The organism is Herminiimonas sp. NPDC097707, assembly GCF_044761395.1.
Lineage (GTDB): Bacteria > Pseudomonadota > Gammaproteobacteria > Burkholderiales > Burkholderiaceae_D > Oxalicibacterium.
Genome location: NZ_JBIWCI010000001.1, coordinates 1,667,985 through 1,780,439, shown reverse-complemented (window position 1 = coordinate 1,780,439; position 112,455 = coordinate 1,667,985). Strand labels below are relative to the sequence as shown.

Sequence of the window (112,455 nt, the reverse complement as noted above, 5' to 3'; positions counted from 1 at the left end):
TACGGCCATCGTTCCTACGCTGGAAGAGCAGCTCGCGGCATCCCAGCTGCAGGTGCAGGAATTACAGGACAGCTTTCTGCGTGCCAAGGCTGAAAACGAAAATTTCCGCCGTCGAGCGCAGGAAGATGTGACCCGCGCGCATAAGTTTGCGATTGAAGGCTTTGCTGAAGCGCTGGTGCCGGTAAAGGACAGCCTGGAAATGGCTTTGCAGGTGGACACACCATCGATCGCATCGCTGAAAGAAGGCGTGGAAATGACGCTCAAACAATTGAGCGCCGCGTTTGAAAAGAATCGTCTGCTGGAAATCAAGCCGCAGCAGGGCGACAAGCTGGACCCTATGAAACATCAGGCGATTTCAGTGGTTCCTGCCGATCAGGAAGCCAATACCATCGTCAGCACGCTGCAAAAGGGTTATCTGATTGCAGACCGCCTGCTGCGTCCGGCATTGGTGACGGTTGCACAAGAAAAATAACTTGAAAGCATCGTTTCACGCCACATATTGATTTCATCCAATCTTAGTTAACAGACATTTAAGGGAAATACCATCATGGGCAAAATAATCGGTATCGATTTAGGCACGACCAACTCCTGTGTAGCCATCATGGAAGGTGGCAAACCGAAGGTCATCGAAAATTCAGAGGGTGCGCGTACCACGCCATCCGTTATCGCCTATCAGGAAGACGGCGAGATTCTGGTTGGCGCACCGGCCAAACGCCAGGCAGTGACCAATCCGAAGAACACGCTGTACGCAGTCAAGCGTCTGATCGGTCGTAAATTCGACGAAAAAGAAGTGCAGAAGGATATCGGCATGATGCCGTATCAAATCGTCAAGGCCGATAATGGCGACGCATGGATTTCAGTGCGCGACAAGAAACTTGCGCCGCCGCAAATTTCTGCAGAAACCCTGCGCAAGATGAAAAAAACCGCTGAAGACTACCTCGGCGAAGAAGTGACGGAAGCGGTCATTACCGTTCCAGCTTACTTCAACGACGCGCAACGTCAGGCGACTAAAGATGCCGGCCGCATTGCCGGTCTGGACGTCAAGCGCATCATCAACGAGCCGACTGCGGCAGCACTCGCCTTCGGCCTGGATAAAACCGGCAAGGGCGACCGCAAGATCGCCGTGTATGACCTGGGCGGCGGTACCTTCGATATCTCGATTATCGAAATCGCAGACGTTGACGGTGAAATGCAATTTGAAGTGTTGTCGACCAACGGCGACACCTTCCTTGGCGGTGAAGATTTCGATCAACGCGTGATCGATTACATCATCGACGAATTCAAGAAAATCAATGGCCTCGATCTGTCGAAAGACGCGATTGCGCTGCAACGCATCAAGGCATCGGCCGAACGCGCGAAAATTGAATTGTCATCGTCGCAGCAAACTGAAATCAATGAGCCGTACATCGCGATGGCGAACGGCGCACCTGTCCATCTGACGATGAAAATCACGCGTGCCAAACTGGAATCGCTGGTTGAAGAGTTGATCAGCAAAACCCTTGTGCCGCTCGGCATCGCAATCAAGGATGCCGGCGTCAAGGTATCCGACATCGACGACATCATTCTGGTCGGCGGTATGACCCGTATGCCTAAGGTGCAAGAGAAGGTAAAGGAATTCTTCGGCAAGGAGCCACGCAAAGACGTCAACCCGGATGAAGCGGTTGCAGTCGGTGCAGCGATTCAAGGTTCGGTCCTGTCCGGCGATCGTAAAGATCTGTTGTTGCTCGACGTGACGCCACTGTCGCTGGGTATTGAAACCCTGGGCGGCGTGATGACGAAGATGATTCAGAAAAACACCACGATCCCGACCAAGTTCAGCCAGGTGTTCTCGACCGCTGACGACAATCAGCCTGCGGTAACCATCAAGGTGTTCCAGGGTGAACGTGAAATGGCCGTCGGTAATAAAGGTTTGGGCGAATTCAATCTGGAAGGCATTCCACCATCAGCACGTGGCACGCCGCAGATTGAAGTGACCTTCGACATCGACGCCAACGGCATCTTGCATGTCGGCGCGAAAGACAAGGCAACCGGCAAGGAAAACAAGATCACCATCAAGGCAAACTCCGGTTTGACCGAAGAAGAAATTCAAAAGATGGTGCAGGACGCCGAAGCCAATGCGGAAGAAGACAAGCGTTTGAAGGAAGTCGCAGAAGCGCACAACCATGGCGACGCACTGGTGCATTCGACCCGCAAATCGCTGGCTGAATACGGCGACAAGCTGGAAGCCGGCGAGAAGGAAAAAATCGAAGCAGCCATTGCCGAGCTGGAAGAAGCATTGAAGGGCAGCGACAAGGCCGCCATCGATGAAAAATCCGCAGCCTTGTCGGCTGCTGCGCAAAAACTCGGCGAAAAGATGTATGCCGATATGCAGGCGCAGCAAGCTGCCGGTGCAGCAGCGGGTGACGCACATGCGGCAGGCGCCGATGGTCAAGCTGAAGCCAAGGCGCAGCATGACGACGTGGTGGACGCCGACTTCAAGGAAGTGAAAGACAAGTAATTTGTTGGTCAAGCGACTTGGATTATTCGTACACAAGTTGCCTGACGCTTCGCGAAAGTTAAACGAAGCGCATTGATTTGTAATTGTCTGAAGTCGCAAGACTCGCCGGGTCTAAGGTTGAAAAACCTCGACTCGGCGTTTTTGCATAGATAAGTAGAGAAAGAAACAGGGTGCCTACAGATGGCAAAACGTGATTTTTACGAAATTCTTGGTTTGGGAAAGAATGCGTCCGATGAGGAAATCAAGAAGGCGTATCGCAAGCTTGCAATGAAACACCATCCGGACCGTAATCCGGATAGCAAAGGTGCGGAAGATAAATTCAAGGAGGCGAAAGAAGCCTACGAGATGCTGTCCGATCCGCAAAAGCGCGACGCCTATGATCGTTACGGTCATGCCGGCGTAGACCCGAACATGGGTGGCGGCGGTGGAGGCGGCGGGTTTGCCGATGCCTTCGGCGACATCTTCGGCGATATTTTCGGCCAGGCCGGCGGCGGCCGCGGTGGTCGTGGCGGCCCGCAGGTTTATCGCGGCGCCGATCTGCGCTACAACCTGGAAATCACGCTGGAACAGGCGGCGCACGGTTACGACACCACGATACGCGTGCCTTCGTGGGATAGTTGTGAAACCTGCGATGGCAGCGGTGCCAAACCGGGTACTTCGCCGATCAACTGCACCACTTGCGGCGGGCATGGTCAGGTACGCATGCAGCAGGGTTTCTTCAGCGTGCTGCAAACCTGCCCGAAATGTCATGGCAGCGGCAAGATCAATCCGTCGCCGTGTTCTGCCTGTAGCGGTGCCGGCAGGATCAAGCGCAATAAAACGCTGGAAGTCAAAATTCCATCCGGTATCGACGATGGCATGCGCATACGTTCATCCGGCAACGGAGAACCGGGCATGAACGGTGGCCCACCGGGCGATCTGTATGTCGAGATTCGCATCAAGCAACATGCGATGTTCCAGCGCGAAGGCGACGACCTGCATTGCGAGATTCCAATCTCGTTTGCGAAGGCAGCGTTGGGCGGTGAAATCGAAGTGCCGACCCTGAACGGCAAGGCATCGTTCACGATTCCTGAAGGCACGCAGTCGGGCAAGACTTTCCGTCTGCGCAGCAAGGGTATCAAAGGCGTACGTTCTGGCTATGCCGGCGATCTTTTTTGCCATGTGGTAGTGGAAACGCCGGTCACGCTGACTGAAAAGCAAAAGGAATTGTTGCGTGAATTCGAATTGCTGACTATCGAAGGCGGCTCCAAACACAGCCCGCAAACCAAATCGTGGAAAGACAAGGTGAAGGAATTCTTCGAGTAAGAAGAATATACGTTTGTCGCAGCAATACCCATGCCGGTCGATTTTTCGACCGGCATTTTTTTTGTTGATTGCCGGGGCGCAAGCTTCTATGCTGGCTTCACCATCATCCAGGGAGATGTCATGAAAGCCTTGAAAGCCATCGCCAGCATATTGGCCATATGCAGTGCCGTGTTCTTTGCTCATGCTGCCGCCGCAGTCGAACTGGCTGGCGTAAAGCTCGATGACAGCGCCAGGGTTGGCAATCAGGACCTCAAGCTGAATGGTGCGGGCATACGCACTAAATTAGTGTTCAAAGTCTATGTCATCGGTCTCTATCTGTCCGAGAAAAAAACTGCCGTCGCTGATGTGCTGGCGGCGCCCGGCGCGCGGCGCGTCACTATAACGATGTTGCGTGACGTCGGCAGCGAAGAGTTCGGCAAGGCTTTTGCCGCCGGTATCGAGCACAATACCGACGCTGCAGAACGTGCTGCACTGGCTGCTTCGATGGCGAAATTCAATGCAATGTTCGCTACGGCTCCCGAGCTCAAGCAGGGTGATGTATTGCATCTGGACTGGATGTCCGGCAGCGGCATGGTGGTGTTGCTGAACGGCAGGAAAATTCTCGAACCGATAGCCGACGCGGCGTTCTACAACGCAATATTGCGCATCTGGCTGGGAGCCAGACCGGTAGATGACAAACTCAAACGGCAACTGCTTGGAGAGCAATAAGCGGCAATACCGCTCGTCGGCCATGGGAAAATCCGGATAAAATGTGCGCTTATCGCCGGTATATCGTTTACCTACCGGGTTTGCAGTGTGATGGATAGAAATGACAGACAAAAAGAAGGAAGTCCTCCCCTTGGAGCAGCTGTTCCAGAAAAATCGTGCATGGGCAGCAGAAAAAGTGACGAAAGATCCAGATTTTTTCGTCAAACTTGCAGCACAACAATCTCCGGAATATTTGTGGATAGGCTGTTCCGACAGCCGTGTTCCGGCGAATGAAATTGTCGATCTGGCCCCGGGCGAATTATTTGTGCACAGAAATATTGCCAATGTCGTCGCGCATTCGGATCTCAATTGCCTGTCGGTACTGCAATTTGCGGTCGACGTACTCGGCGTCAAACATGTGATCGTATGCGGTCATTACGGTTGTTCGGGCGTGCATGCGGCGATGCTGCGCAGGCGCGTCGGCTTGGCGGATAACTGGTTGCGGCATGTGCAGGATGTGCATCAGAAATACGGCCGCTATCTTGGCGATGCGCTGCCGACGCAGGCGCAGCACGATCGCTTGTGCGAGCTGAATGTGATTGAGCAGGTTGCCAATGTCTGCCGCACGACCATTGTGCAGGATGCATGGGAACGCGGGCAGGAGCTGACAATACACGGCTGGGTCTACGGCTTGAAAGACGGTTTGCTTGGCGATCTGGGCGTGACGATCAATTGTGCAGATGCGGCGGATGAAAAATTGAAAAACAGTTTTGCGCGTTACGAAACCGAAGATGTGATGGCTTATTCATAAGCGACTGTTTTTCTTAATATTATCTGGCGCTCAAGCCAGTCTGGAGACGCCATGAAATGGGAAGGCAATCGCGAAAGCGACAATGTTGAGGATAGACGCGGCAGCGGTGGCGGTTTCGGCGGTCGTTCGATCGGCATAGGTACCATCGTCATTGCCTTGCTGGGTTCGTATTTTCTCGGTATCAATCCGGCCACCATCATCAGCCTGTTGAGTGGCGGCGGTCCGGTGCAGATGCAATCGCAGGAGCCGGCGCAAGGTCCGCCGGCAAACGACCAGATGGCGCGTTTCGTCGCCACGGTGCTGGCCGATACAGAAGATACCTGGGGCCCGATTTTTCGCGCCAGCGGTGCGAACTATATCAAGCCGAAACTGGTGCTGTTCACCGGCCAAACACCGACCGCCTGCGGCACCGGCGACACGGCTTCCGGTCCCTTCTATTGTCCGGGCGATCAAAAAATCTATATCGATCTGGCCTTCTATCAAACCATGCGCGACCGCTTCCGCGTCTCCAGCGATTTCGCCCAGGCTTACGTGATTGCGCATGAAGTCGGACATCACGTGCAGCACATCAGCGGCATCACGGAAAAAGTTGAGCAGGCGCAGCGCAGCGGTACGCAAAAACAGGCGAATGCGATTTCGGTCAAGCTGGAATTGCAGGCGGATTGTTTTGCCGGTGTGTGGGCATATCACGCCAATCAGGCGCGCAGCATACTGGAAGACGGCGATGTGGAAAGTGCATTGAAGGCCGCCAGTGCAATCGGCGACGATACCTTGCAGAAGCAGGCGCAAGGTCATGTGGTGCCGGATTCATTTACGCATGGCACCTCGGCACAACGCGTGCGCTGGTTTCAGCGCGGGATTGAAGGCGGAGATTTGAATAGCTGCAATACCTTTGCCGCCAGACAGCTTTAATTAAAATCATGCGACTGTGGAAATGCTGAAGCAGGTCGCGTGAATTGAGCAGGAGAGAATAAATGGAAGATCCAGAACTGGCAGTATTGCGCATCGAGATCGACAAGATTGATGCGCATATCGTTGAACTGTTGGCGCAACGCTTCAAGATTACCAATCAGGTTGGCTTGCTGAAGGCGCAGAAAAAATTGAGTGTGATTGATCCGGAACGCGAAGCACGTCAGGCGCAACGCTATGCCGAGCTGGCAAATGAATGTGGCATGAAGCCTCAGGTGGTGCAGAATCTGTTTCGCGGCATTATCGACGAAGTCGTTAGCAATCATCGTGCGATTGCCATGCAAGCGGCATTTCAGTAAAACGCCGAATACAGCAAGGATGCAGCTTCCTTGCGGCATCAAGTCACGTTGATCATTTCAGAGAGTGTTGCCGCTCGTGGAAAAGGCTGCAACACTCTCATCAGATCTTATCTGCTTCAGAAACAGTGTTCGGGTGCCGGGAAAGTGCCTTCCTTGACCTCGCGAATATAGGCGCGCACTGCACCTTCAATACTGGTCTGACCTTCCATGAAGTTTTTCACGAAGCGCGCCTTCTTGCCGGGGAAGACGCCGATGAAATCGTGCATGACCAACACCTGACCGGAACAATCCGGGCCGGCGCCTATGCCTATGGTTGGCATAATCAGCAGATCGGTGACTTCTTTCCCCAGACTGGCCGGGATCGCTTCCAGTATCAGTAACGACGCGCCAGCGGCTTGCAATGCCAGCGCATCGTCCTTCAATTGCTGGGCGGCTTCGGTGGTTTTCCCCTGTACCTTGTAACCGCCGAAACGATGTACCGATTGCGGCGTCAGACCCAGATGCGCGCAGACGGGAATTTCGCGTTCGACCAGGAAACGCACGGTGTCGACGACCCAGGCACCGCCTTCGAGCTTGACCATTTGTGCGCCGGCCTGAATCAATTTCACTGCATTTTGAAATGCACTCTCCGGCGTTGCATAGCTGCCGAATGGCATGTCAGCCAGCAGCAGCGCAGTCTTGTTTCCGCGCGCCACGCTGGCAGTGTGATAGGCAATATCGTCTATCGTAACCGGCAAGGTCGAGTTGTGTCCCTGGCAGACCATGCCGAGCGAATCGCCAACCAGCAGAGTTTCGACGCCGCACATATCCATCAGTGAAGCGAAGCTGGCGTCGTATGCTGTCAGCATGGTGATTTTTTCACCTTTGGCACGCAGCGCAAATAGCGCTGGCACGGTGACCGGCTTGCTACGTCCGGCGGTTTCATTTTCCTGCAGATAGCTGGCCATACTTATTCTCCACGGCTAAAAAATTCACGCTTGCCGCGCATGTTTGCAATGCGTGTCAGCAAGAGTGCGAAATCTTCGTCATTATCGATCGGATTCAGATGTTCGGTATTCACGATCAGCAAAGGTGCGGCTTCGTAATCGTAAAAAATACGGCTGTAACTTTCGCACAGCCTATGCATATACGTTTCGGAAATGCCGGCTTCCATCGGTATGCCGCGTTTCTTGATGCGATCGATCAGTGTTTGTGGTTCGGCCTGCAGATAAATCACGAGGTCGGGCAAGGGCGCTTGCGGACGCAGGTGATCGTACAGTTGCTGATACAACGCCAACTCGTCATCGCCCAGTGTCAGGCGGGCAAAAATCGGATCCTTGTCGAGCAGGAAATCTGACACGATGCGGGCATCGAATAAATCGGGCTGTGCCAGATCGCGCAATTGATTCAGGCGCTGGAACAGGAAAAACATTTGCGTCGGCAGTGCATAGCGCCCGGCATCGCGATAGAACTTTTCCAGGAAGGGATTTTCTTCCGGCCGTTCGAGCAATGTTTGCGCGCCGAGTTGCGCGGCCAGTTTGCCTGCCAGCGTGGTTTTGCCGGCACCGATGGCACCTTCAACGACGACGTATTTGTACTTTTCAAAATCCATAATGATTTTATCTGCTGTTTTGGTTAGCCATGCTGCGACGGCATAGTGAAATTTTACGCAAGTTCAGGCGCGGAAAATGAAGTACACCGCGCCGACCAGACACAGTGCAGCCCATACATAATCCAGCTTGAACGGCTGGTCCATGAAGATGATCGCGAACGGGACGAATACCGTGAGTGTAATCGCTTCCTGCATGATTTTCAGTTGCGCCAGACTGAACTGTGTATACCCGATGCGGTTGGCCGGTACCTGCAGCAGGTATTCACACAGCGCAATGCCCCAGCTGATCAGCGCGGCGATCCACCACGGCTTGGACGACAAGCCCTTCAGATGAGCGTACCAGGCGATCGTCATGAAGACATTGGATAGTGTGAGCAGGCCGACAGTCTGAACGATTACGGGAATTTGCATGGCGTTCTTAACGTGTAGGCAGTCTGGTTTGCAATGAAGGTTTTACGTGCACAGGCAGCAGCGATTTCGTTTGATCTCTCACGCGATTGTTTCAGGCAATTTTTTGTATCACCTGCATTGCCACGCCGGGCACGAACTGATGTGCCGCGCCCTGGCCGGGAATGTGGATAAAGGGATCGATTTGCAGTAGCGGAATCAGGACAAACGCGCGGCTGGTCATGCGCGGATGCGGCACTGTCAAAGTGGGGGTGGCGATGCGTTGATCGCCGTACAGCAAAAGATCCAGATCCAGCGTGCGCGGCGCATTCTGATACGAACGTTCGCGTCCGGATTTTTGCTCCAGCGTCAGCAGGGCTTGCAGTAATTCTTCGGCCGATAAATCGGTGGCGATGCGCGCGACGGCATTGATGTAGTCGTCGCCGTCAGCATCTATGGGCGCAGTGCGGAACAATGAGGACTGGGCAGTGACGCGCGTTGCAGGCAGGGTATCGAGCGCCAGCAGGGCTTGCCTGACATGGTCCGATGCTTCGCCCAGATTCGAGCCTATGCCGATGTGGGCGACGATCTGCCTGCCTGTCATTCGCTTGTTCCTGCTGTACCTGCAGCAGGTTTGCGCGCACGGCTGCGGCGGCGCGGGCGTTTTTTTGCCGGCGCTTCATTGGCCGTCGCAGGTTTTTTGGCGAGCAGCTCTTCGCGACCAGGGCCGTCGGCGGCGATGAACGCGGTCCACCATTCGCCAATTTCACTATCGATTTCACCCGAGGCGCAGCGCAGCAGCAGGAAATCGTAACCGGCACGCAGGCGCAGGTGTTCCAGCAATTTGTATGGCGTTTTGCCGACGCGGCGATCGAAGCGCGGTTGCATGGCCCAGATATCGCGCATGTCGGAAGCGATTTTGCGTTGCAATGCGAGCTTGTCGGTTTGCGTATTCAACACGTCGTCGGCGGCCAGGTGCAAGGCGGGAATCGGATATTCGCCCGCAGCCTGGTAGGCGTTCCACTTTTCCAGCACCTGATGCCACAGCAGCGAAGCGAACAGGAAGCCGGGCGAAACCGGCTTGCCCTGCTTGACGCGTTCGTCAGTACTGGCAAGAGCCAGCCGCACGAATTTTTCACCCAATGGTTGTTCCAGCACGACGTCGAGCAGCGGCAACAAGCCGTGATGCAGGCCTTCCTTGCGCAATTGCTGCAGGCAGGCGAGGGCGTAGCCGCTCATCAAGAGCTTGAGCATTTCATCGAACACGCGTGCGGTCGGCACATTGTTGATCAAAGGCGCCATGATGGCGATCGGTGCACGTGTTTCGGGGGCGATGGCAAAGTTGAGCTTGGCGGCGAAGCGCACGACGCGCAACAGACGCACAGGATCTTCGCGGAAGCGCGCTTCCGGCACGCCGATGATGCGCAGCGTCTTGTTGCGGATGTCGGCGATGCCGCCGTGATAATCGAGCACCGTCTGTGTCGCCGGATCGTAATACATCGCATTGATCGTGAAGTCGCGCCGCAATGCATCTTCATGCTGTTCGCCGAAGGTATTGTCGCGCAGTACACGGCCGTGCTCATCCTTGGGCGCGCCCTCGGAGGAGGAGCCGCGGAAGGTGGTGACTTCCAGCAAGTCCTGGCCGAACATCACGTGCACGATCTGGAAGCGCTTGCCGATGATGAAGGCGCGGCGGAACAGTTTCTTGACCTGTTCCGGCGTGGCATTGGTCGCGATGTCGAAATCCTTGGGTTTGACGCCGAGCAGCAGATCGCGCACTGCGCCGCCGACCAGGAAAGCCTTGAAGCCGGCTTCCTGCAAGGTGCTGGTAACGCGAATGGCATTGGCCGAAACCAGCTTCGGATCGATGCGGTGTTCTTTCGCAGTCAGCGTGACAGGCTGCGTGTGATCGCCTGTTTTCTGTTTGGTGCCGAGGATGCGACGGATGAACTTTTTAATCATTGAATAGGTTGATGATCGGCCAGCCGTGCGCTTGAGCGTGCGCAGTCAGCAAGGCGTTGGGGTTGGTGGCAATCGGGTCGGTGACGATGGAGAGCAAGGGAATATCGTTTTGCGAATCGCTGTAAAAATAGCTGCGCTGGAAATCATCCAGTGCAAGGCCGCGCGCTGCCAGCCAAGCCTTGGTATGTGTGATTTTACCTGTACCGGAGGTCGGAATGCCGAGCAGTTTTCCGGTTAATTCGCCATTTTCCGTGAATTCAGGTTCGGCAGCGATCAAATGCTCGACGCCGAAGGCCTGGGCAATGGGCGCCGTGACAAAGCGATTGGTGGCGGTGACGATGGCGACCAGATCGCCGGCGTCCTGATGTTTCTTCAGCAAGGCGTGCGCTGGCGGTAGCATGGCCGGTTGCACGACCTGCTGCATGAAGTCCTGGTGCCATGCGTCGAGCTGGGCGCGCGGGAATTGCGCCAGCGTGCCGAGGGCAAATTCCAGGTACTCCGCCGGGTCCAGCGTGCCGGCCTGATACTGGGCGAAAAATTCGGCATTGCGTTTGGCAAAAGCATCCGGGTCTACCACGCCGGTGCGGGCCAGAAACTGACCCCATTCGTAATCGGAATCGATGGGGATCAGCGTATGGTCGAGATCAAATAAGGCCAGGTTTTTCATGGATTGATTTCATTTTCCCGTTGCAGCAGTTCGCGCAGCAGGGGCAAGGTGATGGGTCGTTTTGTTTCGAGAGAATATTCATCGAGCGCGTCCAGCATCGCCGACAAGGAGCGCATATCGCGCGCAAAATGGTTGAGCAGGTAGGGTAACACGCCAGGCGACAACGTCAGGCCGCGCGCCTCGGCAGCATGTGTCAGGGCGGCGATTTTTTCTGCATCGCTCAAACCGTGCACCTGATAGATCAGGCCCCAGCCGAAGCGGGTACGCAAATCTTCCCGCACTGTCAGCGTCGCGGGGGCGGCGTTACCGGCCGCCAGCAGGCAGCCGCCCTGTTCTCGCACTTGATTGAAGAGCGCGAAGGCGGCGATTTGTGCTTCCGGCGACAATTTGTGACTATCGTCGAGCAGATACAGCGTCGTCGCAGGCTGGTACGCAAAGGCATCGGCGCTTGCATCGCCGGGAATATACAGCGCGGTATCGGTGCTCGCCAATGCGCGCAGCAAATGGGTTTTGCCGGAACCGGCATCGCCCCACAGATAAACGAAACGTTCATCCAGCCCGCCGGGCTGGCCTTGTGCGAGGCGCTGCAGCAGCTGGATCAGCTCTGCATTGGCGCCGATGACAAACGATGTCAGGGTTTGCGGTTTTTCGGCAGGTAAATCAAGTAGCAACTGCCTCATGCTGGCTTCATCATATTGTTATTGTTAAAAATACAGTTTATTTTTGCTCTATGTGCGCAGGAACAGGCTTGTACCATCGGTTTGCCGCAAGTTCCCGTGCATATCCTCGTCTATTTTTCCGTTTTGATAAAGAAAGTGTCATCAAATGAGGGAGGAGGGGGAGCGATTTGATAAAATACCGCTTAGCCCGAATTATAGAGCCTGAATCATCCAGTTTAAAAAGTGCAGATTACACCGCGATGACTTTTGTTCATCGCAATGCTGATCCGGCACTTTGTTGATAACTGATCGTCAGGCTAGCCATCCGGCCACAACTGTCTATTTTACTGCCTCTGCTGCCTATCACATCATGAGTTCCACTTCCAATATTTCACTTTCCTACCGCGACGCCGGTGTTGACATCGATGCGGGGGATGCGCTGGTCGAAGCGATCAAGCCTTTTGCCAAACGTACGATGCGCGAAGGCGTGATGGGCGGCCTCGGCGGTTTCGGCGCCATGTTTGAAATCAGCAAGAAGTACAAGGAGCCGGTACTGGTATCCGGTACCGATGGCGTCGGCACCAAACTCAAACTCGCGTTCATGCTGAACAAGCACGATACGGTCGGTATCGATCTGGTCGCGATGAGCGTCAACGATATTCTGGTGCAGGGCGCGGAACCGCTGTTCTTCCTCGATTATTTTGCCTGCGGCAAGCTGGATGTGTCGATCGCGACCGATGTCATCAAAGGCGTGGCCAAGGGTTGTGAACTGGCCGGTTGCGCACTGATAGGCGGTGAAACCGCTGAAATGCCGAGCATGTATCCGGACGGCGAATACGATCTGGCCGGTTTCGCAGTCGGCGCAGTGGAAAAATCGAAAATCATCGACGGCACCAAGATCGTGCCGGGCGACGTGGTGCTGGGTCTGGCTTCGTCGGGTGCACATTCCAACGGTTATTCGCTGGTGCGCAAGATCATCGCCGTGGCGCAACCTGACTTGAACGCCGATTTCCACGGTCGCAAGCTGGCCGACGTATTGCTGGAGCCGACGCGGATTTACGTCAAGCCTTTGCTGGCGCTGATGGCGTCCATGGAAGTCAAGGGTATGGTGCATATCACTGGCGGCGGTCTGGTGGAAAACATTCCGCGTGTGTTGCAGCCGCATCTGACAGCCGTACTGGAAAGCAGCGCATGGGACATGCCGCCACTGTTCAAGTGGTTGCAACAGCATGGCGGTGTCGCCGATGCAGAAATGCATCGCGTCTTCAACTGCGGCATCGGCATGACCGTGATCGTGGCGAAGGAAAATGCAGCAGCGGCGATGGCGCAATTGCAAGCGGCCGGTGAAACCGTGATGCAGATAGGTGAAATTCGCGCACGCGAAGAAGGTCAGGCGCAAACCATCGTGGTGTAAGCAACAGAACTGCAAGAATGAAAAAACGGCTGCAACGCGATCGCGTTGCAGCCGTTTTTATTTGTCCCGACATTTTTGACGTCAGTGTCGGCAATGATGCGGGTGTGCTGCGGCGATCCAGCAATATCGGTCACGGCGAGCGCAGATCTTTGAGCAGGGTTTCGGTTCTGTAATCGGGCGGCGGCGTCAGCAGACTCACTATGACGATAGTCAATATGCCGGCTGGTACGCCGAATACGCCGGCCGAAATCGGCGCGATATGGAACCATTGTGCGGCGACCGAGCCACCCAGTGTCGGATGGGTATGGAACATGTAATACGCGCATACAAAGAAACCGATCAACATGCCGGCGATCGCACCCTGCTGGTTGGCGCGCTTCCAGATCACGCCCAGCGCCAGTGCCGGGAACAGTGCCGATCCCGCCAGCGAAAATGCGGCACCGACCAGCGACAGAATATCGCCTGGCTTCAGCGATGCAACGTAGGCCGCCACCAGCGCCACCATCAGCAGCAGGAGTTTGGAAACCGTCACGCGTTTTTGCGTGGTGGCAGTCGGGTCTACGGTTTTGTAATAGATGTCATGCGATAGCGCATTTGAAATCGTCAGCAGCAAGCCATCGGCAGTCGACAGTGCTGCCGCCAGACCGCCGGCGGCGATCAGACCGGAAATGACATACGGCAGGCCGGCGATTTCCGGTGTCGCCAGCACCACGATATCGACGTCCATCACAATTTCCGCGAGTTGTACGATGCCGTCCCGATTGACGTCGTTGATGCTGACCAGCGGATGTATCTTGTCGATATTGGCCCAGTAGGAAACCCATTCCGGCAATCTGGAAAAATCGCTGCCGACCAGCGAGGTGTAAATATCGTATTTGACCAGCACGGCCAGCGCCGGAATCGTGATGTACAGCGCCATGATGAAAAAGAGCGTCCAGAACACCGAGTCGCGGGTTTCCTTTACCGACGATGTCGTGTAGTAGCGCACTAGTACGTGCGGCAAGGCCGCCGTGCCCAGCATCAGGCAGAACACCAATGCCATGAAATTATTGCGTTTGATATCTGAAGCTTCTTCTGTATCGCCGGGGAAGGGCTCGGTATGCCGGGTCGGCGGTTTCGCCAGTTCCCGATTCGCTGCGCGGTCTTCTATCCAGCGCCGTTCGGCTTCCTCCGGATCTTTCGGATAGGTTGCCAGCTCACGCGCGGTCTGCTTGATTTCAAGCAGCGGTGCATTGCCGAGCTTGAGCGCCTCCAGATTGTGCTGAATTTCGGCGCGGCCGCTTTCCCACGACTCCGGCAGCATCTGCAGTTTCTCATCCAGATCCTGCGCACGCTGGTGGAAAATGGCGCGCACGCCTTTTTCTTTCGGGTCGTTGATCAGGACCGTCTCGCGTTCGCTCAACTTGGCAATGGCCGAACCGTAGGCGATAGGCGGGACTGGGATATTTGTGTGTTTTACCGACAACCATACTACCGGGATCATGTAGGCAATGATGATGATGATGTATTGCGCAACCTGGGTCCATGTCACGGCGCGCATACCGCCGAGGAAGGAGCAGACCAGTATGCTGGCGAGACCCAGAAAAATACCGACGGAAAAATCGACGCCGGTAAAACGCGAGGTGATCAGGCCTACACCGTAAATCTGCGCCACGACATAGGTGAAGGACACGATGATGGTCGCGATCACCGCGATAATGCGCACCACATTGTCGCTGTAACGTCCGGTATAGCGGGCCGCGAGATAATCGGGGATGGTGTACTGACCGAACTTGCGCAGGTACGGCGCGATGAGCAGTGCAACGAGTACGAAACCGCCGGTCCAGCCCATCAGATAAGCCAGTCCGTCAAAGCCCCATAGATACAAGCCACCTGCCAGGCTGATGAAACTGGCGGCTGAAATCCAGTCGGCAGCCGTTGCCATGCCGTTGAAAAAAGCCGGTACGCGACGGCCCGCGACATAGTATTCCAGCATGTTCGAGGTGCGGCTGATGACGCCGATGGTGGCGTACATCACGATGGTGCAAAACATGAAGACATAGCCTATCCATGCACGCGGAAAGCCTTCGCGTTCCAGAATCGCCACGGCAAACAGGAATAGCACAAAGCATATCGTGAACAGCGCGTAATAACGCATCAGACGACGGAAGAAGGCTTTAGTCTGCATGTTCACTATCGCTTTTTTCGCGCAGGTAGGTTTTGTCGAGAGCACGCATGCGCAGCGCGTAGATGGCAATGATCGCTACATAAATCAGGATGCTGCCTTGCGCTGCCATGAAGAATGAAATCGGCCAGCCCAGCAAGGTGTAGGCGGACAGCGGACGGGCAAAGAAGATCGCGATAAAGGTGACGGCGAACCACGTCAGCAGCAGCCACAGCGTCATGCGTCGTGTGCGCTGCCAATAACGGCGCGCGGGATCGGATTGCTGTTTTTTTGATTTTTCAGCCATATCAAATGCTGTCATCCCACGGAGTTTCGGTCGGTTCCAGACGCAGGATGACGCGCATCAGGCAGCCGGGGCGTTTCTGATCCTGACAGCGCGGATTGTTGAGAATCTCGATTTCAGCATTGTGCTGTAGTGCGATTTCGCGAACGATAGCCAGCCCCAGCCCGCTCCCTTCGACGTTGCTGCCGAGGATGCGGTAAAAGCGCTCGAAGATATGGCCGCGTTCATGCGGTGCGATGCCGGGGCCGTTATCTTCGACTTCCAGAAATGCCAGTCCAGCTTGTTGATCGATACGCACGCGCACTGTTGCATTACCGCCTGCCGGTGTGTAGCTGAGCGCATTGTCGATCAGATTGTTCAACAGTTCATGCAGCATGGTGGTGTCGCCTCTTACCATCACCGCTTCATCCGGCTGCTCGAAACCGAGATCGATTTTGCGGGCGAATGAAGTCTGCACCCAGTTCTGTACCGTATCGCGCGCCAGTTCGGACAGCTCCAGTGTCTGCATCGGTTTGGTCTGCGGCGTCTGATTTTCTGCGCGTGCCAATGCAAGTAATTGATTCACCATGCGGGTGGCGGAGGTGGAACTTTTTGCCAGTTGTTCCAGCGATTTGTGAATTTCGGCCTGATCGGTTTGACGCAAGGCCAGTTCGGATTGCATGCGCATGCCGGCCAGCGGCGTTTTCATCTGATGCGCAGCATCGGCGATGAAGCGTTTTTGTACCTTGATGCTTTGCGACAGGCGTTCCAGCATGTCATTGAGCGAGCCGACCAACGGAATGATTTCTTCCGGTACGTGACCCGAATCGATAGGACTCAGATCATCGGGTCGGCGCGCACGTATGCGTTGTTGCAGTTCTGCCAGTGGGCGCAAGCCGCGCGTGAGGGCAAACCAGACCAGCACCAGCGCAATCGGCAGGATGATGAATTCCGGCACGATCACGCCCTTGATGATCTGATTGACCAGTTGCGAACGCTTGTCCAGCGTTTCCCCAACCTGCACCAGTGCCATGCGCGGTTCTATGCTCAGTTGCGGCTCGACCTGCGTCTTGTGCAGATCGACATAGATGTAGGCGATGCGCACTTCGGTATTGTGGATGAAGTCGTAACGAAATTTGGTTGACCAGGGAGCCGGTACTTCTGCATCTTTCGGCAAGGGCATTTCCGGATCGCCTTCCACGAAGATGTCATGCGCATCGCGTATCTGGTAATAGATATTGTCGACGTCATCGGCATGCAGAATGTCGATAGCCGGGCCGGTCAGACGCGTCACGACCTGGCCATTGACTTCCTTGACTTGCTGGGCGACGACCGTGACCTTGTCTTCCAGCGCGCGATCGAAGGGTTCGTTGGCGATGGATTTGGCAACCAGGTAGGTAATGGCGATGCTGAGCGGCCACAGTAGCAGCAGCGGTACCAGCATCCAGTCCAGGATTTCGCCGAACAGCGAGCGCTGCGTGCGCTCTTCGTGCGGGGCTGTCGTGCCCGGATTCGATGCAGTTGCATCGACGTCGGGTGCGTTCAGTCGGTGAGTGTCAGGCATCGCCGGGTCAGCGTGGCGGCGTGATCGTATTGGGTGTCGCTTCGGCGAATTTTTCGAGGCAGTAGCCGAGGCCGCGCACGGTGGCGATGCGCAAGCCGCCGATTTCTATTTTCTTGCGCAAGCGATGGACATACACTTCGATCGCATTGTTGCTGACTTCCTCGCTCCATTCGCAAAGATGGTCGACCAGTTGCTCCTTCGATACCAGACGACCGCTGCGTTGCAGCAGCACTTCCAGCAAGCCGAGTTCGCGTGCCGACAATTCCAGCATCTGATCGTTGATGTAGGCTATGCGGCCAACCTGATCGTAGGACAAGGGACCGTGCTTGATCACGGTCGGCCCGCCGCCTGCGCCGCGTCGGGTGAGTGCACGTACGCGCGCTTCCAGTTCGGATAGTGCAAACGGTTTGGCCATGAAATCGTCGGCGCCCAGATCCAGTCCCTTGACGCGCTGTTCGATTGAATCGCCTGCCGTCAGTATCAATACCGGCAAACGCGAATTGCGTGCGCGCAAACGCTGCAACACTTCGAGGCCGGACATTTTTGGCAGGCCTAAATCGAGAATCAGCAAATCGAAATCTTGTGTAGACAAGGCCGAATCGGCTTCCACACCATTTTTCACGCAATCGGTGACATAGCCCGATTGACGCAAGGATCGCGTCAAGCCGTCGGCCAGCACACTGTCGTCTTCGGCAAGCAATATACGCATAGGGGAGGGAGAGGAGAAGTTGCTCTGTAGTCTATTGGGTTTCGTCAACAGCGGCAAGACAAGTGTTGATGGGTGATTTTACGACAGGGCCCGATTTTCTGTTTTACGATTTTCCGCCGATGGCGAGGAGTTTGACGGCCTGCTGCGACAAGGCGTCTGCGGCGGCATTTTTCCGGCGCGGGATCCAGATCAAGGCAGGGTTCGCCAGTTGCGCAAGCAGTTGCCTGGCCCGCATGCGGTGATGACTCAATACGGCCGCACCGTTTTCCGCCTGCACATCGTCCAGCACGACGCGACTATCACCGTAGATCACGAGCTTTGCCGGCCGAACTTCAAGCGCTGCTTGCAGTACCGCGATCAGCGCGAGGTATTCCGCTTCGCTGCTGTCGCCCTGACCGGCTGCGAAACTGATGCGGGTCAGTTCGCCATTCGGATTCTTGAGCATGCCGCCTACGCCCATTTTTCCAGGGTTAGGATGGCTTGTTCCATCGAACCAGGCCAGCCACGCCGCCGGATCGGGCAGGGCGGCGTTTCTTTTATAGGCGCGCGCATCTGCCGTCATTTGTTTACGATGGGCGATTTTTGTCGCGACGTTGGCTTTTTGCTGTTTGCGACTGGAGATCAGTTCGACAAGAGACTGGTTTCCTGCTGCCATTTGCAGGATTTTCCGCAGGGCGTCCTCGGTCGACAGGGCCATATTTTTTGCCAGCCGACGGCTGCTTGCGCGCTCTTTCTCGTAAGCGACTTCTAACAGCTCTTCCAGCTTGGGCATGATTGTCGGATGGGAATTGATTGGATTCACTCCTATCTTACGTGGAAAGGCCGGGATGATTAAAGCCCTTGAACAGGTCGGGAAAATATTTAAAAGTTGCTTTTTAGATCATTTAAAATAAAACATCAAGAAGGCGCTTGCATAAAGCACTGTTTTTTTATACAGTACGGTTTCTGGTTGCAGATGCTGCTTCCAAGCCATTTTGTTTCAACACCCAACCGTCGAAAGAATCCTCATGGACGATAAAAAAACCGCACCGAGCTCGGACAAGAGTAAAGCACTCGCCGCCGCACTGGCGCAAATCGAAAAGCAGTTCGGCAAAGGCTCGGTCATGCGCATGGAAGACGGCGCAGTCGTTGAAGAAGTACAAGTCGTGTCCACCGGTTCGCTGGGTCTGGATATCGCGCTTGGCGTCGGCGGTTTGCCGCGCGGCCGCGTGGTTGAAATCTACGGTCCGGAATCGTCGGGTAAAACCACGCTGACGCTGCAAACTATCGCAGAAATGCAAAAATTGGGTGGCACCTGCGCGTTTATCGATGCGGAGCATGCGCTCGACGTGACCTATGCACAAAAGCTTGGCATCAACCTGTCGGATTTGCTGATTTCGCAACCGGATACCGGTGAGCAGGCTTTGGAAATCTGTGACGCGTTGGTACGTTCCGGTGCGGTTGACCTGATCGTCATAGACTCGGTTGCCGCCTTGACGCCACGCGCTGAAATTGAAGGCGATATGGGCGATTCGCTGCCAGGTTTGCAGGCACGCTTGATGTCGCAAGCGCTGCGCAAGCTGACAGGCAGTATCAACCGCACTAATACGCTGGTCATTTTCATCAACCAGATCCGCATGAAAATCGGTGTCATGTTCGGCAATCCGGAAACCACGACCGGCGGCAATGCATTGAAATTTTATGCTTCGGTTCGTCTGGATATTCGTCGTACCGGTTCGATCAAGTCGGGCGATGAAGTCATCGGTAATGAAACCAAGGTCAAGGTCGTCAAGAACAAGATCGCACCGCCATTCAAGGAAGCGCATTTCGACATTCTGTATGGCGAAGGCACATCGCGCGAAGGCGAGATTCTGGATCTGGGTTCGGATGCAAAAATCGTCGAAAAATCCGGTGCCTGGTATAGCTATAACGGCGAACGTATCGGCCAGGGCAAGGACAATGCGCGCAATTATTTGAAAGAACGTCCGGAACTGGCGCGTGAAATCGAAAACAAGGTGCGTGCTTCATTGGGCGTGCCTGAGCTCGGCGCGATCAAGTCGGATGAACCTGTTGCGAAGAAGGCTTCCGCCAAGGAAAGCAAGGAAGCCAAAGAACTGAAAGAAGTCGAGTAAATAGTTCGGCTGAGCCGGTATTGCTGGATGTCGATTTGATGATGGTTTTTAACGGGCGCCCGCGCTGAAGGACTCATATGGCAAAACTGCAAGTGAGTCTGAAAGCGCGGGCGCTTCGCTATTTATCGGCGCGCGAACATAGTCGTCAGGAACTGGCGCGCAAACTGGCGCGCTATGCGCAGGAAGGCGACGATATCGAAGCCTTGCTCGATGCGCTGGAAGCAGCCAACTTCATGTCCGAAGCACGTTTTTCCGAGTCGCTCGTCAATCGGCGGGCGGCGCGTTTCGGCAATAGCCGGATTTTATCCGAGCTGAAAAGTCACAACATCGATCCCGACTCATTGACAGAAATAAAGGCCGCACTGGCACAGGATGAGGTCGCGCGCACGCGGGAAGTCTGGTCAAGAAAATTCGGCGTTGTGGCAAGCGATGCAAACGGTCGTGCAAAGCAGATGCGCTTTTTGCTGCAGCGCGGATTTTCCCATCGGGCGATACAGGCAGCGATGCGCGCTAAAGAAGAAGACGAGGATTGATAAACTGGCGTCATTTGCGCACAGCTTGTCGTGCAGGATTGAATGTCATTCACAGCATGCAGGGTTTGCATGTTCGCTGCAGCGGCAATTTTTTCAGACGATCGCTCATATCCAACGCACACTGATCAATGTGCATCTGTTTTATCCCCCTTATTATTTCCTTGACTCTGCTGCTCTGATTTCTAATCAGGCCGAAGGCGGATGTGTATTTCTTTGAAAAATATGATCATTGATCTACGAGCCGACTTGCTGCATACCGCTCAACTGGCGTCTATCCACTTCACACTTAAATGGCATTCTTATTGGTTTTCAATGACTGCGTGTGATTTAAGTGGGGAAGCGCACAGACGGCCCAGGCGTATTCAATTATTTTTAGTAACAGTGACAGTATTTTTTATTGCTGCTACATGAGAAAGGATATCCGAATGAAAACGATACAAAAATGTGCATTTGCCGCGATCTCTTCGGCGGTATTGTTAAGCACGCTTGGCTGTGAAGGCATGTCCAGGCGCGACCAGAGTATGGCTATCGGAGCAGGAGCAGGTGCGGTAGGTGGCGCAGTTCTCACCAACGGCAGCGCGCTTGGCACAATCGGCGGCGCGGCTGTCGGGGGGGTGATAGGCAACGAAGTTGGCAAAGATAAAAGATAAGTAAAAAGTAAGTAATCAACAATAAATTTTGAGGGAAAGAAAATGATCAAATGCAAAAAAGCTGTAGTTGCCGTATTGGCGATGGGGATGATGGCCGTGGCTCTGGGTGGATGTCAGAAACAGGAGGGCCCGGCAGAAAGAGCTGGTAAGGAAGTTGATCAGACGGTCAATAAGGCTGGCGAGCAAATTGAAAAGGCTGGTGAAAAAATCCAGAACGCTGCAGAAGATGCCAAGAAATAAATATCAGTCTGGTGGGTGCCATGACGATTGCATGGCGTCATCAGTGTGGGGGCCGGATAAAGAAGCTGTTCTTTTAAAGGTCATACATAAAAAAATGGATGCTGGTGCTTGCGAGAGTGCACCGGCATCCATCTGTTCGAATTGTGGCGATGAGCCATCTTGTCAATTAGCCGCCGTGGAAGCCCTTCAATAAATCTTTTTTAGGTTTATTAGGGTCTATGGTGGAATCGTTTGTTCTTTCCGGAGAGTCCAGCTTGTCGCTTTCTTCTGCAGCCTTGCGAAGACGGACTTGCACGTCTTTTGGCGGTGTAGGCGACATATTGTTTAAGCCGGATTCGTGAGTGGAAACATCAGGTGACGGCGCTGGAATGTCTGCATCGTTAGAGTCGGTGCGTGCCTTTGGTGGGCTTGCGGTGACGCTCTTCCCGTTTTCTTTATCTGTGCTGATAATCTCGTTCTTGCTGGGCATGATGTCCTCCTATCAGGATAGAAGACCGATTTTATGCACAGAATTTTATTAGGTAAATCAGACAAGCATCCAATCCTGCGTAGGATTAGAAGAGTGTATTGCTGCGGGCATTATTTGAGGTGAGGCAATTCGCGGCAACGCTGATGAGCGTGGCTAGCAGGCGTGGAAATAAAACATGCATTGATAAATTTTCTGCGAGCATGGTCGTCCTTTATGGGCGAACATGCTCGCAGCAGGATCAGTGATCCATCAATGCCTTGACGTGAACGGCGGTGCTGGAAGCCAGACCTTCCAGACTGTAACCTCCTTCAAGGATGGAAACCACGCGACCGTCGCAGCAGTCGTCGGCAATTTTCATCAACTCGCGCGTTACCCATTCGAAGTCGTCATCCTGCAGATTCAAACCGGCCAGTGGGTCCAGATGATGGGCGTCGAAGCCGGCAGAAATGATCAATATCTCAGGATTGAAGGCGCGAATGGCCGGCAACATTTTTGCCGCAATCTGTTCGCGGAACATCGCAGAATCGCAACCGCGTGGCAGAGGTACGTTAACGATGTTGTGCGAGATGCCGGTTTCTGCTTCCAGGCCGGTGCCGGGATAAAAATGCGACTGGTGGCTGGATGCGTAGAACAGTTCAGGGCGATCGTAAAATGCAGCTTGCGTGCCGTTACCGTGATGGACGTCAAAATCGACGACGGCAACACGTTCCAGTTTATGCACGTCATACGCATAGGCTGCCGCGATGGCCGCCTGGTTGTAAATGCAAAAGCCCATGGCCTTGTTCGGTTCGGCATGGTGGCCGCATGGACGGGTAGCGCAAAATACATTGCGTACTTCCTTGCCCATCACTGCATCGACACCCGCGCAGGCGGCGCCTACGCAACGCATGACGGCTTCCAGCGAACCTGGCGACATGACAGTATCGCCGCCATCCAGCGGCATGTAGCCCTGGTTGGGAGAAGCGTCTTCCACATCCTCGACGAATGCTTCGGTATGGATCATCAGCACTTGCTCACGCGTGCCCATAGGCGCATCACGCCACTCTGCAGCATCGAACTCGGGTGTGTGCAAGGCGCGCAATACGGCTTTCAGACGTTCAGGCGATTCCGGGTGGCTGGGGCCGGGTTTATGGTTCAGGCAGGCTTCGTGGGTGTAAATCAATGTCGTCATAATCATTATCGATGGCGGAGGCGATCCGTCATCAGCTCCATTTTTAAAAGCGGGTGGAGGGGCGCAACGTGGGCGGCCCGGTATGTACATCATTGTCATTATAGAGGTCGATTGCTTCAAAGGGCGATAGCATGGCCAGGTAGTACGCAAACGCATGCAGAGCCGACATGTAAGGCTGATTATCTCAAGGCAGCGGTGGCGGTTTGACTGTGGCTTACCTCTCATTTTTGTTAAATGAGGTGAAGATGCATTTCATGAAAAAGCAGATTACATGTGGCAATTGCTCTCATCTGTTTCAAAACTGTAGAAAAATTGCGTCTGGACGAGTGCGAATGCGCATTAATCGGCAGGAGTGAATAGTTTTCGTGGGGAAAGAAGATATCATTTGATCTGATATCAAAAAGAAAGTATTTCTGACCCGATCAAGAGATAATCTGCAGCACGATTGTTCACATGCATTAGCAAGGAATATTTGTATTTTCAACGTAGCCTGCATAGTCCGTTAACCTTCCACGTTTATGACGCATCACGTCGCGCTGCAATTCGCCGTCAAGACCGATACGGGATTGGTGCGTGCGCACAATGAAGATGCTGTCGAAATCAACGTCGAGCATAAAATCGCGGTGCTGGCGGATGGCATGGGTGGCTACAATGCCGGCGAAGTAGCGAGCGGTATTGCCACCTCGGTATTCGTGGCGACGCTGGAGCAGCGTCTGCAGCAACAAAGGCGAGGGCGGCTGAGTAGCAAGTTTTTACAGGGTTTGATGGTGGAGGCCGCTACGCTGGCCAATGCGCACATCTTGGAAGCGGCACGCATTCAGCCGCAATTCAGCGGAATGGGCACCACGCTGGTGGCCGCACTATTTCATCATGACCGCATTGTCCTGGCGCACATCGGCGATTCTCGCGCCTATCGATTCAGGCAGGGTAGCTTGCAGCAGCTGACGCGCGACCATTCTCAATTGCAGGAACAGATAGACGCGGGTTTGGTCAGCCCCGAATGGGCGCGTTTCGCACCGAACAAAAACCTGATTACGCGCGCGCTCGGCGTTGCGCAGCAAATCGATGTGGAAGTAAACGACTACCCGACAGAAAACGATGATATTTATCTACTGTGTTCTGACGGCCTCTCCGACATGCTGTCGCATGAACAGATGATCGACATTCTCAAAAGCAATTATTTCGATCTTGATTTATTATGCGACACCTTGGTTGAGGCTGCGAATAACAACGGGGGGCGCGATAATATCTCGGTTGTATTGGCAAAAGTGCAATCAAGCTGGGTAGTGCCAACCAGTTTGCGTGTACGCTTTCTTGCTTGGCTGCGATCAGCCTTGTCTTCGCCTTGAGGTAGATGGCACGCATCTTGATATATCCCTGCAGGAGTTCATATTATTTGCGTTGATATATTGCAGCGCGAGCCGGAAACGCGCGTACATGTGCGCTTGTCCTTACCATTTGATACAGAAAAAGAAGTCGGAAAATAGAAATGGCCACGATTATTTTGGCAAGGGACGGCGTCACATTGCAGGAGCTTCCGCTCCTGAAAACACGCATCACCATAGGACGCAGAACCTACAACGATATCGTGATCGACGCGCCTGGCATCAGCGCCGAACACGCAGTGATTATTACCACCCCCACAGAATCGTACTTTGAAGATCTCGGCAGTACCAATGGCAGCCGTCTTAACGGCCAGCCGGTAAAGAAGCATCTGCTGCAAGGCCGGGATGTGATCGAACTCGCCACACATACCATCCAGTACCGGATAGAAGACAGCGCTTATAGCGACTCGTCCATTTTGGTGCCGCCTGAAGAAAGCAGTCCCGGTGCATCCCGATACAGCGTCCCGCCATCGCAAAATGAATCTGTAGCAGGCCGATCCATAGGCACTATCAAGGTACTGAGTGGTGTCGCCAAAGACAAGGTCATTGCGCTGACCAAGGTGCTGACCACCATAGGCCGTCCCGGCGTACAAGTTGCGGTGCTGACCAAGGGCGCAGAGGGTTACGGCTTGACCCACGTCGAAGGCGACATTTATCCGCTCGTCAACGGTGTATCGATAGGCATGCAAACGTATCCGTTGAAGCATGGCGATGTCATCGCCTTGTCTGGCAGCGAAATGATGTTTTTGTATTGATTCGTCTCTTTTCTGCAGGTGGCTTGCGCGTCTGAAGCCTGTGCCAATTTACGTTCGGCAGACCAATTTTTCCTTCTAAAGTGACAAAAATTGGCTGACTCCAACCAAAATTGTTACTTTTTGTGTCTTCCGTTTGTGAAAAATGCATGATATCCATCGATATTGAGCTGGCACACCGATTGCTCCATGGTGATCGTGGCAGAAACCTGCCCTCTACCCAAACAGGAGAAACAAATGAAATCGATGAAAATGATTAAGAAAGCACAAGCCGGTTTTACGCTGATTGAATTGATGATCGTTGTGGCGATTATTGGTATTTTGGCTGCAGTGGCTTTGCCTGCATATCAGGATTACACCGTGAAAGCCAAGGTACAAGAAGCTGTTAGTCTGGCTTCGCCGTCGATGACTGCTGCTGGCTTGGCATGTAGCGAGCAAAGCATCCCTACCGCGGCTACAACTGATTTGAACACATCATTGGGTCTTCCTGATGCGATTAAAATCACTGGTACTTATACAAAAACGGTGGTGGTTGGAAATACTGCTCCAGATGTATTAACTGTAACAATCACGATGAGAGATATCGGTACTGCGGTGAAAGATGGCGAAAAAATTGTTTATACCGGAACGTGTGGTGAAGCCGGGTTGAAATGGGCTGTTGCAGCTGGCAGCCCTGCCATCAATGTAAAATATTTGCCTAAAATCTAGGCAAGTATAAATATCTGATCCTGACCTGCTATGCCCTACAGGTCAGTACAGATGCTAAAAAAGGCACCCTTTCAGGGTGCCTTTTTTCATAAGGTGTGCGATGGGAGATGCCGTGAGCCATGTTAGACCTGTAGTGATGCCTTTTTGGCGAAGCCTCTGGGCTTGCGCGCTAGCTGTTGGCTGGTTGTTGCCGAATCATTACCGTCCATGGCTTTCATTTCATACGGATACGTGGATTGCATTGATTTGTTCCATCGCATCAGTTGCCGTTATCTTGCGCGTGCGTGTCCCTGTGATGTGGCACCGAATAACGGTATTGGTCGCGTTGTTGCCATGCATAGTATGGATTCAGTATGCATTTGGCATTGTGCCTATGATAGGCAATGCCTGGATTTCCACTGCCTATTTACTGGGTTTTTTATTGGCTCTTCTGACCGGCGCACGCTGGGAAGCGAGCAATCCCGGTCAGTTCCTTGATTCGCTCTTTTTGGCAATCGGTGTGGCTGCCTTGCTGTCTGTCGGTTTGCAATTGCACACGTGGCTAGGACTGGACGGATTGGGCTTATTGTCTATGGGCGGGGCTCCTGTGCGGCCTCATGCCAATTTCGGACAGCCGAATCAATTGGGCACTTTTTTATTATGGGGATTGCTGGCCGTAGCATGGGGCTGGCTGCATAAACGTATTAGTGTTTGGCCGGTGATGTTGATGTCGGCTTATCTATTGTTTGGCATTGCATTGACTGCATCGCGTACTGCCTGGATAGGCGTCTTTTTGTTGGTATGTATTAGCTGGTTTTGGCGTAGCCTCTGGCGAAACTCCAGGCTGCCATGGATAGTTAGCGGTTTAGGTTTTTATTTTGTAGCCTGCGTTGTGCTTTTGGGGTGGTTGCAATATAGCTCTCATATGCAGGGCGGAGGTGCGGTAGATATTGCGGATGTAGCTCGCATGAGTGGTGGAACTCGTCAGTTGGCATGGGTCGTTTTTGCAGATGCTTTATCGCAGCAGCCATGGTTTGGCTTTGGATGGAATCAGAGCGGATTGGCGCAGATGATGGTGGCGGCTGAGCATCCACCAACAGGCAGTTTTTTTTCATACTCGCACAATCTGTTTTTTGATTTGTTTTTGTGGTGCGGCATTCCCTTGGGACTATTGATCTCGGGGGCACTACTCTGGTGGTTCTGGAAGAGATTTCGCGCTGTCCGGACGGCGGAAAATGCAGTGCTATTTCTTTTTCTGCTCATCGTCGCCAATCACGCCATGCTTGAACTACCGCTGTACTTTGCCTATTTCCTGCTTCCTGTGGGAATGATGATGGGTGTGCTGAATGTACGCTTGGGTGCGCAGCCGGTGGTTTATACAAGCCGATGGATTTTCTTCGCTATCTGGCTGGCTGCCACGATCCTTTTAGGATTGATTATTCGGGATTATTTACGGGTTGAAACCAGCTATCGCATACTGCGCATGGAGTGGGATAACTTCAGTATGTCGAGACCGCATGGGCCGCCGGATGTATTGCTTCTGACGCAATGGCAAGACTATATGCGTTATGCTCGGTTTGAGCCCAAGGCAGGCCTGACAAATGAAGAGCTGGACTGGATGCGTAATGTGACCGGCTTGTATCCCAATATGATTTTCTTCAACAAGATTGCAACGGCAATGGCCCTGAATCAGCGTCCTGATGAAGCTGCATTGTGGTTGAAAAGACTATGCAAACTGGCGCCTGAAGGTCAATGTCTTTTGGTGAAGAAGGATTGGGCCAGGCAATCGCTGAAAAACCCGGCAATGGCGGCTGTTCCCTGGCCGATTGAGGCTGGGAAATAAGCCGATAATTTGCAAGTGGCTTCGTACAATGTATTGGTGAATAGAAAACACCCCATTAATGGGGTGTTTTCTATTGCATTCAGTACGTGGGCACGATTCCACAGCATTTTGTAGAGGCTATGTGGCGGCGGTCCAATCTCCCGACTTCCCACCATGCTTCTCCAGCACTTTAATATCCATCATCATCATTCCCCTATCCACCGCCTTGCACATATCGTAAATCGTCAACAAGCCGATTTGCACGGCGGTCAATGCTTCCATCTCCACTCCGGTTTTTCCAAATGTTTCTACCTGCGCGGTGCAGTGGATACTGGAGTGCGTCGTATCGATGGAAAAATCAACCGTGACGCGCGTCAGTGCAAGAGGATGGCATAGCGGAATCAGGTCGCTGGTGCGTTTTGCAGCCATGATCGCGGCAATGCGGGCGATGCCTAATACGTCACCTTTTTTCGCCGTGCCGGATTCAATGATGGCGAGTGTTTCCGGTTTCATGCGGATAGTCCCGCTGGCGACGGCGATGCGGTGGGTTTCATTCTTGCTGCCGACATCGACCATGTGTGCCTGGCCGGTGGCATCGAAATGAGTCAGGCCGTCGTTGGTAGTAGAAGTTTTGTCGTGTGCAGTCATGATGATGAAAATATGTCTGTGGCTGGAAGAGTGGAACGTTTGCGATGAGCGGGTATCATAGCATCGTGAAACTGAAATCCTTTCTTCCTGCTGATATTTCTCTACCGCGATTCCCTGTGCGATCTGCGATGCTGGCGGCCTTGCTGGCTGTGTGCGCCTTGCCGCCTGCAATCGCGCCTTCGGCTGCGTTCGCGCAGTCCTTGCCCAGCCTCGGCGATACTGAACGCGAAGAATTGTCGCCGTTAATGGAGCGCAAGCTGGGCGAGCAGATCATGCGCGATATTCGGCGTAATCGGGATTATCTGAATGACGAACCCTTGCAGGAATATCTGAACGGGCTGGGCAACAGCCTGCTTGCAGTACGGCCGGAAGCGCGCGGTGAAACGCAGTACGATTTTTTCTTCTTCGCGGTGCGCGATCCGATGCTGAATGCGTTTGCCTTGCCGGGCGGTTTTATCGGCGTGCATTCGGCGCTGGTGCTGGCGGCGCAGAATGAATCCGAGCTTGCCTCCGTGATGGCGCATGAAATCGGCCACGTTGCACAACGCCATATCGCCCGTATGCTGGGCAAGCAAAAGCAGGATATGCTGATTCCATTGGCTGCGATGGTGCTTGGTGCATTGACGGCAACGGCGAGCCCGGATGCCGGCATAGCGATGATGATGGGCGGGCAGGGGCTGGCGATACAGCGACGGCTCAACTTCAGCCGCGATGCAGAACGCGAGGCGGATCGCGTCGGGCTGGACATCATGCGCGAAGCCGGTTTTGAAACATCCGGCATGATCAATTTTTTCGGACGCCTGCAGCAGGCAAGTCGCAACTATACCGATTCGGCGCCGCCTTATCTGCGTTCGCATCCGATGACGACCGAGCGCATCGCTGATATTGAGGCGCGCACGCGCGATCAGCGTTACCGGCAGCATGCGGACAGTCTGGATTTCCCCTTGATCCAAGCCAGAGTCAAGGTTCTGCAAGATCCATCGCAGCAGGGCATGCTGGATGCAAGAGCCGCATTCGAGCGGCAGTTGCAGCAGAAAACACGCACGACAATGATTGCAGGGAAATATGGATTGGCCTACGTTGCGCTCAGGCAGGGCGATGCGAAGAAAGCGCAGAGCATGCTCAACGATGCGCAGGCAACATTGAAGGCTGGTTCACCGGCAGCCAGGAATGTCGTGCTGAGCAGTCTGGCGATCGATATCAAGCTGGCCGCGCATCAGCCCAAGGAAGCAGTGGAAGAAGCGGAACGCGCACGCCATCAGTTTCCTCTGTCGCGCGGGATTGCGCATCAATATGCGGATGCGCTTTTTGCAGCAGCACGCTATGACGATGCGGTGACATTCCTGCGCGATCAGACGCAGCTATATCGGCATGAGCCGCAACTGTACGATAGGCTGGCCAAAACCTATGCCGCATTGAGCAAGCAGGCGCAGCAGCATCTGGCATTGGCCGAATCGTATGCCTTGAACGGGAGCTTGCCGGCGGCGATCGATCAACTGTCGATTGCACGCCGCGCGCCGGACGCGTCGTTTTATGATTTGTCGATTATCGATGCGCGTGAGCGTGAGATGAAGGCGCAGCGACTGGAAGAAATTCGGCAGGAAAAAGAAGGCTGAGCGTAAAGCGAAAACGCATTTGCATCTCACCTCAAATCAGATGGAGGCCTGGGGCGTGCGCGTGAAGTTGAATTGTTTATCGATAGCGGCTTCCAGGATGTAATCGAGTACTACCCTTTGGCTGCCGGATCGCAGCGACAATTCACCGCTGCTTCCGCGCTGTTCCAGCCACAGCATCAATTGTTCGTCAGTGACAGGCTGCTCATTCAAACTCAAATCGTTCAGACATTGTGCCATGTCGCGATCATCCAGCAAGGCAAATTTTCCATCGCCTTGCAGAAATAATCTTCCCTGTTCGCTGAGCCAGCCTGCCGTGATATTGGGCATGTGTTCACCGGTTTGCAGTACGAAGCCGGCTGCCGGTTCGGTATGCACAACGTAGGGCGTGACTTCCAGTTCGACGTACACACGTTGCGGTCCATTCTGGAAATACCAGCGGTCTTGCGCATCATGAGTGTAGTTGCGATTGATGAAGCCGATCAGGGCCGGATGCGTGATTCTGTCGCCGGGCAGCTTGTGCGTTTGCGCATGTTCATTACGCATGCGCCAGTTGCCGCGCGCATCGAGTGCCAGCCAGCCGTAGCAGTGCGGCACGTTCGGCCATTTTGTCAGCGCTTGCGTAACGATGTCATCCATCTCGCATCCTCAATCAGGCGGCTTGCAGAAAGCTGGTCATGCGTTGCGGCAGCCAGTTCAATTGACCGAAGGGTGCGCCGACGGTAAAGCCCACATGGCCGCCGTGCGCAGGCTGTTCCAGCGTGATGGCCGTTGCGGCGCTCGCAGGTAAATACTGTGCCGGTAAAAAAGGATCGTTGCGCGCGTTCAATACCAGTGTTGGCACGGTGATGTCATCGAGTACGTATTTGGCACTGGCACGATGCCAGTAATCATCGGTGTTCAGATAGCCATGCAAAGGGGCGGTGACGACATTGTCGAATGCGTACAGATCGCGGGCATTCATCATTGCATCGCGATCAAACAAGCCGGGAAACTGTTTGAGTTTATCCAGGCATTTCGGTTTCAAGGTTTGCAGGAAAATACGGGTGTACAGCATGTTGAAGCCGCGCGACAAGGCTGCGCCGCCGCCGGCCAGATCAAGCGGAGCGGAGATCGCGCAGGCGGCATCGACAATCTCCGCCTGATGTTGCGATTCGCCCAGCCAGCGCAATAGCGCGTTGCCGCCCAGCGACACGCCAGCCGCATAAAATTTGCCGGCGCCATGCGTGCGGGCATGCGGTGCGAGGCGCCGCAATATCCAGTCGATTTCCCTGGCGTCGCCGGAATGATAAAAGCGCGGGGCGTGGTTCGGTTCGCCCGAGCAGCCACGAAAATGCACCACCGCTCCCGACCATCCCAGGCTTGCAATGTGCGCCATCAATGCACGTGCGTAATGACTGTCGGATGAACCTTCCAGACCATGAAACATCACGATGAATGGCTGCCCCGTCTTGCCGTCGACAAAATCCAGATCAATGAAATCGCCATCCGCTGTATCCCATCGTTCGCGCCGGTAGGCGACCGCTGGTTTTGCGATGCATTTTGCAGGGTAGATGGTTTGCAGATGGCCGCCGGGCAGCCAGCGTGGAGCAGGGTAGATCATCGAGGCAATCGTGGCGTGATGTGGATGGAGGCAGGGATGTCAGGACGCGGGTGTCATGCAGCGGTGCATGGCAAACGAAAGTTGGACAAGAGGATGCCCGGATCAACCATCAATGCAGCACATTATTGGTCGCCAGCTCCGATTTTGCCTTGCCGGGCGCCGTCGATGCATGATGCAGGACGAGACGCCAGCCGAGTGGAGTTTTCGTATAGACATTGGTTGCCAGGATATGCACGTCGCGTTGCGCACCCTCTATCGTAAATACGGCTTCGATCAGATTGTGTACCGCGCTCATCATGTTTTGCGAGGCATGCAATTGCAGCGGGCGTATGTGCACGCCGCCACGGGTGAAAATTTCTTCCCATGAGGTACGGATCGCGGCATAACCGATCAGGCGCGTGCCATCGGGATGAATGCAGACGATTTCTTCATCGTCTGCCCATAATTCCATCAACGCTTCCAGATCGGCGCGACCGATTGCGTCGTACAAGGCATTTTCGATGTCGTCTGCCGTGCCGAACTGCTTGCGTATTTTTGGCATGATGGTCTATCAGTGACCGTGTACGACCGCGCCGGGTTTCAGGCGATAGACGGTACCGCAATACGGGCATTTTGCTTCGCCGTGGGAAAACTCAAGGAATACGCGTGGATGCGAGCTCCAGGCTGGCATTGCCGGGTTGGGGCAGTAGGCCGGCAAATCCTTGCCGTCGAGTTCGATTGCGGACGCGTTGGGCGTTGCTTGTGTCATTTCATTCTCCGAATTGCTGTGTTGAACTGGTTAAACAGGTGAGATTGTTGCAGATAGTAAGGGGAAGCGGGGTGCTCGTATAAAAAATAATAGCTCCCCGCTGTCGGCGATCAGACGATCGTCAGCCAATGGCTGTATTGTGGCGCGCGCCCGGCGACGACATCGAAAAACAGGGTTTGCAGTTTTTCGGTAATCGGGCCGCGCTTGCCGTCGCCGATGGCGCGATTGTCGAGTTCGCGTATGGGCGTGATTTCGGCTGCGGTGCCGGTAAAGAATGCTTCGTCGGCGCAATACACTTCGTCGCGGGTAATGCGTTTTTCCACGACTTCAATGCCGAGGTCGCGCGCCATCGTCAACACCGAGTCGCGCGTGATGCCGTCGAGGCAGGATGCCAGGTCGGGTGTGTAAATCTTGCCCTTCTTGACGATGAAAACGTTTTCACCCGAACCTTCCGACACGTAGCCGTCGGTATCCAGCAGCAGCGCTTCGTCGTAACCGTCGGTCAGCGCTTCCTGATTGGCCAGGATGGAGTTGATGTAATAACCAGATGCCTTGGCGCGCACCAGCGAAACGTTGACGTGATGGCGGCTGAAGGATGAGGTTTTGACGCGTATGCCTTTATTGATGCCGTCTTCGCCCAGATAGGCGCCCCACGGCCAGGCGGCGATGGCGACATGAATGGTATTGCCTTTGGCGGAGATGCCGAGTTTTTCGTCGCCGATCCAGACCAGAGGACGCAGATAGCAGCTTTCCAGCCTGTTTTCGCGTACCACTTGCAGTTGTGCCTGCATCACGGTTTCCTGATCGAAGGGGATGTTCATCTGGAATATTTTTGCCGAATTGAACAGCCGTTCGGTATGTTCGCGCAGGCGGAAGATCGCCGTGCCTTGTGCAGTTTTATAGGCGCGCACGCCTTCAAATACCGCCATGCCGTAGTGCAGCGAATGGGTCAGCACGTGCACAGTTGCATCGCGCCAGTCGATTAATCGACCATCTTTCCATATTTTCCCATCGCGATCAGCCATCGACATGTTGATATCTCCAGTAATTTTACGAGACTTCGATTTTAACGGATTCAGCCAGAGCGGAAAAATCCTCCGCAGTCCGCAGCGCCGGATAATGTGACTTTATCCGGTCAGCCGCCATTTTTTTCGTATCAAAATTGAATCTATTCGACATATGGCCTTCTAAGCCATGACTTTGCCATGATCAAATTTGATGGTCAAACCGGCAATTTCCTCTCTTCCCGCTTTTTTCGCACCGAACATTGGCATGCAGCCAAGGGTTTTGCGCCATCCGGTGCGGTAAAATAGCGGTCTTTCGTCCAACCTGATAACGATTACTCATGCAATTCAAAAGATTGAGCGATTTGATCGCGTGTAATGAACTGAAGGGCAAGCGCGTATTTATCCGTGCCGATCTCAATGTGCCGCAAGACAGCAAAGGCAATATCACCGAAGACACGCGCATACGCGCTTCAGTGCCGGCGATTCAGCAGGCGCTGCAGGCGGGTGCTGCCGTGATGGTGACTTCCCATCTGGGGCGTCCGGTTGAAGGCGAGTTCAAGCCGGCTGATACGCTGGCGCCGATTGCGCAGCGCCTGAGCGAATTGCTCGGCCAGCCGGTTGAATTGAAACAAAACTGGGTGGATGGCGTGGATGTTGTGCCGGGCCAGGTCGTCCTGCTGGAAAATTGCCGCGTCAACAAAGGCGAGAAAAAGAACGACGATGTGCTGGCCAAAAAAATTGCCGCACTGTGCGATGTCTATGTGAACGATGCATTCGGCACGGCGCATCGTGCCGAAGCGACGACGCACGGCATTGCGAAATATGCGCCGGTCGCCTGCGCTGGCCCTTTGCTGGCCGCCGAGCTGGATGCCTTGGGCAAGGCCTTGCACCAGCCTGCCAGTCCGCTGGTGGCAATTGTCGCCGGCTCGAAGGTATCGACCAAGCTGACCATTCTGAAAACGCTGGCTGACAAGGTGGATAATCTGATTGTCGGTGGCGGCATTGCCAATACTTTCATGCTGGCTGCCGGTTTGAAAATCGGCAAATCGCTGGCGGAAGCGGATCTGGTGGGCGACGCGAAAGCAATCATGGAGATGATGGCAAAACGTGGCGCATCGGTGCCGATTCCTGTCGACGTGGTGTGCGGGAAGGAGTTTTCGCCGACCGCTGTCGCGACCATCAAGGATGTGGCGGATGTCACCGATGACGACATGATTCTGGATATCGGCCCGAAGACGGCCGACATTCTGGCGAAGCAGATTGCGCAAGCCGGCACCATCGTCTGGAATGGCCCGGTCGGCGTATTCGAATTTGACCAGTTTGCCAACGGCACCAAAACACTGGCGCATGCGATTGCAGAATCAAGGGGCTTTTCAGTGGCGGGCGGTGGCGATACGCTGGCAGCGATTGCCAAGTACGATATCGCAGACAAGATAGGCTACATCTCGACCGGTGGCGGCGCTTTCCTCGAGTTCCTAGAGGGGAAAACCTTGCCGGCTGTCGAGATTCTGGAACAGCGCGCCACCAGTTAAGACATAGTCTTATCGCTTGAAAACGTAGTACGGATTATTGAACACCCATTTGTCGTGTATGCGATGAATGCAGAAGCCGCTGCTGAGCAAGCGCGCGGCGTTTGCAGGAATCGTCAGCTCGACCAACCCACATTTACTGTTTTTGGAGAATTACCATGCCTCTCGTATCCATGCGTCAATTGCTCGACCACGCGGCTGAAAATGGCTACGGCCTGCCAGCGTTCAACGTCAACAATCTGGAACAGGTGACAGCCATCATGGAAGCGGCGGATGAAGTCGGCGCGCCGGTGATCATGCAGGCTTCGGCCGGTGCACGCAAATATGCGGGCGAGCCCTTCCTGCGTCATTTGATCGCAGCAGCGGTGGAAGCCTATCCGCATATTCCGGTTGTCATGCATCAGGATCACGGCCAGACGCCGGCAGTCTGCATGGCGGCGATTCGTTCCGGCTTTACCTCGGTGATGATGGACGGCTCGCTCAATGCGGATGGAAAATCCGTCGCCAGCTATGAGTACAACGTTGAAGTATCGCGCAAGGTGGTCGAGTTTTCGCACGCCATCGGCGTCACGGTAGAGGCGGAACTGGGCGTGCTCGGTTCGCTGGAAACCATGATGGGCGACAAGGAAGACGGTCACGGCGCCGACGGCAAGATGACACGCGAACAGTTGCTGACTGACGTTGAGCAGGCGGCAGATTTCGTCAAGCAGACGCAATGCGATGCGCTGGCCATCGCCATCGGCACTTCGCACGGCGCATATAAGTTTTCGCGCAAGCCGACCGGCGATATTCTGGCGATTGAACGCATCCGCGAAATCCACTTGCGCATTCCCAACACCCATCTGGTGATGCATGGTTCGTCATCGGTGCCGCAGGAATTGTTGGCGGAAATCCGCGAATTCGGCGGCGACATGAAGGAAACCTACGGCGTGCCGGTGGAAGAAATCCAGATCGGCATCAAGAATGGCGTGCGCAAGATCAATATCGATACCGATATCCGTCTGGCGATGACCGGCGCAATCCGTCGTTATCTGATGGAAAATCCATCCAAGTTCGATCCGCGCGATTATCTGAAGCCTGCCAAGGAAGCTGCGAAACAAGTGTGCAAGGCACGTTTCCTCGCTTTCGGCTGCGAAGGTCAGGCGGCAAAAATCAAACCGCTGCCTTTGGAAAAAATGGCCGAAAAATACAAGAGCGGCGCATTGGCGCAAATCGTTCAGTAAGCGCATTGGGTAAATATATTTAGCAGTGCAACCTTTAGCAGTGTAACTACACTTCGGCGATTCCAGTAATCGCCGTTTCAGATTTATGGAAACGCTATGACCAGTCTGTATCAGTCCACCATTACTTCATTGCCCTTGCTCGGCCGCGGCAAGGTTCGCGAAAATTATGCCGTAGGCGACGACAAGATTTTGATCGTCACCAGCGATCGCCTGTCGGCCTTCGACGTCGTGATGAACGAAGCGATTCCTGACAAAGGCCGCGTGCTGAACCAGATGTCCGATTTCTGGTTTGAAAAGTTGAAGGACATCGTGCCGAATCACCTGACCGGCATCGCGCCTGAATCGGTGGTGGCGCCAGATGAAGTGGCGCAGGTAAAGAATCGCGCCGTCGTTGCCAAGCGTTTGCAACCGATACTGGTGGAAGCAGTGGTGCGTGGTTACCTGATCGGTTCCGGCTGGAGCGATTATCAAAAAACCGGCGCTGTCTGCGGCGTGCAATTGCCGGCAGGTTTGAAGCAGGCGGAGAAACTCGCCGAGCCGATTTTCACTCCCGCTGCCAAGGCCGAAATGGGCGAGCACGATGAAAACATCACCTTCGCCGAAATGGAGCAACGCATAGGCAAGGAACTGGCCGGCAAGATTCGCGACGTCAGTATCAAGCTGTACAAAACCGCTGCCGATTATGCGGCGACGCGCGGCATCATCATCGCCGACACCAAGTTCGAGTTCGGCCTGGACAAGGACGGCACCCTGCATTTGATGGATGAAGTATTGACTGCCGATTCATCGCGTTTCTGGCCTGCCGATTCGTATGCAACCGGCATCTCGCCACCATCGTTCGACAAGCAGTTCGTGCGCGACTATCTGGAAACTCTGACTGAGTGGAAAAAGACTGCGCCTGCACCAACCCTGCCGGCCGATGTCATCGAAAAAACCGGTGCCAAGTATCGCGAGGCACTGACCCGTTTGACTGGCGAAAACCTGAAAGGCTGATATGGCGAATGCACCTTTGATAGGCGTAGTGATGGGATCTTCATCCGACTGGGATGTGATGCAGCATGCAGTCGCGATCCTGAAAGAATTCGGCGTTGCACATGAAGCGCAGGTGATTTCTGCGCATCGGATGCCGGATCAGATGTTTGCCTACGCCGAGTCCGCCCGTGCGCGCGGTGTGCGCGCCATCATCGCCGGAGCCGGCGGTGCGGCGCATCTGCCAGGCATGCTGGCTGCCAAAACCATCGTGCCGATTCTGGGAGTGCCTGTGCCTTCCAAATATCTGCGCGGCGAAGATTCGCTGTTGTCCATCGTGCAAATGCCGAAAGGCATTCCGGTTGCCACTTTCGCCATCGGCGAAGCGGGCGCTGCAAATGCGGCGCTGGCAGCGATTGCGATTCTCGCCACCACCGACGACAAACTGGCTGCCAGTCTCGAACAATTCCGCGTCAAGCAAACGCAAATCGCTGTAGAAATGAAATTACCCGTATGAGCAAGAATGAACTTTCCCCTTTGAATCCTTCCGCAACCGGAACCTGGCTGGGCGTGATGGGCGGCGGCCAGCTGGGCCGCATGTTCGCGCACGCTGCGCAGCAAATGGGTTTCAAGGTGGCGGTGCTGGAACCGGCATTTGACTGCCCGGCCGGCCATGCTGCCGATCAATTGCATAGCGCCGACTATACCGATGTCGAAGCGTTGACCAAGCTGGCATCGCAATGCGCGGCAGTGACGACCGAATTTGAAAACGTGTCGGCGAAGAGTCTCGCATTCCTGGCCGAGAGCACCTTCGTTGCGCCATCTGCTTCGTGCGTTTCCATCGCGCAGGATCGTATGGAGGAAAAGCGTTTCTTCATCGAATGCGCGATTACTTCCGGCGTCTTCCCGGCCTCGCACAAGGAAATCAATTCCGCTGCCGATATCGATGCAGTGCCTGACGATTTATTGCCGGGTATTTTGAAAACCGTACGCATGGGTTACGACGGAAAGGGCCAGGTGCGCGTCAAGACGCGTGCCGAATTGCATGCAGCGTATGGCGGCATGGATGGCGTCGCCTGCGTGCTGGAAAAAATGCTGCCGCTGGCCTACGAGATTTCCGTATTGGCGGCCCGCGGTGCCGATGGCAAGGCGGTGGTGTATCCGATTGCGGAGAACGTGCATCGAGACGGCATCCTGTTTACCACCACGGTACCGGGCCCGAACATCGGCAAGGAATCTGCCGAAAAGGCACAGGCAGCGACGCTGGCCGTGATTGAGAAGATGGGCTATGTCGGCGTATTGTGCATAGAGTTTTTTGTGCTCACGGACGGTTCGCTGGTCGTCAATGAAATGGCGCCGCGGCCGCATAACAGCGGTCACTACACGATAGATGCCTGCGTCACCAGCCAGTTTGCGCAACAGGCGCGTGCAATGGCGCGCCTGCCATTGGGCGACGTGCGCCAGCATTCAGCGGCAGCGATGCTGAATATCCTGGGCGACATCTGGTTTGCAGGCGATTCGGATGAGGCACGCGAACCGGCGTGGGATCAGGTGCTGGCTTTGCCAGGCGCCAATCTGCATTTGTACGGGAAAGATACTGCGCGTCGTGCACGAAAGATGGGCCATATTACTTTCGTCGCAGCGACGGTGGCAGAAGCGCAAGCCAATTTGCGTCAGGCCTGCGCCATTCTCGGCATCGCGGCTTGAGCATTGAAAAAACCGGCGATGTCTGAATCATTGGATCTGTCAGCGATTGCAGATGCTGCGCGCCGTCTGGAGCGCGGCGAGCTGGTCGCCTTTCCCACCGAGACTGTGTACGGACTTGGTGCGGATGCGGAAAATCCGCTGGCAGTTGCCAAAATCTATCAAGCCAAAGGCCGTCCCTCGAATCATCCTGTGATCGTGCATCTGGCGCCGGAAGCCGATATTGCCTATTGGGCGAAGGATGTTTCGCCGGAGGCACATCAATTGATCGCCGCCTTCTGGCCCGGTCCGCTGACGCTCATACTCAAGCGGGCGACACATATTCCCGATACGGTTGCCGGCGGTCAGGATTCGATCGGTTTACGTTGCCCATCGCATCCGGTTGCACAAGCCTTGCTGCGCAATTTCAAACAGGGCAAGGGCGGTATAGCGGCGCCTTCAGCGAATAAATTCGGTCATGTCAGCCCGACGACTGCACAGCATGTGCGCGATGAATTTGGCGACGATACGAATGGCTTACTGACATGTGTGCTCGATGGCGGGCAAAGTGATGTCGGTATCGAATCGACGATAGTCGACATGTCGCGCGGCCGTGCAGTATTGCTGCGTCCCGGCCACATCAGCGCGGCCCAGATCGCTGCTGTGCTGGGTGTTGCGCCCTTGCTGCCGGATGCTGCTGCACCCCGCGCTTCCGGTACGCTGGAATCGCATTACGCACCGCATACGCCGGTGGTATTGCTTGAGCGTGAACAGATGCATGCAGCGCTGCAGAAATTGCATGCACATGGCAAACGTGTCGCGCTGATGCGTTACTCTTTTTCGGATACCGTGGCGCTGGCGGCAAGCATATTACTGCCTGCCCAACCCGCTCTGTATGCGCATGATTTGTACGCTGCCTTGCGTGCAATGGACGATGCACATGCCGACGTCATCATGGTGGAAGCACCGCCGGATGATGATGCATGGAACGGTGTTAATGACAGATTGCGTCGCGCGGCGCACGACTCGTCGGGGATACTGTTGAAATTGCTGCAGGATTGATGCGCAGCCGGCCCGGCTGAAACAGATTTACAGCAATTTACTCGCCATGAAACGCCCGCCGTGGAACACCAGCGGTTCTTGCGGCGATACATCGCAGGATTCCACTTCGCCGACAAAAATAACGTGGTCGCCTTCCGGATAGCGGCTGCGGTTATGGCACTCAAACCATGCTGCAACACCCGATAGAATCGGCAGGCCGGTTGGCGACAGCGTGAAATCCACACCTGCAAAACGATTCTTGCTGGGGCGTGCAAAGCGATTGGCCAACTCGGCCTGATCGGCAGCCAGAATATTGATCACATAGTGGGAATTGCCGGTAAAGACAGGCAGACTGTTGGCGGTTTGTGCCAGACTCCACAATACCAGTGGCGGATTGAGTGAGACGGAATTAAAGGAACTGGCCGTCAAGCCGAGAAAACTATCGTCTTCCAGCCGTGTCGTGATGATGGTGACGCCGGTGGCGAATTGCGACAATGCATCGCGAAAATGGCGTGCGTCAAATACAGGTGTTTTGTTTGAAGAAGAAATAGACATCGGTGATCCAAGGAATTTCGATCATTATGCCCAAAAAACAGGCATTGATGGCGAAACGCCGCATTGTCGATGCGCTTATTACGTAGAATCAGGTTTGAGGAGAATCCCTGCATATGAATCTTTTTAATATCTTGCGCCAGCATGTCGCCGCACAACCGGAAGCCATTGCTTCGCGCTCCAGCCGCCGTATCGTCACATATAGAAAATTCTGGTCACGCATCGAGCGCGCAACGGCGCGCCTGAAGGATGAATGGCACGTCAAGCCCGGCGATACGGTCGTGTATTGGGGACAGGGGCATCAGGATGCATTGATGCTCTATATTGCGGTCGCGCGTTGCGGCGCAAAACTGCTGCCGCTGGAACATGCGCCGCTACATCAGGATAGCAGCGCCATCCTGCAGAAAATTCCAGCCGTGCTATTGCTGCATGACGATGAAACGATATTCGACGTGCCGCCTGCGGCATCTGTTGTGGCGAACTTGTCGTCGCTGATCGCGACGCGCTGTCACCATACGCCGCCAGTGGCAGAAGATGTGCAGCAGCCCAGCCTGCTTTCACTTGTGATCGGAAAAGACCATGTGCCACAAGTGGAAGAGCAAAGCCTGCACCAGCTGACAGGTGCTGCATCGGCCGATGCCACGCGCACATTCAGGATTGCAGAAGCCTTGTTCGACGCGGATATTTTTGCTCCACAGGTTTTGCCCGTGCTGGTCGCCGGCGGCACCATCCTTTTTCGCTGATGCTTGTTGTTAACAGGCTCTAGTTTTCTATGCACGCTTGCCGGTTTGCGCTAAAGTCATGGCATACAGACACGGCATTTACTAATGGAGCAATGGTATGGCAACAGAAATCGCAACTCTGGGCGGCGGATGTTTTTGGTGCACGGAAGCCGTCTTTCAGCAGATGAAAGGCATCACTGCAATCGAATCCGGTTACACCGGCGGTCAGGTTGTTAATCCCAGTTACGAACAAATTTGCGAAGGCACTACCGGCCATGCGGAAGTGGTGCGTTTGACTTTCGATCCTGCCGTCGTCAGTTTCCGCGAAATCCTCGAAGTATTTTTTACCATCCACGATCCGACTACCTTGAACCGTCAGGGTAACGACGTCGGTACGCAATATCGCTCGGTGATTTATTACCATACGCCTGAGCAGCAGGACATGGCCAGGCATGTCATGTCGGAAATGGCGAATGTGTGGGATGCGCCTATCGTGACGGAACTGAGCCCGGCTGAAACGTATTACAAGGCCGAGGATTATCATCAAAACTATTTCCGGCAAAATCCATTGCAGGGTTATTGCGCGTTTATTGTGGCGCCCAAGGTTGCTAAATTCCGGCAAACCTTTCGCGACAAAATCAGAGCGGATATGTCCTGATATTTTGAAGTAGGCATGCCTCTCATGGGGGCCTTATGCATATCGAAGAATCGGTCAAGCTGGATTTCAAGGATGTACTGATACGTCCCAAGCGCTCGACATTAACGTCGCGGCTGGAAGTCGATATCCGGCGTGAATTCATTTTTCATCATTCGCGCCAAACATATCGCGGCATTCCCATCATTGCATCGAATATGGATAGCACCGGCACTATCGAGATGGCGCATGCCCTGGCGCCACATCAGTTGTCGGCGGCTTTGCACAAGCACTATTCCATCGACGATCTGGTCGCCTTTTTTCAGTCGCTGCAACATTCTGCGCATGCTGCCTCGACGGCGTTCTATTCGATGGGCATCAGCCCATCCGACTACGATAAATTCACCGCGGTGATGGCGCGTCTCGACAATGCCATTGAATATGTCTGCATCGATGTGGCGAATGGCTATACCGAAGGTTTCATCAATTTCGTCAAGAAGGTGCGCAAGGAGTTTCCGCATCTGACCATCATGGCCGGCAATGTCGTGACTGGCGACATTACCGAAGAACTGATTCTGGCCGGTGCCGATATCGTCAAGGTCGGCATAGGCCCGGGATCTGTCTGCACAACGCGCAAGATGACCGGCGTCGGTTATCCGCAATTGTCCGCCGTGATTGAATGTGCCGATGCTGCGCATGGGCTGGGTGGGCAGATTTGCGCCGATGGCGGCTGCGCAGTGCCCGGCGATCTGGCCAAGGCCTTCGGCGGCGGCGCCGATTTCATCATGCTGGGCGGTATGCTGGCTGGCCATGACGAATGCGCCGGCGAGGTGGTGGAGCGCGAAGGAAAAAAATACAAGTGCTTCTATGGCATGAGCAGTCGTGCTGCGATGGAAAAATATGCGGGTGGCGTGGCCGAATACCGCGCAGCCGAAGGCAAGGAAGTGCTGGTCGACTATCGTGGTCCGGTCGTCAATACCTTGCAGGAAATTCTCGGCGGTGTGCGCTCTGCGTGTACTTATGTGGGCGCGCACAAGTTGAAGGAATTGACGAAGCGTACGACCTTCATTCGTGTGACGCAGCAGTTGAATGAAGTGTTCGGCAAGTCCTGATGCATGCAGGCGCGCACAATAAAAAAGCGGCCCTGGCCGCTTTTTTATTGTAAATGCAAGGTTCAAAAAACCTGGACTGCTTCCATCCTGTTTTCGCGCAGTGGCTGCTTGCCTTCCGGATGGCGGCTTTTAGACAAGGTGCCGCTCAAGTCCGAAATGAGAGGTGTGCCCTCACACGGACGGTTGGGGAAGTACGGTGGCTGTATTTTCCGGCGCAGCACGTTCGGTTTCCTCTGCCAGCTTGCGCAATACATGCGCCGCAGCGACCAGCCCGAAGGATGCGGTGACGACCATCGCGGAACCGAAGCCGGCGCAATTGAGGCCGGTGATGCCGGCTGGTGTGTCGCTATCGATGTCACATGCTTCTTCGCTTTCCGGGAAGCGCAGCGGTTCGGTCGAAAATACGGCATCGATGCCGAACTTGTTTTTTGTTCCGCGCGGGAAGCCGTGTTCGGCGCGCAAACGCTTACGCACTTTGGCCAGCAACGGTTCCTGTTCGGTGCGGCACAGATCGAGCACGGCGATTTTTGTCGGATCGATTTGTCCGCCTGCGCTGCCTATGGTGACGAGCTTCAAGCCATGTTTGCGGCAATACGCAATCAGTGCCGTTTTGGCACGTACATTGTCGATCGCATCGATGATGTAATCGTAGTGGTACGCGCCTATCATTTCATCCAGATTATCGGCACTCAGAAAATCCTCGATTTCCGTCACTACGCAATACGGATTGATTTGTTCTATGCGTTCTGCCAGTGCGGTTACCTTGGCTTTGCCCAGCGTGTCGGTCAAGGCATGGATTTGCCGGTTGACGTTGGATTCCGCCAGATTGTCCAGGTCGATCATCGTGATCTTCCCGATGGCGCTGCGCACCAGCGCTTCGACTACCCAGGAGCCGACGCCGCCTACACCGACCACGCAAACATGCGCGGCGCGAAAACGCGTCAATGCGGCGGGACCATAGAGGCGTGCAATGCCGCCGAAACGGCGCTCGAAATCGATTTCTGGAACGACGGGAGTGAGGGGGGCAGGCTGAGAATTCATGCCGTCATTTTAACGGACGCCGGCCTCAAGCTGTTTTCTATAAATTATTTTGCAGAAAAAACATCTTCTATTTGCTGCTGCGGCAGGATGTACAGCGACGAATTATTTACGGTATTCTCGGGAATGGTTGAGATGGATCAAATGAAGCAGGCACCGCATCCCGTAGGCTTGCTTCAGGCCACAAGCTAAAACAATAGGGTAAATCAAATGAATATGCTGTTCGATACTGCACCGGATTTCGATCAGCCGGTCGATGTGCTCAAGCACTGCCATGGCCGCATACGCAAGCAGTTGAGCACTATGCAAAAGCTGCTGGTGCATTTGCCTGCCGCCGGATTGACGGCGCAGGCGCAGCAGGCCGCCAGCGCCGCATTGCGCTATTTCGATAACGCAGCGCCGCATCATCATGCTGATGAAGAGCAGGATTTATTGCCGATGTTGCGTGCGACGGCGGCAGATGACGATCTTGCAGTGTTGAATCAGGTAGCCACGCAGATCCTGGATGAGCACAGGCAGATGGAGGCGGCATGGTTTGCGCTGGCACCTCAATTGAGAAAAATTGCAGCGGGTGAAGCGGCCGAATTGTCGGCTGAACATGTGCAAGGCTTTGTCGAAATGTATACCGCGCATATGGAAAAGGAAGAGTCCTTCATTACTCCTATGGCGCAACGTCTTTTCAATCAGGATCAGATGCTTCAACTCGGTAATGCCATGCGCGTGCGCCGTGGCATTCATGCATAAAGGAAAAAATTTCATGTCGATTGCAGATATACGTACCGATTACGCGCAAGCCGATTTGTCCGAAACGGATACCGCCGCAGATCCCGTCACCCAGTTTGCAAAATGGTTCGATGAAGCGTTGCATGCGGAAGTGCCTGAACCGAATGCGATGGGTGTTTCCACCGTGGGCGAAAACGGTCGTCCGTCTTCGCGCATCGTACTGATCAAGGATTTTGATCAGCGCGGCTTTACGTGGTTCACCAATTACGACAGCCGCAAAGGCCGGGAACTGGAAAAAAATCCCTATGCCGCGCTGCTTTTTCACTGGATTCCACTGGAGCGGGAAGTACGTATCGAAGGACGCGTGGAGCGGGTGTCGGCTGAAGAAAGCGAACAGTATTTTCAAAGCCGCCCGGTTGGGAGCCGCTTGAGCGCCATCGCATCCGCGCAAAGCGCGCCGATTGCAGATCGTGCGGCGCTGGAAGCGCAATATGCAAAAGTAGAGGCGCAGCATGGCGACAGCACGCCGCGACCGCAGCATTGGGGCGGCTATCGCCTGAAACCGGAGTATGTTGAATTCTGGCAGGGGCGCCGTTCGCGTCTGCACGATCGCATTGCCTATATCTTGCAAAAAGACGGGCAGTGGAAGCGGCAAAGGCTGCAACCCTGATAACGGTGTTTTCCATCGAAACTGATGGAAAACACCCAAACCTGGCGCTGCGTTTAACTTGAGTATTGAATGTGGCGTTTACTTCGCGAGCGTATTGCATTCCGGCAGTGGCGGAATGATGCCCCACTCGACGACTACCGTAGGGCCGCCGGGTTTTTTGGTCCACGGAATTTCCAGCGTACCGTGCTGCGTGCTCTGCGCCATCAAGGCGATCACTTCATTATCGATCTGATCCGGATTGACCTTGCTGCGGTTGATTGCAACCAGCATCCCGCATTTGTCTGCACGCTCTTCATTCACCCATGGCGATTTGCCGAAATCGCCGTCGATCAACACCTGTACCTGAGGGCCGATATGGGTGGCGATATTGCCGCCCAGCCAGGTATCGGATGCCACTAGCTGCAAGGGCGTTTGCATGTTTGCCTGCCACGCGGCATGTACCTGACGCGACACTTCTGCGCCGGGGAAGGTGGCGCGGCTTGGGCGACCGGATTTGTCGGCCAGCGGTCCGCGTGCCAGGCCGTAGCCGGCGGCGCCCAGCACCTGCATCACCACCACCACGATCACGGTCTTACGCAATAGCGCTGCATCATCGCCGCTACGCAAAAACCAGAACGAGAAGAAGCCGAACAGTATGAAGAAGGTCGTTGCCCAGTGCGCTGCCAGTGGAATTTTCATCGCGCCGGCCACAATCATTGTCAGCGCCAGTGGCGCCAGGCCAACCAGCAGCAGGAAGAAGCGATCGGAGGCGGCCAGTTCGCTGGCGATTGTTGGCGGACGAGCAGATTTTGGCGTCAGCTTGTACTGGCGTGCTGCCCAGATGGCGATGATGACGAGCGCCAGTATCATCGCGGCGATGCGTCCCAGATTGGTCAGCGCGAAACTGAATAATTCCTGCAACTCCAGCCAGTAGCTTGCCTGCGGCACCATCTCGTTGCCGGCGTAGGCGATCGGACCAGCTGCCTGCTGTTTGAGCCACAGCAGATGCGGCGTCACCATCGCTATCAGGATTGCGGTGGCCAGCGCGATGCCTTTCCAGGTACGGGCACGCAGCAGGTGGCCGGTAAGCAGCAGGTACAGGAAGAAGGCAGTGAACTGGATCAGCGCGCTGTATTTGGTCAGGAAGGCGCACGCGCAAAAGAAGCCGAGCATGGCCCAGGCGCGCATGCTGTCATAGCGTGTGGCACGATAAAACATCCAGATCGCACCGGCGACCGACCATAGTTGCATCGTGTTGTGATTATTCATCACGCCGCGTACGGTGAAGTAGGCGACCAGCGACACCAGCAGCGTCGCGATCAGCGCACGGCGTTGCGTGGTCATTTCGCAACCCAGTTTCCAGACCAGCCACAAGGACAGCACGACGCTGAGTTGGCCGGTGAAAAAGGTCAGCCAGACCGGGCGGCCGAAAATCGATACCAGCCCGTACAATATCCACGAAGGCAGCGGCGGATGCTTGTAATATCCCCATTCCAGCCCGCTGGCCCAGACCAGCTCTTCCATATTGTCCCAGTCAGGCGCGCGATGGCTGAGACCGGTGAAGACGCTCCACAACAACAGATGCAGCAATAACAGCAGGATGACCAGCGGCACGATATTGTCGGCGCTGGGGGAAAACAGTCGCGTGAATTTGCCGGACGAAGAAGCTGACTGGAGTGGCTGATTTGGCATTATCGATAAAGAGTGGTTATGTACGTCGGACAGCGAAACAATTCCGGTTTGGCAATCGTATAGGGTGATGGTGAATTATAATCGTTGACCTGAATGCCCCGCGAATTTTTTACCCATGTAACCATGCCCATATCCTTGATTCTCGCAGAGTTTTACCCGGTTCTGCCACTTCGTCCAGAAAGGTTGTTTTCATGGTGACATTGAGCGCACTGCCGCAACATCGTCCGGATCATGCCCTGATTTCCTGCGTGATTCCGGCGTACAACGAGGCTGCGCATCTGGCGGCATTTTTGCGGGATTTGAGAATAACCCTCGCGAGCTTTGCTGCGCGCTATGAAATCATCGTGGTCAATGATGGTAGCAAGGACAATACGGACGAAGTGATGGCGCCTTTGCTGAAGGAAGCAGGGCTGCGCTACATCAGTTTCTCACGCAACTTCGGCAAGGAAGCGGCGCTGTCGGCCGGTATCGATGCGGCGCAGGGCGATGCGGTGATCCTGCTGGACGGCGACTATCAACACCCGCTGGAGCTGCTGCCGGAAATGATGCGGCTGTGGCAGGGCGGCATCGATATGGTGTACGGCGTGATCAGCGATCGCAGCAATGAATCGAGACTGAAGCGCTGGGGTACCGGCATGTTTTACCATTTGATGGAATCCGGCGCGCCGATCACGATTCCGCGCAATGCCGGCGATTTCCGTTTGATGGACAGGCAGGTGGTGCATGCATTACGCCAGCTGCCGGAACGCAATCGTTTCATGAAGGGCTTGTATGCGTGGGTAGGTTTCAGCAGCATTGCCCTGCCGTTTGTGCCGAATGAGCGCGCGACCGGCGTTTCCAGTTTCAGTTATCGCAGCCTGAGCCGACTGGCATTGGCCGGCGTGACGGCGTTCACCACGCTACCTTTGCGCATATGGAGCGGCATCGGTGTGGTGATTTCCATCATTGCGATTCTGTACGCATTCTGGATTGCAGGCGAAGCCATCCTGTTCGGCAATGATGTGCCGGGCTGGTCGACCTTGGCTGCCGGTTTGATGTTCTTCTCCGGCATCCAGCTGATTTCCATCGGCGTGCTGGGCGAATACATGGGCCGCGTTTACGACGAGGTTAAAAAACGCCCCTTGTATGTGGTTGCGCATGATATCGATAACGGCCCGCTGACGACGACAGACAAGAGTGCACATGCGCCTGATTGAACTGTTGCGTGTGCTGCGCTTCGGTATCGTCGGACTGGTCGCGGCGGCGGTGCATTACTGGGTCGTGATTGCGCTGGTCGAGCTGGTGGATATCGCGCCTTTGCGGGCAAACGTAGGCGGTTTTGTGGTGGCGTTCTGGGTCAGTTATTTCGGCCACAGACACTGGACCTTTGCCGACGCTGTTGCCACGCATGCACAGGGTGCGCATCCATCCTTTCTGCGTTTCCTGATGGTGGCATTGCTGGGATTTTGCATGAATGAATTGTTGTTCTATTTGCTGCTGCGCTACGCCGGCTGGCCGTATTATCTGGCGCTGGCGTTCGTGGTTTTCACCGTGGCCGTCATGACCTATGTCCTGAGCCGCTTGTGGGCATTTCGTCACGCAGCACAACCATGACAAATATCATGACACCGATTGCATTGTGCTCCGACGATTACGCGCAGAATCCCGGCATTGATGCCGGGATTCTGGAATTGCTTGCGTTGGGCCGTCTCAGCGCAGTCAGTTGTTTCAGTACCTCGCCACGCTGGCCGGCGGCCGCACCAGCCTTGCGCGCTTTTCGCGAGCAGGCTGATATCGGTTTGCACTTCAATCTGACGGAAGGTTTTGGCAGTGCGGCCCCCAGTTTGCATGCGGTGATTTTGCACAGTTTTTTGCACATTATGGATTTGCGTCATGTGGAGCGGGAGTTGCAACGGCAGCTCGGTGCATTTGAAGCGGGCTTCGGTCAGCCTCCGGATTTTATCGATGGGCATCAGCATGTGCATCAATTACCGGGTGTACGCCGGATTGTACTGAAGCAGATCCAGCAACGTTATCCAGGCCACCCCATATGGGTGCGTAATACGGTGCCGGCGAATCCAGCATGGCGCGGCAAACCGCAGATACTGAAATATCTTGGCGGTCAGTCGCTGGCGACTGACTTGCAGGTCGCAGGCATTGAGAGCAATCGCGGTTTTGCCGGTGTGTATGGCTTTGATCAGGAAGATTACGGCTCGTGCTTCAAGGCGTGGCTGGATGCGGCACAGCCGGGCATGCTGATGATGTGTCATCCTGCGACGACACCTTATCCGGATGATGAGATTGCATTGCAGCGCGTGGTTGAATACAACTTCTTCCGCTCGGAAGAATACGCCACGATGCTTGATGCTGCTAGCCTGAGGCTGGAGCGTTTATCGGCTGTGTTCTGACTTTATCGGCCGTAACAGGAACCGTTGCATCCATATCAAACAGGCCCTATGGGCCTGTTCTGTTTTGGCGGGCGATATCTGCAGGTCTGATCTTCAGTGTAAAAAGCGAGCCGGAACCAAGCGGCGTATTGGGCGACCTACGATATCGCGAAAGCGCGGGCTGTGAATGCAGATTGCGCCGATGAAACCGGCCAGACACCCGAGTACCGTGTCGAAGAAGCGCGCCTGAATCAATAGCGAGGGTGATCCGTTGCCCAAAGTTGCGGCCTCGGCCAGTAATATCGTCAACGGTGTGATGAAAATCGCTGCAAAGCCATAATGCCGGACGATCGCCATTTCAATGACGAAGGCCAGCATCATCATGATCAGCGAGATGCTCCATTTTTCCAGTGGCAGCAAAAGCAGGCCCCAGGCGACTAGCAGTCCGATGCTGGTGCCGACGATGCGCTGCAATTGCTTGTTCCATACCGCGCGAAGCGTGTGTCCCTGTATGACGGCTAGACAGCTAATAGGCACCCAGTACGCTTTCTCCAATTGCAGTGCTTGTGCCAGTGCCAGCGATATGCCGACGAAGGCGCCTATGATCAATGAGTCGAAAACGATGAAATCAAAAGTCGGTGGTGGCAGCGCAGGTATTGGTTCAGCCGGTCGCAGGCGCAAGACGTAGATACTGTAGAAAAACGCGATCAGGCAGGCCAGCAGGCATCCCAGTGTCAGCAGTCCTACTTGTCGCGGGAGATCAATGAATTCGACTGGCGAGTACGCGCCTATCGCTGCCGCCATGATGAAAAACAGGCTGCCTGGAGGCCCCAGGCCGTAGAAACGGCAGAGCATAGTCACCAGCACTGTAGTGAAGGTGAGTATCGGTACCAACAATGCCGGGAAAAAATGCGCCATGACGCCGAACGTATAGCAGGCCGCCATGGAAAATGCGCAGGCCATGATGGATACCATGCGGTGATGCAGCGGGGTGCTCGGAAGATACAAAAACACCATGCCGCCTAGCGAGGAAACCAGACCGAATTCCAGATGATTGAAATAGGCACCGATCAGCAAGGGCAGGCCGGAAGAAAGCGCGGTTGCGAACGGCATTTGCCAGAGGCGATCACTGGAATTGATCTTCGCAAGCTGATGCAGCTCCGTTTTCAGTAGAGAGATCAAGCTGTTCCATTTATCTCGCAATTGCATCGCTCATATACCTTTTTCGTTATTTTTTCGCCATCCGGCGGTTAGCGTGCGAGCTGATCGTTCATATTCATAAGGAAGGAATATACGCCGTTTGTCTGCTGGCTTGAGCCATTTGGCTTTGCCTGCTGCGGACACACAGAATTTGAAGCCCGCGCATAGCGTCGCTGTCTCTCAGTGGATTGCTCAGGTCTTAAACCCATGCCAATACTGGCGCTTTGGGCAAAAAAAATCCCAGCCGATAAGGGTTGGGATTTTCAATATTGGTGGAGGCGGCGGGAATCGAACCCGCGTCCGAAAGTACTCTACAGACAGTTCTACATACTTAGCACTGCCATTTAATTTAACCGGTACAACGCGGACGTGCACGCTGTGTACAAGCGAGTTACCTATTATTTAGTGCGATGCCAAGTAACCCGGCATTACACGAGTCCCTGTAAATGACTCTACAGCTTTTAAGGGCCCACCCCAGGGACGAGGTGTTGTAGAGCTAACAGCAATTAAGCTGCTAGTGCGTACGAGTTATCGTTTGCAGTTAAGTTTTTTCAGGTTGTATTTACGAGGTAGCCCGCCCTCGGTATGCCCTGCGCTGCTTTGCAACCCCCGTCGAAACCAGGTCGCCCCCAAGCATTACCATTGTAACGCAATAGATGGGGCACTTCATTATTGATTCAAGTGCGTTGATGCGATCCTTTTATTGCGCTGAGCTGGAGGATAACGGTGATTCAAACTCAGGATAGCTGATCCAGAAGATCGAACAGCTGTTGCGGCGATTCGACCAGAGCATCGGCATTCCACGTGGCGGGTGCAGCTTCGCCGCAATAGCCCCATGCAGCCGCGATGGTTGTCATGCCGGCCGCCTGGCCCGCTTGAATGTCGCGCAGGTCGTCGCCGACATACCAGCAATGTTCCGGCTGAACGCCTATGCGTTTGGCAGCCTCGAATAATGGAGCAGGGTGCGGTTTCGCGTGTGCGGTGGTATCACCGGAAATGACGCAGGCCGCATGATGCAGGCCGATCTGGGGTACCAGTTGATCGGTCAGCTGTGCTGCCTTGTTCGTGACGATGCCCCAGGCTATGTTTTTTTCCTGCAAGTTCGATAGCAATTCAGAGATGCCTTCAAACAAACGGCTATTGACTGCGATTGCCGCTGCGTAGTTGCGCAAAAAATCGTCGCGCAGTTCTGTATATTCCGCATCTTGCGGTGTGATGCCGAAGGCAACGCCTATCAAGCCGCGTGCACCGGCAGATGCGACGGGGCGTAATAATGCGTAGTCGGCAGGTGCGAGGCCGCGTGTAACGCGCAATTGATTGACTGCCTCCGCCAAATCAGGTGCGGTATCGGCAAGCGTGCCGTCGAGATCAAACAGAATGGCCAGAGGGGTAGGTAATTTCATGCGGACTCAATGTGCAGGTCGAAGGAATAAACGCTTATCGCACGAGCAGCGATAAGCGTTTTGCTCTGATGTTGAAAGTCAGGCGGGTTTGCTGCACGCAACCAGATAATTGACGCTGGTGTCGTGCGTGAGCGAATAGATTTTCGTCAGCGGGTTGAAGCCCATTCCTCTGAGAGTATCGACTGTCAGGCCGGCCTCGCGTGCAAACCGGGAAAGTTCGGCTGGCGTGATGAATTTGGCGTAATCGTGCGTGCCTTTGGGTAGCAGCCGCAACAGGTATTCTGCGCCGAGCACGGCATGTAGATACGCTTTTGGATTGCGATTGATGGTCGAAAAAAATATTGTCCCGCCAGGTTTGGCAAGTTTGGCAGCGGCGGCAACGATGGCGGCAGGGTCGGGTACATGCTCGAGCATTTCCATGCAGGTAACAATATCGAATTTGCCAGCTTCACGCGCGGCCATGTCTTCGGCTGCAATCAGTTCATAGCGTACCTGTACACCAGATTCCAGGCTGTGCAGGTCGGCGACTTTAAGGGCTTTTTCGGACAGATCTATACCTGTCACATTGGCGCCTTTTTTTGCCATCGATTCGGTCAGGATGCCGCCGCCGCAACCAATGTCGATCACTGTTTTGGCTGCCAATGGGGCAAGGCTGTTGATCCACTCAAGACGCAAGGGATTAATTTCATGCAAGGGACGGAATTCCGATGTGGGGTCCCACCATTGATGGGCCAGATCGCTAAATTTTTTCAGTTCTAAGGGGTCGGCATTCATGGGCTAAATGATAACTTGAAAGTGGGATGCGCGCGCTGATGTCGCCAATTGAAAAAATGAATGAATCAATGTGCGAAAAAAAACCCCGCAGCAGCGGGGTTTTTGATTCGTATGAAACGAATTATTTACGTGTACCGACTACTTCGATTTCTACGCGACGGTTTTGAGCGCGACCAGCAGCTGTTTTGTTTGTAGCAACTGGTTGTTTTTCGCCTTTACCTTCGGTGTAGACGCGTTTTGCATCGATACCTTTGCCAACCAAGTAGCCTTTAACAGCTTCTGCACGACGGATCGACAGTTTTTGGTTGTATGCATCGGAGCCAATGGAGTCGGTATGACCAACAGCGATGATAACTTCCAGGTTCAAATCTTTGAGCTTGGATGCCAGATCGTCAAGCTTGGCTTTGCCGTCCGGCTTCAATACTGCCTTGTCGAAGTCAAAGAATGCATCAGCTGCAAACGTGACTTTTTCCGAGGTAGGTACTGGAGCTACTGCTGGAGCTGCTGCTGGAGCCGGAGCTGCTGCGGCTACCAATGCACCGTCGCAACCTGCAACGGAATCGGCTGGAGTCCAGTAGCCAGTGTGCCAGCACAGACCTGTGCCGCTACGGACGATCGTGCCGTTGCCGGCTTGAGCGTACGCGCTGTTTGGGGTAGGTGCTTGGATGTCGGTTTGGGCTTGGGCTGACATTGCAACGACTGCGGACGCAGCGAAGACGAGTTTTGCAAATTTATTCATATTTCTTTCTCCTCTCGAGTGAGATATCCGCAGATAAACTGCGCAAATTACGTGAATGACATCGGATTTGGATACTAACACGCGCTTCAACAACTACATGAAACTTATTGTTCGCATGCAATAGTTTAACTTGCTACCATTTTGCCACAGCAGTTGCGTCAACGAACCTTGTTAAATTGGCTTATTGCCATTTCTTTAAAATCGTTGTGTTTATACAACGGTCTGTCAGGCAATGTTCTCTTTGCAAAACATTGACCTTTGGATATGGAAAACGTTCATGTTTTGAGGAAATTTTAATTAATTTAACTGCATGTTTATTGGGTTTTTCCGTGAACCTCGATCAAGACGCGGCGATTGGGTGCCAGGCAGGCGATGAGTTTTCCGTGTGGTAATTTTTCATCGCACAATTTGATGCTCTGAGTCTCGCCGGCGCCGAGTACATTCATTCTGGCGCTGACTCCTTTGGTTTTCAGGTAGTTGGCAACCGATGCCGCCCGTTTTTCCGAAAGAATTTGATTGGACCGGCTGGCGCCCAGATGGTCGGTATGTCCCGTGATCGTGATCCCGTCAATTTCCTTGCATTCGGCAAGGATGGGTAAAACTTTTTGATTAATCTGCTGTTTTGCGGCCTTGTTTAGTATTGCCTTGTTAAAGGCGAAGGTTTGGTCGCTTGCAAGCGCGAGTGTGGCGTTGCACGACGGTTTTGCTGCCAGCGGCATCGATTGCTGCTCTTTTTTCAGGCTGTTTGCCATTTCCGGTGCGGTTGGATTGGGAATGGGCGACGCCAAAGCGCCATCGCATCCTGCAACGGCATCGTTGGGGGTCCAGAAGCCGGATCGCCAGCAAAGGCCGTAATCATTGCGCGTAATGGTGCCGCGACTATCCTGATTATAGGAATGATTCGATGGGGCCTGGATGTCTGTGGTGTTTTGTGCTGCAACATACGATGACGCGGCGCCGACCAGTAGACCTAAGGCCAGTTTGTTAATCATGTTTTTCTCGTAGTGGAATGGTGTTCAGGAAACAAGGCAGATCTCAGCAGTCAGCATTTAAACATATTTTTCTGAGAATCAGTCGCAGCAATGGCTATCGTTTGTAAAGTTCCCGCGATGCCGAAAGCGGGAGAAGGGGCCTCTGCCGTGTTAAAATCTACGATTTGCCGGATCGTGCGTATTTCCTGTGTATTTGAATTGCATTGGAATATTAATTCGCCGATTTTTCATTATCAAACCCTAGCCAAAGACCAGACGAACGCCAATGGATCAATTCGCTAAAGAAACAATTCCGATTTCGCTTGAAGAAGAGATGCGCAAGAGTTACCTCGATTACGCCATGAGCGTCATCGTAGGGCGCGCATTGCCTGACGTGCGTGACGGCTTGAAGCCGGTACACCGTCGGGTTCTGTTTGCGATGCATGAAATGAACAATGTCTGGAATCGCCCGTTCGTCAAATGCGCGCGCGTGGTCGGTGAGACGATGGGTAAATACCACCCGCACGGCGACGCGTCGATCTACGACACGCTGGTGCGGATGGCACAGCCATTTTCGCTGCGTTACATGCTGGTCGATGGCCAGGGTAACTTCGGTTCGATCGACGGCGATAACGCAGCGGCTATGCGTTACACCGAGTGCCGCCTGGACAAGATTGCCGGCGAACTGCTGGCCGATCTGGACAAGGAAACCGTCGATTTCGTACCGAACTATGACGGCAAGGAAAAAGAACCGTCGGTATTGCCGACACGCATCCCGAATTTGCTGATTAACGGCTCGTCGGGTATTGCGGTCGGTATGGCGACGAATATCCCGCCGCACAATATTACGGAAGTCATCGATGGTGCCCTGCATGTATTGCGCAATGCAGAGGCGACGATTGATGAACTGATCGAAATTATTCCGGCGCCGGATTTCCCGACGGGCGGCATTATTTACGGCGTCTCCGGCGTGCGCGATGGTTATCGCACCGGCCGCGGCCGCGTCGTGATGCGCGCAAAAACGCATTTTGAAGAGTACGGCAAGGAAAATCGTTCATCGATTATCGTCGACGAACTGCCGTATCAGGTGAACAAGAAGTCGCTACTGGAGCGTATCGCCGAACTGGTGCGCGACAAGAAGCTCGAGGGTATTTCCGATATTCGCGATGAATCCGACAAGTCGGGCATGCGCGTTGTGATTGAGCTGAAACGCAATGAAGTGCCGGAAGTGGTGCTGAACAATCTGTACAAGCAGACTCAGTTGCAAGACACCTTCGGCATGAACATGGTGGCGCTGGTCGACGGTCAGCCCAAGTTGCTGAACCTGAAGCAAATGCTGGAATGCTTCCTGTCGCATCGCCGCGAAGTGGTGACGCGTCGCACCATATTTGAATTGCGCAAGGCGCGCGAACGCGGTCACGTGCTGGAAGGTCTGGCTGTTGCGCTGGCGAATATCGATGATTTCATCGCCATTATCAAAGCGGCACCTACACCGCCGGTAGCGAAAGTCGATTTGATGTCGCGTGCCTGGGATTCGTCCGTGGTGCGCGAGATGCTGGCACGTACCGGTGAAGAAGGCGTCGGCGGCGTCAATGCCTTCCGTCCAGAGAATCTGCCCAAGCACTACGGCATCCAGCCTGACGGCTTGTACAAATTGTCCGACGATCAGGCGCAGGAAATTCTGCAGATGCGTCTGCAGCGCCTGACCGGTCTGGAGCAGGACAAGATCGTCAATGAATACAAGGAAGTCATGTCGCAGATCGCCGATCTGCTCGACATCCTGGCCAAGCCTGAGCGCGTCACTGTCATCATCACCGACGAGCTGACCGTAGCGAAAAATGAATACGGCATCGGCAACAAGGATGAGCGTCGTTCGTCTATCGAATTGAATGCAACCGATCTTGGCACCGAAGATCTGATCACGCCGCAGGATATGGTCGTGACCCTGTCGCATACCGGTTACATGAAATCGCAGCCGATTACCGAATATCGCGCGCAAAAACGTGGCGGACGCGGCAAGCAGGCGATGGCGACCAAGGAAGACGACTGGATCGATCAGCTGTTCATCGCGAACACGCACGATTACATCCTCTGCTTCAGTAATCGCGGTCGCATGTACTGGCTGAAAGTGTGGGAAGTGCCGCAAGGTTCGCGCAACTCGCGCGGCAAACCTATCGTCAATATGTTCCCACTGCAGGATGGCGAGAAAATTACCGTGATCCTGCCGGTCTCCGGCGAGAATCGTACCTTCCCGGAAGATCGCTATATTTTCATGTCGACCAGCCTCGGTACCGTGAAAAAGACTTCACTGAGCGATTTTAGCAATCCACGCAAGGCCGGCATCATCGCGGTCGACCTGGATGACGGCGATTTCCTGATTGGTGCGGCGCTGACCGACGGCAAGCATGATGTGATGCTGTTCTCCGATTCCGGCAAGGCCGTGCGCTTTGACGAAAACGATGTGCGCCCTATGGGCCGCACGGCACGTGGCGTGCGCGGCATGAATCTGGAAGAAGGTCAGCAAGTCATCGCCTTGCTGGTGGCAGAGAACGAACAGCAATCCGTCCTGACGGCGACTGAAAACGGTTTCGGCAAGCGTACGCCGATTACCGAATACACGCGTCATGGCCGCGGCACCAAAGGCATGATCGCGATTCAGACCAGCGAGCGTAACGGCAAAGTAGTGGCAGCAACACTGGTTGATGCCGCAGACGAAATCATGCTGATTACGACCGGCGGCGTACTGATTCGTACACGTGTCGCAGAAATTCGTGAAATGGGTCGCGCAACGCAAGGCGTGACGCTGATCGCGGTGGAAGATGGCACCAAACTGAGCGGCCTGCAACGTATTCTGGAATCGGATATTGAAGAAGACCAATCCGGTACGGAGGAAGACGAATAATGAAGCGTGTGTTTAACTTTTCGCCGGGACCGGCTGCGATTCCACAGGAGGTAATCCAGCAGGCGGCGGATGAGATGGCAAACTGGAGAGGCTGCGGTTTGTCAGTAATGGAAATGAGCCATCGCGGTCGTGAATTTACTGAAATTTTGGCAACCACCAAGGACGATTTGCGTTCCTTGATGTCGATACCCGACAACTACAAAATTTTGCTGATGCAGGGTGGCGCCATCGCCGAGAACGCAATCGTGCCAATGAATCTGGTCGGCATGAAATCGCAGCCGGCGACCATTGATTTTGTTAACACCGGCCACTGGTCGGTCAAGAGCATTGAAGAAGCGCGCAAGTACGCGAATGTAAATGTCGCGGCCTCATCGGAAGATAAAAACTTCACGTATGTGCCTGCGCGTGATACCTGGAAACTGACGCCTGATGCCGCGTATGTGCATGTTTGCACGAATGAAACCATCGGTGGCGTTGAGTTCGACTTCACACCGGATGTCGGCAATGTGCCGCTGGTGGCTGACATGTCGTCGAATATCCTGTCGCGTGAAATCGATGTCTCCAGGTACGCCGTGATTTATGCCGGCGCACAAAAAAATATCGGCCCTGCAGGCTTGACCATTGTGATCGTACGCGATGACATGCTTGGGCATGCGTTGCCTATCTGTCCATCCGCTTTCGACTGGAAGCTGGTCGCCGAACATGACTCCATGTTCAATACGCCGCCAACCTATCCTATCTATATCGCGGGCCTGACCTTCCAGTGGATGAAGCGTCAGGGTGGCGTTGCTGCGATGGAAAAAGTTAACATCGCCAAAGCGAAACTGCTCTACGATTATCTGGACTCGACCGATTTCTATGTGAATAAGGTGCCGGTAGCGAATCGTTCGCGCATGAATGTGCCATTCTTCCTGCATGATGAATCCTTGAGCGCGAAGTTTTTGGCCGAAGCAGGGCAGAACGATCTGGTGCAGTTGAAAGGCCATAGTTCGGTCGGCGGCATGCGTGCATCGATTTACAATGCAATGCCGATTGAAGGCGTGCAGGCGCTGGTCGATTTCATGAAGGTATTCGAGAAAAAATACGGTTGATTTTCATTCCAATCAAAATCTGACGTGCTTGCATAGTGAATATATGACGACGGACGACAAGCTCAAACCGCTGCGTGAACAGATCGATACGATCGATGCGCAAATTCTCGATTTGCTCAACAGGCGTGCCCGCGTGGCGCAGGAAGTCGGCCACGTCAAGGCGGAAACCAATGCACCTGTGTTCCGCCCGGAGCGCGAAGCACAGGTGTTGCGCAGCGTAGCTGAGCGCAATCCCGGCCCCTTGCTCGATACGGATATTCAAACCGTTTTTCGTGAGGTGATGTCGGCTTGCCGTGCGCTGGAAAAACGCGTCACGGTTGCCTATCTCGGCCCTGCAGGGACATTCAGCGAGCAGGCGGTGTATCAGCAATTCGGCCGCGCGGTCGAGGGCATGCCGTGCGTATCCATCGATGAAGTGTTCCGTGCAACGGAAGCCGGTACTGCCGATTTTGGCGTGGTGCCGATTGAAAATTCTTCCGAAGGCGTGATTAATCGTACGCTCGATTTGCTGTTGCAGACCACGCTGACCATCAGCGGCGAAGTGTCGATTCAGGTGAATCATAGCCTGATGACCCGTTCCGGCAACATGAGCGGCATCAACAGTATTTGCGCGCATTCGCAGGCATTGGCGCAATGCCAGGTCTGGCTCAACCAGAACTACCCGAATATCGAACGGCGCGCGGTGGCTTCCAACGGCGAGGCGGCGCGCTTGGCTGGTGAAGATGCGACGGTGGCGGCCATCGCCAGCGAGATCGCCGGACAAAAATACAATCTGCAAGTCGTCAAGGCGCATATACAGGACGATCCGCACAATCGCACGCGTTTTGCTGTAGTCGGTCGCTTGCATACTGCGGCCAGCGGCAAGGATCAAACCTCGCTGGTGTTGTCGGTGCCGAACAAGGCTGGCGCTGTTTACAATCTATTGGCACCTCTGGCGAAACATGGCGTGTCGATGACGCGCTTCGAGTCCCGTCCTGCGCGCATGGGCACGTGGGAATATTATTTCTATGTCGATGTGGAAGGTCACTTGAAAGACAGCAAGGTGGCCGACGCACTGAAGGAACTCAAGGATAACGCCGCATTTTTCAAGGTGCTGGGTTCGTATCCATTCAGTTTGTAATTTTTTCGTGCTGTTGTTCCAGATGCGTGTCTGCCGGTAAATCAGGCACCGCCCATCCTGGCAATAGATACTCTTGCTCTGGAATCCTTTATGTCTATTCAGTTCGGCCCTGATTATGTTCGTGCGATTGCGCCTTATCAAGGCGGCAGACCGATTGCTGAAGTCGCGCGCGAATTCGGCCTCGACGAAGCCAAGATCGTCAAACTTGCATCCAATGAAAATCCGCTCGGTATGCCTGAATCGGCAAAAAAGGCGATGGCGCTGGCAATTGCTGATGCGGGTCGCTATCCGGATGGCAACGGTTTTGAATTGAAAGCGGTTCTCACTGCAAAATATGGTGTGCCTGCGGAGTGGATCACACTCGGCAACGGCAGCAACGATATTCTGGAGCTGTCGGCGCATGCTTTCGTGCAGCCGGGGCAATCGGTCATTTACGCACAATATTCATTTGCCGTTTATCCATTGGCCACGCAGGCCGTCGGCGGACGCTCACTGGTGGTCGCCGCGAAGGATTTTGGTCACGATCTAGAGGCGATGATCGATGCGATCGAAGACGATACGCGTTTGATTTTCATTGCCAATCCGAACAATCCGACCGGCACCTTTATTCCCGGTCATGAGATTGAATCCTTCCTGAAACGTGTGCCGCCGAATGTCGTTGTCGTGCTGGATGAAGCCTATACCGAATTTCTTGCGCCTGAACTGCAATACGATTCGATCGCATGGGTAGCGCAGTATCCGAATCTGCTGGTGTCGCGCTCGATGTCCAAGGTCTATGGTCTGGCAGGTTTGCGTATCGGTTACGGCATTGCGCAACCGGGCATTACCGATTTACTTAATCGTATCCGCCAGCCTTTCAATGTGAATTCGCTGGCGCAGGCAGCGGCAATTGCCGCGCTGAACGATACGGAGTTTGTCAAAAAGAGTGCGGAGCTGAATGCGGCGGGTTATCGCCAGTTGACGCAAGCTTTTGATGCATTGAAGCTGAGGTATGTACCATCGTGCGGCAACTTCGTGCTGGTCAAGGTCGGTGACGATGATGGCGCCGGGGCGCGCATCAATCTGGCTCTGTTGAAGCAGGGTGTGATCGTGCGTCCGGTTGGCAACTACGGTTTGCCACAATGGCTGCGCATCTCGATCGGCCTGGAAGAAGAAAACGCGATATGTCTGGCGGCTCTGAAAAAAGCGCTGGCTTGATTGTTTGCAAACTAATTCGATCAACTACTTTCCTTTGCCTCCCGTGCTAAAAAAAATCGTCATCTTTGGAGTGGGTTTGATCGGCGGATCGTTTGCGCTTGCCTTGCGCAAAGCCGGTGCCGTGGAGCAGGTCGTCGGACTTGGCCGTAGCACTGCATCGCTGTTGCGTGCGAAGGAACTCGGCATCATCGACGTCATCGGCACTTCGCTGGAAGAAGCCTTGCAGGACGCGGATCTGGTATTGCTGGCCGCACCGGTAGCCCAGACTGAATCCATTCTTGCTGCGATCAAACCCTATTTACAGGCTAAAACGGTGGTGACCGATGCCGGTAGCATCAAAGCCGAAGTGGTGGCTGCGGCGCGTCGTGCACTTGGTGAAAAGATGGCCCAATTCGTCCCCGGTCATCCCATCGCAGGATTGGAATCGACGGGTCCGGATGCTGCGATAGAGAGTTTGTACGTCGGCAGGAAAGTGGTATTAACACCGCTGCCCGAGAATACGGACGAGCGGATCGCATTGGTGGCGCAAGCCTGGCAGCAATGCGGCGCCGTCATCCATCAATTGACGCCGGAAAATCACGATGCGGTTTTTGCCGCAGTCAGCCATTTGCCGCATTTGCTGGCTTTTGCACTGGTGGACGATATTGCACGCAAGCCGCACGCTGAGTTGCTGTTTCAATATGCGGCCAGCGGATTTCGCGATTTCACGCGGATTGCTGCCTCTTCGCCGGAAATGTGGCGTGATATCAGCCTGGCCAATCAGACTGCAATTCTGACTGAACTCGATGCATACATCGCGCAATTGACACGTTTCCGCGAACAATTGGCCGCAGGCGATGGTACTGCGATGCACGCGATGTTTTCCCATGCACAAAGTGCGCGCCAGAACTGGCAGCGCAATATTGAAGCGGCTGAAATACAGCCAAAACCAGACAACGATGAATAAACACTATCCGCATTACCTCGATCTGCAACCGGCCATGCATGCCAAAGGCGTGGTGCGTTTGCCAGGTTCCAAAAGCATTTCCAATCGCACCTTGCTATTAGCCGCTCTGGCGGATGGCACGACGCATATCAAGGATTTGCTGGCATCGGACGATACGCACGTAATGCTGATGGCGCTGCAAAAACTCGGCGTCAAATGGGAGCAGATCGGCGAGTCGCAGGATTACGTCGTACATGGTGTGAGCGGCGTATTTTCTGTGCATCAAGCCGATCTTTTCATGGGCAATGCAGGGACCGCCATTCGTCCGTTGACCGCTGCCCTGGCAGTAACCGGTGGTGATTACACCTTGCATGGTGTATCGCGCATGCACGAGCGTCCTATCGGAGATCTGGTCGATGCCTTGAATGCTATCGGCACGCATATCGAATACACCGGTGAGCCGGGTTATCCGCCGCTCCATATCCAGCGTGGCCGCATACATGCGCAACGTATGCAGGTGCGCGGTAATGTTTCCAGTCAGTTCCTGACGGCCTTGCTGATGGCAGCGCCATTGATGGCGCGCGAACAGGATGTCACCATCGACGTGATTGGTGAATTGATATCCAAACCGTATATTGAAATCACCTTGAATCTGATGCGTCGTTTCGGTGTGGCAGTACAGCGCAATGGCTGGCAGTCATTCACGATCAAAGCCGGGCAGCGCTATACCAGCCCGGGCAATATCCATGTCGAAGGCGACGCATCGTCGGCATCCTACTTCCTCGCCGCAGGAGCGATTGCCGGCGGTCCGGTCCGGGTCGAAGGTGTGGGCAAAAATAGTATTCAAGGCGACGTGCGCTTTGTTGAGTCCTTGCAGCAGATGGGCGCGACCATCACGATGGGCGACAACTGGATAGAGGCGGAATCCAATGGCGCATTGCGCGCCATTGATGCCGACTTCAACCATATTCCCGACGCTGCGATGACGATAGCTGTCGCAGCCTTGTATGCCGACGGCACCAGCACCTTGCGCAATATCGGCAGCTGGCGTGTGAAGGAAACCGATCGCATCAGCGCGATGGCGATTGAATTGCGCAAACTGGGTGCGATAGTTGAAGAGGGTGAGGATTATCTGCGGGTAACGCCGCCAGCCGTGATTCAACCTGCCGCAATCGATACCTATGACGATCACCGGATGGCCATGTGTTTTTCGCTGGCGACGCTGGATGGCGCCATACGCAAGGGTAGCAAGATACGTATCAACGATCCTCAATGTGTGGCAAAAACATTCCCGGACTATTTCACTGCCTTTGCCAAGGTCACGGAAGATAGTTTGTTTTAATCATTTCCGGCGACAGCGGGTAAAGCGTCGCGGACGATGTTCCCTTTTAATTTTGAATCGGCATCCGGGTTGTGGCTCGGTTGCGGATGAATGGATTGCGACATGACTTCATTTCCTGATATCCCCGTTATCGCCATTGATGGCCCGACGGCTTCCGGCAAGGGCACAGTGGCGCAGCTGGTGGCGACGCAACTGGGCTTTCATTACCTCGATTCGGGCGCCCTGTATCGCCTGACGGCTTTGTCCGCGCTGCGGAATACGGTGGCGCTCAACGAGGAGCAGGCCCTAGCAAAGCTGGCGGAAACGCTGCAGTGCAGCTTCAGGGAGGGTGACATTTTTCTTGCCGACGAGAATGTAACGCTGGCGATACGTGCTGAGGAAGTAGGTAATGCAGCCTCGAAAATTGCCGCTTTGCCTGCATTGCGTCAGGCTTTGGTGGCTTTGCAACTGCGTTTTCGCGCTGCGCCGGGCTTGATTGCGGATGGGCGCGATATGGGAACCGTGATTTTCCCGGATGCCGGTCTGAAAGTCTTTCTGACCGCGAGTCCCGAAGCGCGCGCCCAAAGACGTTATAAGCAATTGATTGACAAGGGGTTTTCTGCTAATATACAAGACCTTCTGAAGGATTTGAACGAACGGGATGCGCGCGATGTGAATCGGGCTGTCGCTCCGTTAAAACCTGCAGAGGGCGCGTATTTGCTGGATACCTCGAATTTGACCGTGAGTCAGGCGGTGGAACAGGTACTAGGCTGGTATGCCGATATGAAGAAGGCTGTATAGAAATTGTTGCAAAAATAATTGTTGTACCCGTTGTCTGCCAGACGCAAAGTCGGGCAGACGTTGAAAAACCTAACCCATTATTCGCTTCCTTTTGTTGTTTGTGTATGCAAGCAGTAACTGGATATACCCGAATTCTGGTCAACTTGTTTAAACCTATGACTACTGTTGTCACCTCCACGCAAGATACCCCTGTTGGCATGGAAAGTTTTGCCGCTCTTTTTGAAGAATCGTTGACTCGCCAGGACATGCGTTCCGGTGAAGTGATTTCGGCTGAAGTCGTTCGTCTCGACCACAACTTCGTGATCGTGAACGCCGGCTTGAAATCGGAAGCATTTATTCCAATCGAAGAATTCAAAAACGACAATGGCGAACTCGAAGTCAACGTTGGCGACTTTATTTCCGTCGCAATTGAATCCCTCGAAAACGGTTTTGGCGACACCATCCTGTCGCGCGACAAGGCTAAACGCCTGGCGTCGTGGCTCTCGCTTGAAAAAGCGATGGAGTCCGGTGAAATCGTTATCGGTACCGTTAACGGTAAAGTCAAAGGCGGTCTGACCGTTTTGACCAATGGCATCCGCGCATTCTTGCCGGGTTCGCTGGTCGATACACGTCCTGTCAAGGACACGACCCCATTCGAAGGCAAAACCCTCGAATTCAAAGTCATCAAACTCGATCGCAAGCGTAACAACGTTGTGTTGTCGCGCCGCGCTGTCATCGAAGCATCGATGGGCGAAGAGCGTCAAAAATTGATGGAAACGCTCAAAGAAGGTACGGTAGTTACCGGTATCGTCAAAAATATCACCGACTACGGCGCGTTCGTGGATCTGGGCGGTATCGATGGCCTGTTGCACATTACCGATCTGGCATGGCGTCGTGTGCGTCACCCATCGGAAGTGCTGACTGTCGGCCAAGAAATCACAGCCAAAGTTCTCAAGTACGATCAAGAGAAAAACCGTGTTTCGCTGGGCGTCAAGCAATTGGGCGACGATCCATGGACCGGTTTGTCACGTCGTTACCCACAAGGCACACGCCTGTTCGGTAAAGTCACCAACCTGACCGACTACGGCTCGTTCGTTGAAGTTGAACAAGGCATCGAAGGCTTGGTTCACGTTTCCGAAATGGACTGGACCAACAAAAACGTGGCACCAAACAAAGTTGTCCAATTGGGCGATGAAGTTGAAGTCATGGTTCTGGAAATCGACGAAGAACGTCGTCGTATCAGCCTCGGCATGAAACAGTGCAAAGCCAATCCTTGGGACGACTTCGCAGTCACCCACAAGAAAGGTGACAAAGTCCGCGGCGCGATCAAATCGATCACCGACTTCGGCGTGTTCATCGGTCTGGCTGGCAACATCGACGGCCTGGTTCACCTGTCCGATCTGTCCTGGACGGAAACAGGCGAAGAAGCTGTTCGTCGCTTCAAGAAGGGCGATGAGCTGGAAGCAATCGTGTTGGCAATCGACGTGGAACGTGAACGCGTATCCCTCGGCGTTAAACAACTCGAAGGCGACCCATTCAACAACTTCGCTGCCATGAACGACAAAGGCGCGTTGGTTACTGGTACCGTTAAATCGGTTGAGCCTAAAGGCGCAGTGATCCAATTGTCCGAAGAAGTTGAAGGCTACTTGCGCGCTTCCGAAATCTCCCGCGACCGCGTGGAAGATGCTGGTACACACCTGAAAGTTGGCGACACTGTTGAAGCTATGGTGATCAACGTTGACCGTAAAGCACGCGGTATCCAACTGTCGATCAAAGCGAAAGACAATGTTGAAACGCAGGAAGCAATGCAAAAAATGTCGTCGGATTCGAACGCTGCATCCGGTACGACCAGCCTCGGCGCATTGCTCAAAGCTAAGCTCGATAACAGCAAGAACTAAGTTCAGCATCAATGACAAAGTCGGAGCTCATTGCTCGTTTGGCTGAGCGTTATCCGCAACTGGTAGCCAAGGATGCGGATTACGCAGTCAAAACCATCCTCGACGCAATGTCCGACGCCCTGGCGACCGGACAGCGCATCGAGATCCGTGGTTTTGGCAGCTTTGCACTCAATAGCCGCCCGCCGCGTATCGGTCGCAACCCGAAGTCGGGTGACAAGGTGATGGTTCCGGAAAAACGGGTGCCGCACTTCAAGCCTGGCAAGCAGTTACGGGAGCGAGTGGATGCGATGGTAGGGCAACCGATCATTGAAGACTGAGTTGTTTGCAGCGAAATAAGAACGGCATCTTCGGATGCCGTTTTTTTTTACGCCATCCGAAGATGCCGTTTTTTCACGTACAATTTCGCTAGTTAAAGTTATATCGATTTGGTCGGCGTAAAGGCCATCCATTCCGCCTAAATAAAGGAATCAGCATCATGAAGATCCTGTTCAGAATCCTTGCCCTCATATTCTTCATCATCTTTTTCGGCTTCGCCCTGAAGAATACGGACGAAGTGACATTGCGTTTTTTTCTGGGTTACGTAATTCAGGGACCGCTGGTTTTATTGCTGCTGGGGTTTTTTGTTGCCGGCGCAGTGCTCGGCGTGTTGGCCATGTTGCCTATGGTGTTCCGTTCGCGCAGGGAAGTAGCAAAGAACAAGAAAGCACTGGTGGCCATACAGGATGAGGCGCAGGCGCAACTGCAGGCCAAATCCCAGCCGCCACAGCCGGATGCGGTGACGCCGCTCTAAGTGGCGGGTTTTGCCAATTTGATCAATCAATCATGAATACGACATTGCATGGAATTTGAAAACTGGTGGTTGCTCGCTATCCCCGCTTTTTTTACCCTGGGCTGGATTGCTGCACGCGTGGATATCAAACAACTGGTTTCCGAGTCGCGCACTTTGCCGCGCGGCTATTTCAAGGGTTTGAATTTTCTGCTCAACGAGCAGCCCGACAAGGCGATCGACGCTTTCATTGAAATCGTCAAGCTGGACCCGGAGACTGTCGAGCTGCATTTCGCTCTCGGCAATCTGTTTCGTGGTCGCGGCGAGACTGAGCGGGCGATTCGCGTCCATCAAAATCTGCTTGCACGTCCCGATCTGCCGCAGGAGCACAAAGTGCATGCGCAGTATGAATTGGGGCAGGATTATCTGAATGCAGGTTTGCTGGATCGTGCGGAAGAAACCTTCAACCTGCTCGTCGAGACGCAGTACAGTGCGCAGGCACATCGCGCCCTGCTGGAAATCTATCAGCGTGAAAAAGAATGGACGCGCGCCATCGAAGCGGCCGGTGCGCTACAGGAGTCGGGCGCCGGCGGTCGGCAAAAGGAAATTGCGCAATTCTATTGCGAGCTGGCGCAGGATGAGCTGGTGCATACCCACGCCGATGCCGCCATTGTGCTGCTGGAAAAAGCACTGGCTGCTGATCGCAAGAACGTACGGGCAACGATGCTGATGGGCGATGCCTTCCTCGCCAAGGATGATATCGAAGCCGCGCTGCTGGCATGGCGTCGCGTGGAGCATCAAAGCGTGCCGCATGTGGCGCTGGTGGCGCAACGCTTGATGGATGGTTATCGTGCCGTCGGAAGGTCGCAGGAAGGCGTGAACCTGCTTAAATTCTATCTGGCCGAAGCCTCTTCCATCGATTTGCTGGAAGTCGTGTTTCAGGCTGTGCTGGAGCTGGAAGGAGTGGATGCAGCGACGCAAATGGTCAGCGATGAACTGCGCCGGACGCCGACCTTGCTGGGACTGGACAAGCTACTGGAAGCACGTTTGCTGGATGCGCCGCCGGAGATGCGTTCCGAGCTGTCGATGGTCAAGAATCTGGTGCACGGCTATACGCAAAAACTGGCGCGCTATCAGTGCAGCAATTGCGGTTTCAAGGCGCGCCAGTATTACTGGCAATGTCCCGGCTGCAGCAAATGGGAAAGTTATCCGCCGCGCCGCACTGAAGAATTGAATGTCATGAATTGACGTGCACATGGCATTGCTCATGACCAATACCATGCCTGCCAAGTACTCATGCCAGTGTCATCACTGGCATTTTTTTATCCCCTCGATTACGAAAACTCACCTGTTTATGGGAAGGTCAGCCCATTGAATTGCTGCTAGAGTTCCAGTCGATTTATTGTTTTATAGGCAATAAATCCAGGCATCATGCCTGTCTTTTCTGAGCTTTTTCACCAATAAACTGGAGACATTTCATGTTGAATAAATTATTGCTGGTGCTTGCAGGTTTGTTCGTTTCTATCAGTTTTGCGTTTGCGGATGTTGACGTCAACAAAGCCGACCAGGCTGCGCTTGACGGTATCAAGGGCATAGGCCCGACAACCTCGAAGGCCATTCTGGAGGAGCGCAAAAAAGGCGGAAATTTCAAGGACTGGAATGATCTGCAGACACGCGTGAAGGGTATAGGCGAGAAGAGTTCGGAGAAATTTTCACAAGCTGGCTTGACCGTGAATGGCGCTGCCAAATCAGGGCCTGCTGCAGGTAAAACCGATAAAGCCAAAAAGGCAGCAGAACCAAAAAAGACTGCCAAGCAGTGATCTTCAAGAGGTCGTTGTAAGGAAAATTCCAGGCGTGTGAGGACTGATGGCCCTGACGATAACAATCGCCAGGGCTTTTTATTGCGCGTACCGTTTACAATCGGATTAGTACGCGCACTGGCGCAGTCGATTAAAATGACATTCTTCAGGAAAAATTCTATCTCCCTTATGCAATATTTGACTATCGAAGACACCATCGGCAACACGCCGCTGGTACAACTCAAGCGCATGGACGGCGAAGAGTCGGCGCGTCGCAACAACGTCATTCTCGGCAAGCTGGAGGGCAACAATCCAGCCGGCTCGGTAAAAGACCGGCCAGCCTTGTCCATGATCAAGCATGCTGAAGAGCGCGGCACCATCAAGCCAGGCGATACCTTGATCGAGGCAACCAGCGGCAATACCGGCATCGCACTGGCGATGGTTGCGGCGATGCGCGGGTACAAGATGATCTTGCTGATGCCGGAAAATTTAAGTGAAGAGCGTCGTCAGGCGATGGCTGCGTATGGCGCGAAAATTGTGCTGACGCCGAAAGCGGGCGGCATGGAATATGCGCGCGATCTGGCAGAGCAAATGCAGAAAAATGGCGAAGGCTTGATCCTCGACCAGTTTGCCAATCCAGACAATCCGCGTTCGCATTATGAAACTACCGGGCCGGAAATCTGGCGTGATACCGGCGGGAAAATCACGCATTTCATTAGTGCGATGGGCACTACCGGCACCATCATCGGTGTCTCCGAATACCTGAAGGAAAAAAATCCGGACATCAGGATCATTGGCGTGCAGCCGGAAGAGGGTTCACAGATTCCCGGTATCAGAAAATGGCCGGAAGCCTATCTGCCCAAGATTTACGATGCAAGCAAGGTCGATCAGCTGGAATATGTCAGTCAGGGAGTTGCCGAACGAATGGCGCGACGTCTGGCAATGGAAGAGGGAATTTTCTGCGGGATTTCTGCGGCAGGCGCGTGCGAAGTCGCGCTGCGAATTTCTCAGACTGTTGAAAATGCGACGATCGTATTCGTCGTCTGCGACCGTGGCGATCGCTATCTTTCAACAGGCGTCTTCCCGGCCTGAGCCGGGAAGAATCGAACCAGGTATCGAGTCAGCGTAATAATACGCTGACTGTTTTTATTCTGCCTGCTCTACCGCCACGCCATCCTTCGGCTTGAACTGTTTGTCGCTGATACGGAATTTATCGCGACGATCACCCATCAGGATACGCAAATCACGAATGCTCAAGTCGCTTACTTCGTGCATGCGAATCAACAGCGATGCGCCTACCGGCAAGCGGCGATGGCGGATTTTGCTGATGACTGGCGGTGCGACTTCCAATGCGCGCGACAAGGCTGCATCGTTTTTCAGGTGCAGTTTTTCAATCAACGAATCCAGCAAATGATTGGGATCATAGGCAACCTGATCGGCGAGTCGGTTGCTGGTTGTTTGGCTATCTGTAGTAGTCATAATGTCTTCGATTCAAAGTGTCAAAGGAGGATGGGGAAATGCAAGCTACTGCAATTTCATCGGCTACTATTGGAGCGTTGTCACGTTGGTAAAGTTGCAAACGAAGATGCATTTTTTCAATATTACATATGAAAAAATTAACCATGAGCAACCAATATAGCAAAAAATTCCAAAAAAGCAATTAAAACTAGATGCTCTTTTTATATCTTCTATGTCTATATAGTGAGGCAAGAGTTCCCGAAAACAAGCTTTCTTTTTACAACATGATTTGGCGAGCGTAATGCTTTACTTATTTCATTGCCAAATAGGCAATTTATCATTGTAAATTCAAGCGATTTCAATGATGACAGCGATGTTAATTCTGCCCGGATCATGGTTCAGGGTTTGCTCAAGCCCAATTGTTGCCAGCCTTCCAGTCCCAGTTCGCGCAAGGTTTCCATGTTTTTTTCAAAGATGGTTTCTGCCTGCGGAAATGCTTCTACTGCACTTTCAATGCTGGATTCCCGCAATAAATGCAGGATCGGATATGGCGAACGGTTGGTGTAGTTTTCAATATCGTTCGCGCCAGTGCCGGCAAACTGGTAGTGCGGATGAAAACTGGCAATCTGGATTTCTCCATCCAGCTCCAGTTCTTCAACCACCCCGTCGGCGGTTTCCAGAAAATCGTTGTAATCCAGGAAATCCTGCAATACATCAGGATGTATCAGCAGGGTCGTATCGATCTCGGCGGGATCTGCGGCATGTAAAGTCTGCAGTTCAGCTTCCAGATCGTCCAGCAATGCATCCGTGTTTCGGGCCGTACTGACGACATAGCGGATTTGATTTTTGACGTGCACTGCTTTGGCGAACGGACACAGATTCAAACCGATGACAGCCTTTTCAAGCCAGGTTTTGGTCGCGGCGACAATCGCGTCATGTGATGCTGGGAGAGTAGACGTATGCATTTTGCTCATTTCTATAGAGACTCTATTTTAAACGTTTGCATCCATTGCCGATTTTGTGAGCGCAGCAATATTGCGAAATCAATTGCAGATGCAAAAATGATCGCTACGAGCGTGGTAGATCGGCTATTCTTGCCACCGTTAAGCACTGCGCTTCATCCAGACATTTTTATCAAGAGCACAATTCATGGCCCTCAAATCCACCATTTTCAAAGCTGATCTGCAAATTGCCGACATGGACCGGCAATATTATGACGGTCACATGCTGACGATTGCACGCCATCCTTCTGAAACCGATGAGCGCATGATGGTGAGAATTCTGGCCTTCGTATTGCACGCAAGCGAAGCGCTGGCATTCGGCAAAGGTTTGAGCGCGGATGACGAACCGGATTTGTGGCGCAAGGATTTGACCGGCGCGATTGATCTGTGGATAGAAGTCGGCCAGCCGGATGAAAAACGCATCATGAAAGCCTGCGGTCGTTCCAGCCAGGTCATCATTTACAGCTACAGCAGCATGAGCAATATCTGGTGGACTCAAATCGCCGGCAAAGTGGAACGGGCGAAAAATCTGAGTGTATTCAACCTTCCTGCCGCGACCAGTCAGGCGCTGGCCAAACTCGCGCAACGCAATATGCAGTTGCAATGCACGATACAAGATGCGCAAGTCTGGATCAACGGCGATGGTGAGTCGCTGCTGATCGATTTACAGACATTGAAGGCGCCGGCAGCTACTGCACGATAAGGCAGCGAGCGCGAAACGCGCGTATTCACCCTCGATAGGGTTTCAGTAATTGCGTGCCGCACGCACTGCGCGGCTCAGGTCGATCACCGACATTGCATAAAAAAAGCTGCGATTGTATTGCGTGATCGCAAAAAAGTTGGGTGCGCCCAGCCAGTATTCGCTGGCCTCGGCACCATTCTGCAAATCTACCAGACCGAACAGCATGTCGGACGGTGGTTCTATCGTCGGCGTGACGCCCGCAGCCTTTAATTCCGCCACGCTGAATTTTGCTTCCAGACCCTGGCCGATAAAACGCTGCCAGTTTTCCGTCATATCCACGGTGGCGGGAAAGACCGTAGGCTCGCCGGTGCGCCAGCCGTGCTGCACCAGGAAGTTGGCGACGCTACCGATCGCATCGACCGGTGAGTTACGCAGATCGATATGACCATTGCCGTCGAAATCGACGGCAAATCTACGTATGCTGCCGGGCATGAATTGCGGCCAGCCGATGGCGCCGGCATAAGAACCCAGCAATGAAAACGGATCGATTTTTTCGTCGCGCGCGAACAGTAAGGTGTTTTCCAGCTCGCCGCGGAAATAAGCCATGCGTGTGCTGCGATTCGGTGTGTCGGGGTAGGCAAATGCCAGCGTCGTGATGGCATCCATCACGCGGAAGTTGCCGGTATTACGGCCATACACGGTTTCCACGCCGATGATGGCGACGATGATTTCCGCCGGGACGCCATACAGTTTTTCGGCGCGCGTCAGTGCATCGGCATAGGTATTCCAGAAGGCGACGCCGGCATCAATGCGTACCGGCTCGACGAAGCGGCTACGGTAAGCGGCCCAGTTTTTCGGCTTGCCGGGCGGTGCCGGTTTCATGAGCTGGATGGCGCTATCGACGTAATGCGTTTTGCTGAGAGTGTTTTGCAGCTCCTTCTTGTCGAAGCCGTTCTTTTCCACCATCTGGTCGATAAAGTCCGCTACATCGCGCCATTGGTTGAAGTTGGCGAATTCATCGCCTTGCACCGGTTTGACAACTTTCTTTGCCTTGACCGTGGTCTGCGGTTTCTTGCCGCCTTCATGGGCAAAGGCGCAGCCGCTGAGGGCGAGAACGGAGGAGAGTGCGAATAGCGAAGCGCGGCTGGAAAAAAAGGAAGATGTCATCGGGATAGCTTCAATAGTGTTTTGAGTTTGGACAGCACGTCTGGCAGCGAAGATTTCTCAAGCGGACGGTAACGTGCTGCTTCATACAGGATCAGAAAATTCTTGAGGGCTTGTTTCTGCTCTTGCGTGAGTGTGGAAGCAGAGCTCAGCAATCGTCTGGAGTAAGAACGTGGCCCTTCATGCGGATGACGGGGATAACCCCATTGCGCCATTTGTTTGCAGAGCTTTGCATAGCAGGCATCGATGGGGTCGATTTTTTTGCGATTGGTACTTAATACGAGTGCAATCAGCAACATGATCGCAGCGCCGAACGCAAACATCCATGCCGTCATCGCGCGCCAGTCGATGTTACCGAAGCCCAGCGTGCGTAGCAAACTCTTTTGCTGTTCCGGCGTGTAATTCAATACCCATTGATTCCAGCCATTGTTGACGGCATCCCAGCGAAAGCGCATTTTTCGCAGCCATGAATCGGGGCTAATGTTCACATTGAGCAGGCCGCCCAATGCTGTCGTCGTCGCGGCACCGGCAAGGTTGCGCTCGATCCGCTCGGGCGCAACGGCGGCAGTCGGATCTACCCGCAGCCAGCCGCGTTTTTCTATCCAGATTTCGGCCCACGCATGCGCATCCGATTGACGTACGGTCATGTAGCCATCCACGGGATTCATCTGCCCGCCCTGATAACCGGTCACGACACGTGCAGGGATATTCATCGCCCGCATCAGCACCACGAAAGCGCCCGCGTAATGTTCGCAAAAACCGGCGCGAGTGGAAAACAGGAATTCATCGACGCTGTTACGTCCCAGCAGTGGTGGTTGCAGGGTATAGCTGAATTTTTCCTGCCGGAAGAATTGCAGAACCTTGTTGAGCAGCACCAGATCGTCGCCCGAGGTCTTGCGCAGCTCGGCGGCGAAGGTTAGTGCCTGCGGGTTGTAGCTTGCCGGCAGTTCCAGCCACTGTTGCAAGGCAAGCTGGCTTTCATTCGGCTGCAGAGTGTAGTCCAGATAGGACGCCACATCGTAACGGACGCGATCTGCAATCGGGCGTTGTGCAACCAGTTGAAAATCGGGTGTGATGCCGCTGCGGTTGTTGGGCAATTGCGGTGCAGACTGCGGCAACTCCAGTGCAAACAGCCAGCGGCGTGAAGTGGGTTCCTGCGTGACTTGATAGCGCACAGGCTGGCCGCGCGGCTCCCATTGCAGCGGCGGATTTGCCTGATTGCGCGGCGACTGCCGACTCCACGTACGGCCGTCGTATTGACCGAGCACGATGCCGCGCCAATACAGCCTGGCGTTGTCCGGCGCCGGATCGATGAACTTGACGCGAAAGGCAATCTCGCCGGATAGCGCAAGCTGCGAGATATTTCCCGGCGCCATGCTGTCGGACAAACCGCTGCGTGCGGAGTTGGCCGCGCCAGGCATGCCCCACAGCGGGCCTTGTATACGCGGGAATAACAGGAACAATATGATCGTCAGCGGCACCGCCAGCGCAAAGATCATTGCACCCAGCCGCAGGCGCTTACGCAGTGGCGGTACCGCGCCGGTATATTGGAACGACAGTTGTGCGGTCAGGATCACAATCACAGCCGCGCTCATCAGCAAGGCGGTGACGATGGTTTGCGAATAAAAGAAATTTGTCAGCAGCAGAAAAAAACTCAGAAACACGACAACAAACAAATCGCGGCCGGCATGCATCTCCAGCAGCTTGAATGTGAGCAGCAGCACCAGCATCGCCACGCCGGCATCCTGGCCGAAAAACATTTTGAAGCTGAGGTATACGCCGGCCATTGCGGCCACGGCTAACGGCAATAACAGCCAGCGCGGCGGCATGCGATTGCCGCGAAAGGTGATCCAGCCGCGCCACAGCATCAAGGCAATGCTGAGGCAGGTAATCCACAAGGGCAGGTGCAAGGCATGCGGTGCCAGCACCAGGCCGCAAGCGAACAGCAGGAGCAGGGTATCGGCCTTGTCGCGCGACATCGGGCGTGTGGAGAATGGAAAAATCCTGTGCAGAAAACTCATGCTGCACGCTCCGACGTTCGTTCGAATAGCGCCAGCGCGCTCAGGCATGCAGCCTGATGCGCCGGTCCGATAGCCGGCGGGAAGTCGCTGTTGCCGAGACGGAAGGCATAGGGCAGGCCGCGCATTTCTGCCGCCAGCACCCAGTGCGTCATGCGCGACAGCTTCAATTCCACATCCATAGTCCGGGGCAATGTCGCATAGTCGATGGCCAACTCGCTGCTGGCGCCGCCCTCAAACTGTTTGGTCACCAATGCACCGCCGTCGATGCGTGCAATTTGCCGCCATGCCAGATGGCGTATCGAATCGCCGGCCTGGTAGGCGCGTATGCCGGCGAAATCGTCATGACCGACATGGCCGCGGCCATCTGCTGTTTCATCTTCATGCAAGGGCAGTGGCGGGCCGTCCTCTTCCGGCTGCGGATAAACCAGCACGCGCATCGCTGGTTGCCAGTAACTCCAGGCGCGCAACAATCCCAGCGGGAAGCGTGTCTGCAAGCGGATGCGCGGCGCATGGCACCAGCCGCGCTCCTGCGTGGGTGCGCTGAGCATGACGATATTGCTGCTGTCGGCGGCAATATCGGTGACATGCTCGCGCACGGGCAAATCATCGCCGATGAAAGCCAGCCAGATCGCATAGCGGTCATGCTTGCGGCGATTTTCCAGATGCAATTCGAACTGTGCATCGGTGCCGGCGAACACGGCTGGCGCACGGCCCGGGCGCAGATAAAGATGCGCTAGATTGCGGAAGGTCAGATGCATGTCGACGATGGAGCAGCCGCCCAGCAAAAACGTCAGTGCAAAACCGAGGCTGAGGCTGTAGTTGACCGAGCACAGGAAAAGCACCACCAGCATCACACCGAACGTGAGGCCGGCGCGGGTAGGCACGATGAAGACGCGGCGCTGATTCAAAAATACTTCGCCGACTTCCGCATCGCGCAGCCTGAACAGCCAGCGGGCCGTCCAGTGCTGAAACATTTTTTGCAAAGACTTGATCATGAATTCTGCGTGTGCATGCGCGCAGAATTAAACGCTGACCGATTTCATCAACTGCAGCACCAGATCGCGGCTGCTCAAGGCGCTGCCGGCTACCGATTTCAAGGGACGCAGACGATGGGCGGCGACTGGCACCAGCACTGCTTGCACGTCTTCGGGGATCACGTGATTGCGTCCTTCCATTGCCGCCCATGCGCGCGCCGCCTGCAGCAAGGCTATCGTTGCGCGCGGACTCAAGCCTTCGGCGAACATGCCGTTCTGGCGCGAGGCCTGTGCCAGCGCCTGGATGTAATCAATCAGCGAAGCCGACGCATGAATTTTTTTCAGTTCGGCTTGCGCAGCAAGCAGGTCAGCCGGCTGCATGGCCATGCGCATGGCTTTCAACAGCGTGCGCCGGTCTTCGCCCATCAGCAGGGCGCGCTCGGAAGCTGCATCCGGGTAGCCGAGTGAAAGACACATCAGGAATCGATCCATTTGCGATTCCGGCAAGGGGAAGGTGCCGATCTGATGCGTCGGATTCTGTGTCGCGATGACGAAGAAAGGCTGTGGCAGATTGCGTGTCACGCCGTCGGAAGTCACTTGCCGTTCTTCCATTGCTTCCAGCAATGCGGATTGTGCTTTCGGCGTGGCGCGATTGATTTCATCGGCCAGCAACACTTGCGTGAAGATGGGGCCGGGGTGAAACACGAAAGCGTTCTTTTCGCGATCGAAGATAGAAATGCCGACCACATCGGCCGGCAGCAAATCGCTGGTGAACTGCTGGCGGTTGAATTGCAGGCCGAGCGAGATCGCCAGTGCATGCGCCAGCGTGGTTTTGCCGACGCCGGGCACGTCTTCGATCAATAAATGGCCGCCAGCCAGCAGGCATACCAGCGCCTGGCGGATTTGGGTGTCCTTGCCGACGACAATTTCACTGACCTGTTTTGCAACTGCATGCACTTTGGCGAACATGGATTCTTCCGTGGACGGTTTGAAGAGTGGCGCAGCCTGTAGATCGCGCGCCGGGCAGAATTTGTAATAGCCGTCAGATTTTATGCGAGATTGACTTGCTCTGGAGTATGTCGGGCGAGCGATCAATCCTGTTTTTGCTTGCGCACGACAAACCAGCCGGCCACCACGGTAAAGGTGGCGACGATTCCGGCCACGATCCAGAAGCCGTATGCGTGCTCCGCCAGCGGTATGCCACCGACATTCATGCCCAGCAAGCCGGCGATGATATTGATCGGCAGTGCCAGCACCGTGACGATGGTCAGTACATAGAGGCTGCGGCTGTTTTCCTCATTGACCTGGGCGGCGATTTCTTCCTGCAGCAACTTGATGCGTTCCTGCAGCGAACTCATGTCGCTCAGGACGACGAAAAATTCCTCGGTCGATTGACGCAATTCCTGCGTATCGCGTTCGGCTACCCAGCCCGGCGGCTTTTGCAGCAGGCGAAACAGGGCGGCCGGTTCCGGCGCCAGCAGACGCTGCAGACGCACCAGTATGCGTCGTAGCGCGCCGAGATCCGTGCGTTGCTTGTTCAGGCGGCCGGCGAGCAGACTGTCTTCCACCTTGTCGACCCGTGCCACCGCATCACGCACGATCCTGACCAGGACGTCGGCCTGATCACGCAACAGGTGTACCAGCAGTTCCACCGATGAGCGTATGGCATCGCCGCGTTCCACCGCCTGTCGCAAACGCTCTATCGATTTCAGCGGTGTGCGGCGCGCGCTGATGACAACATGTTGCGTCACGCTCAGCCATAAGGTTGCGGTGTCGGCGGAATCCAGCGAGAAGTTGTGCAGTACGTCATTGACGACCGCAATCAATGTGTCATCGGCCAGTTCGATGCGGGTCGAGCGCGAGCCGTCGTGCAGTGCCTCATTGAATTCATCGGCGACGTGTGCGTGCTCGCTCATCCATTTTTCGCTGGCGGTATTGCTCAGATTGAAATGCAGCCAGATGAATTCGCCGGGAGCGCGCTCCTGCGGATTCTTCAGCCACGCCAGCGCTGCGGCGGAACTGAGCAGCATTGCCTGCGTTTCATCCTGCGTTGTGGGGCCGAACAAATAGCCCCAGATCAGGCCGGATTGATCGGAGCCATAGCTCAAGCCGCTGGTGACCATCATTGCCGCTCCGTAGCGAAGGTCGGCATGCCGGGATAGAGAAGGATAGGAGGACGATGCACAATAGATAATTTTTCTGACAACGCAGCGCGCTTAGCAGCTGAAAAGGCGCTGTACGGTAATTGGTCGGAGTCATTTTCACGCCAGACTCCGTTGGCGCTGCAAAGCTATGCTGCGCCCGGGATATGACATGGATATGACAATCGGGAATGGCTGCCAGCCTGCAATCTGCAGAATGCAGGCATGCTTTGCTTCGGGCAGGGCTGCGAGCGAGTAAAATAGCGGCTTGCTTCCCTCAGATAAAGTCACGCATGTCCATACAATGGTACCCAGGCCACATGAACGCCGCCCGCAAGAAAGCGGCGGAGGCCATGGAAAAGGTCGATATGATCATCGAAGTGCTGGACGCGCGCGTGCCGCAAGCCAGTTGCAATCCGATGATCGAAGAATTGCGCACGTTCCGGCAGCGGCCTTGCCTGAAGATCCTCAACAAGAGTGATCTGGCTGATCCCGCCGCAACCCAGCAGTGGCTGGATTTTTACAATAAACAGAAAAACGTGCACGCCGTCGCACTGAGCTGCAAGAAACCGTCCGATGTGGCGAAGATTCCTGCCCTGAGCATGAAGATCGCACCGCATCGCGGCACCGCGCTCAAACCGTTGCGCATCATGATCATGGGCATACCCAACGTCGGCAAATCGACCTTGATGAATGCCTTGCTGAAAAAGCGTGTTGCCAAGGTCGGTGATGAACCTGCCGTGACCAAGATGCAGCAGCGTCTTTATCTCGGCAATAACATCGTGCTGACCGACACGCCCGGCATGATGTGGCCCAAGATTGCGTATCCGAGCGATGGCCTGATGCTGGCCGCCAGCCATGCGATCGGCAGCAATGCATTGATCGAAGAAGAAGTCGCGACTTTTCTTGCCGATATCATCCTGGCGCGTTATCCCGCGCTGGTGGCAGCACGTTATGGCATGAAGACCGAAGGTATAGATGGTGTCAGTGTGATCGAAGGCGTGGCTGTACGTCGCGGTCTGCGCATCAAGGGTGGCGAACTCGATCTGGAAAAAGCCGCGCATATTTTTCTGCAGGATTATCGTACCGGCCTGCTGGGGCGTATCAGCCTGGAGACACCGGAAAGTCGCGTCGAGTTGCTGGCCACCTTCCAGCCACCGCCATCGTTGAGCGATGTGGCAGACGAGAGTGCAGAAGATGCGCCGGAAGAAAATCGTGACGATGCAATTTCACGCCGCCGTTAAATAAGCCTCGGCAGGAAATATCAAAAACCCGCAAGGTATAAAACTTGCGGGTTTTTTGTTGGATGAGGTGCGGCTGCAATATGGCCGACAACATTTCATCCTTGCGTGATGGGTCAAGTCTGCAGGCAAGGGAGAATGTAGGTCGGGCTCCATCCTGGGTACGGTAACAAGACGTGTTCGGAAGTTTTGTTACGTATCCGGCGGTTCATTCGCTGACATTTTCTTCATTCGTGTTTGCCAATGCATCGACTTGCAGAATGGCGGGTGAGCTGCCTGTCATGACGACGTAGTGAGATTTTTCCGATTCCGGTACTGCCGGTGCAGCCTTGATGCGATAGACGGAAAATACGGCGAACAGGCTGAGTACCAGCGCAAAATAAAGCATCAGACTTTCCGGGTTCAGGATATCCATCATGGCGCCGGCAACCGTCGGGCCGATGACCGCGCCGATCCCGTGCAACAGCAAGAGGCCGCCGGTCACTTCAAGTACGCGGGATGGATCGATCAAATCGTTAACGTGCGCAACGCTCAAGCCGTACAGCGTAAAGACAAAACCGCCGTAAAGAATGCCGATCAGAATCAGTGTCTCTTCCGATGCTCTGGAGAAGAAAAAGCCGAGTGTCGCCAGACATGCGCTGCCGATACAAATCCATAGCATGAGGAAGCGTCGATCATGCCGGTCGGAATAATGTCCTACCGGCCATTGAAAGAGCGCACCACCCAGAATGGTCGCCGCCATGAAGGTGGCAACGCCAAGATCGCTAAAGCCGACAGCCTGCGCATAGACGGCGCCCATGCTGTAGAGAGCGCCATTCAATAAACCGGAAGCGATCGCGCCGACAAATCCGAGTGGCGAAATCTTGTACAGATTACGTAAGCCAAGTTGAGGCGGCGCGACGGATACCGGTTCCTTTACCGGTGTCAGCGTAATCGGCAGCAGGGCAAACGAAAAGAGCACGGAGACCAGTGCAAATTGTACGAAGCCATTTTTTTCTCCTACCAGAATTAGCCACTGCCCCAGGGCCAGTGCGATAAAGGTCACGGACATATAGATGGAAAATACCTTGCCGCGATGATTGCTTGGTGCAAGTACGTTCAGCCAGCTTTCAATGACGATGTAAAGTCCGACCAGACAAATTCCTGTTATCAGACGCAAGGCACCCCAGAACCACGGGTCTACCCACAAGGCGTGCAGGATGGGAATGGTCGATGCGATGGAAGCCATGGCAGCAAACGCGCGTATATGTCCTACGCGCCGGATGATGGCAGGGCAGAGATAGGTGCCGAGAATATAGCCGACAAAATACGCCGACATGATCAGCCCGGTCACCACGGTCGAAAAATCCGCCATGACCGCGCGCAAACCGAGAACGGAAAAAAGCAGGCCGACGCCAACTACCAGCAAACCGGCACCGCTAAGCAGTGAAGAGAGCGGTAGCAATAAGCCCGCTATTGCCTGTCCTGCCGAAGAGTTTTTCTCCATCTAGTATTCAATCATCCGTAAAGTCATTTTGATGTTATTTCCCGTATGCGCCGGCGCAATTCTCTTTCCTGTCGCTGTTCTTCATCCCAGTCTTCGCGGATCGCACGCCACAGCGATACCACCATCAAAAGAATCACGAGCGTAAATGGCAGCGCGAACAGAATGGTTGCCGTCTGTATGGCCTTGAGGCCGCCAGCGAGCAACAGGCTGATGGCGATGCCCGCAACCAGTGCACCCCATACCATCTTGATTTTGGCAGAAGGGTCGGGATTGCCGCCCGTACTCATGATGCCCAGTACCAGCGTGGCCGAATCGCCCGAAGTAACGAAGAACACGAATACCAGCAGCGTCGCAACAATGGACATCAGCATGCCCAGAGGCATGGCGCTAAACATGGTAAAGAGAGCTGTCGATACATCGGCTTTGACTGCATCGACGATAGGCACATGCCCCCAAATTTCCATATATAAAGCGGTCCCGCCGAATACCGAAAACCAGATGAATGCAGCGAGTGAAGGGGCAAGCACGGTACCGATAATAAACTCGCGTATGGTACGGCCGCGCGATACGCGGGCAATAAACAGCCCGACAAATGGCGACCACGAAATCCACCAGGCCCAATAAAACAATGTCCATCCACCGACCCAGCTGCTGTCGCGGAAGGGTGTCATGCGCAAGCTCATGCGGATAAATTCGCTGAGATAGGAACCGAGCGTATTGGTAAGCGTATCGATGATGGCAACGGTAGGGCCAAGCAGGAAGACGGCAAGAGTCAGTGCGGCAGCAACCACCATATTGACCGTGGAAAGCAGCTTGATGCCTTTGGCGACTCCGGTAACGGCAGAGGTGACGAATACCGCAGTGGTGACCAGAATAATGCCGACTTGCGCTGTCTTGCTGACCGGTAGTCCGAATACGGCTTCAAGGCCGCTATTGATCTGCAGCGCACCCATTCCCAATGAGGCGGCAACGCCAAATGCGGTGGCGACTATCGCGAGGACATTGAACAGCCCTGACATCCGTTGAATCGGCGCCCACGGTAAAGCCTTGGTCGATTCGCTGATGAGCGCAACGCCCTGGCGGCGATACTGGAAGAAGGCAATCGCAAGCGCGACAATGCCGTACACGGCCCATGGGTGCAGCCCCCAATGGAAGAATGCATAGCGCATGGCCGCGTTAGCCGCTTCCGGCGTGCCGGATTGAATGCCGGGCGGAGCGGAAGAATAATGAGAGATCGGCTCGGCCACGCCCCAGAACACCAGTCCGATACCCATGCCGGCAGCAAAGAGCATGGAGAACCAGGCGCCGATGGAAAACTCCGGCTCATCGTCCTCGCCGCCAAGCTTCAAGTTTCCATAGCGACTGACAGCCAGAAAGAAAGCGAATGCAACGAGGGCCAGAACAGTCCAGAGATAGAGCCAGCCAAAATTTTTGGTAACGCTGACCAGAGCTGTGTCGAACACGGCGCTCAGCGATAAGGGTGAAAAAATTCCCCACAGCACGACCAGTAAAATCAATCCAGCGGAGAAAATCAATTGCATATAGGCCTCTGTGCATGCTGTTGAGGAATGCTTGCCGGCGCTTGCAAGGCTTGCATCAACATTCTAATCGCTGTCGGCAGAATGATGATCGGTGAGATGCAAATGGTTTGAAGAACATGGCACAAGCGAACGGGGAAATGTTGTCGAAGACGGTCATGCAAAAATTAAAAACATCAGATGCAGCAAGAATGTCTGATGGCAATCGCCTGCCATCTTCCGATGGTCGTTCCAATAGAAAAATCCCGCAAGGCTCGCGCTTTGCGGGATTTTTTTAAGCTTGAGAGGACTGAGACTTGCTCAGCCCTGCAGAGCCGGCATTTACATCATGCCGCCCATGCCACCCATGCCGCCCATACCACCCATGTCGCCGCCAGCTGGTTTGTCTTCAGCAACTTCAGCAACCATGCAATCGGTGGTCAACAACAGCGCAGCGATCGAAGCAGCATTTTGCAATGCCGAACGCGTTACTTTAGCTGGATCGAGAACACCCATTTCAACCATGTCGCCGTAAGTACCGTTGGCTGCGTTGTAACCGAAGTTACCTTTGCCTTCGAGTACTTTAGCTACTACGACGGATGCTTCTTCACCGGCGTTTTGCACGATCATGCGCAGTGGCTCTTCCATTGCGCGCAACACGATGCGGATACCAGCTTCCTGATCCGAGTTGTCGCCTTTGACATTGATGTTGGCGCGAGCGCGCAACAGTGCAACGCCGCCGCCAGGAACGATGCCTTCTTCGACTGCAGCGCGAGTAGCGTGCAATGCATCTTCAACGCGTGCTTTTTTCTCTTTCATTTCAACTTCGGTAGCTGCTCCGACTTTGATGACTGCAACGCCGCCTGCCAATTTGGCAACGCGTTCTTGCAGTTTTTCACGGTCGTAGTCCGAAGTTGCTTCTTCGATTTGAGCGCGGATTTGTTTAACGCGTGCTTCGATCGTGACAGCTTGGCCGTTACCGTCGATCAGCGTGGTGTTTTCTTTGCCGATTTCGATACGTTTAGCCTGGCCCAATTCTTCCAGCGTGATTTTTTCCAGTGTCAGACCAACTTCTTCAGCAACGACTTGGCCGCCGCTCAAGATAGCGATGTCTTCCAACATTGCTTTACGACGATCACCGAAGCCTGGTGCTTTAACAGCACAGGTTTTCAGGATGCCGCGGATGTTGTTCACAACCAGAGTTGCCAGTGCTTCGCCTTCGATGTCTTCTGCGATGATCAGCAGTGGACGGCCGGCTTTAGCGACTTGTTCCAATACCGGGAGCAGGTCACGGATGTTGGAGATTTTTTTGTCGCACAACAGGATGAACGGATTTTCCAGAATAGCGGTTTGCTTTTCCGGGTTGTTGATGAAGTATGGCGACAGGTAGCCGCGGTCAAACTGCATACCTTCAACGATATCGAGTTCGTCGTTCAGGGATTTGCCGTCTTCAACAGTGATGACGCCTTCCTTGCCGACTTTTTCCATCGCTTCAGCGATACGCTCGCCGATCGAGTAGTCCGAGTTCGCCGAGATCGCGCCAACTTGGGCGATTTCTTTGGTCGTTGTGCAAGGCTTTGAGATCAGCGCCAGTTGTTCAACAGTCGCTGCAACAGCTTTGTCGATACCGCGTTTCAGATCCATTGGGTTCATGCCGGCTGCAACGTATTTCATGCCTTCGCGAACGATCGCTTGTGCCAATACGGTTGCAGTGGTGGTGCCGTCGCCTGCGTTGTCGCTGGTGCGGGAAGCCACTTCTTTCACGAGCTGCGCGCCCATGTTTTGCAATTTGTCTTTGAGTTCGATTTCTTTAGCAACCGAAACACCATCCTTGGTAACGGTAGGCGCGCCGAACGAGCGTTCCAACACCACGTTACGGCCTTTAGGGCCCAAGGTTACTTTAACTGCGTTGGCCAGAACGTTGACGCCTTCGACCATCTTTGCACGGGCTGCGTCGCCGAAAATAACTTCTTTAGCTGCCATGTTATTGCTCCTGAATATACGTTGAGTGATTACATATCACTGCGGGATGACGCCATGTTTCGATCGCTGCAGCAGTGCCGCGCGCTCGAAATTCCGGCATCACTTTTGTACGATTGCCATGATGTCTTCTTCGCGCATCACGAGAACTTCGTTGCCGTCGACTTTGACAGCCTGGCCAGCATATTTACCGAACAACACGCGGTCGCCGACTTTCACGTCGAGTGGGCGAACTTTGCCGTCGTCGAGGATTTTGCCATTGCCGATAGCCAGAACTTCACCTTGATCAGGCTTTTCAGCAGCTGCTTCAGGAATGATGAGGCCGGACGCAGTTTTTGTTTCCTGGTCGAGGCGCTTGACGATGACGCGATCGTGCAAAGGACGAAGGTTCATACAAACTCCTTAGTTTTCAATAGGTTATGGTGATTTGCGGCATGGGCTGCAAAGCGTGCTTTACAGTGCATACCTGCCGCACTAGAAAGTTGGTCAGTCGGGGAAAGTTGTTAGCACTCTCTTCCGGTGAGTGCTAAGTATAGGGACGGTTGTTCGATAATTCAAGTGAGGAATGGCAAATATAAAAGTCTGTTTGTTGATTTTTTTGCAGAATTGGTCCTCTCTAACTGATCCATCTTCCACTGTCTGGCGAAGGCCGTAACCCGGCCATACGACCCTTCATATCCCAATGCACACAAGTCGATGCGTATCTGTTTCAAGGTCCGACGTTGCTTGTGTGACTTTGTTGCCTCGGTCTTTAACAAGCTGAAAGCTTGAACGCGCATTTGTCGAGAGAAGTCGGGGAACGTCGATCACTCCATATCTCTTACTCACTTTGGTAAGTGGGATTGTGTTCTACACGTAGGTCAGTTTCGATGTAAATCAACATACACAACCGTTGAATCCGCAGCCGTTAGCAGACAGGCTGCTATGATCCTATGTAATCACATGATGATAATTACATTGTCATGTTTCGCAAGGCATGAAATCTCGCAGGTGTTAGTAGTTAATGGACAAGCACAGTCAGACAATCAAATTTTTCAGGGAACGCATCCCCGCATTTGCCTGCGTTCCGGGATGCCACGATTGCTGCGGCCCGGTGCTGGCGTCCAGCGTTGAAATGGCACGGCTGCCGCGCAAGAGTGAACAGGAGCAGGACGCCGCACTTGCCGCATTGAGCTGCCCGCATTTGGGAGCCAGCGGCTGCCAGGTATATGAGGAACGCCCGCTGGTCTGTCGACTGTTTGGAACGACGCCGAGGTTGGCCTGTCCAAATGGCAGGCGGCCTGAAGTAATGGTTGCTCCTGAAGTCGAAGAGGGGGTCTATCGCTATTTCAAGCAGGTACGCCACGTATTGGTGTGATATCTCGTTTTTAGATTAAGGATTTTGGTAACAACATATGTCGCTACATTATTTGCGCCTGTTCAGCAGCAACAAGCGCGACAACCGAGTTGATCGCTGCCTTGGCAACATGCTGCGTCCCCACATCACATGACGAATCCCAGTCCCTTCGAAGTGCTGCTTCGGAAAAGTGGAGGCAAGCCCTTTGTCTTTGATAACGATGACATGCGCACGCTGCATTTCGACCATCAATACATACAGAGCGCGATGTCGATTTCCGCACCGGACAAGCTGCTGCTGAGCTACACGCGGGCCATGATGGGCTTCCTGTTGTTCCAGGCGGCGCCAAAACACATCTTGATGGTTGGTCTGGGCGGTGGATCGCTGGTCAAGTATTGCTATCGGCATTTTCCTTCGACTCGCATCACCGTATTGGAGCTGCACGCTGAAGTCATTGCGTTGCGCGACCACTTCATGATCCCGGCTGATGACCAACGCCTGAAAATCATCCAGGCTGACGCCGCTGTATATATGCGGGATCAGCAAGAAGGCATCGCTGATGTCATTATGCTGGATGGCTTTTCTGCCGATGGGCCAGCGTCCGAACTAGGTACGAGTGATTTCTATCAAGCCTGCCTGCGCAGTCTTGCTCCGCAAGGCGTGCTGGTATCCAATTCGTGGGACCGCCCGACCTCCATGGTCCCGGCTATTGCAGATGCACTGCAAGAAACCGATTGGCGTATATGGTGGTGCAGGACCGATGACAGCTATAACTACATCGCCTTTTTTGTCAAAGGAAATGATGTAGGCGTATTTCGTTCGATGCTGTTCAATCGCGCGCAAAAATTGGATCAACGCTTTGATCTGCAGCTAGCGAAACTGACGCCTTCTTTCCAGCTGGTCAATCATTTTTCGACAGAAACGTGATGGCTTATGTTTTCGGCGTAATGCACCGTGTGCCATACCGACGGCATACCATCTTGGGCTGAGTCTTGGCACATCGGCGCTATGCCGATCCGGTACTTCAACTTGAAGTCACGCAACTTTAATGGTTCAAACAAAGTAGCCATGGCAGCGTCCTTTCTGTTGCTCAGGGCGGCGATGTTGCATTGTCTCGCGTGTCGTCGATTGATGCGGATCAAGGAAGTCATGCAACGTGCAAATTACCTATCGGCTTGATTAATCCGGGTAAGCGCAGTTTGAATGGGTCAAGTACACACAGGTCACGCTGGGTGACTTGAAGGCGAAACTGAATCTGACTCCCGCGCAAGCTTCCGCTTGAAGTATCTGGGCTGCTGGTGTCTTGGGGGTGCCCATAAGCAATTCGGTGAGCGCAGAGAAGGTTGCCATCAAACGATGCGGCATTGCCTGCTTGCACGCGGAAACGACTTGGATGCAAGCCCATTTGGTGCAGCTCGAAGCTGCACAGATCCGCACCAAAACTTTTTACGATGTTTTGGACTCCAATCAAAAAGACCATCTTCGACCTATTCTGGCATGTGATGTATCACAGGGTTTCCGGGCCTCGCGGCGAATGATTCAATCGCTGGATTGAGGCTGCGCATGCAAGATAATTCGAATTCCACAATTTCTGGTGGATGCGATCATGAATAAGCAAATATTGAAGCGCGTCATGTTTCTGGGTGCGGCATTGCTGTTGGCTGGAAGCTCTCTCCCGGCCTTCGCGCAGGCGCATGGTGGAGGTCGTGTTTCCGGCGGTATGGGCGGCATACATTCCGGCCTCTCCCATCCGAATGGCGGTCACCCAAGCGGCGGTCATCCAAACGAAGGCTGGCGCGGCGGCGGACGGCGGTACGGGAGAGCCCCGATTTGGTGGGGTGTCGGCTTGGGAATTGGCCTGGGATGGGATCTTTCCTATTATGGTTACCCATATCCCGATTACTACTATTATCCAGCCCCACCTGCAGTGATTGTTGATGGCGTGCCCGTCTATCAAACGGCACCGTCATCCACTACTACCCCGGCAAATGCGAATTGGTACTACTGCGCATCGGCGCAAGCTTATTCTCCCTATGTGAGTCAATGTCCGGAAGGCTGGCAAGTCGTTCCAGCCATTCCGCCAGCGCCGGCTCCTGGAAAATAAGATGCAACTTGTTCACCATCGGCAAGCGTATTTCTTGCATAAGAGGAAAAAAGATGAAATCTATTAATGCACCTTTAATGAGTGCCATGCTGCTGGTGCTGTTGGCTGGATGTGCAAGCGCACCAACCGGTCCAAATATTGCAGTGATGCCGGGCGCGGGAAAGAGCTTCGAACACTTTAAGGTCGACGACATCGTCTGCCGTCAATATGCCGCCAATCAAACTGGCGGGGCGACGCAATCCGCCAATAATAAAGCGGTAGAAAGTGCCGCGATTGGCACCGTGATCGGCGCAGCGGCGGGAGCAGCAATCGGTGGCGGTCACCGGGGTGCCGGTACTGGTGCCGGCGCAGGCTTGCTATTCGGCAGCGCAGCCGGTGCCAACGCGTCACAGTATGGAACGTACGGCGCCCAGCGTGCGTACGATATTAGCTATGCACAATGCATGTACGCGAAGGGTAATAGTGTGCCGATGATTCGTTGATCCGGCATTGATCTCAAAGAGATTCACTGACAGCTGGAAGTAACGTGCTGTCAGTGAAGCAAGGCTTTCAAAACCGATTTGACATGGATCATATAGCCTGCCTGTCGGTGAACTATGCTCAAACTCACGATGAACTTACATCGCTTGCTTGATGTTTGACCTTCCTGTCCACTATTTCAGGGATAACTATTATGTCTATGCGATCGCCATACCTTCTCCTCATTCTGGCACTGACGCAAATCCCGGCAGCGGGCGCAGCGCCGAGCGAAGTGTCCTCTGGACAGGCCACCTATATTTCAGGCGGCATTGGTTCGGACGAAGCTGCAGAAATGAGATCGATGGCTTCCCGGTATGCGTTGGAAGTCGTGTCTGTGGTCAACACTGAACCACGGGAAGAATACACTGCCGATTTCCGTATTCTTATCAGAGATAAGGTCGGCAAGACGGTAGTCGATGCCATGTCGGAAGGACCGTTTTTTCTCGCCAATTTGCCTGATGGAAGTTATCAGGTCGAAGCGATACAGGATGACGTTCGCAAATTGCAGAAAGTCCTGATAAAAAAAGGAACGCATCGACGTCTGGTATTCGTATGGCCGCAATAGAAGCGTGTTTCAACAGGCTTGCCGATGGTTCTGATCGCAGCAGCCTGCCTTGGAGAATGGCGGCACGATGGAGAGCTCACAATTAGTATTGTTAGCGTGGGCTGAAGTCGAGACTTGCATGGCAGTGCGCAATAGACGATCTTGAATATTCATTCAAGATTTTATTTGCCGGTCACGCCAGAGCTGTCGCTCCGCGCCAGTAGAACTTGTTGCGGGTAAGCCAGCTTATCAGCAGCGCGGCAAGCAAGGTCGCCGTCGCGGCATACGAGAAGGAATGTGCGCCGAACCGGTCCAGAAGCATGCCTCCCACGAGGCTGCCGGCACCGATGGCTGTATTCCAGACCGTAGTTGTAATGGATTGAGCAACGTCCTGCGCCGGGCCTGCCGCGTTGGCTATCGCGGTCACGAATAAGGTTGCGACCCCGCCGAACGCGAAGCCCCACAGTCCTACCGAGACGTAGACGACAGAGGGGGAGGCAGGAAACAAGACAAACAGGACACTTGCAAACAGAAACAGCGCAGTACTGGTCAATGCCAGTTGACGCAACCAGCGGTCTACGAGAATACCGACCAGGAGCAGCCCGACGAGCGAGGTGCCGCCGAAAACCAGCAGTATGAAGTCCGTGCGTTGCACCAGCTCTGCTAAAGCCAGGAGAGGCGAGATATAGGTGTAAAGAATGCTGTGCGCGAGAACGTACAGGAGCATGGTTGCCATGACAGGCCGCATGCCGGGGAGTACAAAGACGCCGGCGACGTTCTGGCGCTTTTCCTCGCCGTTCGTTGGAAACGCAGGCAGTTTCGCCATGATCCAGAAGATCAGCAATAGAGCGAGCGCGCTGATCAAGCCGAATGCAATGCGCCAGCCCACGAAATTACCCAAAAAGGCCCCTATCGGGATGCCCACAGTGAGGGCGAGCGGCGTGCCTGCCATGGCGATCGCAATCGCACGGCCTTTCTGGCTTTCAGGAACCATGCGGGCTGCATAGCCGGCAATCATTGACCACACCAGTCCGGCAGCAACGCCGCCCAGGAATCGGGCCACGAAGATGACTGCCAGGTTATCGGATATCGCGGTGATGGTGTTGACGATGCCGAAGCCGGCAATGGCGATCATCAGAAGCGTGCGGCGATCGACGCCCTGCGTCGCAGCAGCGAGGGGAATAGCCGACACCAGCGAGCCGAGTGCGTAGACGGTGATCAGTTGCCCCATCAAAGCCTCGGAGCTATTCAGGCTGGCTGCGATCTGCGGCAGCAGGCCGGCTGGCAGTACCTCTGTGAGAATGACGATGAAGCTCGCCATGGTCAAGGCAAGGAGTGATGATAGCGGCAGCTTTTGCTTTGCGGCCTTGGCCGTTGCTTCCAGGTTGATATCTGCTTCGTTGTACGTAAATTCGGTTTTCATGATTTTTTGAGGGTCGGTAGAAGCACAGCAACCCATCGGGTTTCATGCATGCAGAGCCGCTTGGCGACCTGCCTTTCAGATAATAAAGGCTTATGCCGATCAGAGTGAGGTGTGACTAACCGTGCTGAACGAGTACATGAAGTACTCTTGCACATTTCACATCCTGTGGCCCGGCAGCAGGCATATGGCACTCATGCCTGCACTTCGTTGCCAGCGATTCAAAAACGTTCTGGATGCCCCAGTTTTCTGCGGCTTAAAGACTTGGTACAAGATCAATTGTTCGATTGGAAATCTTGGATCTTCCTTGGGAGGATAGTACTAAGGATTTATTTTCTGCAGCTTTTCCAGCAAGCTTGCATCGGATACTTCTCCAAGGCGAGAGTCTACCAGCTTGCCGTTTGCATCAAAAAAATACGTCGAAGGCATCCCTTTCAGTTCAAATTCCTTCCCGGCGGCACCCGATACATCCATGAGTACATTTTGCATCGTCAGCTTGTTTGATGTCAGAAACTGCTCAATCTGTAACTTTGATTCACCCTGGTTGATAAACACAAAATTAATGTCGGGGTTCTGTTGCTGTGCCTTTTCAAACGCGGGCATCTCTCTCTGACAAGGGGGGCACCAAGTTGCCCAAAGATTGATGACCGTTGGCTTGCCGTCAAACCTGGCCAGATAAACCTCATCCCCATTCATTGATTGAAGTTTCAAATCGGGAATAGGGGACGGGTCCTTGGTCAGTGCTGCCAAGGCGATCGTCCCGCCTATCCACACCAAACTGGAACCGAACATCACGAGGAGTAGTGGCTTCCTCAAGTAAGGTTTTCCTTTAATCAGCAGAAGTGCGTATGCCCATGCAGCTATCACGCCCGCCTGCGCGTTCCAGCCGCCGTCGCGGATGTCAATAATGTCTAATGGACTGGAGAGATAAGCTGTTTTGTACTGAATGACAAATGCGATGCGAGCCGACAGTACCGCGACCATGAGGATCCAGAAAAAATGATTTTCGATGGTTTTTTCAGTACCCTGGTCCACGCGTCTCGCAATGAGATTGCCGAAAAAAACTGCTGCAGCAATCAAGATAAGCGAGTACGGCACCGCAAGCGGGCCGATTTGTAAAGATGAGGTCATCAATTTCCATCGAAAGTGGGCGTACTGAAAGTACTGTTTCGTTTGTATTTCAACGACTGATCAGATGATGCACGGTTGTGCCGTACACCGATTGACAAGAGAGCTGCTCTCGTTACGGATTTACATATAAAGAAACTGCCGTTACAGCGATTACAAATATCGTAACGATTATTTCCACGTTGTGTTCATACATTCTTCACAGGCATCCTGGCGTGCCGCATCGCCTTTAGACAGTATACCAAGCAATATGCGAAGGAACATATCAGCTATGAGAGTGTTTTGAATTTACTAATACCCTTGAGTTTTTGTCATTGATCTCCGTACTCTGCCGGCGAGGCTTTTTGCAGCCTGCACCCCTGTCCGATCCGGGACGCAGTGGTCGCGTTGACTTTGCACACGGAAATTACGCTGATGCATGATCAGCGTCTGTCCAAAATGCAGTATTTGGATTAACTTGGTCACTACGGGGAATGCGGAAGAAATAAGGGGAGGCGAAAGATGTGTTTTCACTATTTTATATCGTATGGTAAACATACTGGAATCCTGATTTGCTGAAAGAAAAAAATGGGAATTGATTTTGATGTATTGGCCTTGCTGGGCAGCGGTTCTCTGCTGTTGATTTATTACCTGCTGCTGCTGGTTCGTGTGAAACGCGATCCGGAGTTCACCGTGCACTCCATCAATCGCAAGGCACGTGCGCAGTGGGTGAAGGATGTCATGAAAAACTACGGTAAAAAGGATGTGATGGCGGTGCAGACCCTGCGTAATTTCAGCATGTCGGCTACGTTCAAGGCATCGTCTTCCATTCTGCTGATTCTTGGTACCCTGACACTCTCCGGTCAGGCTGAAAATATGGCGAAAACCTGGCATGTGCTAGATGTGGTTGGTTCCCGTTCTGCCGACCTGTGGGTGCTCAAGATCATGTGTCTGCTATCGGTATTGCTGATTGCATTCTTTGCCTTTGCGATGTGCTTGCGGGTATTGAATCATGTGGTCTTCATGGTCAATTTGCCGGAAGAAGATGCACAGGGTTCCTTGTCGCCAGTGCGGGTGGGGCAGCGGCTTAATAGTGCCGGCTCATTTTATACTTTGGGCATGCGGGCGTTTTTTCTGGCGGTGCCACTGACATTCTGGCTGTTTGGCCCCTTGTTTTTATTCTTGTCGACGGTCGGATTAATCGTTGCGCTTTACCATCTTGACCGCAATCCATTAGCGGAAAATATCTGAATATTTGAGAGAAGGAAGTCGGCATGAAGACAAGAATAGAGTGCGATACTTTCGGTCCGATCGCAGTCAATGATGAACGCTTGTGGGGTGCGCAAACGCAGCGCTCGCTGGAGCATTTCAAAATCTCGACCGAGCGCATGCCGCAGGAGTTGATCGTTGCACTGGCCGAAGTCAAGCGTGCGGCTGCGCTGGTCAATCTGGGGCTGGGAAAGCTGGACAGGAAGAAAGCCGATGCCATCGTCAGCGCAGCAGAGGAGGTCATTGCCGGTCAGCATCCGCATGAGTTTCCACTCGCAGTGTGGCAAACCGGCTCCGGCACGCAAACCAATATGAACATGAACGAGGTGCTGGCCAATCGCGCTTCAGAATTGCTCGGCGGCGAACGCGGTGAAAAACGTCTGGTGCATCCGAACGACGACGTTAATCTCGGACAGTCATCCAACGATATTTTCCCCACGGCGATGTATGTGGCTGCCAGTGTCAGCGTCACGCAAAAACTGCTGCCGGCGATCCATGCCTTGCGCGTGACGCTGCAGCGCAAGGCGGAAGAGTTTGCCGATATTGTCAAGATCGGACGCACGCATTTGCAGGATGCGACGCCGTTGACTCTGGGGCAGGAATTTTCCGGTTATGTCGCACAGTTGCATCATGCCGAACTCGGGATAGTGGTGTTGCTGCCGCCTTTGCATGAGCTGGCGGTCGGCGGCACGGCGGTCGGTACCGGTTTGAATACGCATCCGGAATTCGGCACCCGCGTGGCAGCCGAGCTGACGCAGCGTAGCGGCGTGCATTTCAAAAGTGCGGCCAACAAGTTTGCGGCGCTGGCAGCGCACGATGCGCTGGTCAGCGTGCACGGCGGCTTGAAAACGCTGGCAGCCAGCATGATGAAAATCGCCAACGATGTGCGCTGGCTGGCTTCCGGGCCGCGTTCAGGTTTGGGTGAGCTCAGCATTCCCGAGAATGAGCCTGGCAGTTCCATCATGCCGGGCAAGGTCAATCCGACGCAAAGCGAAGCGGTGACGATGTTGTGTTGTCAGGTATTCGGCAATGATGTCGCACTCAACTTCGGCGGCGCATCGGGAAATTTCGAGTTGAATGTTTTCAAGCCCCTGATGGCGCATAATTTTTTGCAAAGCGTACGACTGCTGAGCGACGGCATACACGGCTTCGATGAACATTGTGCGCAAGGTATTGCTGCCAATCGCGAACGCATCGCCGATCTGATGGCGCGCTCATTGATGCTGGTGACGGCTCTGACACCGCATATCGGTTACGACAAGGCGGCGCAGATTGCCAAGCAGGCGCATCACGACGGCACGACCCTGAAGGAAACGGCGCTCGCGCTGGGCTTTGTGAGTGGCGAGGAATTTGATCGCTGGGTGCAGCCGCAGGACATGATACATCCATCCTGAAGTCACTCGAGGTGAGCGCGCGCGGTATTCCGCCAGCATATAGCGGCAGGTGAAATTAATATAAAACGGCCCCGGCAAGTGATTGCCGGGGCCGTTCTTCCATATCAGCGGCTGATGACAGCAGCCGGACCACAATACTATAGGCTTGCGCCGTGGGTCTTATTTTTTGACGGCATCCAGGCAGCGTGTTTTTTCAGCGCCGGCCAATGCATCGCACTTCTCTTTTTGCACATTGGCATTGGCATCGGCCTTTTCTTCACGTGCATCCTTGCGCGCTGCGGAAATTTCCTTGCTTGCCTTGGCATCGGCTACCGCTGCAGTTTTGGCAGCCTTGGCTTCCTTCACGCAGACGTCCTTGTTATTGCCGGTCTGATCGTCGCATTTTTCCTTGGCGAGTTCATAGTTGGCATCGGCAATGTCCATGCGCGCTTTTTTATGCGCCTTGTCGGTGCCTTTGTACGTTGCTTCGGCTTCGGCAACGGTTTTCACGTGAGTCAGCTTGGCTTCTTTTTCACAGACATCCTTGGCATTGCCTTTGTGGCTTTTGCACGCTTCTTTGGCTACCTTGTAATCGGCATCCGCTTGTTTCTTGGTGGCGTCATACGTTGCCTTTAATTCGGCTGGCGATGCATGCGACGCCGCGACAAAACCAAAGCTGGCTGTGGCGAGTAGGAGCATGGAGAGGGTTTTATTCATGGTGTATGTCCTTGATTTATTTTAATGAAATCCTGCAGCGTAAAGGCACATGCAGAGATGTAATGCACGCTCTGGTTTTTAGAAAAAACGCTTGTCGTCGCGATTACGTTCTTCAAACGCCTTGATTTGCTTTTCAGCTTCATCTTTATTGACGCCATATGCTTCCTGGATCTTGCCGACGAGCTGATCGCGTTTGCCGGCAATCGTGTCAAGGTGGTCATCTGTGAGTTTGCCCCACTGCTCTTTGACGCTGCCCTTGAGTTGTTTCCAGTTACCTTCGATAACGTCCCAATTCATATAATTCTCCTTAAAGAATTCCAGCGTTACGGCGAAAGTGCCTGCGTTTTATTACGCAAGGTTCGGGCCAGCTATTTAACTCATAAGAATCAACAGCTTATAAAAACAGCATTATTTATTTGCAAATATTCCCGGGCACATTGCAAACGCTACATGTGAGAAAACAGGAGTCGCCTTGTCGGGGAAAAGGAAGTGTTGGAAGAAGTGCGTACCTGATGGAAAGTGTTCGGCAAGGATGGTGCGCCGGATGCCTTCTGGTTTTCCTACGCTTGTATCAGTTCATTTCCTATAGGCCTTGGTTTTTGAGGCTGTTACGATGCCTCACGGATAAAACACAATAATCTGTTCGTAATGCAAGGCAGCGCGGCATTACCTTTTTTCATTACTATTTTCGAAGAGGCATATCATGGGTAAGTATTTTCTTGCTTGGCTTTTTGGTGTGCCGGTAGTTGTTCTGGTGCTCATTTATCTGATTTTTTAACTCGACGCCAGCGAGGGCCGGTTTTTTAAACAGCCAGGCCGATTTTTCAGAGAGCAAAAAACCCGCAAGCGCGGGTTTTTTGCTCTATTCTTTTTAAAGAATGAAATGTTCCAGAGTAAAGAAACGAGCGAGCTTCGTTGATTGATGGAAAGCGTTTTCACTCAGCATGGATGCTGCTATCCTGCTCTTGAATAAACAATAATATTTCAGGCAAACATGCAGGGCCTGCAGTGATCGCGAAGCATGATCAGTTGCATGAATCATGCCGGCGCACAATTTTTACACTGAACTTCACACAGAAATAAGTGCCATACCGCAGCCTGCAGTGCGGGCAGACAATGCAGCCCTCAGTACTGGATCGATTTTTTCAGCATCGTCTTTCAGCATCATCCATTACCTCATTCGCAGCGGAGTAAATTCATGTTTCTATCGTCGGGATATCGCAAGTCCTTCAACATCTTGCTTGCGCCTTTTCTGGCTGCCTTGTTCATCACTGCTGTCGGCGTTTTTGCCATCTACAACGCAACGCAGGATTGGTGGCTGCTGAATTATCGGCTCCAGGATCTGCTGCCGATACGCACGCCTGTAGGCATTATTTTCATCGTGACCGGATGTGCGCTGGCATTGCGTTCCCTGCATATCGTGCATGGAATGGCCAGAACGATGGTAACGGTACTGGCCTCTGCGCTGGCGCTGCTGGTGGCCTGGGCCGGTGTGTCGGTGTTGCTGCGATATTTTTTCGGTATCGATGTCGGCTTGGAATACCTGTTTGTAAAAATGGGCTGGGTAGACAACTTATGGATCAAGCAGGCGCCGCTCACGGCATTCGGGTTTGCGCTGGCTGGCGTGGGTCTGTTGCTGCTGGATTATCGTACTTCCGGTGGCCACTATCCATCCGAATACGTGGCATTCACGCTGGTTGGCGTGATGGGCATTCCCCTGATCGGCCACCTGTACAACGTGATGGCGGTCGATGTAGCGGATGCTGCCCGCGCGATGCTGCCCTTCATCTCGGTTACCTTCCTGATTCTGGCGCTGGGCATGTTGTCTGCACGCCCCACGCATCGGCTGATGAAACTGTGGAACAGTACGTCGCCTGGCGGGCCGATTCTGCGTCGCCTGCTGCCTAACAGTCTGCTATTACTTGTCTTCCTCGATTTTGCAATCAAATGGGGTGTGAGAAATCATTTGTACGATCAGGACAAGGCGTCGCCGCTCTTGATACTGCTCAGCGGCACGGTCTTGTTCATCATGTTTTGCCGTACTGCTGCGCTACTGAATCGCGAATACGAAGACCGCCAGATCGGTGAAGCTGCACTGGCGGAAAGCAATGCCTTGCTGCGTGCGGTCAGCGACAACACGCCGGATGCCATTTTTGTCAAAGACCGCAATGGCCGCATGATTTTTGCCAATCCCGCCAAACTGCGTCTGCTCGGCAGGGAGCGCGAAGAAGTTATCGGTTTGCGCAGCGAAGAACTCTATCTGGACAAACAAGATGCAGAACGCGTCATCGCAGAAGACCGGAGCGTGCTAGAGAGCGGCGAGCCCAGGACATTTGAAACCACGACTAAATATGTGCATGGCGTACGCACCATGCACTCGACCAAGGCGCCGTGGCTGGATGCCAACGGCCGGCTCATGGGGCTGGTCGGCATCAGCACCGATATTACCGAGCGCAAGCGCATGGAAGATGCGCTGAAGGCGCATGAAACGCAACTTGAAGCGCTGGTGGCGGCACGCACGATGGAAGTCAGCGAACTGATCGGCCATCTGGAAACCACGCGGGAAGAAGAAAAACGCGCGATTGCACGCGAGTTGCACGACGATCTGGGCGCCGCTCTGACGGCTTTGAACATGCATCTTTCCCTGATTTTTCAGCAGATGCCGGCAGAGCCTAAATTTACCGAACGTTCATTCAAGATCAAGGCCTTGCTGAGCTCGATTACCGATGCGACGCGACGCATCCAGAATGGTTTGCGTCCGGACAAGCTGGATGTCTTCGGCATCAAGATTGCGATTGCCGAACAGGCGGCGGAATTCGAGAAATATACCGGTGTGGTCTGCAATGTGAATTTGCCGGACGACCAGCTGACGTATGCCGCGCACGTTGATATTGCATTGTTCAGGATCGTGCAGGAAGCCTTGAACAATATCGCCAAGCATGCCAAGGCGACGCACGTCGATGTGGTGCTGGACGATACCGATGATGAAATCGTTCTCACGGTGCGCGACAATGGAATCGGCATTCCCCAGACCAGGCCGAACAATATGATCACGCACGGCTTGCGCGGGATGCGTGAAAGGGTGGCTTATCTGGGCGGCACCGTCAGGATAGGCGGGGCTGAAGGAAAGGGAACGACGATCGTTATCACCATTCCGAAGACGGCAGAAAATACCGGAGAAACGTCAGAAGCGGCGCTGGGGGAGAGTCATTGAAGCGGCCATGCCGGCATGGATGGCTGGTCCGGATGCCGGACTGAGTTTTTTCTTTTATTCACTACGCGGCGATCAAAGATGTCCCTGACATTCGTAATTGGCGCTGCTCAAATCTCTTACCAGATCGAACAACTGCGGAAACTCGGAAGTCTTGTCGAAAAAATGATCGACGCCGTATTGACGGCCGACGCGACGAAAGACTTCCGTCGAATTGTTGCTGCAGATGATTTTGACCAGATCAGATGTTCTGCGCTCCGATAACTGGCGCAACAGGTTGATGCCATTGCCTTTCTTGAGCTGTATATCAACGATCAAAATATCGCAGGGCTGCATGTCCAGCTGCTTCAATGCATCGCTTTCCGATTCCGATACGCCGCTGACCACGACGCCGGGAATCATCGTCAGATTCTCTATCATCAACTCCCGTACATCGAGCGAATCTTCCACCAGAAAGATATGCAGTGGATTGCAGCCTGCATCTACCGAAATTTTTGTCGTTTCATTCATATTTGAACCATATATGCAGCCAGCGGTTGGCAATCCGGATAAAAAGCAAGTCCATCACAGAACTTGATCTAATCGATCAAGTTCTGTTTGATGGCGTAATAAATGATTCCTGCATTGTTTTCCATATTCATTTTCTGCAAAACACGCGCCCGATAGGTGCTGACCGTTTTCACACTGAGGCAGAGCTCATCGGCGATCTTGGTCACGCCATGACCCTGGCATAACTTGTAGAAAATCTCGTACTCGCGTTTGGACAGGGTTTCATGCAGCGGCTTGTCGGCGTTGACATCGACTTCTGCCGTCAGCAATTCCGCCACTGTATGGCTGATGTATTTATGGCCGCGCAAAATGGTTTGAATCGCCGTCACCAGCTCTTCCGCCAACGCTTCCTTCTGCACATAGCCGCTGGCACCGCTGCGCAGGATCTGCACCGCATAGCGACTCTCCGGATGCATGCTCAGGATCAGTACCGGCAGTTCCGGTTTTTCACGCTTGATCTGTTTTAATACTTCGACGCCGCTTTTGTCCGGCATATTGATATCGAGCAAAACGATATCCCAATCCTGTGCCCGAACCAGGCGTATGGCTTCCTGCGCAGTGGCGGCTTCGCCTTCGATACACATGTCCGGTACCTGTGCAATGAAATACTGCACGCCGGCGCGAACTACTGCGTGATCATCAACTACCAGAATTTTTATCATGATGAATGAGCGTTCCTCCTGCGAACGCTAATTGCGAGCTTGCATATTGTATGGTTGCGGATGGCTGATGGCATCATGCAAAAACAGCTTGCTCTGATATTCATTGAGACGATTGTAAAGCGTTTTAAGGCTCACTCCTAGCACCTCGGCGGTCAGTGTTTTATTCCCGCCGCAGTGGCCCAGCGTGGCGCAAATCAGACGCTGTTCCGCATCGGCCAGCTTGCTGCCTAGCTGTACCGTGACGCATTCGCCGGCATGATCGCTGACGCCGGTTTTGCCCGGGTCTATTCCAGGCCGGATATCCAGTTCCTGATCGGCAAGAATGTAGGCGCGATGCACAACATTTTTCAATTCACGCACATTGCCGGGCCAGCTGTATTCATTGAGCATGCGATACGAAGCTTTTGAAAAATACTTGCTGCTTCCATCTTCCGCATTGAATTCGTCGAGAAAGAGTGTGGCCAGCAGGCGTATATCTTCGCCGCGTTGACGCAGAGTGGGCACATGGATGGGAAACACCGCCAGGCGGTAGAAGAGATCGCTGCGCAAACTGCCGTTGGCCATCGCTTCGTGCGGATCGCGATTGGTGGCGGCAACGACGCGTACCTTGACTTCGGTTTCCTGCTCGGCGCCGATGCGATAGAAGCGGTTGGTTTCCAGTACGCGCAGCAGCTTGACTTGCATGTCGAGCGACATCTCGGTGACTTCATCGAGAAACAGCGTACCGCCGTCGGCGCGCTCAAAGCAGCCTTTTTGCATGCGTATCGAACCGGTGAAGCTGCCGCGTTCATAGCCGAACAGTTCTGCTTCTATCAATTGCGGCGATACGGCGCCGCAATTCAATGCGACAAAGGCCTTGTCTTCTGCCTGGCTCATTTGATGAATGACGCGAGCCACCAGCTCTTTGCCGGTGCCGCTTTCGCCGACGATCAGCACATTGGCGCTGGTTGGTGCGACCTTGTTTATCATCTGGAACAAATGGCGCATGGGCTCGGATGTGCCGTAGAGATCGCCACAATGATCGAGTTTTTTGAACAGGGAAGTTGCTTCCTGCAACTGGGATAGCGTCTTTGCGCCCGGTATGGCGGCAGTGCCGCATACGCTCAATCCGTCCGACATTGGCTTCTCCTCTGTGAAATATGATGCAAGTTTTACAGGATCGATTGTGCGCGGATTGAAAAATTTTCAGAATCGGCGGTTTTCCGATTCTCTTGTGGGATTGCGCTTACACGGGGGGAGGTCTGGTGAAATGCGGATTTATGTGGCCATCCATACGGCACTTTGCTGGCGCACGGCATCGCTCAGCGAACCGCTTTTTTCATAGCTGGCGCGTAACCAGTCGGCGTCCGATTGGCCCGATAGCACACGCTGGCGCAGCAATTCAATGGCGTCAGTGGTGCCTAATTCCTCGGCGACATCTTTCAGCAATTCAAAGGTTTGCAGAATATCGTCCTTGATCGACGATTGCGTGCCGGTGATCGGATTGATCAATGCACCATTCAAGCCAAAGCGGCAAGCCTGAAAACGATTATAGGAATAGGTCAGATAGGTATCCTGTGTCGGTTGCAGCTCTGTCTGCGCAAAGTAGTATTTGCTCAGGGTTTGCGCGTAGGCGCCCAATGCGACTGCAGTCTCTATGGCCAGTGGCGTATCGCAGACGCGAATTTCGACCGTACCGTATTCCGGCTTGGGACGTATATCCCAGTAAAAGTCCTTCATGCTAGCGACAATGCCCAGATGCGACATCTTTTCGAAATAGGTATTGAAGGCTTCCCAATCGCTGACGAAAGGCATGGTGCCGCTGAGCGGAAATGCATTGATGCTGGTCAGGCGCGAGGATTGGAAGCTGGTGTCCACGCCCTGGTAGAAGGGCGATGATGCAGACAGCGCGATGAAATGCGGTATCTGGCGCGCCAGCAGGTGTGTCAGCCGGATGGCATCATCGCCGCTGGCGCAGCCGATATGAATATGCTGGCCGTATACGGTGAATTGCTTGGCCAGATAGCCATACAGCTCGGATACCAGGCGATAACGATCGGTCGGATAAATTCTCTGGTCTTCCCAATGCTGGAACGGATGCGCGCCGCCACCTGCCAGGCCGAGATTGAGCTTGTTGGCAGCCGTTACCAGTAAGGTGCGCATGGCCGTAAATTCCGCCAGCATCTCGACATGATCGGTATGCACGGCAGTGGCAATTTCTATCATGCTCTCGGTGATTTCCGGCTTGATATCGTAGCCGTGCTCGGCCTTGTTGATGATCTGCAGCAGATCGTCGGAACCGCGCGTCAGATTGTAGTCGCGCCGGTTGACGATTTGCAGTTCCAGTTCCACGCCCATGGTCAGCGGCGTCGAGTTGTTGAATTCCAGCATAAAAATTTTCCTTGATCAGCTTTTTGCTTCGCCCGATGCCACCAGCGCGTAGCGGGTGCAGATCGGGCCCAGTAGTTCCAGGATGACGAGTATCGAGACCACCAGCGCGCTGAGCTGTGCACCGAACTGCGGATAGTAGCCTACTGCATGTTGCACCATGATGATGTTGAAGCCGGATAGCGGCACCAGGCCGAGGCCGAGCAGCGCGCCCTTGCGCATGGTCACACCATTCAGCCGTGCCATGCCGGTAGTCATCGCCATCGCGATGAACAGGCGCAAAAGGATGAAGGCGAGTGCAGCCGGCCATAGTGTGAGCAAATGCGACAGCTCCAGCTTGGCGCCGGCAAACACGAACAGTGCGACATAAAACAATCCGCTGAACTGGCTCAGATCCGGTTCGACAATTGCATGGCGTGCATCATGGCTGCGGCTGGCGATGCCGAAGACCAGCAACGCGATCAGCGCAGACAGGTTCAGCATCACGGCAATGCCGACCGTGCTGGCGATCAGCGCCAGTACCAGGATCAATTGCGCCTGACCGTCGCGACCCAGCCATTGGCCTATCCATACCAGCAGGCGGCTGATGATCCAGCCCAGCGCTGCCGAACCCAGCAGCAGATACAAGGGATGCAGTATGTAACTTTCCCAGCCTGCTTCATATTCGACATGCACGGCAGCCAGACCCATGGAAAAAACCACGAAGGCCAGCGCATTGCCGATGACGACAATATTCAGCATGCGTTCGGTCAACTGACCTTCCGCCTTGACCTCACGCACCACGTTCAGAATCACTGCCGGTGAGGTGGCCATGCCCAACGCAGCCACCATGCTGGCAACCAGTTTGGTGACGCCGAATTGCGTGAGCAATATGAACAATGCGATGAAGGTTGTGACACTCAATGCCACGCCGGTAATGAGCAAGCCGCGTTCGCGCAGCAGCCATTTGTAATCGACGCGGCGCCCGAGTTCAAACAGCACCAGCCCCAGTGCAAGATCGACCAGCAGACCGATTTCACTCAACAGCGGTACATCGATCAGATTGAGCGCAGAGGGGCCGATCAGCAAGCCGGTCAATACATAACCGGTGATCGCAGGCACTTGCGGAAATACGCGGCGCAATAAATGCGCACCCAGTACGCCGGCAATCAGCAGTACGCCGGTTGCGGTCAGCACATTCAATGCATGCGGCAGGATCGGAAAAAAACTATGTGATGTCATGTTGTTCCCGGCAAATTAAATATCAAGCGTTTCAAGCGAGTTGAATGACGCATAGTGTTGTGGCAAGCCATTCTGTCAACATTGTTGGCAGTACAGCATGGCGACCGGAAGACGGGAAGCTCAGCTTCATTCGCGGATTTTTCCGGGCGGCTCACATGCTCTATTGCAAGTGTCATCCGGTTTTACAGTGCCGTGATGCATGTATGCATCATCCGGCAGTGCGGCGAAAAGACAGTGTGTTAATTAACGGAGATACCGTTTTATAAATTTGAACTGCGGAAAGTGTAGCAGCAGTTATGTAAAAAAGTCGCGTACTTTTTTACAAGGCCTGGATAGCTAAAGTCATGAAGTCGCGCAGATTATAGAGGAATTGATCGTCTTCCCTGTCTGCGCGACTGATAGATGCGTTTAATGCAATTTCACGCGCGGCGATGTTTTGCGGTGCAGCCAGTGTCCCAGCGTATCGGCAATGGTGCGTATCAAGCCGTGCAGCGCCATCAAATGCATGCGATACAGCGACAGATACAACATGCGCGCCATGATGCCTTCGATGAATAGCGTGCTGCCGATCAAGGGCCCCATCAAATTACCGACTGCATCGAAACGGCCCAGCGATACCAGCGAACCCAGATCGCGATATTCAAACGCAGGCAAAGGCTGCTGAGCGAGTCGTTTCTTGATGGCATTAAACAAAAAATCAGCCTGCTGATGCGCGGCCTGGGCGCGCGGCGGTATCGTGCTGTTTTTTTCCGGCCACGGACAGGCGGCGCAATCGCCGAAAGCAAAGATATCGGGATCGGTTTCGCTTTGCAGCGTTTGCGAGACGACGATCTGACCGAGCCGGTTGACTGCCAGGCCGAGCTCGCCGAGTATTGCCGGTGCGCGTATGCCGGCTGCCCATACTGTCAGATCGGCAGGAATGCTGTCGCCATTCGCGAACAGCACGGCATCTTTCCGTACTTCCGATACTTTGGCATCGGTCAGCACATCTATCCCCAGCTTGTTCAGCAGCGCGGTGGTCTTGACGGAAACGGGTTCCGGCAGACCGGACAGGATGCGCGCCCCGGCCTCGACTACGGTGATGCGGATATCGTGCAGCGGATCGAGTTGATGCAAGCCGTAGGCACCGAGTACTTCTGCAGTATTACGCAACTCTGCCGATAGTTCGACCCCGGTTGCACCGGCACCGATGATGGCGATATTGAGTTTCGGATGTTCCTGGCCCGCATGCGTGCTGATCGCGTGTTCGGCGCGCATGCACATGCCTATCATGCGTCGGCGGAAATGCTCGGCCTGGCTCAGCGTGTCGACCGCGATCGCATGTTGTGCCGCGCCCGGCACGTTGAAGAAATTGGTGACGCTGCCGATCGCGAGTATCAGCGTGTCGTAGGCAATCTCGCGCTCCGGCAGCAGCTCGATGCCATCCTCATCCGCCAGACTGGTGATGGAGATGGTTTTGCGTGTGCGATCCAGTCCCTTGAGTTCGCCTTGCTGGAACACGAAACGATGCCAGCGCGCCTGCGCGGCGTATTCGAGTTGGTGCGTGTTGGCATCCATGCTGCCGGCTGCGACTTCGTGCAGCAGGGGTTTCCATATATGCGTCGATGAGCGATCGACCAGCACCACGCTGATCCTGCCGCTTTTGACCAGCTTGTTGCCGAGCGCGGTGGCCAGTTCGAGTCCGCCGGCGCCGCCGCCTACGATCACGATGCGATGCGGTGCGTCGCCAGTGCCGGATCGTTGCCGAGTGGTAGTCGTGTCTGCACTTCCTTCAATGTGGCTGTTAGTCATGAATGAAACTCCCCAATGCTGTTTGAAATTCTTTGCAAACGTGCGGGGCGGGATCGCATGCGATCCGGGCCTTGTTGATGCGATGAAACAAGCATAAAGCATATTGATTGCATTGCAACTGTTTCGATTCGCTTCGATTGCGATTCTGCAGTTCAGTCGAAGGCGAAATTGTAGAACAGCGAGAGTGCGCTGCTGGTGCCTGCTTCGCCTTCTAGCGTGATGCGCGGCGTCAGCGTATAGCGCAGCAACAGCACGCTGCTGGCGCTTTCCAGTCCCTGCTTGTAGCTGACATAGAGCTTGGACGATATTTGCTTGCCGAGCATGACGATGCGTTCCTGCAGATTGCTATCGCTGCTGCCTATGCTGAAATCGTCGAGCCCGAATGCGGTGGCGATTTGCGATTGCAGTCCTCCTGCCGCACCTTGCGTCAGCAGTGAGCTGGCCGCGCTTTGCAGCGCACCGAGATCACTATCGCTGGTGCCGGACAAACCGCGCCCCAGCACCAGCCATGACAATTTCTCGGCATCAGGCACTGTCGGTTCGGACACCAGCGTAATGCGGGGCGACAGTACCGTGCCGCGTACCGCGACGCCGGCTTCGACTTCCTGTCCGCGCCGCATCGCCAGAATATCGAGGGCAGGATTATTCAGCGGGCCGCTGAAACGCAGCAAGCCTTGTTCAATCGCCAGTTCGCGCCCGTAAGCCTTGAATGTGCCGGATGCGATGCGCAGGTTGCCTTGCGCACGCAAGTTGTCGCCGGCGCCGGCCAGCAGATGCAACTGCCCAACCAGCAGCGCATCTATGCCGCGTCCGTGCAAACGGATGCCGTCGCCGAGTCCGATTTCAATATCGAGTGCGACGACGGCTTTCTTGCCCTGGCTGTCGCTGCGGCCGGCAATCACGACATCGTCCGACAACGTGGGTGCATCGCTGGCGCTGATATCGACGAAGCCGGAATTGACTTCGAATTTTCCGTTCGCCTTGGCGCTGCCGTCGCGCCAGCCAACCACGCTGTTGCCGCTGATGACCAGCTTGCGATCGGAGCGATCGATCAGCTTGTAATGCTCGGCCTTGATGGCAAGCTCCAGCGCCAGCTGTTCGCGCACCAGACTGAGTGGGCCGGAAATAGTCAGGCTGCCCTCATTTTGAAAACCGAGATTACTGATGAGGAGTTGGTCGTTCCTGAATTCGCTGCGCAGCGTGCCTTGTTTCAGATCGATGCCGGTGTCGGTAAAACGCAGGCGCAATTTGTCGGCAGTGACGGGGCCCGTAAGTTGCGGTTGTGCGAATGTGCCGGCGAGCGTGACATCGCTTTGCAAGCTGCCCTCGGTCATCAGGGTGGGAGAAATCATCGGGCCCAGCCATCCCAGCGTTGGTGTATTGATGCGCAAACGGCCGGACAGCGGAGCATTCGGTGCGATGGAAAATCGCGTTGCGCCGCCTATGCTGGTGTTGAGGCTGACGTCTATCTGCCCGCTTTGCCTGCCGTCGGCCAGCAAGCGCCCGGTGACGCGTCCCTTGCTGGCGCTGACCGTTGCGTTCAGGGTATTCAAGCCCAGCGCGATGGCAGCATTGTTGTGCATCACTATATCGCCGCTTTCACGCCGTACGCTGAATGTGCCGTCCGCCTGATCGTACAGGTTCAGATTCCATGCGCCGGCCAGTTTCAGATCGCCGGCGATAGCTGGTGCCGCTTGCAGAGAGCGCAGCAATGGCGCGATCTGTACATGCTCGAATGTGCCGCGTGTCGCGATGCCGCGTTCATTGCGGATGAACTGCTCAATCGCAATGTTGGCATAGTCGCTGTTGAGTGTGAAATGATCGAGCTGCACCACCTTTTGCGACACCAGCAGCGTGGCGGGTGCGGCCAGTTTCGCGGTCACTTTTCCGCTTGCATTCAGCGTATTGATGGCGCCCTGCCAGCGCAGTTCGCGCTTGCTTGACTGCAAGCCGCCGCGGGCAGTCAGTTGCCAGTTTTGTTCGCGTTCCAGCAGCGTGGCGCTCAAGGCATGCTGGCTCGTGCTGCCGCTGACATCCAGCTTGAAACTTTCTGCCCGCAGGCGCTGGCCGGTAATGCCATCGGCACGCACGGTCACGGCAATGGGCGCATTGGCAGGCAGTGCAAATTGCGTTTGCGCGCTCAGGGTGGCGATGCGTTCTCCGCCCGCATTGATGCCGTGCGCAGTGGCATGGACATTGGCGCTGTTGAGCAGGGATGGGCTGCGACTTGCATCAAGGTTGAGTGCGACATCGGCCTTGCCTTCTGTGCCGTCTATCTGCACCGGTCCGGGCAGGCGGATTTGCCTGCCCTGCCATGTGGCGACGATGCGCGGTTGCTGTACCTTGCCGCGGATCTCGCCGTCTATCTGCAGTGCACCGCCAAAACCGCTGCCGAGCTGGGCAAGGGTAGGCGCGTGCAATGCAAACACGACGCGGGCATTGTCATCTGCCAGCTTGCCTTGTGCAGTGAGACGATTGTCGCCGGCGTTCAATAACAGTTTCGATACCAGCAGCGTATCGCCGTGCAACTGGGCCTGGACTTCACCGCTTAATGGCTGGCCGGCGAGCTGACTGTCGCGAATGTGCAATGCAATATCGGTTTCCAGCGTCGGCAATCGCGCGCCGCGCAATGAAAAATCGCCATTGATGCGCAGGGCAGGCAATTGCGGAAAGTCGCCCAGATCGCGCAGCTGGAAGTTGCGCACGATGCCCTTCGCGTCAAAGGCCTGTTTGCCGTTCAGCGCATAATGTGCAGACGCATTCATTTCGCCATTGCCTGCACGCAGTTCCGCTTTACTGATGGTGATGCCTTCATCCGCGATGAGGGCTTGCGCATTCAGCGTCAGTTTGCTTTTTTTCAAAGGCTCGCTCAGGGCCAGCGTGAAATTCTGCTTGCCGTCCGCATGACGCATATCGAGGCTGCCGCTGAGCCTGCTTGCGCGCATGCGGCTATCCAGCTTTTTTACATCGAGCGCATCGGTTTGCAAATTCAAGGTGAGCGCGCCCTTGGCGTAATGTCCATGGCCTTCAAGTTTGCCGGCGCTTTGGTTCGTGCTGCCGAGTTCGGCGAGGATGCGCTTGAAACTGAATAGTTCGTCGTTTTGCGCGAAATCGATGCGCAGTTTTTTGAGTGGCAGGCGTGCGTCGTTCAGCAAGCCGGCGGCAGTATTTTCCACCGTCAAATTACCGCTGCCGTTTTCAGCTGCACTCAATTGGATATGCAGTGTCGTCTTCGGCAAGTCGGTATTCAATACGGCCAGATCGAGTGCTTGTGCGGTCAAATCGGTTGCGCCCAGTAACTGCTCGGCAAACGGGCGCAGGATGGCTTGCCCTTTTACCGTCGCCTGGCCGATCTGCAGATTGATGGCGGCAGCGAGCTCCTGCAGTGAACCGCGCAGGTCGAGCTGTCCGTTGGCGCCGATATTACGATTGTCTATGTGCGCTTCGCTATAGCTGGCAATCGTCGCCTGCAAGGCATATGGCTTGCTCGTTGCAAGCGTGACCTGACCCTGGAAACTGCCATCGAAGGCAGCGCTACTGGCCGTGCCGCGCGCACTGAGCTGATCCAGATTCAAGACATAGCGTTTGCCGTCAAAATCAAGATCGAAAGCAAAGGCGCCCAGCGTGACGACATTGAGCGGACCCCAGCCGATTTCGCCGCCGCGGACTTTTACCTTGTCGATCTGCAGGCGCAGCGGCAGCGAGATGCTGTCCGGCAGCTTCGCGGCTTCCTTTACCTGATCGATCTTGTTGACGATGCCGAGCTTGCCGATTTGCAGCGCGGTGACATGCAGTTTTCCTGTCAGCAGTTTTGTCAGTTGCGTGTCCAGTTGTATATCGTCGAGCACGATGTTCTGGTTTTCCAGTTGAATGCCGAGCTGGCCGATATGCAGTGAGCCATTCAAGTGACCGCTGACATCACGGGTTTGCAGTACACCGTTCGACAATGCGGCTGCAGTAGACAGCGCGAACTGGGCGCCGCGTTCGCTATTGAGCAGCCATGTCAGGCCAGCGCCTAGCGTGATAGTGAGTGCGGCGAGTAGCGGCAGCCATATGCGTCGCGTACGCCTGGGCAGGTTTGCAGGTGCCTGGTCGGGAGTGTTAGAAACCATAGCCAATCGAAAAGTGTATGCGTGGTTCGTGTGTTTCGTGACCGTAAGCGAGATCGAGATTGACCGGGCCGATCGGGCTGCGCCAGCGCGCGCCGACACCGCTGCCCTGTTTCAAACGAAAACCGTTCCAGGTATCGGCGGCATTTCCGGCATCGGTAAACACGGCAGCACCCCATTGCGGCGTGATGTTATATACCAGTTCCGCGCTGATGACTGCGCTGACCGTGCCGCCGACGATGGCGCCGTTTTGCGCCACACCCAGAGTGTTGTAACCATAACCGCGTACGGTTTGATCGCCGCCGGTGCGGAACAGCAAGTCGCCCGGCACGGTATCGCGATTGGCGCCGAATACCTGACCGACCTGGCCGCGCAGCACGGTTTGAAAGTTGCCATAGTTGCGCGATAGCCAGGTGGCACGCCCGACCACGCGCGCCAGACTTTTCTTGTTGGCGAGTCCTGCCGGGCCTGCGCTTAATTCTATCGATGCTACATAGCCGCCGCGACGCGGTGCGATCAGATTGTCGAGGCGGCGCCGGGTGTAGCTAAAGGAACCAATCAGCGCTTCGCGATTGGCGGCATAGACATCGCCTATGCGTTGCTGATCCGCGAGGAAGGTAAGTGCCCAGACTTTTTCATCGTTCTTGTCCGGACTGGTCAGGCGGGCGCCGGTCAGAATTTTATTGTTGATCTCACCCGCATTGTCCGTGTATTCGTAATGCGCTCCCAGGCTTGGATGCCAGCCATTGCTGATTGCCGGCAGATAGACATCCGCACCCAGTAGTCGCGCATCCTGGTCGACCCGTATTTGCGATTCCAGGCGCCAATCGCGGCCGAGGAAGTTCCGGTTCAACCATTTGATCTGCCCCCTGGCGCCGGAGTCTGTCGAGAAACCCAGGCCCAGCGACAGGCGCTTGCGTTCGTTTTCATTCAGGTCCAGGCGGATCGGCACATTATTCGGCTGTGCAGGATCGATATCGACAGTCGCAAAGGCTGAGCGAAAATAGCCGGTGTCCTGCACACGTGCCTGCAGCTCGTTGAGTTTTTCCTGCGAATACGGCTCACCCGGCCGGATCGGATTCAATTCATCCACCATGCTGCGTGCATAGCGCTGCAAGCCTTCGATCTGCAATGTGCCAAAGGTAAAGGCGGGGCCGGAATCGACTGTCAGCGTCAAGATTGCGCTATTGGTATCGGGATCTATGCGCGCCTGGCTGTGCGTGATGGCGGCGGCTGGATAATCCCTCACCAGCAGCGCTTTCAGCAGCGAACTTTTGGCTTCATCCCATGTTTTTTGCCGAAACACGTCGCCGACAGGCAGACTCCATTGCCGGCGCAGGCGTTCTGTTCGTTGCGGATTTGTTTGTATGACATCGCCGCCGAAAACAATCTCTACCGAGTTGATCGTCGTCGACGCGCCCGGCACGATAGTGAAACGCACTTGCCACGGCGTCGTCTGCTGATCGAATTCCTGGGTAATGGCGGGAGAGAAATAACCTTCAGTCGCCAGCAGCGAGCGTATCTGTTCCGGCGCAATATCGACCAGGCGCTGCACTTCGTCCGCGTTCATGTCATCGGCAGACAGGCGTCGGGTGATTTCCAGATTGTCGGTCAGCAAGGAGGTGAGACTGCCCGCGCCGTTGATGGCAACCGCATACTGGGGTGCAGCCTGCACCTGCAACGGCAGGAAAAAAGCAAACAGAAGAGCGCACAATGCGGATTGCCAGGCCAGGCTTGGGTGGAAAGTGAATCGTTTCAGCACAATAGTGTAGGCAAGTTCGGGAATAAGGGCGAAATCGCCATGGCAAGGCAGCCATACCGTTCAGGCAAGCGGTAAGGTATGACAACTGGTTTGTCCGGACATGCAAGAATATCAGCATTTGCCTATAAGGGATCGGCAGAGTCCTCGTGTTGGGACCAAGCTTGCCGGTTGCCGGCAATATCCCTATAGTGGGCGCACAGCAGAATCATGGAAGCAGCAGATGAGTAAATCGCAAGAAACTAAAAAAGAAAAAGAAACAACACAGGCGCATGAAATACGGCCCGGCCAATCGATCGAGCTGCTGAAGGAATTGCATATCCTGACGCGCGACGGCAAGCTGAATCAGGATAGCCGGCGCAAGCTCAAACAGGTGTATCACCTGTACCAGTTCATCGAACCCTTGCTGCAGGAAATCCAGAACGATCATCCCGACATCACGCTGGCCGATCACGGCGCGGGCAAATCCTATCTCGGCTTTATTCTGTACGACCTGTTCTTCAAGGAGCGCAAGGACAATTCGCGCATCTACGGCATAGAAACGCGTGACGAACTGGTGCAGAAGTCGGAAGCGCTGGCGAAGAAACTCGATTTCCCCGGCATGTCCTTCCTGAATCTGTCGGTCGCCGAATCGATCACCTCGGATAGACTGCCGGAAAAAATTGATGTCGTCACTGCACTGCATGCATGCAATACCGCCACCGACGACGCGATTCATTTTGCCTTGCAGAAGCAGGCAAAATTCATTGTGCTGGTGCCGTGCTGCCAGGCTGAAGTTGCATCAGTGCTGAAAAAGAACAAGGGTAAGACGCTGGCAAAGAATGCATTGACTGAAATATGGCGCCATCCGCTACACACGCGCGAGTTCGGCAGCCAGGTCACGAATGTATTGCGCTGCCTGCAACTGGAAGCGCATGGCTATCAAGTCAATGTGACCGAGCTGGTCGGCTGGGAACATTCGATGAAAAATGAATTGATCATCGCCAGTTACAAGGACTTGCCGCGTAAGCGGCCTGGCGAAAGATTGCAGGAAGTGCTGCAAACGCTGGGACTGGAAGAAATGCAAACACGCTTTTTTACCGGCACGAAAGCAGAGCAGCCGTAGTCACTGTCGCACCATCAAGTTCTGTATCGAATCAGGGGGATTATCTGCGTTGCGTCATGTGACGCAGATAAGCCAGCAAATCATCCATCTGCGACTCGCTCAATACCTGCTCTGAAAATCCCGGCATCGTCATTTGCGGCCAGCTGCGCACTGCTGACGGATTGCGTATGTATCGACGTAAAAAATCACTCTGAAAATACTCGGTAGGATTGAAGGGCAGATTCAAATCCGGCCCGACTTTTGCATCGCCGCCGCCGTTGATCTGATGGCAGGCGGCGCACTGCATGGTGTAAATATGCATGCCACGATATTCGGCGCTGTCGGCTGCAATGGAGGCTGCAGGCAGAATTTGCGGATAGCGATTTTGCAGCGGCGTCACTGCACTGATTGCAGCAATCTGGTACGGCCATAGTTCGGGTGTGATGCCGCTTTTTTCCGGCGCCAGCCAGACCAGATAAAACGGCCCGGCGCTGCGTCCGCCAGCCTTCAATGCCGGCCATGGCGCATTGGCAGGTTCGATCGCGAGCCACGGCTGTGCACCGCCGGACAGTAATGCCGTCGGGATATTGGCGACGAAGCCATCTTCCGCCTTGAACTGCAGTACCTCCACGTCACGCACATTGCGCAGGATGGACAGCAAGGGCAGGGCGCGATATTTCATCGGCTGCTTGTAGGCGGAGTCGGCTGGGACTTCTATCGTGCGCACATCCGGATGTCTGAGCAAATCGGCACGCGCCAGTCGCTGCTGTTGTTTGCTGAACGAGAGTTCCAGCACCGGTTCTGCCGCATGTGCCGGATTGCCGGCGGTACAGAGCAGCCATGCGGACATGCACAGCAAGCATGCACGAACAGCGGGAGAGAAGAGGGTTTTCATATGGCGCAGAGTTTGCAGATGAGGTCGCTGCAGTATAGCCAAACTTCTCGGTACATTTGTTTTGCGCGCCAGGAGGGGATGGCATCTGTTGCCGTGAAAGCTCTTTATACTAGATGGCATGACATGGTTTCTTTATTTGCTCGAATGCCGTGATGGCAGTATTTACACCGGCATTGCGGTTGATGTGGCGGCACGCTATGCCGCGCATGAAAAAGGCAGGGGAGCACGTTACACGCGTTCGCATCCGCCGCGCCGCCTGCTGGCAATCGTTGAATATGCAGATCGCTCCACTGCCTCCAAAGCCGAATATGCAATGAAGCGTTTGAGTGCAACGGAAAAACGCAGCTTCTGCCTGCAGCGCAATGGCTTGTGGAACTTGCACTTGCACTTGCCTGGCGCTGCAGTTGATTCCGCAAGCCGAAGCCATACCTCCGAAAGAATAAGTGAAGGATCAAGCAAATGAGCAAGCAATTTTCCATCGCCTGCGAGCGCAACCGGCAACCGATACTCGATGTGTTGAAAGATGAGCTCGCCGCTTGCACGCGCGT

Annotated in this window: 111 protein-coding genes, 1 other RNA gene and 1 pseudogene (2 of these 113 running past the window's edge); 58 read left to right on the top strand and 55 right to left on the bottom strand. The window is 54.3% G+C overall.

The window, feature by feature from the left end; translation table 11 throughout:
- The 7 genes from grpE to ACIQW9_RS08580 all read left to right on the top strand — a co-directional run.
- Nucleotides 1-472 carry the 3' portion of a nucleotide exchange factor GrpE gene (gene grpE / locus ACIQW9_RS08610; RefSeq protein ID WP_402335444.1) on the top strand. Its footprint begins 65 nt before the window's first position, so the window shows 472 of its 537 coding nt (coding positions 66-537); its start codon lies off the left edge, out of view; its stop codon occupies nucleotides 470-472.
- Between the two features lie 75 nt (nucleotides 473-547).
- Complete coding sequence (gene dnaK, locus ACIQW9_RS08605; RefSeq protein WP_402335441.1) at nucleotides 548-2,497, top strand: molecular chaperone DnaK; 1,950 nt, start codon at nucleotides 548-550, stop codon at nucleotides 2,495-2,497.
- A 180-nt stretch (nucleotides 2,498-2,677) separates the two neighbouring features.
- Nucleotides 2,678-3,802 (top strand): molecular chaperone DnaJ, encoded by a 1,125-nt coding sequence (gene dnaJ, locus ACIQW9_RS08600; RefSeq protein ID WP_402335438.1) that lies wholly within the window; start codon nucleotides 2,678-2,680, stop codon nucleotides 3,800-3,802.
- Between the two features lie 30 nt (nucleotides 3,803-3,832).
- Nucleotides 3,833-4,510, top strand: a complete 678-nt coding sequence (locus tag ACIQW9_RS08595) for a chalcone isomerase family protein (protein ID WP_402335435.1) — start codon at nucleotides 3,833-3,835, stop codon at nucleotides 4,508-4,510.
- A gap of 100 nt (nucleotides 4,511-4,610) precedes the next feature.
- Nucleotides 4,611-5,300 carry a carbonate dehydratase gene (gene can / locus ACIQW9_RS08590; protein ID WP_402335432.1) on the top strand — a complete coding sequence of 230 codons (690 nt, stop codon included), beginning with the start codon at nucleotides 4,611-4,613 and terminating at the stop codon, nucleotides 5,298-5,300.
- Between the two features lie 51 nt (nucleotides 5,301-5,351).
- Nucleotides 5,352-6,212 (top strand): neutral zinc metallopeptidase, encoded by an 861-nt coding sequence (locus tag ACIQW9_RS08585; RefSeq protein ID WP_402335431.1) that lies wholly within the window; start codon nucleotides 5,352-5,354, stop codon nucleotides 6,210-6,212.
- Nucleotides 6,213-6,274: 62 nt separating this feature from the next.
- Nucleotides 6,275-6,568, top strand: coding sequence for a chorismate mutase (locus tag ACIQW9_RS08580; RefSeq protein WP_402335428.1), 294 nt, complete (start codon nucleotides 6,275-6,277; stop codon nucleotides 6,566-6,568).
- Nucleotides 6,569-6,684: 116 nt separating this feature from the next.
- Here the strand turns inward: ACIQW9_RS08580 and panB are convergent, their stop codons facing one another.
- The 7 genes from panB to hda all read right to left on the bottom strand — a co-directional run bounded on the left by panB (nucleotide 6,685) and on the right by hda (nucleotide 11,855).
- A complete protein-coding gene (gene panB / locus ACIQW9_RS08575) occupies nucleotides 6,685-7,515 on the bottom strand; it encodes a 3-methyl-2-oxobutanoate hydroxymethyltransferase (protein ID WP_402335425.1) in 831 nt (276 codons plus the stop codon).
- A gap of 2 nt (nucleotides 7,516-7,517) precedes the next feature.
- On the bottom strand, nucleotides 7,518-8,159 hold the full coding sequence (locus ACIQW9_RS08570; RefSeq protein WP_402335422.1) for a deoxynucleoside kinase: 642 nt from the start codon (nucleotides 8,157-8,159) through the stop codon (nucleotides 7,518-7,520).
- 63 nt (nucleotides 8,160-8,222) lie between these two features.
- Nucleotides 8,223-8,570 carry a DMT family protein gene (locus tag ACIQW9_RS08565; protein WP_402335419.1) on the bottom strand — a complete coding sequence of 116 codons (348 nt, stop codon included), beginning with the start codon at nucleotides 8,568-8,570 and terminating at the stop codon, nucleotides 8,223-8,225.
- Nucleotides 8,571-8,661: 91 nt separating this feature from the next.
- The gene (gene folK / locus ACIQW9_RS08560) at nucleotides 8,662-9,150 is read right to left on the bottom strand and encodes a 2-amino-4-hydroxy-6-hydroxymethyldihydropteridine diphosphokinase (RefSeq protein ID WP_402335417.1); all 489 of its coding nucleotides are present in this window, start codon (nucleotides 9,148-9,150) and stop codon (nucleotides 8,662-8,664) included.
- Nucleotides 9,147-10,508 (bottom strand): polynucleotide adenylyltransferase PcnB, encoded by a 1,362-nt coding sequence (pcnB, locus tag ACIQW9_RS08555; protein WP_402335414.1) that lies wholly within the window; start codon nucleotides 10,506-10,508, stop codon nucleotides 9,147-9,149. Before pcnB ends, folK begins: the two co-directional genes overlap by 4 nt.
- A complete protein-coding gene (locus ACIQW9_RS08550; protein ID WP_402335411.1) occupies nucleotides 10,501-11,175 on the bottom strand; it encodes an HAD family hydrolase in 675 nt (224 codons plus the stop codon). Before ACIQW9_RS08550 ends, pcnB begins: the two co-directional genes overlap by 8 nt.
- Complete coding sequence (gene hda, locus ACIQW9_RS08545; protein WP_402335408.1) at nucleotides 11,172-11,855, bottom strand: DnaA regulatory inactivator Hda; 684 nt, start codon at nucleotides 11,853-11,855, stop codon at nucleotides 11,172-11,174. Before hda ends, ACIQW9_RS08550 begins: the two co-directional genes overlap by 4 nt.
- A 349-nt stretch (nucleotides 11,856-12,204) precedes the next feature.
- Here hda and purM point away from each other — a divergent pair, with 349 nt between their 5' ends.
- On the top strand, nucleotides 12,205-13,248 hold the full coding sequence (gene purM / locus ACIQW9_RS08540) for a phosphoribosylformylglycinamidine cyclo-ligase (RefSeq protein ID WP_402335406.1): 1,044 nt from the start codon (nucleotides 12,205-12,207) through the stop codon (nucleotides 13,246-13,248).
- A gap of 130 nt (nucleotides 13,249-13,378) precedes the next feature.
- On the opposite strand, the gene ACIQW9_RS08535 is transcribed toward purM, so the two are convergent.
- The 5 genes from ACIQW9_RS08535 to ACIQW9_RS08515 form a co-directional block, all read right to left on the bottom strand.
- Nucleotides 13,379-15,415, bottom strand: coding sequence for a sodium:solute symporter family protein (locus ACIQW9_RS08535; RefSeq protein ID WP_402335403.1), 2,037 nt, complete (start codon nucleotides 15,413-15,415; stop codon nucleotides 13,379-13,381).
- The gene (locus ACIQW9_RS08530) at nucleotides 15,405-15,698 is read right to left on the bottom strand and encodes a DUF4212 domain-containing protein (protein WP_402335400.1); all 294 of its coding nucleotides are present in this window, start codon (nucleotides 15,696-15,698) and stop codon (nucleotides 15,405-15,407) included. Before ACIQW9_RS08530 ends, ACIQW9_RS08535 begins: the two co-directional genes overlap by 11 nt.
- Before the next feature lies 1 nt (nucleotide 15,699).
- Entirely contained in the window at nucleotides 15,700-17,238 is a 1,539-nt protein-coding gene (locus ACIQW9_RS08525; RefSeq protein ID WP_402335397.1) for a sensor histidine kinase N-terminal domain-containing protein, read from the bottom strand.
- A 7-nt stretch (nucleotides 17,239-17,245) separates the two neighbouring features.
- Nucleotides 17,246-17,947: a response regulator gene (locus ACIQW9_RS08520; RefSeq protein WP_402335395.1), complete on the bottom strand. Its 702-nt coding sequence runs from the start codon at nucleotides 17,945-17,947 to the stop codon at nucleotides 17,246-17,248.
- Nucleotides 17,948-18,050: 103 nt separating this feature from the next.
- Nucleotides 18,051-18,749, bottom strand: a complete 699-nt coding sequence (locus ACIQW9_RS08515) for a ribonuclease HI family protein (protein WP_402335392.1) — start codon at nucleotides 18,747-18,749, stop codon at nucleotides 18,051-18,053.
- 205 nt (nucleotides 18,750-18,954) lie between these two features.
- On the opposite strand from ACIQW9_RS08515, the gene recA reads away from it, so the two are divergent.
- The 4 genes from recA to ACIQW9_RS08495 all read left to right on the top strand — a co-directional run bounded on the left by recA (nucleotide 18,955) and on the right by ACIQW9_RS08495 (nucleotide 21,481).
- A complete protein-coding gene (gene recA, locus ACIQW9_RS08510) occupies nucleotides 18,955-20,058 on the top strand; it encodes a recombinase RecA (protein WP_402335389.1) in 1,104 nt (367 codons plus the stop codon).
- A gap of 77 nt (nucleotides 20,059-20,135) precedes the next feature.
- Nucleotides 20,136-20,591, top strand: a complete 456-nt coding sequence (gene recX, locus ACIQW9_RS08505) for a recombination regulator RecX (protein WP_402335386.1) — start codon at nucleotides 20,136-20,138, stop codon at nucleotides 20,589-20,591.
- A gap of 425 nt (nucleotides 20,592-21,016) precedes the next feature.
- Nucleotides 21,017-21,241: a glycine zipper 2TM domain-containing protein gene (locus ACIQW9_RS08500; protein ID WP_402335383.1), complete on the top strand. Its 225-nt coding sequence runs from the start codon at nucleotides 21,017-21,019 to the stop codon at nucleotides 21,239-21,241.
- A 42-nt stretch (nucleotides 21,242-21,283) separates the two neighbouring features.
- Nucleotides 21,284-21,481, top strand: coding sequence for a hypothetical protein (locus ACIQW9_RS08495; RefSeq protein ID WP_402335380.1), 198 nt, complete (start codon nucleotides 21,284-21,286; stop codon nucleotides 21,479-21,481).
- A 166-nt stretch (nucleotides 21,482-21,647) separates the two neighbouring features.
- Here ACIQW9_RS08495 and ACIQW9_RS08490 read toward each other — a convergent pair whose 3' ends face one another.
- Together ACIQW9_RS08490 and ACIQW9_RS08485 are read right to left on the bottom strand one after the other, a co-directional pair.
- A complete protein-coding gene (locus tag ACIQW9_RS08490) occupies nucleotides 21,648-21,950 on the bottom strand; it encodes a hypothetical protein (protein ID WP_402335377.1) in 303 nt (100 codons plus the stop codon).
- A gap of 238 nt (nucleotides 21,951-22,188) precedes the next feature.
- Complete coding sequence (locus tag ACIQW9_RS08485) at nucleotides 22,189-23,121, bottom strand: histone deacetylase family protein (protein WP_402335374.1); 933 nt, start codon at nucleotides 23,119-23,121, stop codon at nucleotides 22,189-22,191.
- 518 nt (nucleotides 23,122-23,639) lie between these two features.
- Between ACIQW9_RS08485 and ACIQW9_RS08480 the strand changes: the two genes are divergently transcribed.
- The 4 genes from ACIQW9_RS08480 to ACIQW9_RS08465 all read left to right on the top strand — a co-directional run bounded on the left by ACIQW9_RS08480 (nucleotide 23,640) and on the right by ACIQW9_RS08465 (nucleotide 27,788).
- Complete coding sequence (locus ACIQW9_RS08480; RefSeq protein WP_402335371.1) at nucleotides 23,640-24,470, top strand: Stp1/IreP family PP2C-type Ser/Thr phosphatase; 831 nt, start codon at nucleotides 23,640-23,642, stop codon at nucleotides 24,468-24,470.
- 140 nt (nucleotides 24,471-24,610) lie between these two features.
- Entirely contained in the window at nucleotides 24,611-25,261 is a 651-nt protein-coding gene (locus tag ACIQW9_RS08475) for an FHA domain-containing protein (protein ID WP_402335370.1), read from the top strand.
- Nucleotides 25,262-25,495: 234 nt separating this feature from the next.
- Complete coding sequence (locus tag ACIQW9_RS08470) at nucleotides 25,496-25,966, top strand: prepilin-type N-terminal cleavage/methylation domain-containing protein (RefSeq protein ID WP_402335367.1); 471 nt, start codon at nucleotides 25,496-25,498, stop codon at nucleotides 25,964-25,966.
- Between the two features lie 112 nt (nucleotides 25,967-26,078).
- The gene (locus ACIQW9_RS08465; RefSeq protein ID WP_402335364.1) at nucleotides 26,079-27,788 is read left to right on the top strand and encodes a Wzy polymerase domain-containing protein; all 1,710 of its coding nucleotides are present in this window, start codon (nucleotides 26,079-26,081) and stop codon (nucleotides 27,786-27,788) included.
- 117 nt (nucleotides 27,789-27,905) lie between these two features.
- Here ACIQW9_RS08465 and moaC read toward each other — a convergent pair whose 3' ends face one another.
- Nucleotides 27,906-28,415: a cyclic pyranopterin monophosphate synthase MoaC gene (moaC, locus tag ACIQW9_RS08460; RefSeq protein ID WP_402335362.1), complete on the bottom strand. Its 510-nt coding sequence runs from the start codon at nucleotides 28,413-28,415 to the stop codon at nucleotides 27,906-27,908.
- A gap of 44 nt (nucleotides 28,416-28,459) precedes the next feature.
- Between moaC and ACIQW9_RS08455 the strand changes: the two genes are divergently transcribed.
- Nucleotides 28,460-30,031, top strand: a complete 1,572-nt coding sequence (locus tag ACIQW9_RS08455; protein WP_402335359.1) for a M48 family metalloprotease — start codon at nucleotides 28,460-28,462, stop codon at nucleotides 30,029-30,031.
- 36 nt (nucleotides 30,032-30,067) lie between these two features.
- On the opposite strand, the gene ACIQW9_RS08450 is transcribed toward ACIQW9_RS08455, so the two are convergent.
- The 5 genes from ACIQW9_RS08450 to ACIQW9_RS08430 form a co-directional block, all read right to left on the bottom strand.
- A complete protein-coding gene (locus ACIQW9_RS08450) occupies nucleotides 30,068-30,667 on the bottom strand; it encodes a DUF2946 family protein (protein WP_402335357.1) in 600 nt (199 codons plus the stop codon).
- Between the two features lie 13 nt (nucleotides 30,668-30,680).
- Nucleotides 30,681-31,631, bottom strand: a complete 951-nt coding sequence (locus ACIQW9_RS08445; RefSeq protein ID WP_402335354.1) for a YheT family hydrolase — start codon at nucleotides 31,629-31,631, stop codon at nucleotides 30,681-30,683.
- 109 nt (nucleotides 31,632-31,740) lie between these two features.
- Nucleotides 31,741-32,172: a YybH family protein gene (locus ACIQW9_RS08440; protein WP_402335351.1), complete on the bottom strand. Its 432-nt coding sequence runs from the start codon at nucleotides 32,170-32,172 to the stop codon at nucleotides 31,741-31,743.
- 9 nt (nucleotides 32,173-32,181) lie between these two features.
- Nucleotides 32,182-32,379, bottom strand: a complete 198-nt coding sequence (locus tag ACIQW9_RS08435) for a zinc-finger domain-containing protein (protein ID WP_353154121.1) — start codon at nucleotides 32,377-32,379, stop codon at nucleotides 32,182-32,184.
- Nucleotides 32,380-32,489: 110 nt separating this feature from the next.
- Nucleotides 32,490-33,410 carry a branched-chain amino acid transaminase gene (locus tag ACIQW9_RS08430; RefSeq protein ID WP_402335348.1) on the bottom strand — a complete coding sequence of 307 codons (921 nt, stop codon included), beginning with the start codon at nucleotides 33,408-33,410 and terminating at the stop codon, nucleotides 32,490-32,492.
- 314 nt (nucleotides 33,411-33,724) lie between these two features.
- Between ACIQW9_RS08430 and ACIQW9_RS08425 the strand changes: the two genes are divergently transcribed.
- The 6 genes from ACIQW9_RS08425 to ACIQW9_RS08400 all read left to right on the top strand — a co-directional run bounded on the left by ACIQW9_RS08425 (nucleotide 33,725) and on the right by ACIQW9_RS08400 (nucleotide 39,852).
- On the top strand, nucleotides 33,725-34,918 hold the full coding sequence (locus ACIQW9_RS08425; protein ID WP_402335346.1) for a phosphoglycerate kinase: 1,194 nt from the start codon (nucleotides 33,725-33,727) through the stop codon (nucleotides 34,916-34,918).
- Between the two features lie 155 nt (nucleotides 34,919-35,073).
- The gene (gene fba, locus ACIQW9_RS08420) at nucleotides 35,074-36,138 is read left to right on the top strand and encodes a class II fructose-bisphosphate aldolase (protein ID WP_402335343.1); all 1,065 of its coding nucleotides are present in this window, start codon (nucleotides 35,074-35,076) and stop codon (nucleotides 36,136-36,138) included.
- A 96-nt stretch (nucleotides 36,139-36,234) separates the two neighbouring features.
- A complete protein-coding gene (locus ACIQW9_RS08415) occupies nucleotides 36,235-37,131 on the top strand; it encodes a phosphoribosylaminoimidazolesuccinocarboxamide synthase (RefSeq protein ID WP_402335342.1) in 897 nt (298 codons plus the stop codon).
- 1 nt (nucleotide 37,132) lies between these two features.
- Nucleotides 37,133-37,624, top strand: a complete 492-nt coding sequence (gene purE, locus ACIQW9_RS08410) for a 5-(carboxyamino)imidazole ribonucleotide mutase (RefSeq protein ID WP_402335339.1) — start codon at nucleotides 37,133-37,135, stop codon at nucleotides 37,622-37,624.
- Nucleotides 37,621-38,814: a 5-(carboxyamino)imidazole ribonucleotide synthase gene (locus ACIQW9_RS08405; protein ID WP_402335336.1), complete on the top strand. Its 1,194-nt coding sequence runs from the start codon at nucleotides 37,621-37,623 to the stop codon at nucleotides 38,812-38,814. The genes purE and ACIQW9_RS08405 overlap by 4 nt, the downstream gene beginning before the upstream one ends.
- Nucleotides 38,815-38,832: 18 nt before the next feature.
- Nucleotides 38,833-39,852, top strand: coding sequence for an L-threonylcarbamoyladenylate synthase (locus tag ACIQW9_RS08400; protein ID WP_402335333.1), 1,020 nt, complete (start codon nucleotides 38,833-38,835; stop codon nucleotides 39,850-39,852).
- A 27-nt stretch (nucleotides 39,853-39,879) separates the two neighbouring features.
- On the opposite strand, the gene ACIQW9_RS08395 is transcribed toward ACIQW9_RS08400, so the two are convergent.
- Entirely contained in the window at nucleotides 39,880-40,386 is a 507-nt protein-coding gene (locus ACIQW9_RS08395) for a flavin reductase family protein (RefSeq protein WP_402335330.1), read from the bottom strand.
- 113 nt (nucleotides 40,387-40,499) lie between these two features.
- Here ACIQW9_RS08395 and ACIQW9_RS08390 point away from each other — a divergent pair, with 113 nt between their 5' ends.
- From ACIQW9_RS08390 to ACIQW9_RS08380, 3 genes are all read left to right on the top strand, one after another.
- On the top strand, nucleotides 40,500-41,126 hold the full coding sequence (locus tag ACIQW9_RS08390) for an AMP-binding protein (RefSeq protein ID WP_402335328.1): 627 nt from the start codon (nucleotides 40,500-40,502) through the stop codon (nucleotides 41,124-41,126).
- A 97-nt stretch (nucleotides 41,127-41,223) separates the two neighbouring features.
- Nucleotides 41,224-41,763, top strand: a complete 540-nt coding sequence (gene msrA, locus ACIQW9_RS08385) for a peptide-methionine (S)-S-oxide reductase MsrA (protein WP_402335325.1) — start codon at nucleotides 41,224-41,226, stop codon at nucleotides 41,761-41,763.
- Between the two features lie 35 nt (nucleotides 41,764-41,798).
- Entirely contained in the window at nucleotides 41,799-42,851 is a 1,053-nt protein-coding gene (locus tag ACIQW9_RS08380) for a GMP reductase (RefSeq protein ID WP_402335320.1), read from the top strand.
- Between the two features lie 171 nt (nucleotides 42,852-43,022).
- On the opposite strand, the gene tcdA is transcribed toward ACIQW9_RS08380, so the two are convergent.
- Nucleotides 43,023-43,892, bottom strand: a complete 870-nt coding sequence (gene tcdA, locus ACIQW9_RS08375) for a tRNA cyclic N6-threonylcarbamoyladenosine(37) synthase TcdA (RefSeq protein ID WP_402335317.1) — start codon at nucleotides 43,890-43,892, stop codon at nucleotides 43,023-43,025.
- 207 nt (nucleotides 43,893-44,099) lie between these two features.
- Between tcdA and ACIQW9_RS08370 the strand changes: the two genes are divergently transcribed.
- Both ACIQW9_RS08370 and pdxH read left to right on the top strand, forming a co-directional pair.
- Entirely contained in the window at nucleotides 44,100-44,633 is a 534-nt protein-coding gene (locus ACIQW9_RS08370; protein WP_402335315.1) for a hemerythrin domain-containing protein, read from the top strand.
- Nucleotides 44,634-44,646: 13 nt separating this feature from the next.
- Nucleotides 44,647-45,282: a pyridoxamine 5'-phosphate oxidase gene (gene pdxH, locus ACIQW9_RS08365; protein WP_402335312.1), complete on the top strand. Its 636-nt coding sequence runs from the start codon at nucleotides 44,647-44,649 to the stop codon at nucleotides 45,280-45,282.
- A 78-nt stretch (nucleotides 45,283-45,360) separates the two neighbouring features.
- Here the strand turns inward: pdxH and ACIQW9_RS08360 are convergent, their stop codons facing one another.
- Nucleotides 45,361-46,953, bottom strand: coding sequence for a glycosyltransferase family 39 protein (locus ACIQW9_RS08360; RefSeq protein WP_402335309.1), 1,593 nt, complete (start codon nucleotides 46,951-46,953; stop codon nucleotides 45,361-45,363).
- A gap of 191 nt (nucleotides 46,954-47,144) precedes the next feature.
- On the opposite strand from ACIQW9_RS08360, the gene ACIQW9_RS08355 reads away from it, so the two are divergent.
- From ACIQW9_RS08355 to ACIQW9_RS08345, 3 genes are read left to right on the top strand one after another with little or no spacing between them, the layout of a single operon-like run.
- On the top strand, nucleotides 47,145-48,149 hold the full coding sequence (locus ACIQW9_RS08355) for a glycosyltransferase family 2 protein (RefSeq protein ID WP_402335306.1): 1,005 nt from the start codon (nucleotides 47,145-47,147) through the stop codon (nucleotides 48,147-48,149).
- The gene (locus ACIQW9_RS08350) at nucleotides 48,136-48,546 is read left to right on the top strand and encodes a GtrA family protein (protein WP_402335304.1); all 411 of its coding nucleotides are present in this window, start codon (nucleotides 48,136-48,138) and stop codon (nucleotides 48,544-48,546) included. The genes ACIQW9_RS08355 and ACIQW9_RS08350 overlap by 14 nt, the downstream gene beginning before the upstream one ends.
- Nucleotides 48,543-49,340: a ChbG/HpnK family deacetylase gene (locus ACIQW9_RS08345; protein ID WP_402335302.1), complete on the top strand. Its 798-nt coding sequence runs from the start codon at nucleotides 48,543-48,545 to the stop codon at nucleotides 49,338-49,340. Before ACIQW9_RS08350 ends, ACIQW9_RS08345 begins: the two co-directional genes overlap by 4 nt.
- Nucleotides 49,341-49,433: 93 nt before the next feature.
- Here ACIQW9_RS08345 and ACIQW9_RS08340 read toward each other — a convergent pair whose 3' ends face one another.
- The 6 genes from ACIQW9_RS08340 to ACIQW9_RS08315 all read right to left on the bottom strand — a co-directional run bounded on the left by ACIQW9_RS08340 (nucleotide 49,434) and on the right by ACIQW9_RS08315 (nucleotide 54,187).
- Nucleotides 49,434-50,501 (bottom strand): FUSC family protein, encoded by a 1,068-nt coding sequence (locus tag ACIQW9_RS08340; protein WP_402335300.1) that lies wholly within the window; start codon nucleotides 50,499-50,501, stop codon nucleotides 49,434-49,436.
- Between the two features lie 288 nt (nucleotides 50,502-50,789).
- Nucleotides 50,790-51,150: a transfer-messenger RNA gene (gene ssrA / locus ACIQW9_RS08335) on the bottom strand.
- A 106-nt stretch (nucleotides 51,151-51,256) separates the two neighbouring features.
- Entirely contained in the window at nucleotides 51,257-51,922 is a 666-nt protein-coding gene (locus ACIQW9_RS08330; RefSeq protein WP_402335297.1) for an HAD family hydrolase, read from the bottom strand.
- A 78-nt stretch (nucleotides 51,923-52,000) separates the two neighbouring features.
- Nucleotides 52,001-52,696, bottom strand: coding sequence for a bifunctional 2-polyprenyl-6-hydroxyphenol methylase/3-demethylubiquinol 3-O-methyltransferase UbiG (gene ubiG / locus ACIQW9_RS08325; protein ID WP_402335294.1), 696 nt, complete (start codon nucleotides 52,694-52,696; stop codon nucleotides 52,001-52,003).
- A gap of 121 nt (nucleotides 52,697-52,817) precedes the next feature.
- Nucleotides 52,818-53,435: an outer membrane protein OmpA gene (ompA, locus tag ACIQW9_RS08320; protein ID WP_402335291.1), complete on the bottom strand. Its 618-nt coding sequence runs from the start codon at nucleotides 53,433-53,435 to the stop codon at nucleotides 52,818-52,820.
- Nucleotides 53,436-53,749: 314 nt separating this feature from the next.
- Nucleotides 53,750-54,187 carry an OmpA family protein gene (locus ACIQW9_RS08315; protein ID WP_402335288.1) on the bottom strand — a complete coding sequence of 146 codons (438 nt, stop codon included), beginning with the start codon at nucleotides 54,185-54,187 and terminating at the stop codon, nucleotides 53,750-53,752.
- Between the two features lie 505 nt (nucleotides 54,188-54,692).
- Here ACIQW9_RS08315 and gyrA point away from each other — a divergent pair.
- From gyrA to cysM, 13 genes are all read left to right on the top strand, one after another.
- Nucleotides 54,693-57,308 (top strand): DNA gyrase subunit A, encoded by a 2,616-nt coding sequence (gene gyrA / locus ACIQW9_RS08310; protein WP_402335286.1) that lies wholly within the window; start codon nucleotides 54,693-54,695, stop codon nucleotides 57,306-57,308.
- Complete coding sequence (serC, locus tag ACIQW9_RS08305) at nucleotides 57,308-58,399, top strand: 3-phosphoserine/phosphohydroxythreonine transaminase (protein ID WP_402335283.1); 1,092 nt, start codon at nucleotides 57,308-57,310, stop codon at nucleotides 58,397-58,399. The genes gyrA and serC overlap by 1 nt, the downstream gene beginning before the upstream one ends.
- A 43-nt stretch (nucleotides 58,400-58,442) precedes the next feature.
- Nucleotides 58,443-59,519: a prephenate dehydratase gene (gene pheA, locus ACIQW9_RS08300; RefSeq protein ID WP_402335280.1), complete on the top strand. Its 1,077-nt coding sequence runs from the start codon at nucleotides 58,443-58,445 to the stop codon at nucleotides 59,517-59,519.
- A 90-nt stretch (nucleotides 59,520-59,609) separates the two neighbouring features.
- Nucleotides 59,610-60,716 carry a histidinol-phosphate transaminase gene (hisC, locus tag ACIQW9_RS08295; RefSeq protein WP_402335277.1) on the top strand — a complete coding sequence of 369 codons (1,107 nt, stop codon included), beginning with the start codon at nucleotides 59,610-59,612 and terminating at the stop codon, nucleotides 60,714-60,716.
- 43 nt (nucleotides 60,717-60,759) lie between these two features.
- Nucleotides 60,760-61,662, top strand: a complete 903-nt coding sequence (locus ACIQW9_RS08290; protein WP_402335275.1) for a prephenate dehydrogenase — start codon at nucleotides 60,760-60,762, stop codon at nucleotides 61,660-61,662.
- Entirely contained in the window at nucleotides 61,655-62,983 is a 1,329-nt protein-coding gene (aroA, locus tag ACIQW9_RS08285; protein WP_402335272.1) for a 3-phosphoshikimate 1-carboxyvinyltransferase, read from the top strand. Before ACIQW9_RS08290 ends, aroA begins: the two co-directional genes overlap by 8 nt.
- Before the next feature lie 102 nt (nucleotides 62,984-63,085).
- Nucleotides 63,086-63,763: a (d)CMP kinase gene (gene cmk, locus ACIQW9_RS08280; protein WP_402335269.1), complete on the top strand. Its 678-nt coding sequence runs from the start codon at nucleotides 63,086-63,088 to the stop codon at nucleotides 63,761-63,763.
- Nucleotides 63,764-63,918: 155 nt separating this feature from the next.
- A complete protein-coding gene (gene rpsA, locus ACIQW9_RS08275) occupies nucleotides 63,919-65,640 on the top strand; it encodes a 30S ribosomal protein S1 (protein WP_083781013.1) in 1,722 nt (573 codons plus the stop codon).
- A gap of 11 nt (nucleotides 65,641-65,651) precedes the next feature.
- Nucleotides 65,652-65,957 (top strand): integration host factor subunit beta, encoded by a 306-nt coding sequence (locus ACIQW9_RS08270; protein ID WP_011871954.1) that lies wholly within the window; start codon nucleotides 65,652-65,654, stop codon nucleotides 65,955-65,957.
- Nucleotides 65,958-66,115: 158 nt separating this feature from the next.
- Nucleotides 66,116-66,430, top strand: a complete 315-nt coding sequence (locus ACIQW9_RS08265) for a lipopolysaccharide assembly LapA domain-containing protein (RefSeq protein ID WP_011871953.1) — start codon at nucleotides 66,116-66,118, stop codon at nucleotides 66,428-66,430.
- 48 nt (nucleotides 66,431-66,478) lie between these two features.
- Nucleotides 66,479-67,654: a lipopolysaccharide assembly protein LapB gene (lapB, locus tag ACIQW9_RS08260; protein ID WP_402335265.1), complete on the top strand. Its 1,176-nt coding sequence runs from the start codon at nucleotides 66,479-66,481 to the stop codon at nucleotides 67,652-67,654.
- A 230-nt stretch (nucleotides 67,655-67,884) separates the two neighbouring features.
- The gene (locus ACIQW9_RS08255; protein ID WP_402335263.1) at nucleotides 67,885-68,226 is read left to right on the top strand and encodes a ComEA family DNA-binding protein; all 342 of its coding nucleotides are present in this window, start codon (nucleotides 67,885-67,887) and stop codon (nucleotides 68,224-68,226) included.
- 168 nt (nucleotides 68,227-68,394) lie between these two features.
- Nucleotides 68,395-69,297, top strand: coding sequence for a cysteine synthase CysM (gene cysM, locus ACIQW9_RS08250; protein ID WP_402335260.1), 903 nt, complete (start codon nucleotides 68,395-68,397; stop codon nucleotides 69,295-69,297).
- A 54-nt stretch (nucleotides 69,298-69,351) separates the two neighbouring features.
- On the opposite strand, the gene ACIQW9_RS08245 is transcribed toward cysM, so the two are convergent.
- The gene (locus ACIQW9_RS08245; protein WP_402335257.1) at nucleotides 69,352-69,684 is read right to left on the bottom strand and encodes a hypothetical protein; all 333 of its coding nucleotides are present in this window, start codon (nucleotides 69,682-69,684) and stop codon (nucleotides 69,352-69,354) included.
- A gap of 377 nt (nucleotides 69,685-70,061) precedes the next feature.
- Nucleotides 70,062-70,628 (bottom strand): DUF1415 domain-containing protein, encoded by a 567-nt coding sequence (locus tag ACIQW9_RS08240; protein ID WP_402335254.1) that lies wholly within the window; start codon nucleotides 70,626-70,628, stop codon nucleotides 70,062-70,064.
- 184 nt (nucleotides 70,629-70,812) lie between these two features.
- Here ACIQW9_RS08240 and ACIQW9_RS08235 point away from each other — a divergent pair, with 184 nt between their 5' ends.
- Nucleotides 70,813-71,367, top strand: coding sequence for a YaeQ family protein (locus tag ACIQW9_RS08235; RefSeq protein WP_402335251.1), 555 nt, complete (start codon nucleotides 70,813-70,815; stop codon nucleotides 71,365-71,367).
- 42 nt (nucleotides 71,368-71,409) lie between these two features.
- On the opposite strand, the gene mltB is transcribed toward ACIQW9_RS08235, so the two are convergent.
- The 5 genes from mltB to ACIQW9_RS08210 form a co-directional block, all read right to left on the bottom strand.
- Nucleotides 71,410-72,513 carry a lytic murein transglycosylase B gene (gene mltB / locus ACIQW9_RS08230; RefSeq protein WP_402335248.1) on the bottom strand — a complete coding sequence of 368 codons (1,104 nt, stop codon included), beginning with the start codon at nucleotides 72,511-72,513 and terminating at the stop codon, nucleotides 71,410-71,412.
- Complete coding sequence (locus ACIQW9_RS08225) at nucleotides 72,510-74,531, bottom strand: DUF3488 and DUF4129 domain-containing transglutaminase family protein (RefSeq protein ID WP_402335246.1); 2,022 nt, start codon at nucleotides 74,529-74,531, stop codon at nucleotides 72,510-72,512. Before ACIQW9_RS08225 ends, mltB begins: the two co-directional genes overlap by 4 nt.
- Nucleotides 74,528-75,526, bottom strand: a complete 999-nt coding sequence (locus ACIQW9_RS08220) for a DUF58 domain-containing protein (RefSeq protein ID WP_402335243.1) — start codon at nucleotides 75,524-75,526, stop codon at nucleotides 74,528-74,530. Before ACIQW9_RS08220 ends, ACIQW9_RS08225 begins: the two co-directional genes overlap by 4 nt.
- 27 nt (nucleotides 75,527-75,553) lie before the next feature.
- On the bottom strand, nucleotides 75,554-76,474 hold the full coding sequence (locus ACIQW9_RS08215; protein WP_402335240.1) for an AAA family ATPase: 921 nt from the start codon (nucleotides 76,472-76,474) through the stop codon (nucleotides 75,554-75,556).
- A gap of 122 nt (nucleotides 76,475-76,596) precedes the next feature.
- Nucleotides 76,597-77,628: a transporter gene (locus ACIQW9_RS08210; protein WP_402337949.1), complete on the bottom strand. Its 1,032-nt coding sequence runs from the start codon at nucleotides 77,626-77,628 to the stop codon at nucleotides 76,597-76,599.
- A 311-nt stretch (nucleotides 77,629-77,939) separates the two neighbouring features.
- Between ACIQW9_RS08210 and ylqF the strand changes: the two genes are divergently transcribed.
- Entirely contained in the window at nucleotides 77,940-78,890 is a 951-nt protein-coding gene (gene ylqF / locus ACIQW9_RS08205) for a ribosome biogenesis GTPase YlqF (protein WP_402335238.1), read from the top strand.
- Nucleotides 78,891-79,095: 205 nt separating this feature from the next.
- On the opposite strand, the gene ACIQW9_RS08200 is transcribed toward ylqF, so the two are convergent.
- Both ACIQW9_RS08200 and ACIQW9_RS08195 read right to left on the bottom strand, forming a co-directional pair.
- Complete coding sequence (locus tag ACIQW9_RS08200; protein ID WP_402335235.1) at nucleotides 79,096-80,373, bottom strand: MFS transporter; 1,278 nt, start codon at nucleotides 80,371-80,373, stop codon at nucleotides 79,096-79,098.
- A 23-nt stretch (nucleotides 80,374-80,396) separates the two neighbouring features.
- Nucleotides 80,397-81,914 (bottom strand): BCCT family transporter, encoded by a 1,518-nt coding sequence (locus tag ACIQW9_RS08195; RefSeq protein WP_402335232.1) that lies wholly within the window; start codon nucleotides 81,912-81,914, stop codon nucleotides 80,397-80,399.
- 116 nt (nucleotides 81,915-82,030) lie between these two features.
- Here ACIQW9_RS08195 and ACIQW9_RS08190 point away from each other — a divergent pair, with 116 nt between their 5' ends.
- Complete coding sequence (locus ACIQW9_RS08190; protein ID WP_402335229.1) at nucleotides 82,031-82,189, top strand: hypothetical protein; 159 nt, start codon at nucleotides 82,031-82,033, stop codon at nucleotides 82,187-82,189.
- A 43-nt stretch (nucleotides 82,190-82,232) separates the two neighbouring features.
- On the opposite strand, the gene groL is transcribed toward ACIQW9_RS08190, so the two are convergent.
- The 3 genes and pseudogenes from groL to ACIQW9_RS08175 form a co-directional block, all read right to left on the bottom strand.
- Complete coding sequence (groL, locus tag ACIQW9_RS08185; protein ID WP_402335226.1) at nucleotides 82,233-83,873, bottom strand: chaperonin GroEL; 1,641 nt, start codon at nucleotides 83,871-83,873, stop codon at nucleotides 82,233-82,235.
- Between the two features lie 99 nt (nucleotides 83,874-83,972).
- A complete protein-coding gene (gene groES, locus ACIQW9_RS08180) occupies nucleotides 83,973-84,263 on the bottom strand; it encodes a co-chaperone GroES (protein WP_112991133.1) in 291 nt (96 codons plus the stop codon).
- A gap of 238 nt (nucleotides 84,264-84,501) precedes the next feature.
- Nucleotides 84,502-84,684 (bottom strand): annotated as a pseudogene (locus ACIQW9_RS08175) (IS21 family transposase); the annotation flags it as partial.
- 189 nt (nucleotides 84,685-84,873) lie between these two features.
- On the opposite strand from ACIQW9_RS08175, the gene ACIQW9_RS08170 reads away from it, so the two are divergent.
- Nucleotides 84,874-85,227: a YkgJ family cysteine cluster protein gene (locus ACIQW9_RS08170; RefSeq protein ID WP_402335222.1), complete on the top strand. Its 354-nt coding sequence runs from the start codon at nucleotides 84,874-84,876 to the stop codon at nucleotides 85,225-85,227.
- Nucleotides 85,228-85,356: 129 nt separating this feature from the next.
- Nucleotides 85,357-86,133: a transferase spermidine synthase gene (locus ACIQW9_RS08165; RefSeq protein WP_402335220.1), complete on the top strand. Its 777-nt coding sequence runs from the start codon at nucleotides 85,357-85,359 to the stop codon at nucleotides 86,131-86,133.
- Nucleotides 86,134-86,353: 220 nt separating this feature from the next.
- Here ACIQW9_RS08165 and ACIQW9_RS08160 read toward each other — a convergent pair whose 3' ends face one another.
- On the bottom strand, nucleotides 86,354-86,686 hold the full coding sequence (locus ACIQW9_RS08160; protein WP_402335218.1) for a hypothetical protein: 333 nt from the start codon (nucleotides 86,684-86,686) through the stop codon (nucleotides 86,354-86,356).
- Between the two features lie 126 nt (nucleotides 86,687-86,812).
- On the opposite strand from ACIQW9_RS08160, the gene ACIQW9_RS08155 reads away from it, so the two are divergent.
- The 3 genes from ACIQW9_RS08155 (at nucleotide 86,813) to ACIQW9_RS08145 (ending at nucleotide 88,394) form a co-directional block, all read left to right on the top strand.
- Entirely contained in the window at nucleotides 86,813-87,310 is a 498-nt protein-coding gene (locus tag ACIQW9_RS08155) for a hypothetical protein (protein WP_402335215.1), read from the top strand.
- Between the two features lie 53 nt (nucleotides 87,311-87,363).
- Entirely contained in the window at nucleotides 87,364-87,792 is a 429-nt protein-coding gene (locus ACIQW9_RS08150) for a YMGG-like glycine zipper-containing protein (RefSeq protein ID WP_402335212.1), read from the top strand.
- Nucleotides 87,793-87,983: 191 nt separating this feature from the next.
- Nucleotides 87,984-88,394, top strand: coding sequence for a hypothetical protein (locus tag ACIQW9_RS08145; RefSeq protein WP_402335209.1), 411 nt, complete (start codon nucleotides 87,984-87,986; stop codon nucleotides 88,392-88,394).
- Between the two features lie 172 nt (nucleotides 88,395-88,566).
- Here ACIQW9_RS08145 and ACIQW9_RS08140 read toward each other — a convergent pair whose 3' ends face one another.
- Nucleotides 88,567-89,694 carry an MFS transporter gene (locus tag ACIQW9_RS08140; protein WP_402337947.1) on the bottom strand — a complete coding sequence of 376 codons (1,128 nt, stop codon included), beginning with the start codon at nucleotides 89,692-89,694 and terminating at the stop codon, nucleotides 88,567-88,569.
- 420 nt (nucleotides 89,695-90,114) lie between these two features.
- Entirely contained in the window at nucleotides 90,115-90,924 is an 810-nt protein-coding gene (locus tag ACIQW9_RS08135; RefSeq protein WP_402335206.1) for a prolipoprotein diacylglyceryl transferase family protein, read from the bottom strand.
- A 564-nt stretch (nucleotides 90,925-91,488) separates the two neighbouring features.
- Here ACIQW9_RS08135 and ACIQW9_RS08130 point away from each other — a divergent pair.
- Nucleotides 91,489-92,151, top strand: coding sequence for a DUF599 domain-containing protein (locus ACIQW9_RS08130; protein WP_402335203.1), 663 nt, complete (start codon nucleotides 91,489-91,491; stop codon nucleotides 92,149-92,151).
- Between the two features lie 23 nt (nucleotides 92,152-92,174).
- On the top strand, nucleotides 92,175-93,563 hold the full coding sequence (gene fumC / locus ACIQW9_RS08125; protein ID WP_402335200.1) for a class II fumarate hydratase: 1,389 nt from the start codon (nucleotides 92,175-92,177) through the stop codon (nucleotides 93,561-93,563).
- A gap of 159 nt (nucleotides 93,564-93,722) precedes the next feature.
- Here the strand turns inward: fumC and ACIQW9_RS08120 are convergent, their stop codons facing one another.
- Nucleotides 93,723-94,259, bottom strand: a complete 537-nt coding sequence (locus tag ACIQW9_RS08120; protein ID WP_402335197.1) for a hypothetical protein — start codon at nucleotides 94,257-94,259, stop codon at nucleotides 93,723-93,725.
- 78 nt (nucleotides 94,260-94,337) lie between these two features.
- Entirely contained in the window at nucleotides 94,338-94,556 is a 219-nt protein-coding gene (locus ACIQW9_RS08115; protein ID WP_402335196.1) for a CsbD family protein, read from the bottom strand.
- Nucleotides 94,557-95,457: 901 nt separating this feature from the next.
- Here ACIQW9_RS08115 and ACIQW9_RS08110 point away from each other — a divergent pair.
- Nucleotides 95,458-97,473, top strand: coding sequence for a PAS domain-containing protein (locus ACIQW9_RS08110; protein WP_402335193.1), 2,016 nt, complete (start codon nucleotides 95,458-95,460; stop codon nucleotides 97,471-97,473).
- Between the two features lie 72 nt (nucleotides 97,474-97,545).
- Here the strand turns inward: ACIQW9_RS08110 and ACIQW9_RS08105 are convergent, their stop codons facing one another.
- From ACIQW9_RS08105 to ACIQW9_RS08070, 8 genes are all read right to left on the bottom strand, one after another.
- On the bottom strand, nucleotides 97,546-97,980 hold the full coding sequence (locus tag ACIQW9_RS08105) for a response regulator (RefSeq protein WP_402335190.1): 435 nt from the start codon (nucleotides 97,978-97,980) through the stop codon (nucleotides 97,546-97,548).
- A gap of 68 nt (nucleotides 97,981-98,048) precedes the next feature.
- On the bottom strand, nucleotides 98,049-98,681 hold the full coding sequence (locus tag ACIQW9_RS08100; RefSeq protein ID WP_402335187.1) for a response regulator: 633 nt from the start codon (nucleotides 98,679-98,681) through the stop codon (nucleotides 98,049-98,051).
- Between the two features lie 27 nt (nucleotides 98,682-98,708).
- Entirely contained in the window at nucleotides 98,709-99,800 is a 1,092-nt protein-coding gene (locus ACIQW9_RS08095; RefSeq protein WP_402335184.1) for a sigma-54 interaction domain-containing protein, read from the bottom strand.
- Between the two features lie 138 nt (nucleotides 99,801-99,938).
- The gene (locus ACIQW9_RS08090) at nucleotides 99,939-101,051 is read right to left on the bottom strand and encodes a YbdK family carboxylate-amine ligase (protein WP_402335182.1); all 1,113 of its coding nucleotides are present in this window, start codon (nucleotides 101,049-101,051) and stop codon (nucleotides 99,939-99,941) included.
- A gap of 15 nt (nucleotides 101,052-101,066) precedes the next feature.
- Nucleotides 101,067-102,269, bottom strand: a complete 1,203-nt coding sequence (locus ACIQW9_RS08085) for a cation:proton antiporter (protein ID WP_402335179.1) — start codon at nucleotides 102,267-102,269, stop codon at nucleotides 101,067-101,069.
- A gap of 408 nt (nucleotides 102,270-102,677) precedes the next feature.
- Entirely contained in the window at nucleotides 102,678-104,060 is a 1,383-nt protein-coding gene (locus ACIQW9_RS08080) for an NAD(P)/FAD-dependent oxidoreductase (protein ID WP_402335177.1), read from the bottom strand.
- Nucleotides 104,061-104,212: 152 nt separating this feature from the next.
- Nucleotides 104,213-108,172: a translocation/assembly module TamB domain-containing protein gene (locus ACIQW9_RS08075; protein WP_402335174.1), complete on the bottom strand. Its 3,960-nt coding sequence runs from the start codon at nucleotides 108,170-108,172 to the stop codon at nucleotides 104,213-104,215.
- Nucleotides 108,162-109,931: an autotransporter assembly complex family protein gene (locus ACIQW9_RS08070; RefSeq protein WP_402335171.1), complete on the bottom strand. Its 1,770-nt coding sequence runs from the start codon at nucleotides 109,929-109,931 to the stop codon at nucleotides 108,162-108,164. The genes ACIQW9_RS08075 and ACIQW9_RS08070 overlap by 11 nt, the downstream gene beginning before the upstream one ends.
- Nucleotides 109,932-110,151: 220 nt before the next feature.
- Between ACIQW9_RS08070 and ACIQW9_RS08065 the strand changes: the two genes are divergently transcribed.
- On the top strand, nucleotides 110,152-111,033 hold the full coding sequence (locus ACIQW9_RS08065; protein ID WP_402335168.1) for a class I SAM-dependent methyltransferase: 882 nt from the start codon (nucleotides 110,152-110,154) through the stop codon (nucleotides 111,031-111,033).
- Between the two features lie 40 nt (nucleotides 111,034-111,073).
- Here ACIQW9_RS08065 and ACIQW9_RS08060 read toward each other — a convergent pair whose 3' ends face one another.
- Nucleotides 111,074-111,862, bottom strand: coding sequence for a c-type cytochrome (locus ACIQW9_RS08060; RefSeq protein ID WP_402335166.1), 789 nt, complete (start codon nucleotides 111,860-111,862; stop codon nucleotides 111,074-111,076).
- Nucleotides 111,863-112,025: 163 nt separating this feature from the next.
- Here ACIQW9_RS08060 and ACIQW9_RS08055 point away from each other — a divergent pair, with 163 nt between their 5' ends.
- Both ACIQW9_RS08055 and ACIQW9_RS08050 read left to right on the top strand, forming a co-directional pair.
- Complete coding sequence (locus ACIQW9_RS08055) at nucleotides 112,026-112,370, top strand: GIY-YIG nuclease family protein (protein ID WP_402335164.1); 345 nt, start codon at nucleotides 112,026-112,028, stop codon at nucleotides 112,368-112,370.
- Nucleotides 112,367-112,455, top strand: partial view of a DUF938 domain-containing protein gene (locus tag ACIQW9_RS08050; RefSeq protein ID WP_402335161.1) — the start only. The gene runs 505 nt beyond the window's last position; only the first 89 of its 594 coding nucleotides appear in the window; it begins with the start codon at nucleotides 112,367-112,369; the stop codon falls past the right edge of the window. The genes ACIQW9_RS08055 and ACIQW9_RS08050 overlap by 4 nt, the downstream gene beginning before the upstream one ends.

Excerpts from the sequence above, each read along its gene's own strand:
- dnaK (WP_402335441.1), top strand. The coding sequence starts at position 548 with ATGGGCAAAATAATCGGTATCGATTTAGGCACGACCAACTCCTGTGTA.
- dnaJ (WP_402335438.1), top strand. The coding sequence starts at position 2,678 with ATGGCAAAACGTGATTTTTACGAAATTCTTGGTTTGGGAAAGAATGCG.
- ACIQW9_RS08595 (WP_402335435.1), top strand. The coding sequence starts at position 3,833 with ATGCCGGTCGATTTTTCGACCGGCATTTTTTTTGTTGATTGCCGGGGC.
- can (WP_402335432.1), top strand. The coding sequence starts at position 4,611 with ATGACAGACAAAAAGAAGGAAGTCCTCCCCTTGGAGCAGCTGTTCCAG.
- ACIQW9_RS08585 (WP_402335431.1), top strand. The coding sequence starts at position 5,352 with ATGAAATGGGAAGGCAATCGCGAAAGCGACAATGTTGAGGATAGACGC.
- ACIQW9_RS08580 (WP_402335428.1), top strand. The coding sequence starts at position 6,275 with ATGGAAGATCCAGAACTGGCAGTATTGCGCATCGAGATCGACAAGATT.
- panB (WP_402335425.1), bottom strand. The coding sequence starts at position 7,515 with ATGGCCAGCTATCTGCAGGAAAATGAAACCGCCGGACGTAGCAAGCCG.
- ACIQW9_RS08570 (WP_402335422.1), bottom strand. The coding sequence starts at position 8,159 with ATGGATTTTGAAAAGTACAAATACGTCGTCGTTGAAGGTGCCATCGGT.
- ACIQW9_RS08565 (WP_402335419.1), bottom strand. The coding sequence starts at position 8,570 with ATGCAAATTCCCGTAATCGTTCAGACTGTCGGCCTGCTCACACTATCC.
- folK (WP_402335417.1), bottom strand. The coding sequence starts at position 9,150 with ATGACAGGCAGGCAGATCGTCGCCCACATCGGCATAGGCTCGAATCTG.
- pcnB (WP_402335414.1), bottom strand. The coding sequence starts at position 10,508 with ATGATTAAAAAGTTCATCCGTCGCATCCTCGGCACCAAACAGAAAACA.
- ACIQW9_RS08550 (WP_402335411.1), bottom strand. The coding sequence starts at position 11,175 with ATGAAAAACCTGGCCTTATTTGATCTCGACCATACGCTGATCCCCATC.
- hda (WP_402335408.1), bottom strand. The coding sequence starts at position 11,855 with ATGAGGCAGTTGCTACTTGATTTACCTGCCGAAAAACCGCAAACCCTG.
- purM (WP_402335406.1), top strand. The coding sequence starts at position 12,205 with ATGAGTTCCACTTCCAATATTTCACTTTCCTACCGCGACGCCGGTGTT.
- ACIQW9_RS08535 (WP_402335403.1), bottom strand. The coding sequence starts at position 15,415 with ATGCAGACTAAAGCCTTCTTCCGTCGTCTGATGCGTTATTACGCGCTG.
- ACIQW9_RS08530 (WP_402335400.1), bottom strand. The coding sequence starts at position 15,698 with ATGGCTGAAAAATCAAAAAAACAGCAATCCGATCCCGCGCGCCGTTAT.
- ACIQW9_RS08525 (WP_402335397.1), bottom strand. The coding sequence starts at position 17,238 with ATGCCTGACACTCACCGACTGAACGCACCCGACGTCGATGCAACTGCA.
- ACIQW9_RS08520 (WP_402335395.1), bottom strand. The coding sequence starts at position 17,947 with ATGCGTATATTGCTTGCCGAAGACGACAGTGTGCTGGCCGACGGCTTG.
- recA (WP_402335389.1), top strand. The coding sequence starts at position 18,955 with ATGGACGATAAAAAAACCGCACCGAGCTCGGACAAGAGTAAAGCACTC.
- recX (WP_402335386.1), top strand. The coding sequence starts at position 20,136 with ATGGCAAAACTGCAAGTGAGTCTGAAAGCGCGGGCGCTTCGCTATTTA.
- ACIQW9_RS08500 (WP_402335383.1), top strand. The coding sequence starts at position 21,017 with ATGAAAACGATACAAAAATGTGCATTTGCCGCGATCTCTTCGGCGGTA.
- ACIQW9_RS08495 (WP_402335380.1), top strand. The coding sequence starts at position 21,284 with ATGATCAAATGCAAAAAAGCTGTAGTTGCCGTATTGGCGATGGGGATG.
- ACIQW9_RS08490 (WP_402335377.1), bottom strand. The coding sequence starts at position 21,950 with ATGCCCAGCAAGAACGAGATTATCAGCACAGATAAAGAAAACGGGAAG.
- ACIQW9_RS08485 (WP_402335374.1), bottom strand. The coding sequence starts at position 23,121 with ATGACGACATTGATTTACACCCACGAAGCCTGCCTGAACCATAAACCC.
- ACIQW9_RS08480 (WP_402335371.1), top strand. The coding sequence starts at position 23,640 with ATGACGCATCACGTCGCGCTGCAATTCGCCGTCAAGACCGATACGGGA.
- ACIQW9_RS08475 (WP_402335370.1), top strand. The coding sequence starts at position 24,611 with ATGGCCACGATTATTTTGGCAAGGGACGGCGTCACATTGCAGGAGCTT.
- ACIQW9_RS08470 (WP_402335367.1), top strand. The coding sequence starts at position 25,496 with ATGAAATCGATGAAAATGATTAAGAAAGCACAAGCCGGTTTTACGCTG.
- moaC (WP_402335362.1), bottom strand. The coding sequence starts at position 28,415 with ATGACTGCACACGACAAAACTTCTACTACCAACGACGGCCTGACTCAT.
- ACIQW9_RS08455 (WP_402335359.1), top strand. The coding sequence starts at position 28,460 with ATGAGCGGGTATCATAGCATCGTGAAACTGAAATCCTTTCTTCCTGCT.
- ACIQW9_RS08450 (WP_402335357.1), bottom strand. The coding sequence starts at position 30,667 with ATGGATGACATCGTTACGCAAGCGCTGACAAAATGGCCGAACGTGCCG.
- ACIQW9_RS08445 (WP_402335354.1), bottom strand. The coding sequence starts at position 31,631 with ATGATCTACCCTGCTCCACGCTGGCTGCCCGGCGGCCATCTGCAAACC.
- ACIQW9_RS08440 (WP_402335351.1), bottom strand. The coding sequence starts at position 32,172 with ATGCCAAAAATACGCAAGCAGTTCGGCACGGCAGACGACATCGAAAAT.
- ACIQW9_RS08435 (WP_353154121.1), bottom strand. The coding sequence starts at position 32,379 with ATGACACAAGCAACGCCCAACGCGTCCGCAATCGAACTCGACGGCAAG.
- ACIQW9_RS08430 (WP_402335348.1), bottom strand. The coding sequence starts at position 33,410 with ATGTCGATGGCTGATCGCGATGGGAAAATATGGAAAGATGGTCGATTA.
- ACIQW9_RS08425 (WP_402335346.1), top strand. The coding sequence starts at position 33,725 with ATGCAATTCAAAAGATTGAGCGATTTGATCGCGTGTAATGAACTGAAG.
- fba (WP_402335343.1), top strand. The coding sequence starts at position 35,074 with ATGCCTCTCGTATCCATGCGTCAATTGCTCGACCACGCGGCTGAAAAT.
- ACIQW9_RS08415 (WP_402335342.1), top strand. The coding sequence starts at position 36,235 with ATGACCAGTCTGTATCAGTCCACCATTACTTCATTGCCCTTGCTCGGC.
- purE (WP_402335339.1), top strand. The coding sequence starts at position 37,133 with ATGGCGAATGCACCTTTGATAGGCGTAGTGATGGGATCTTCATCCGAC.
- ACIQW9_RS08405 (WP_402335336.1), top strand. The coding sequence starts at position 37,621 with ATGAGCAAGAATGAACTTTCCCCTTTGAATCCTTCCGCAACCGGAACC.
- ACIQW9_RS08400 (WP_402335333.1), top strand. The coding sequence starts at position 38,833 with ATGTCTGAATCATTGGATCTGTCAGCGATTGCAGATGCTGCGCGCCGT.
- ACIQW9_RS08395 (WP_402335330.1), bottom strand. The coding sequence starts at position 40,386 with ATGTCTATTTCTTCTTCAAACAAAACACCTGTATTTGACGCACGCCAT.
- ACIQW9_RS08390 (WP_402335328.1), top strand. The coding sequence starts at position 40,500 with ATGAATCTTTTTAATATCTTGCGCCAGCATGTCGCCGCACAACCGGAA.
- msrA (WP_402335325.1), top strand. The coding sequence starts at position 41,224 with ATGGCAACAGAAATCGCAACTCTGGGCGGCGGATGTTTTTGGTGCACG.
- ACIQW9_RS08380 (WP_402335320.1), top strand. The coding sequence starts at position 41,799 with ATGCATATCGAAGAATCGGTCAAGCTGGATTTCAAGGATGTACTGATA.
- tcdA (WP_402335317.1), bottom strand. The coding sequence starts at position 43,892 with ATGAATTCTCAGCCTGCCCCCCTCACTCCCGTCGTTCCAGAAATCGAT.
- ACIQW9_RS08370 (WP_402335315.1), top strand. The coding sequence starts at position 44,100 with ATGAATATGCTGTTCGATACTGCACCGGATTTCGATCAGCCGGTCGAT.
- pdxH (WP_402335312.1), top strand. The coding sequence starts at position 44,647 with ATGTCGATTGCAGATATACGTACCGATTACGCGCAAGCCGATTTGTCC.
- ACIQW9_RS08360 (WP_402335309.1), bottom strand. The coding sequence starts at position 46,953 with ATGCCAAATCAGCCACTCCAGTCAGCTTCTTCGTCCGGCAAATTCACG.
- ACIQW9_RS08355 (WP_402335306.1), top strand. The coding sequence starts at position 47,145 with ATGGTGACATTGAGCGCACTGCCGCAACATCGTCCGGATCATGCCCTG.
- ACIQW9_RS08350 (WP_402335304.1), top strand. The coding sequence starts at position 48,136 with ATGCGCCTGATTGAACTGTTGCGTGTGCTGCGCTTCGGTATCGTCGGA.
- ACIQW9_RS08345 (WP_402335302.1), top strand. The coding sequence starts at position 48,543 with ATGACAAATATCATGACACCGATTGCATTGTGCTCCGACGATTACGCG.
- ACIQW9_RS08330 (WP_402335297.1), bottom strand. The coding sequence starts at position 51,922 with ATGAAATTACCTACCCCTCTGGCCATTCTGTTTGATCTCGACGGCACG.
- ubiG (WP_402335294.1), bottom strand. The coding sequence starts at position 52,696 with ATGAATGCCGACCCCTTAGAACTGAAAAAATTTAGCGATCTGGCCCAT.
- ompA (WP_402335291.1), bottom strand. The coding sequence starts at position 53,435 with ATGAATAAATTTGCAAAACTCGTCTTCGCTGCGTCCGCAGTCGTTGCA.
- ACIQW9_RS08315 (WP_402335288.1), bottom strand. The coding sequence starts at position 54,187 with ATGGCAAACAGCCTGAAAAAAGAGCAGCAATCGATGCCGCTGGCAGCA.
- gyrA (WP_402335286.1), top strand. The coding sequence starts at position 54,693 with ATGGATCAATTCGCTAAAGAAACAATTCCGATTTCGCTTGAAGAAGAG.
- serC (WP_402335283.1), top strand. The coding sequence starts at position 57,308 with ATGAAGCGTGTGTTTAACTTTTCGCCGGGACCGGCTGCGATTCCACAG.
- pheA (WP_402335280.1), top strand. The coding sequence starts at position 58,443 with ATGACGACGGACGACAAGCTCAAACCGCTGCGTGAACAGATCGATACG.
- hisC (WP_402335277.1), top strand. The coding sequence starts at position 59,610 with ATGTCTATTCAGTTCGGCCCTGATTATGTTCGTGCGATTGCGCCTTAT.
- aroA (WP_402335272.1), top strand. The coding sequence starts at position 61,655 with ATGAATAAACACTATCCGCATTACCTCGATCTGCAACCGGCCATGCAT.
- cmk (WP_402335269.1), top strand. The coding sequence starts at position 63,086 with ATGACTTCATTTCCTGATATCCCCGTTATCGCCATTGATGGCCCGACG.
- rpsA (WP_083781013.1), top strand. The coding sequence starts at position 63,919 with ATGACTACTGTTGTCACCTCCACGCAAGATACCCCTGTTGGCATGGAA.
- ACIQW9_RS08270 (WP_011871954.1), top strand. The coding sequence starts at position 65,652 with ATGACAAAGTCGGAGCTCATTGCTCGTTTGGCTGAGCGTTATCCGCAA.
- ACIQW9_RS08265 (WP_011871953.1), top strand. The coding sequence starts at position 66,116 with ATGAAGATCCTGTTCAGAATCCTTGCCCTCATATTCTTCATCATCTTT.
- lapB (WP_402335265.1), top strand. The coding sequence starts at position 66,479 with ATGGAATTTGAAAACTGGTGGTTGCTCGCTATCCCCGCTTTTTTTACC.
- ACIQW9_RS08255 (WP_402335263.1), top strand. The coding sequence starts at position 67,885 with ATGTTGAATAAATTATTGCTGGTGCTTGCAGGTTTGTTCGTTTCTATC.
- cysM (WP_402335260.1), top strand. The coding sequence starts at position 68,395 with ATGCAATATTTGACTATCGAAGACACCATCGGCAACACGCCGCTGGTA.
- ACIQW9_RS08245 (WP_402335257.1), bottom strand. The coding sequence starts at position 69,684 with ATGACTACTACAGATAGCCAAACAACCAGCAACCGACTCGCCGATCAG.
- ACIQW9_RS08240 (WP_402335254.1), bottom strand. The coding sequence starts at position 70,628 with ATGCATACGTCTACTCTCCCAGCATCACATGACGCGATTGTCGCCGCG.
- ACIQW9_RS08235 (WP_402335251.1), top strand. The coding sequence starts at position 70,813 with ATGGCCCTCAAATCCACCATTTTCAAAGCTGATCTGCAAATTGCCGAC.
- mltB (WP_402335248.1), bottom strand. The coding sequence starts at position 72,513 with ATGACATCTTCCTTTTTTTCCAGCCGCGCTTCGCTATTCGCACTCTCC.
- ACIQW9_RS08225 (WP_402335246.1), bottom strand. The coding sequence starts at position 74,531 with ATGAGTTTTCTGCACAGGATTTTTCCATTCTCCACACGCCCGATGTCG.
- ACIQW9_RS08220 (WP_402335243.1), bottom strand. The coding sequence starts at position 75,526 with ATGATCAAGTCTTTGCAAAAAATGTTTCAGCACTGGACGGCCCGCTGG.
- ACIQW9_RS08215 (WP_402335240.1), bottom strand. The coding sequence starts at position 76,474 with ATGTTCGCCAAAGTGCATGCAGTTGCAAAACAGGTCAGTGAAATTGTC.
- ACIQW9_RS08210 (WP_402337949.1), bottom strand. The coding sequence starts at position 77,628 with ATGGTCACCAGCGGCTTGAGCTATGGCTCCGATCAATCCGGCCTGATC.
- ylqF (WP_402335238.1), top strand. The coding sequence starts at position 77,940 with ATGTCCATACAATGGTACCCAGGCCACATGAACGCCGCCCGCAAGAAA.
- ACIQW9_RS08200 (WP_402335235.1), bottom strand. The coding sequence starts at position 80,373 with ATGGAGAAAAACTCTTCGGCAGGACAGGCAATAGCGGGCTTATTGCTA.
- ACIQW9_RS08195 (WP_402335232.1), bottom strand. The coding sequence starts at position 81,914 with ATGCAATTGATTTTCTCCGCTGGATTGATTTTACTGGTCGTGCTGTGG.
- ACIQW9_RS08190 (WP_402335229.1), top strand. The coding sequence starts at position 82,031 with ATGGCACAAGCGAACGGGGAAATGTTGTCGAAGACGGTCATGCAAAAA.
- groL (WP_402335226.1), bottom strand. The coding sequence starts at position 83,873 with ATGGCAGCTAAAGAAGTTATTTTCGGCGACGCAGCCCGTGCAAAGATG.
- groES (WP_112991133.1), bottom strand. The coding sequence starts at position 84,263 with ATGAACCTTCGTCCTTTGCACGATCGCGTCATCGTCAAGCGCCTCGAC.
- ACIQW9_RS08170 (WP_402335222.1), top strand. The coding sequence starts at position 84,874 with ATGGACAAGCACAGTCAGACAATCAAATTTTTCAGGGAACGCATCCCC.
- ACIQW9_RS08165 (WP_402335220.1), top strand. The coding sequence starts at position 85,357 with ATGACGAATCCCAGTCCCTTCGAAGTGCTGCTTCGGAAAAGTGGAGGC.
- ACIQW9_RS08160 (WP_402335218.1), bottom strand. The coding sequence starts at position 86,686 with ATGGTCTTTTTGATTGGAGTCCAAAACATCGTAAAAAGTTTTGGTGCG.
- ACIQW9_RS08155 (WP_402335215.1), top strand. The coding sequence starts at position 86,813 with ATGAATAAGCAAATATTGAAGCGCGTCATGTTTCTGGGTGCGGCATTG.
- ACIQW9_RS08150 (WP_402335212.1), top strand. The coding sequence starts at position 87,364 with ATGAAATCTATTAATGCACCTTTAATGAGTGCCATGCTGCTGGTGCTG.
- ACIQW9_RS08145 (WP_402335209.1), top strand. The coding sequence starts at position 87,984 with ATGTCTATGCGATCGCCATACCTTCTCCTCATTCTGGCACTGACGCAA.
- ACIQW9_RS08140 (WP_402337947.1), bottom strand. The coding sequence starts at position 89,694 with ATGGCGAGCTTCATCGTCATTCTCACAGAGGTACTGCCAGCCGGCCTG.
- ACIQW9_RS08135 (WP_402335206.1), bottom strand. The coding sequence starts at position 90,924 with ATGACCTCATCTTTACAAATCGGCCCGCTTGCGGTGCCGTACTCGCTT.
- ACIQW9_RS08130 (WP_402335203.1), top strand. The coding sequence starts at position 91,489 with ATGGGAATTGATTTTGATGTATTGGCCTTGCTGGGCAGCGGTTCTCTG.
- fumC (WP_402335200.1), top strand. The coding sequence starts at position 92,175 with ATGAAGACAAGAATAGAGTGCGATACTTTCGGTCCGATCGCAGTCAAT.
- ACIQW9_RS08120 (WP_402335197.1), bottom strand. The coding sequence starts at position 94,259 with ATGAATAAAACCCTCTCCATGCTCCTACTCGCCACAGCCAGCTTTGGT.
- ACIQW9_RS08115 (WP_402335196.1), bottom strand. The coding sequence starts at position 94,556 with ATGAATTGGGACGTTATCGAAGGTAACTGGAAACAACTCAAGGGCAGC.
- ACIQW9_RS08110 (WP_402335193.1), top strand. The coding sequence starts at position 95,458 with ATGTTTCTATCGTCGGGATATCGCAAGTCCTTCAACATCTTGCTTGCG.
- ACIQW9_RS08105 (WP_402335190.1), bottom strand. The coding sequence starts at position 97,980 with ATGAATGAAACGACAAAAATTTCGGTAGATGCAGGCTGCAATCCACTG.
- ACIQW9_RS08100 (WP_402335187.1), bottom strand. The coding sequence starts at position 98,681 with ATGATAAAAATTCTGGTAGTTGATGATCACGCAGTAGTTCGCGCCGGC.
- ACIQW9_RS08095 (WP_402335184.1), bottom strand. The coding sequence starts at position 99,800 with ATGTCGGACGGATTGAGCGTATGCGGCACTGCCGCCATACCGGGCGCA.
- ACIQW9_RS08090 (WP_402335182.1), bottom strand. The coding sequence starts at position 101,051 with ATGCTGGAATTCAACAACTCGACGCCGCTGACCATGGGCGTGGAACTG.
- ACIQW9_RS08085 (WP_402335179.1), bottom strand. The coding sequence starts at position 102,269 with ATGACATCACATAGTTTTTTTCCGATCCTGCCGCATGCATTGAATGTG.
- ACIQW9_RS08080 (WP_402335177.1), bottom strand. The coding sequence starts at position 104,060 with ATGACTAACAGCCACATTGAAGGAAGTGCAGACACGACTACCACTCGG.
- ACIQW9_RS08075 (WP_402335174.1), bottom strand. The coding sequence starts at position 108,172 with ATGGTTTCTAACACTCCCGACCAGGCACCTGCAAACCTGCCCAGGCGT.
- ACIQW9_RS08065 (WP_402335168.1), top strand. The coding sequence starts at position 110,152 with ATGAGTAAATCGCAAGAAACTAAAAAAGAAAAAGAAACAACACAGGCG.
- ACIQW9_RS08060 (WP_402335166.1), bottom strand. The coding sequence starts at position 111,862 with ATGTCCGCATGGCTGCTCTGTACCGCCGGCAATCCGGCACATGCGGCA.
- ACIQW9_RS08055 (WP_402335164.1), top strand. The coding sequence starts at position 112,026 with ATGACATGGTTTCTTTATTTGCTCGAATGCCGTGATGGCAGTATTTAC.